At 29.6% G+C, this 115,343-nt stretch carries 97 protein-coding genes (2 of these 97 only partly in view); 71 read left to right on the top strand and 26 right to left on the bottom strand.

What is annotated here, in order from left to right:
• Window positions 1–894, top strand: partial view of a M1 family metallopeptidase gene (locus B5464_RS05510; protein ID WP_079737540.1) — the 3' portion only. Its footprint begins 948 nt before the window's first position; only the last 894 of its 1,842 coding nucleotides appear in the window; its start codon lies beyond the left edge, outside the window; the stop codon is at window positions 892–894.
• A gap of 61 nt (window positions 895–955) precedes the next feature.
• On the opposite strand, the gene B5464_RS05505 is transcribed toward B5464_RS05510, so the two are convergent.
• From B5464_RS05505 to B5464_RS05495, 3 genes are read right to left on the bottom strand one after another with little or no spacing between them, the layout of a single operon-like run.
• On the bottom strand, window positions 956–1,621 hold the full coding sequence (locus tag B5464_RS05505; protein WP_077810398.1) for a LysE family translocator: 666 nt from the start codon (window positions 1,619–1,621) through the stop codon (window positions 956–958).
• A 20-nt stretch (window positions 1,622–1,641) separates the two neighbouring features.
• On the bottom strand, window positions 1,642–2,688 hold the full coding sequence (locus tag B5464_RS05500) for a ferredoxin--NADP reductase (RefSeq protein ID WP_079737539.1): 1,047 nt from the start codon (window positions 2,686–2,688) through the stop codon (window positions 1,642–1,644).
• A gap of 11 nt (window positions 2,689–2,699) precedes the next feature.
• The gene (locus tag B5464_RS05495) at window positions 2,700–3,689 is read right to left on the bottom strand and encodes an aspartate-semialdehyde dehydrogenase (RefSeq protein WP_079737538.1); all 990 of its coding nucleotides are present in this window, start codon (window positions 3,687–3,689) and stop codon (window positions 2,700–2,702) included.
• Between the two features lie 337 nt (window positions 3,690–4,026).
• Between B5464_RS05495 and B5464_RS05490 the strand changes: the two genes are divergently transcribed.
• The 10 genes from B5464_RS05490 to B5464_RS05445 all read left to right on the top strand — a co-directional run bounded on the left by B5464_RS05490 (window position 4,027) and on the right by B5464_RS05445 (window position 14,644).
• Window positions 4,027–5,058 carry a rhodanese-related sulfurtransferase gene (locus tag B5464_RS05490; RefSeq protein ID WP_079737537.1) on the top strand — a complete coding sequence of 344 codons (1,032 nt, stop codon included), beginning with the start codon at window positions 4,027–4,029 and terminating at the stop codon, window positions 5,056–5,058.
• Between the two features lie 401 nt (window positions 5,059–5,459).
• On the top strand, window positions 5,460–6,953 hold the full coding sequence (locus B5464_RS05485) for a regulatory iron-sulfur-containing complex subunit RicT (protein ID WP_079737536.1): 1,494 nt from the start codon (window positions 5,460–5,462) through the stop codon (window positions 6,951–6,953).
• Window positions 6,931–7,431, top strand: a complete 501-nt coding sequence (locus tag B5464_RS05480) for a gliding motility lipoprotein GldH (protein WP_079737535.1) — start codon at window positions 6,931–6,933, stop codon at window positions 7,429–7,431. Before B5464_RS05485 ends, B5464_RS05480 begins: the two co-directional genes overlap by 23 nt.
• A complete protein-coding gene (locus B5464_RS05475; RefSeq protein WP_079737534.1) occupies window positions 7,431–9,722 on the top strand; it encodes a penicillin-binding protein 1A in 2,292 nt (763 codons plus the stop codon). Before B5464_RS05480 ends, B5464_RS05475 begins: the two co-directional genes overlap by 1 nt.
• A 49-nt stretch (window positions 9,723–9,771) precedes the next feature.
• The gene (locus B5464_RS05470; protein ID WP_077810391.1) at window positions 9,772–10,473 is read left to right on the top strand and encodes a CoA transferase subunit A; all 702 of its coding nucleotides are present in this window, start codon (window positions 9,772–9,774) and stop codon (window positions 10,471–10,473) included.
• 2 nt (window positions 10,474–10,475) lie between these two features.
• A complete protein-coding gene (locus B5464_RS05465) occupies window positions 10,476–11,129 on the top strand; it encodes a CoA transferase subunit B (protein WP_077810390.1) in 654 nt (217 codons plus the stop codon).
• 32 nt (window positions 11,130–11,161) lie between these two features.
• Window positions 11,162–11,392, top strand: coding sequence for a hypothetical protein (locus B5464_RS05460; RefSeq protein WP_079737533.1), 231 nt, complete (start codon window positions 11,162–11,164; stop codon window positions 11,390–11,392).
• A gap of 12 nt (window positions 11,393–11,404) precedes the next feature.
• A complete protein-coding gene (locus tag B5464_RS05455; protein ID WP_079737532.1) occupies window positions 11,405–12,166 on the top strand; it encodes an exodeoxyribonuclease III in 762 nt (253 codons plus the stop codon).
• 7 nt (window positions 12,167–12,173) lie between these two features.
• On the top strand, window positions 12,174–13,658 hold the full coding sequence (locus B5464_RS05450; RefSeq protein WP_079737531.1) for a lytic transglycosylase domain-containing protein: 1,485 nt from the start codon (window positions 12,174–12,176) through the stop codon (window positions 13,656–13,658).
• A gap of 2 nt (window positions 13,659–13,660) precedes the next feature.
• The gene (locus B5464_RS05445; RefSeq protein ID WP_079737530.1) at window positions 13,661–14,644 is read left to right on the top strand and encodes a DUF4837 family protein; all 984 of its coding nucleotides are present in this window, start codon (window positions 13,661–13,663) and stop codon (window positions 14,642–14,644) included.
• An 82-nt stretch (window positions 14,645–14,726) separates the two neighbouring features.
• Here B5464_RS05445 and trpS read toward each other — a convergent pair whose 3' ends face one another.
• On the bottom strand, window positions 14,727–15,695 hold the full coding sequence (gene trpS / locus B5464_RS05440) for a tryptophan--tRNA ligase (protein WP_079737529.1): 969 nt from the start codon (window positions 15,693–15,695) through the stop codon (window positions 14,727–14,729).
• Between the two features lie 103 nt (window positions 15,696–15,798).
• Here trpS and B5464_RS05435 point away from each other — a divergent pair, with 103 nt between their 5' ends.
• Together B5464_RS05435 and B5464_RS05430 are read left to right on the top strand one after the other, a co-directional pair.
• Entirely contained in the window at window positions 15,799–16,566 is a 768-nt protein-coding gene (locus tag B5464_RS05435) for a 1-acyl-sn-glycerol-3-phosphate acyltransferase (protein WP_079737528.1), read from the top strand.
• Window positions 16,563–17,204, top strand: coding sequence for a hemolysin III family protein (locus tag B5464_RS05430; RefSeq protein ID WP_079737527.1), 642 nt, complete (start codon window positions 16,563–16,565; stop codon window positions 17,202–17,204). The genes B5464_RS05435 and B5464_RS05430 overlap by 4 nt, the downstream gene beginning before the upstream one ends.
• A 243-nt stretch (window positions 17,205–17,447) precedes the next feature.
• Here B5464_RS05430 and B5464_RS05425 read toward each other — a convergent pair whose 3' ends face one another.
• Window positions 17,448–17,921: a CYTH domain-containing protein gene (locus B5464_RS05425; protein WP_079738977.1), complete on the bottom strand. Its 474-nt coding sequence runs from the start codon at window positions 17,919–17,921 to the stop codon at window positions 17,448–17,450.
• Window positions 17,922–18,008: 87 nt separating this feature from the next.
• Between B5464_RS05425 and B5464_RS05420 the strand changes: the two genes are divergently transcribed.
• The 3 genes from B5464_RS05420 to B5464_RS05410 are packed head-to-tail and all read left to right on the top strand — an operon-like array spanning window position 18,009 to window position 23,532.
• Window positions 18,009–20,333, top strand: coding sequence for a hypothetical protein (locus tag B5464_RS05420; protein WP_079737526.1), 2,325 nt, complete (start codon window positions 18,009–18,011; stop codon window positions 20,331–20,333).
• 2 nt (window positions 20,334–20,335) lie between these two features.
• Window positions 20,336–21,058: a DNA repair protein RecO gene (gene recO / locus B5464_RS05415; protein ID WP_079737525.1), complete on the top strand. Its 723-nt coding sequence runs from the start codon at window positions 20,336–20,338 to the stop codon at window positions 21,056–21,058.
• The gene (locus tag B5464_RS05410) at window positions 21,058–23,532 is read left to right on the top strand and encodes a TonB-dependent receptor (protein WP_079737524.1); all 2,475 of its coding nucleotides are present in this window, start codon (window positions 21,058–21,060) and stop codon (window positions 23,530–23,532) included. The genes recO and B5464_RS05410 overlap by 1 nt, the downstream gene beginning before the upstream one ends.
• On the opposite strand, the gene B5464_RS05405 is transcribed toward B5464_RS05410, so the two are convergent.
• Genes B5464_RS05405 through B5464_RS05390 form a run of 4 tightly spaced genes read right to left on the bottom strand, consistent with a single transcriptional unit; the run spans window position 23,522 to window position 26,818 of the window.
• A complete protein-coding gene (locus tag B5464_RS05405; protein ID WP_077810379.1) occupies window positions 23,522–23,881 on the bottom strand; it encodes an SdpI family protein in 360 nt (119 codons plus the stop codon). The two genes, B5464_RS05410 and B5464_RS05405, sit on opposite strands and share 11 nt — an antisense overlap.
• Before the next feature lie 2 nt (window positions 23,882–23,883).
• Window positions 23,884–24,750: an acyl-CoA thioesterase II gene (locus B5464_RS05400; RefSeq protein ID WP_079737523.1), complete on the bottom strand. Its 867-nt coding sequence runs from the start codon at window positions 24,748–24,750 to the stop codon at window positions 23,884–23,886.
• Window positions 24,751–25,923 carry a peptidogalycan biosysnthesis protein gene (locus B5464_RS05395; RefSeq protein WP_231963654.1) on the bottom strand — a complete coding sequence of 391 codons (1,173 nt, stop codon included), beginning with the start codon at window positions 25,921–25,923 and terminating at the stop codon, window positions 24,751–24,753.
• Between the two features lies 1 nt (window position 25,924).
• Complete coding sequence (locus B5464_RS05390) at window positions 25,925–26,818, bottom strand: metallophosphoesterase (protein WP_079737522.1); 894 nt, start codon at window positions 26,816–26,818, stop codon at window positions 25,925–25,927.
• A gap of 197 nt (window positions 26,819–27,015) precedes the next feature.
• Between B5464_RS05390 and B5464_RS05385 the strand changes: the two genes are divergently transcribed.
• The 13 genes from B5464_RS05385 to B5464_RS05330 all read left to right on the top strand — a co-directional run bounded on the left by B5464_RS05385 (window position 27,016) and on the right by B5464_RS05330 (window position 43,565).
• Window positions 27,016–28,131 carry an efflux RND transporter periplasmic adaptor subunit gene (locus tag B5464_RS05385; protein ID WP_079737521.1) on the top strand — a complete coding sequence of 372 codons (1,116 nt, stop codon included), beginning with the start codon at window positions 27,016–27,018 and terminating at the stop codon, window positions 28,129–28,131.
• Between the two features lie 3 nt (window positions 28,132–28,134).
• On the top strand, window positions 28,135–31,359 hold the full coding sequence (locus tag B5464_RS05380) for an efflux RND transporter permease subunit (RefSeq protein ID WP_079737520.1): 3,225 nt from the start codon (window positions 28,135–28,137) through the stop codon (window positions 31,357–31,359).
• Window positions 31,316–32,704, top strand: coding sequence for a TolC family protein (locus B5464_RS05375; protein ID WP_368350969.1), 1,389 nt, complete (start codon window positions 31,316–31,318; stop codon window positions 32,702–32,704). Before B5464_RS05380 ends, B5464_RS05375 begins: the two co-directional genes overlap by 44 nt.
• Before the next feature lie 63 nt (window positions 32,705–32,767).
• Entirely contained in the window at window positions 32,768–32,899 is a 132-nt protein-coding gene (locus B5464_RS14565; protein WP_302849547.1) for a hypothetical protein, read from the top strand.
• Window positions 32,900–32,978: 79 nt separating this feature from the next.
• On the top strand, window positions 32,979–33,611 hold the full coding sequence (locus B5464_RS05370; RefSeq protein ID WP_079737519.1) for a Crp/Fnr family transcriptional regulator: 633 nt from the start codon (window positions 32,979–32,981) through the stop codon (window positions 33,609–33,611).
• Window positions 33,612–33,663: 52 nt separating this feature from the next.
• Complete coding sequence (locus tag B5464_RS05365; protein WP_079737518.1) at window positions 33,664–34,662, top strand: DUF3365 domain-containing protein; 999 nt, start codon at window positions 33,664–33,666, stop codon at window positions 34,660–34,662.
• A gap of 8 nt (window positions 34,663–34,670) precedes the next feature.
• Window positions 34,671–34,967 (top strand): thioredoxin, encoded by a 297-nt coding sequence (trxA, locus tag B5464_RS05360; protein ID WP_079737517.1) that lies wholly within the window; start codon window positions 34,671–34,673, stop codon window positions 34,965–34,967.
• A gap of 155 nt (window positions 34,968–35,122) precedes the next feature.
• Entirely contained in the window at window positions 35,123–36,478 is a 1,356-nt protein-coding gene (locus B5464_RS05355; protein WP_079737516.1) for a cytochrome ubiquinol oxidase subunit I, read from the top strand.
• A 10-nt stretch (window positions 36,479–36,488) separates the two neighbouring features.
• Entirely contained in the window at window positions 36,489–37,526 is a 1,038-nt protein-coding gene (gene cydB / locus B5464_RS05350; protein WP_077810370.1) for a cytochrome d ubiquinol oxidase subunit II, read from the top strand.
• A gap of 138 nt (window positions 37,527–37,664) precedes the next feature.
• Window positions 37,665–38,975, top strand: coding sequence for a TolC family protein (locus B5464_RS05345; RefSeq protein WP_079737515.1), 1,311 nt, complete (start codon window positions 37,665–37,667; stop codon window positions 38,973–38,975).
• An 8-nt stretch (window positions 38,976–38,983) separates the two neighbouring features.
• Window positions 38,984–40,063, top strand: coding sequence for an efflux RND transporter periplasmic adaptor subunit (locus B5464_RS05340; RefSeq protein WP_079737514.1), 1,080 nt, complete (start codon window positions 38,984–38,986; stop codon window positions 40,061–40,063).
• A gap of 108 nt (window positions 40,064–40,171) precedes the next feature.
• On the top strand, window positions 40,172–43,366 hold the full coding sequence (locus B5464_RS05335; RefSeq protein WP_079737513.1) for an efflux RND transporter permease subunit: 3,195 nt from the start codon (window positions 40,172–40,174) through the stop codon (window positions 43,364–43,366).
• Between the two features lie 13 nt (window positions 43,367–43,379).
• A complete protein-coding gene (locus B5464_RS05330; protein WP_077810366.1) occupies window positions 43,380–43,565 on the top strand; it encodes a DUF2892 domain-containing protein in 186 nt (61 codons plus the stop codon).
• A 55-nt stretch (window positions 43,566–43,620) separates the two neighbouring features.
• Here the strand turns inward: B5464_RS05330 and B5464_RS05325 are convergent, their stop codons facing one another.
• Window positions 43,621–46,362: an outer membrane beta-barrel protein gene (locus tag B5464_RS05325; protein ID WP_079737512.1), complete on the bottom strand. Its 2,742-nt coding sequence runs from the start codon at window positions 46,360–46,362 to the stop codon at window positions 43,621–43,623.
• Window positions 46,363–46,547: 185 nt separating this feature from the next.
• Between B5464_RS05325 and B5464_RS05320 the strand changes: the two genes are divergently transcribed.
• Window positions 46,548–47,129, top strand: coding sequence for a methyltransferase domain-containing protein (locus B5464_RS05320; protein ID WP_079737511.1), 582 nt, complete (start codon window positions 46,548–46,550; stop codon window positions 47,127–47,129).
• A 233-nt stretch (window positions 47,130–47,362) separates the two neighbouring features.
• On the opposite strand, the gene B5464_RS05315 is transcribed toward B5464_RS05320, so the two are convergent.
• On the bottom strand, window positions 47,363–48,073 hold the full coding sequence (locus B5464_RS05315; protein WP_154066936.1) for an SGNH/GDSL hydrolase family protein: 711 nt from the start codon (window positions 48,071–48,073) through the stop codon (window positions 47,363–47,365).
• Between the two features lie 109 nt (window positions 48,074–48,182).
• Window positions 48,183–49,361, bottom strand: coding sequence for an acyl-CoA dehydrogenase family protein (locus tag B5464_RS05310; RefSeq protein ID WP_079737509.1), 1,179 nt, complete (start codon window positions 49,359–49,361; stop codon window positions 48,183–48,185).
• 162 nt (window positions 49,362–49,523) lie between these two features.
• Here B5464_RS05310 and rnpA point away from each other — a divergent pair, with 162 nt between their 5' ends.
• The 19 genes from rnpA (at window position 49,524) to B5464_RS05215 (ending at window position 69,234) form a co-directional block, all read left to right on the top strand.
• Entirely contained in the window at window positions 49,524–49,916 is a 393-nt protein-coding gene (rnpA, locus tag B5464_RS05305) for a ribonuclease P protein component (protein ID WP_079737508.1), read from the top strand.
• Window positions 49,903–51,537, top strand: coding sequence for a S41 family peptidase (locus tag B5464_RS05300; RefSeq protein ID WP_079737507.1), 1,635 nt, complete (start codon window positions 49,903–49,905; stop codon window positions 51,535–51,537). The genes rnpA and B5464_RS05300 overlap by 14 nt, the downstream gene beginning before the upstream one ends.
• A 27-nt stretch (window positions 51,538–51,564) precedes the next feature.
• Window positions 51,565–53,253 (top strand): hypothetical protein, encoded by a 1,689-nt coding sequence (locus tag B5464_RS05295; protein ID WP_079737506.1) that lies wholly within the window; start codon window positions 51,565–51,567, stop codon window positions 53,251–53,253.
• Window positions 53,254–53,274: 21 nt separating this feature from the next.
• Complete coding sequence (locus B5464_RS05290) at window positions 53,275–54,330, top strand: hypothetical protein (protein WP_079737505.1); 1,056 nt, start codon at window positions 53,275–53,277, stop codon at window positions 54,328–54,330.
• Between the two features lie 2 nt (window positions 54,331–54,332).
• Window positions 54,333–54,959 carry a sugar phosphate nucleotidyltransferase gene (locus B5464_RS05285; protein WP_079737504.1) on the top strand — a complete coding sequence of 209 codons (627 nt, stop codon included), beginning with the start codon at window positions 54,333–54,335 and terminating at the stop codon, window positions 54,957–54,959.
• A complete protein-coding gene (rfbC, locus tag B5464_RS05280) occupies window positions 54,959–55,498 on the top strand; it encodes a dTDP-4-dehydrorhamnose 3,5-epimerase (protein ID WP_079737503.1) in 540 nt (179 codons plus the stop codon). Before B5464_RS05285 ends, rfbC begins: the two co-directional genes overlap by 1 nt.
• A 35-nt stretch (window positions 55,499–55,533) precedes the next feature.
• Window positions 55,534–56,853 carry a flippase gene (locus B5464_RS05275; RefSeq protein WP_079737502.1) on the top strand — a complete coding sequence of 440 codons (1,320 nt, stop codon included), beginning with the start codon at window positions 55,534–55,536 and terminating at the stop codon, window positions 56,851–56,853.
• 56 nt (window positions 56,854–56,909) lie between these two features.
• Window positions 56,910–58,055: a glycosyltransferase gene (locus B5464_RS05270; RefSeq protein WP_079737501.1), complete on the top strand. Its 1,146-nt coding sequence runs from the start codon at window positions 56,910–56,912 to the stop codon at window positions 58,053–58,055.
• Between the two features lie 54 nt (window positions 58,056–58,109).
• Window positions 58,110–58,646: an acyltransferase gene (locus B5464_RS05265; RefSeq protein ID WP_172830860.1), complete on the top strand. Its 537-nt coding sequence runs from the start codon at window positions 58,110–58,112 to the stop codon at window positions 58,644–58,646.
• Window positions 58,647–58,651: 5 nt separating this feature from the next.
• The gene (locus tag B5464_RS05260) at window positions 58,652–59,404 is read left to right on the top strand and encodes a glycosyltransferase family 2 protein (protein WP_079737499.1); all 753 of its coding nucleotides are present in this window, start codon (window positions 58,652–58,654) and stop codon (window positions 59,402–59,404) included.
• A gap of 403 nt (window positions 59,405–59,807) precedes the next feature.
• Window positions 59,808–60,575 (top strand): O-antigen ligase family protein, encoded by a 768-nt coding sequence (locus B5464_RS14435; RefSeq protein WP_172830859.1) that lies wholly within the window; start codon window positions 59,808–59,810, stop codon window positions 60,573–60,575.
• Window positions 60,553–61,638, top strand: coding sequence for a glycosyltransferase (locus B5464_RS05250; RefSeq protein WP_079737497.1), 1,086 nt, complete (start codon window positions 60,553–60,555; stop codon window positions 61,636–61,638). Before B5464_RS14435 ends, B5464_RS05250 begins: the two co-directional genes overlap by 23 nt.
• 1 nt (window position 61,639) lies before the next feature.
• The gene (locus tag B5464_RS14580) at window positions 61,640–62,857 is read left to right on the top strand and encodes an O-antigen ligase (RefSeq protein ID WP_079737496.1); all 1,218 of its coding nucleotides are present in this window, start codon (window positions 61,640–61,642) and stop codon (window positions 62,855–62,857) included.
• Window positions 62,844–63,389 (top strand): putative colanic acid biosynthesis acetyltransferase, encoded by a 546-nt coding sequence (locus B5464_RS05240; protein ID WP_079737495.1) that lies wholly within the window; start codon window positions 62,844–62,846, stop codon window positions 63,387–63,389. Before B5464_RS14580 ends, B5464_RS05240 begins: the two co-directional genes overlap by 14 nt.
• The gene (locus tag B5464_RS05235; protein WP_079737494.1) at window positions 63,382–64,548 is read left to right on the top strand and encodes a glycosyltransferase; all 1,167 of its coding nucleotides are present in this window, start codon (window positions 63,382–63,384) and stop codon (window positions 64,546–64,548) included. The genes B5464_RS05240 and B5464_RS05235 overlap by 8 nt, the downstream gene beginning before the upstream one ends.
• A 29-nt stretch (window positions 64,549–64,577) precedes the next feature.
• On the top strand, window positions 64,578–65,933 hold the full coding sequence (locus tag B5464_RS05230) for an exopolysaccharide biosynthesis polyprenyl glycosylphosphotransferase (protein WP_079737493.1): 1,356 nt from the start codon (window positions 64,578–64,580) through the stop codon (window positions 65,931–65,933).
• Window positions 65,933–66,685, top strand: a complete 753-nt coding sequence (locus B5464_RS05225; RefSeq protein WP_079737492.1) for a glycosyltransferase family 2 protein — start codon at window positions 65,933–65,935, stop codon at window positions 66,683–66,685. The genes B5464_RS05230 and B5464_RS05225 overlap by 1 nt, the downstream gene beginning before the upstream one ends.
• Window positions 66,686–66,735: 50 nt before the next feature.
• Window positions 66,736–68,010 carry a phosphoribosylamine--glycine ligase gene (gene purD / locus B5464_RS05220; protein WP_079737491.1) on the top strand — a complete coding sequence of 425 codons (1,275 nt, stop codon included), beginning with the start codon at window positions 66,736–66,738 and terminating at the stop codon, window positions 68,008–68,010.
• A 165-nt stretch (window positions 68,011–68,175) separates the two neighbouring features.
• Window positions 68,176–69,234, top strand: coding sequence for a glycosyltransferase (locus tag B5464_RS05215; RefSeq protein WP_079737490.1), 1,059 nt, complete (start codon window positions 68,176–68,178; stop codon window positions 69,232–69,234).
• Here the strand turns inward: B5464_RS05215 and B5464_RS05210 are convergent.
• Both B5464_RS05210 and B5464_RS05205 read right to left on the bottom strand, forming a co-directional pair.
• Window positions 69,199–70,239: a cell wall metabolism sensor histidine kinase WalK gene (locus B5464_RS05210; RefSeq protein ID WP_079737489.1), complete on the bottom strand. Its 1,041-nt coding sequence runs from the start codon at window positions 70,237–70,239 to the stop codon at window positions 69,199–69,201. The genes B5464_RS05215 and B5464_RS05210 overlap by 36 nt on opposite strands.
• Window positions 70,240–70,249: 10 nt before the next feature.
• Complete coding sequence (locus B5464_RS05205) at window positions 70,250–70,948, bottom strand: response regulator transcription factor (RefSeq protein WP_079737488.1); 699 nt, start codon at window positions 70,946–70,948, stop codon at window positions 70,250–70,252.
• Between the two features lie 219 nt (window positions 70,949–71,167).
• Here B5464_RS05205 and B5464_RS05200 point away from each other — a divergent pair, with 219 nt between their 5' ends.
• Both B5464_RS05200 and B5464_RS05195 read left to right on the top strand, forming a co-directional pair.
• Complete coding sequence (locus B5464_RS05200) at window positions 71,168–73,129, top strand: T9SS type A sorting domain-containing protein (RefSeq protein WP_079737487.1); 1,962 nt, start codon at window positions 71,168–71,170, stop codon at window positions 73,127–73,129.
• An 88-nt stretch (window positions 73,130–73,217) separates the two neighbouring features.
• Window positions 73,218–73,934, top strand: a complete 717-nt coding sequence (locus B5464_RS05195; protein WP_079737486.1) for a 3'-5' exonuclease — start codon at window positions 73,218–73,220, stop codon at window positions 73,932–73,934.
• Here the strand turns inward: B5464_RS05195 and B5464_RS05190 are convergent.
• The 3 genes from B5464_RS05190 to B5464_RS05180 form a co-directional block, all read right to left on the bottom strand.
• Window positions 73,931–74,242, bottom strand: coding sequence for a hypothetical protein (locus tag B5464_RS05190; protein WP_079737485.1), 312 nt, complete (start codon window positions 74,240–74,242; stop codon window positions 73,931–73,933). The genes B5464_RS05195 and B5464_RS05190 overlap by 4 nt on opposite strands.
• Before the next feature lie 16 nt (window positions 74,243–74,258).
• On the bottom strand, window positions 74,259–76,127 hold the full coding sequence (locus B5464_RS05185; protein WP_079737484.1) for an ABC-F family ATP-binding cassette domain-containing protein: 1,869 nt from the start codon (window positions 76,125–76,127) through the stop codon (window positions 74,259–74,261).
• Between the two features lie 269 nt (window positions 76,128–76,396).
• Window positions 76,397–81,499, bottom strand: coding sequence for a GEVED domain-containing protein (locus B5464_RS05180; protein WP_079737483.1), 5,103 nt, complete (start codon window positions 81,497–81,499; stop codon window positions 76,397–76,399).
• Window positions 81,500–81,831: 332 nt separating this feature from the next.
• On the opposite strand from B5464_RS05180, the gene B5464_RS05175 reads away from it, so the two are divergent.
• The 5 genes from B5464_RS05175 to B5464_RS05155 all read left to right on the top strand — a co-directional run bounded on the left by B5464_RS05175 (window position 81,832) and on the right by B5464_RS05155 (window position 86,525).
• Entirely contained in the window at window positions 81,832–82,848 is a 1,017-nt protein-coding gene (locus B5464_RS05175; RefSeq protein WP_079737482.1) for a sugar phosphate nucleotidyltransferase, read from the top strand.
• Entirely contained in the window at window positions 82,848–83,822 is a 975-nt protein-coding gene (locus B5464_RS05170) for a lipopolysaccharide assembly protein LapB (protein WP_079737481.1), read from the top strand. Before B5464_RS05175 ends, B5464_RS05170 begins: the two co-directional genes overlap by 1 nt.
• Window position 83,823: 1 nt before the next feature.
• Window positions 83,824–84,594 carry a DUF4292 domain-containing protein gene (locus B5464_RS05165; protein ID WP_079737480.1) on the top strand — a complete coding sequence of 257 codons (771 nt, stop codon included), beginning with the start codon at window positions 83,824–83,826 and terminating at the stop codon, window positions 84,592–84,594.
• Window positions 84,594–85,829, top strand: a complete 1,236-nt coding sequence (locus tag B5464_RS05160; RefSeq protein WP_231963653.1) for a murein hydrolase activator EnvC — start codon at window positions 84,594–84,596, stop codon at window positions 85,827–85,829. The genes B5464_RS05165 and B5464_RS05160 overlap by 1 nt, the downstream gene beginning before the upstream one ends.
• A gap of 135 nt (window positions 85,830–85,964) precedes the next feature.
• Window positions 85,965–86,525: a type 1 glutamine amidotransferase domain-containing protein gene (locus tag B5464_RS05155; RefSeq protein ID WP_079737479.1), complete on the top strand. Its 561-nt coding sequence runs from the start codon at window positions 85,965–85,967 to the stop codon at window positions 86,523–86,525.
• Window positions 86,526–86,571: 46 nt separating this feature from the next.
• On the opposite strand, the gene B5464_RS05150 is transcribed toward B5464_RS05155, so the two are convergent.
• From B5464_RS05150 to B5464_RS05140, 3 genes are all read right to left on the bottom strand, one after another.
• Window positions 86,572–87,063 (bottom strand): mechanosensitive ion channel domain-containing protein, encoded by a 492-nt coding sequence (locus B5464_RS05150; RefSeq protein WP_079737478.1) that lies wholly within the window; start codon window positions 87,061–87,063, stop codon window positions 86,572–86,574.
• Between the two features lie 12 nt (window positions 87,064–87,075).
• Entirely contained in the window at window positions 87,076–87,585 is a 510-nt protein-coding gene (locus tag B5464_RS05145; protein WP_077810333.1) for an acyl-CoA thioesterase, read from the bottom strand.
• A 75-nt stretch (window positions 87,586–87,660) separates the two neighbouring features.
• Window positions 87,661–88,572 (bottom strand): SPOR domain-containing protein, encoded by a 912-nt coding sequence (locus B5464_RS05140; RefSeq protein WP_079737477.1) that lies wholly within the window; start codon window positions 88,570–88,572, stop codon window positions 87,661–87,663.
• Window positions 88,573–88,667: 95 nt separating this feature from the next.
• On the opposite strand from B5464_RS05140, the gene dprA reads away from it, so the two are divergent.
• The gene (gene dprA, locus B5464_RS05135) at window positions 88,668–89,768 is read left to right on the top strand and encodes a DNA-processing protein DprA (RefSeq protein WP_079737476.1); all 1,101 of its coding nucleotides are present in this window, start codon (window positions 88,668–88,670) and stop codon (window positions 89,766–89,768) included.
• A gap of 34 nt (window positions 89,769–89,802) precedes the next feature.
• The gene (locus B5464_RS05130; protein ID WP_079737475.1) at window positions 89,803–90,870 is read left to right on the top strand and encodes a hypothetical protein; all 1,068 of its coding nucleotides are present in this window, start codon (window positions 89,803–89,805) and stop codon (window positions 90,868–90,870) included.
• A 53-nt stretch (window positions 90,871–90,923) separates the two neighbouring features.
• Here the strand turns inward: B5464_RS05130 and B5464_RS05125 are convergent, their stop codons facing one another.
• The 4 genes from B5464_RS05125 to mfd form a co-directional block, all read right to left on the bottom strand.
• Window positions 90,924–92,288, bottom strand: coding sequence for a hypothetical protein (locus tag B5464_RS05125; protein WP_079737474.1), 1,365 nt, complete (start codon window positions 92,286–92,288; stop codon window positions 90,924–90,926).
• A gap of 20 nt (window positions 92,289–92,308) precedes the next feature.
• Window positions 92,309–94,720, bottom strand: a complete 2,412-nt coding sequence (locus tag B5464_RS05120) for a TonB-dependent receptor (RefSeq protein ID WP_079737473.1) — start codon at window positions 94,718–94,720, stop codon at window positions 92,309–92,311.
• Between the two features lie 265 nt (window positions 94,721–94,985).
• Window positions 94,986–95,843 (bottom strand): DMT family transporter, encoded by an 858-nt coding sequence (locus B5464_RS05115; RefSeq protein ID WP_079737472.1) that lies wholly within the window; start codon window positions 95,841–95,843, stop codon window positions 94,986–94,988.
• Window positions 95,843–99,172 carry a transcription-repair coupling factor gene (mfd, locus tag B5464_RS05110; protein ID WP_079737471.1) on the bottom strand — a complete coding sequence of 1,110 codons (3,330 nt, stop codon included), beginning with the start codon at window positions 99,170–99,172 and terminating at the stop codon, window positions 95,843–95,845. The genes B5464_RS05115 and mfd overlap by 1 nt, the downstream gene beginning before the upstream one ends.
• 122 nt (window positions 99,173–99,294) lie before the next feature.
• Between mfd and B5464_RS05105 the strand changes: the two genes are divergently transcribed.
• The gene (locus B5464_RS05105; protein ID WP_079737470.1) at window positions 99,295–99,834 is read left to right on the top strand and encodes a hypothetical protein; all 540 of its coding nucleotides are present in this window, start codon (window positions 99,295–99,297) and stop codon (window positions 99,832–99,834) included.
• On the opposite strand, the gene B5464_RS05100 is transcribed toward B5464_RS05105, so the two are convergent.
• Both B5464_RS05100 and B5464_RS05095 read right to left on the bottom strand, forming a co-directional pair.
• Window positions 99,831–100,304 (bottom strand): thioredoxin fold domain-containing protein, encoded by a 474-nt coding sequence (locus tag B5464_RS05100; protein WP_079737469.1) that lies wholly within the window; start codon window positions 100,302–100,304, stop codon window positions 99,831–99,833. The two genes, B5464_RS05105 and B5464_RS05100, sit on opposite strands and share 4 nt — an antisense overlap.
• A 4-nt stretch (window positions 100,305–100,308) precedes the next feature.
• The gene (locus B5464_RS05095; RefSeq protein WP_079737468.1) at window positions 100,309–102,552 is read right to left on the bottom strand and encodes a TonB-dependent receptor; all 2,244 of its coding nucleotides are present in this window, start codon (window positions 102,550–102,552) and stop codon (window positions 100,309–100,311) included.
• A gap of 106 nt (window positions 102,553–102,658) precedes the next feature.
• Between B5464_RS05095 and B5464_RS05090 the strand changes: the two genes are divergently transcribed.
• The 12 genes from B5464_RS05090 to rbfA all read left to right on the top strand — a co-directional run.
• A complete protein-coding gene (locus B5464_RS05090; protein WP_077810322.1) occupies window positions 102,659–103,315 on the top strand; it encodes a metal-dependent transcriptional regulator in 657 nt (218 codons plus the stop codon).
• Window positions 103,312–104,148 carry a ZIP family metal transporter gene (locus B5464_RS05085; RefSeq protein ID WP_079737467.1) on the top strand — a complete coding sequence of 279 codons (837 nt, stop codon included), beginning with the start codon at window positions 103,312–103,314 and terminating at the stop codon, window positions 104,146–104,148. The genes B5464_RS05090 and B5464_RS05085 overlap by 4 nt, the downstream gene beginning before the upstream one ends.
• A 78-nt stretch (window positions 104,149–104,226) precedes the next feature.
• Window positions 104,227–107,370 carry an exodeoxyribonuclease V subunit beta gene (locus tag B5464_RS05080; protein ID WP_079737466.1) on the top strand — a complete coding sequence of 1,048 codons (3,144 nt, stop codon included), beginning with the start codon at window positions 104,227–104,229 and terminating at the stop codon, window positions 107,368–107,370.
• A 47-nt stretch (window positions 107,371–107,417) separates the two neighbouring features.
• Window positions 107,418–108,611, top strand: coding sequence for a glycine C-acetyltransferase (gene kbl / locus B5464_RS05075; protein WP_079737465.1), 1,194 nt, complete (start codon window positions 107,418–107,420; stop codon window positions 108,609–108,611).
• 114 nt (window positions 108,612–108,725) lie between these two features.
• A complete protein-coding gene (locus B5464_RS05070) occupies window positions 108,726–110,087 on the top strand; it encodes an OmpA family protein (RefSeq protein WP_079737464.1) in 1,362 nt (453 codons plus the stop codon).
• A gap of 173 nt (window positions 110,088–110,260) precedes the next feature.
• Entirely contained in the window at window positions 110,261–111,772 is a 1,512-nt protein-coding gene (atpD, locus tag B5464_RS05065) for a F0F1 ATP synthase subunit beta (RefSeq protein WP_079737463.1), read from the top strand.
• A 41-nt stretch (window positions 111,773–111,813) separates the two neighbouring features.
• Window positions 111,814–112,107 (top strand): F0F1 ATP synthase subunit epsilon, encoded by a 294-nt coding sequence (locus B5464_RS05060; protein ID WP_079737462.1) that lies wholly within the window; start codon window positions 111,814–111,816, stop codon window positions 112,105–112,107.
• Between the two features lie 376 nt (window positions 112,108–112,483).
• Window positions 112,484–113,068: a hypothetical protein gene (locus B5464_RS05055; RefSeq protein ID WP_079737461.1), complete on the top strand. Its 585-nt coding sequence runs from the start codon at window positions 112,484–112,486 to the stop codon at window positions 113,066–113,068.
• A 5-nt stretch (window positions 113,069–113,073) separates the two neighbouring features.
• The gene (locus tag B5464_RS05050; protein ID WP_079737460.1) at window positions 113,074–113,697 is read left to right on the top strand and encodes a hypothetical protein; all 624 of its coding nucleotides are present in this window, start codon (window positions 113,074–113,076) and stop codon (window positions 113,695–113,697) included.
• On the top strand, window positions 113,673–114,422 hold the full coding sequence (locus tag B5464_RS05045) for a sensor histidine kinase (protein ID WP_079738973.1): 750 nt from the start codon (window positions 113,673–113,675) through the stop codon (window positions 114,420–114,422). The genes B5464_RS05050 and B5464_RS05045 overlap by 25 nt, the downstream gene beginning before the upstream one ends.
• The gene (locus B5464_RS05040) at window positions 114,419–115,063 is read left to right on the top strand and encodes a response regulator transcription factor (RefSeq protein ID WP_079737459.1); all 645 of its coding nucleotides are present in this window, start codon (window positions 114,419–114,421) and stop codon (window positions 115,061–115,063) included. Before B5464_RS05045 ends, B5464_RS05040 begins: the two co-directional genes overlap by 4 nt.
• 20 nt (window positions 115,064–115,083) lie before the next feature.
• On the top strand, window positions 115,084–115,343 hold the 5' portion of the coding sequence (rbfA, locus tag B5464_RS05035) for a 30S ribosome-binding factor RbfA (RefSeq protein ID WP_079737458.1). 136 nt of this gene lie beyond the right edge of the window; the window shows 260 of its 396 coding nt (coding positions 1–260); it begins with the start codon at window positions 115,084–115,086; its stop codon lies off the right edge, out of view.

The following is a 115,343-nucleotide window of genomic DNA, read 5'->3' as shown; positions in this document are numbered from 1 at the left end:
TTAATGTCTTATTTTAGTAAGCATGTTGGTCAATATCCATATAAACAATATTCTGTAATACAAGGTGGAGATGGTGGTATGGAATATGCAATGTCTACTTTAATTACAGGAAAAAGAAGTTTTGGTAGTCTTTTTGGTGTTACTTCTCATGAAATGGCACACACTTGGTTTCAGTTTTTATTAGCTACTAACGAAAGTAAACACCCGTGGATGGACGAAGGTTTTACATCTTATATTTCAAATAAAGCTTCTTATGAAATCTTAAAAAGAGGAAACAAAAATCCAAATGCAGGTCCATACAGAGGTTACAACTATTTAGTAAAAAATAATATAGAAGAACCTTTAACTACACATGCAGATAGATATAATACTAATGCAGCTTATAGTACAGGTAGTTATGGTAAAGGAAGTATGTTTTTATCGCAATTAGAATATGTAATAGGTGCAGATAATGTAGCAAAAGGATTAAAAAAATACTTTACAGATTTTAGTTTTAAACACCCAACGCCAAATGATGTAAAACGTTCTATGGAAAAAGTATCTGGTATTCATTTAGATTGGTATTTAAATGAGTGGACACAAACTATACATACAATAGATTATGGTGTAAAATCTGTAAACAATAAAACGATTACTTTAGAGAGAATTGGTAAAATGCCAATGCCTATCGATTTAGAAGTTACTTATGTTGATGGTTCTGTAGAAAACTTTAATATACCATTAAGAATAATGAGAGGTAATAAGCCAACAACAGCAACTGTTATTACAGATTGGGGTTGGGCAATGCCAACATATACTTTTAACGCATCGAAAGCAGTTAAATCTGTAGCAATAGATAAAAGTAAACTAATGGCAGATGTTAATGCTGATAATAACTTTTACGAAGTAAAATAATACTTCTACAAAAAAGAGAAAAGCCTCATCATAATTTATGATGAGGCTTTTTTATTGTTATCTAGTTAATAAAATCTTCAATTCTATCATTTGGTATAAAACCTTTCAACATTAAGAATACACCGCAAATTATCAATATAATTCCCATAATTTTTTTTACTCTAAAAATTACTTGTGGTGTCATTTTAGATTTTAATTGTTTTGCTAAAAAAATCTTACCTAAATCGGTTACAAAATAACCTATTAAAACAGTACCAAAATACCAAAATATAGCATTTTGATCCATTTTTAAGGTAGGTCCAATTACAAGAACAGTACCTAACCAAAAAGCTAAAACACCTACGTTTATAAAGTTTAAAAAGAATCCTTTAAAAAATAATTTTAAGTAGTTGTTTTTTATGGGTACATCTACAATTTTAGCAGATTCTAATGCTTCTTTTTTGTTCTCTTTTTCTAAATACGTAATTAAACCATAAATTATAAGTACCAAGCCGCCAAGAAAGAATAATCGCGGATCGTCTTTAATTTTTTCTAGCAGAGATCTACTTCCGTAGTAAGCAATTAGAATAAAGGATAAATCTCCTAAAATAACACCTAAATCAAAAACAATTGCTGCTCTAGCTCCTTTTAAAATACTAGTTTGTATTAACATAAAAAAAACAGGTCCTATCATGAAAGCCATGAAAAAACCTATTAAAAAAGCATTTTTAAAGTCGTAAATATCCATATTGGCAAAAATACGGAATTTTAAACATCATCAAAGTCAATTGTAATTTTTGGTGTTGTTGGATATGCTTGACACGCTAAAACCAAACCTTCTTCAATTTCACTATCTGTAAGTATAGAATTTTTTACCATTACAGCTTTTCCTTCGGTAACTTTACACATACAAGAACTACAAACACCACCTTGACAAGAGTAAGGTGCATCTAAGTTATTGCGTAAACTTGCCGCTAAAAGATCGTCTGTTTGTTGCATAGAAAAAGTAGTTTCTTCATCGTCTAAAAGAACTTTAACTTCTGTAACGCCTTCTTTAACTTCTGCAGCAGCTTCTTTATCAATAGAAGTTGTAAATAATTCGAAATGAATATTTTCTTTGCTAATTTTATTAGCAGCCAAAGTTTTAGAAACTTCTTCTATCATTTGTTCTGGCCCGCACAAAAAAGCAGCATCAAAACTAGTTTCTTTGTACATGTTTTTAACGAAATACTTTGTTACGTTTTCGTCTATTCTGCCACGCAAACCGTTTTTTACGTTTTCTCTACTGTAAATAAAATGCAAATTTAAACGTTCTGAATACGTTTCTTTTAAAGCGTTTAATTCATCAAAAAAGATAGTATCTGCAATAGATTTATTACCATAAACTAAAGTAAAGTTAGAAGTGTTTTCTTCTTCTAAAACCGATTTTACCATCGATAAAATTGGTGTAATACCAGAACCTGCAGCAAAACCGATATAGTTTTTATTAGCCTGCGGATTTAGTAAAAAGCGACCTTCTGGTTCAGAAACTTCTATTTCATCGCCAGCTTTTAATTTAGAAGTTGCGTAGGTAGAAAATACACCGTTTTCTACAGCTTTAATTGCAACTCTAATTTCTCCGCTTTTTGGTGCAGAGCAAATAGAATATGCTCTTCTTATTTCTTCACCATTAATTACTTTTTGTAAAGTAATATATTGTCCTGCAACAAAATTAAAACTGTTTTTTAAATGTTGAGGTATTTCTAATAAAACAGAAACCGCATTTGCGGTTTCATGTTTTACTTCTTGTATGTTTACTTTGTAAAATGTTGCCATTTAAATATGTATTATACCAAATTATTCGCAATTAAATATTCGGCAATTTGAACTGTGTTGGTAGCAGCACCTTTTCTAAGGTTGTCTGCAACAATCCACAAATTTAAGGTATTTTCTTGAGATTCGTCTCTTCTAATTCTACCAACAAAAACTTCGTCTTTATTATGCGCATTAATTGGCATCGGATACAGGTTGTTGGCCAAATCATCTTCTACAATCACACCAGGTGTTTCGCTTAAAATAGTTCTAACTTCTGCTAAATCGAAATCATTTTCAAACTGTACGTTAACAGCTTCAGAGTGCCCACCAGCAGTAGGGATACGAACCGCGGTTGCAGTTACAGAAAAAGAATCATCACGTAAAATTTTCTTTGGCTCTTTAACCAATTTCATTTCTTCTTTAGTGTATCCGTTTTCTAAGAAAATATCACAATGTGGCAAAGCATTTCTACCAATTTTATGCGGATACGCCATTTCTCCGTCTACACCAGCTTCTTCATTATCTAGTTGTTGTACTGCTTTTACACCAGTACCAGAAACAGATTGGTACGTAGAAATCACAACACGTTTCATAGTATATTTAGAGTGTAACGGCGCTAAAGCCATTACCAATTGTATTGTAGAACAGTTTGGATTAGCAATAATTTTATCATCCGCAGTTAAAACATTACCATTAATTTCTGGAACTACTAATTTCTTTGTCGGATCCATTCTCCAAGCAGAAGAATTATCTATAACCGTTGTACCAACTTCTGCAAATTTTGGTGCCCATTCTAAAGAAGTATCGCCACCGGCAGAAAATAAAGCCACATCTGGTTTTAAACTCACAGCATCTGCTAAGGTTACAATTGTATATTCTTTGCCTTTATAAGATAATTTTTTACCGGCAGATCTTTCAGATGCTACAGGTATTAACTCAGTTATAGGTAAATTACGTTCTTCTAAAACTTGTAACATTACAGTTCCAACCATTCCAGTTGCTCCAACTACAGCTATTTTCATCGGTATTTCTATTTAATAATTTTTATGATACTACAAAGATGCTAACAAATTAGTAACCAGCCATTCTTTTAATAAAAATTTACCAATATAATTCCTGTTGTTTAAAATTAAACAAATTGATATAAAATTACATCTGTAAGTTAATTTTGAAGCTATTTCCTGCTTTCGCTACTCGCTTTTTTTGCAGAAAAAGCAAAAAAGAGCTCAAACAGACCGCTCTATCAGGGCTAAACTATTTGCATACAATTGGTCTTTTCTATTACAGTCTTTGCTTTGAAATGATTGTTTAAAAAACTAACTTTGCAAAAAATATATAGTTTAACCTAAAAAGTATAGCATGCAACTGTACAATAAGTTAAGCGCAAAAGAACGCGCTGCATTAATAGATGAGGCTGGTAAAGACCGTCTTACAATATCATTCTATCAATACTTCAAGATAGAGAATCCACAATTATTTAGAGATAAATTATTTTTAGAATGGAACGCTTTAGATGTTCTTGGTAGAATTTATGTTTCTTACGAAGGTATCAATGCACAATTATCGGTACCATCAGAAAATTTTTATGCTTTAAAAGAACAATTAGATAGTATTTCATTTTTAAAAGACATACGGTTAAATGTTGCGGTAGAGCAAGACAACAAATCGTTTTTAAAGTTAAAAGTAAAAGTTAGAAACAAAATTGTTGCCGATGGATTGAATGATGAGACTTTTGATGTAACTAACAAAGGAGTGCACTTAAACGCAAAGGAGTTTAACCAAATGCTAGCAAACCCAAACACGGTTTGTGTAGATATGCGTAACCACTACGAAAGTGAAATTGGACATTTTGATGGTGCTGTAACACCAGATGTAGATACTTTTAGAGATTCTTTAGATATTATAGAAGAAGATTTAAAAGACAACAAAGAAGATAAGAATTTATTGATGTATTGTACCGGCGGAATTCGTTGCGAAAAAGCATCTGCGTATTACAAACACAAAGGTTTTAAAAACGTATTTCAACTAGAAGGCGGTATTATCGAATATACGCGTCAGGTAAAAGAAGAAGGAATCGAAAATAAATTTATTGGTAAAAACTTTGTATTCGATCATAGAAGAGCAGAACGTATTACAGATGATGTAATTTCTAATTGTCACCAGTGTGGTAAAGCGTGCGACGAGCATACAAATTGTGCTAATGAAGCATGTCATTTATTATTTATACAATGTGATGAATGTTCAGAAAAGATGGAAAACACCTGTTCTACAGATTGCCAAGAAATTATTCAGTTATCTTACGAAGAACAAAAAGAACTTCGAAAAGGGAAGGGAAATAGCAATAAAATCTTTAAAAAAGGACGTTCTGAGAAATTAAAGTTTAAGAAGTAAAGTTAAAAACGATATTTGAAAGCTCTCAATTTTTGAGAGCTTTTTTTATGGATTAAATTTTAAAATATATCTGAATTCAAAAAAGATTATCAGTGAAATTAAATTATACGCTTACTAATTATTTACCTACAAATTCTAATAACAGATAAATTAAAACTACTGTTTACAGTAATTTCGTTTTAAAATTAAATATCAGTTCTCTTAAACTTATAAAAAGCTATTTTTTCATTCTTTAAGAATGCGTATATTTACGAATTAGACAAAATTAAGTGGTGTTTTTATACTTGCTTGATAATCAAAATTATGAACTTAAAGATTCTTAATTTTTATGTAATTTAAAGAGGTTTTTTGATGTAAAACGTTTAATTACTAAGAGTTAAAAATTATAAAATATAAATCACATGGCATGTGGAAGTTGCGGTACAACAGAAAATGGTGTACCAAAAGGATGTAAGAGTAATGGTAATTGTGGTAGTGGAACCTGCGGAAGTGGTAGTAATAAATTAGCTGTTTTCGATTGGCTTTCTAACATGACGTTACCAACCGGACAAGAACGTTTTAATATTTTTGAAGTCCGTTTTAAAAACGGAAGAAAACATTTTTACAAAAATGTAGATAATTTACCCATAACAATGGGAGATATTGTTGCTGTAGAAGGAAATCCTGGGCACGATATTGGTACCGTTTCTTTAGCCGGAGAATTGGTAAAAGTGCAAATGAAAAAGCGCAAAATTACCGCAGATCACGAAGACGTTAAAAAAATCTACAGAAAAGCAAGTCAAAGAGATATCGATATTTGGCAACAAGCAAGAGGTAAAGAAGAAGAAACTCAAAGAAGAGGAAGAGAAATCTTAGGTCGCTTAGGTTTGCAAATGAAATTATCTGATGTAGAATATCAAGGAGATGGTAACAAAGCTACTTTTTATTACACAGCAGATGCAAGAGTAGATTTTAGACAATTAATTAGAGATTTGGCAAGTGCATTTTCTATTCGTGTAGAAATGAAACAAGTTGGTGCAAGACAAGAAGCAGCAAGACTTGGTGGTGTTGGTTCTTGTGGTAGAGAGTTGTGTTGTTCTACTTGGTTAACAGATTTTAGAAAAGTAACAACATCTGCAGCGCGTTATCAGCAATTATCTTTAAATCCGCTAAAGTTGGCAGGACAATGTGGAAAATTAAAATGCTGTTTAAATTTTGAATTAGACACGTATTTAGATGCCTTAAAAGCGTTTCCGAAACAAGATGTAGTTTTAAAGACAGAAAAAGGAGATGCCGTTTTTGTAAAGATGGATATTTTTAAAGGACATCTTTGGTATACTTATAAAGAAGAACGTTTTAAGTGGTTTCGTTTAACTTTAGATCAAGTCTTAGAAATTATAGATTTAAATAAAAATAACGAAAAATCTGCTACGTTAGAAGAATATGAATCTGATGTAGAAATTCCTGTAAAAGTAGATTTTGAAGATGCTGTTGGGCAAGATAGTTTAACAAGGTTTGATGCGCCAAAAACTAGCAAAAGAAGAAGAAATAATAGAAATAAGAAAAAGAAAAAACCTGTTGCAGATGCGGCAAGCACAACGCAACAAAAACCAAACGCTAGAAAGAAACCGCAAGCAAAACCCGCCGCAAAAAAAGGAAACAGGCAACCACAAAAAAATAAGCCACAACAACAAGGGCAAGCACAAGGACAGCAAAAACAAAATAAACCAAAGCAGAAACCTAAGCCAAGACAAAAACCTGTTGCTAAAAATACAGATGCTACAAAACCGATTGCAAAAGCGAATGCAAATACAAACAAACCAAAGGTAGAAGGTAAAAGGCCAAACAAACCAAGAAGAAATAATAGAAATCGTAAAAACAATACGCCTAAGAATGGAAACGATTCAGAAAAATAAAATATTACTTTTTGTAGGTTTTTTCTTTTTGATGATTTCTTGTCAAGACGTATCCGAGTTTAATCAATATAAAACATTAGAAGATGGTTCTTGGAAATCGAACCAAGATTTAACGTTTAATTTTGAAGTTAAAGATACGATTCGACCAAAAAATTTGTTTATCAATATTAGAAATAATAACGAATACGAATACAGTAATTTGTTTATAATAACAACTTTAAAGTTTCCAAATAACACAACAGTTATAGATACGTTGCAATATGAAATGGCAGATGAAAAAGGGGTGTTTTTAGGTAGTGGATTTTCGAGTATCAAAGAAAATAAATTATTTTATAAAGAAGAAAAAGTTTTTCCTACTTCTGGAAATTACGTTTTAAGTGTAAAACAAGCAATGCGAAAAAACGGAGAAATTAACGAGATTAAAAATTTAAAAGGAATTTTAGACGTTGGTTTAACTATTGAAAAAATTAATGAATAATGGTAAAAAAAGAAACTACAAGTTTTAAAAAATATTTAAAATGGTTCTGGGGAATTGTTTTAGGAGGTTTTACACTAATCTTATTGTTGTTTTTGTATACAGCCTGGGATCCTTTTGATGCTTTACCATCTTTTGAAGAATTAGAAAATCCGCAGACCAATTTAGCAACAGAAGTTATTTCTATTGATGGTAAAACAATAGGAAAATATGCAACAGAAAACAGAACGCCAATTACTTTTAAAGAGTTGCCAACAAATTTGGTAAATGCATTAGTTGCTACAGAAGACGAGCGTTTTTACGAACATTCTGGTATTGATTTTAGAGGAACAGCAAGAGCTGTAGTAAAGTTAGGCGCTGGCGGTGGTGCTAGTACAATTACACAACAACTGGCTAAAAATTTATTTACTAAAAGAGCTTCTGGTAACAAAATAAAAAGAGTTATACAGAAAGCAAAAGAATGGATTGTTGCCATCAAATTAGAAAGACAATATACAAAGCAAGAAATAATTGCAATGTATTTAAATACGCAAGATTTTATTTTTAGAGCAGTAGGTATTCGATCTGCTTCAAGAATTTATTTTGGTAAAGAAGCTAAAGATTTAGATTTACAAGAAGCAGCAATTATTGTTGCGATGTTAAAAAACCCGAGACAATACAATCCGCATAGAGAAATCTCAAAAAAGAAATCTTTAAATAGAAGAAATGTGGTTTTTGCTCAGATGTATAAAAATAGTTTTATCACAGAAGAAGAAAAAGATTCATTGCAAAAATTACCTTTAAAAATTAACTTTACTCCAGAAAGTCACAGTGATGGTTATGCTACCTATTTTAGAGGGCACTTACAAAAAGTGATGCGTAAATGGGTAAAAGAACACCCAAAACCTAACGGAGAAGAGTATAATATTTTTGAGGATGGATTAAAAATCTATGTAACTTTAGATTCTAGAATGCAACAGTATGCAGAAGAAGCCGTAAATGAGCATATGGCAAATTTGCAGAAATACTTTTTTAAAGAACAGAAAAATAATAAAACGGCTCCTTTTTTAGATATTGAAAAAAGCCAAGTTGCCGGAATTTTAAATAGAGCTAAGAAAAACTCTGAAAGATATAAGCGATTAAAAAAAGCAGGAAAATCTTCAAAATATATAGATGAAGTTTTTAAGAAAAAAACTGCAATGAAAGTGTTTTCTTATAAAGGAGATATTGACACAATTATGTCTCCAAACGATTCAATTAAATATTATAAATACTTTTTACGTTCTGGTTTATTATCAATAGAACCACAAACAGGGCACATTAAGGCTTGGGTTGGTGGCGTAAATTATAAACACTTTAAGTTTGATGCAGTAGAACAACAAAAAAGGCAAGTAGGTTCTACCTTTAAGCCATTTGTATATGCAACTGCAATTAATCAATTAAAATTGTCACCATGTACAGAGTTTCCTAATATTCCTTATACGATTCCGCAAGGAAAATACGGAATTCCAGAAGCTTATACACCAGAGAATTCTAACTCTAAGTATGGCGGAATGTTAACGCTTAAAGAAGGTTTAGCAGGTTCTGTAAATACAATGTCTGCAAGATTAGTAGATATGGTTTCTCCAGAAAATGTTGTTCGATTGGCAAAGTCTGCGGGTATCGAAACTGATATACCGGCAAATCCTTCTATCGCTTTAGGTGCTGTAGATTTATCATTATTAGAAATGGTTAGTGCTTATTCTACTTTTGCAAATAGAGGTTTGCGCGTTAGCCCTATGATTATTACAAGAATAGAAGATAAAAACGGAACAGTTTTAGAAGAATTTACACCAAAAACACAAGAAGTTTTAAGTGAAGAATCTTCTTATGTTGTTTTAAATCTTTTAGAAGGTGTAACTCAATCTGGTTCTGGTGCAAGATTACGTTCGGGCTATACAGCTTATCCAAAAATTGTAACGGGTTTTCCATATAAATTTACGAATGCAATTGCAGGAAAAACGGGTACAACTCAGAATCAATCAGATGGTTGGTTTATGGGTGTTGTGCCAAATTTGGCAACTGGAGTTTGGACTGGTGGAGAGGATAGATCTACGCATTTTCCGGGTATTGGTTACGGGCAAGGAGCAACTATGTCTTTACCTTCTTGGGCTTTATTTATGCAAAAATGTTATGCTGATAAAAGTTTAAAAATTAGTAAAGCAGAATTTGATAAGCCAGAAAACTTATCGATAAATATCAATTGCGAAGAAGATACAGATGATAAGGATGATAAAGAAGAAGAGGTTGTGCCAGAAGAAGATACAGACTTTTAATTTTTATTCTTATCAATACTAAAAATAATAACTTATAAAATTTAATTTTATGATTAATAAAAAAGTTAAAAATGTACAAGAAGCCTTACAAGGTGTGAAAGACAAAATGACCTTTATGTTAGGTGGTTTTGGTTTGTGTGGTATTCCGGAAAATGCAATTTCAGAATTGGTAAAATTAAATGTTAGAGATGTTACATGTATTTCTAACAATGCTGGTGTAGATGATTTTGGTTTGGGTTTATTACTTCAAAATAAACAAATAAAAAAGATGATTTCTTCTTATGTTGGCGAAAACGACGAGTTTGAAAGACAAATGTTGTCTGGTGAATTGGAAGTAGAATTAACGCCACAAGGAACTTTAGCAGAAAAATGTAGAGCTGCACAAGCAGGTTTCCCTGCATTTTATACGCCAGCAGGTTACGGTACAGAAGTAGCAGAAGGCAAAGAAACAAGAGAATTTGATGGTAAAATGTATGTTTTAGAACCCGCTTTTAAAGCAGATTTTGCTTTTGTAAAAGCTTGGAAAGGTGATGCAGCAGGTAATCTTGTGTTTAAAGGAACCTCTAGAAACTTTAATCCAAATATGTGTGGTGCAGCTACAATTACTGTTGCAGAAGTAGAAGAATTGGTAGAAGTTGGTGAGTTAGATCCAAACAATATTCATATTCCAGGAATTTTTGTACAAAGAATTTTTGAAGGAAAAGATTACGAGAAAAGAATTGAACAACGAACTGTAAGACAAAGAAGCTAATTATGTTAGATAAAAACGGAATTGCGAAAAGAATCGCACAAGAAGTTCAAGACGGATTTTACGTTAATTTAGGTATCGGTATTCCAACGTTAGTTGCCAATTATGTTAGAGAAGATATCGAAGTAGAATTTCAATCTGAAAATGGAGTTTTAGGTATGGGACCTTTTCCTTTTGAAGGCGAAGAAGATGCAGATATTATAAACGCAGGTAAACAAACAATAACCACATTGCCAGGAGCAAGTTTTTTTGATTCTGCAACTAGTTTCTCAATGATTAGAGGTAAACATGTAGATTTAACAATTCTTGGTGCTATGGAAGTTGCCGAAAACGGTGATATTGCCAACTGGAAAATTCCAGGAAAAATGGTAAAAGGAATGGGCGGCGCAATGGATTTAGTAGCATCTGCAGAAAACATTATTGTAGCCATGATGCATTCTAATAAACGTGGTGAATCTAAAATTTTAACAAAATGTTCTTTACCATTAACCGGCGTAGGTTGTGTTACTAAAGTGGTAACTAATTTGGCGGTTTTAGAGGTAAAAGATAACGCATTTCATCTTTTAGAAAGAGCACCAGGAGTTTCTGTAGAAGAAATACAAAATGCTACAGAAGGTACTTTGGTTGTAAACGGAGAAATTCCGGAAATGAATATTTAGAAAGAACAATAACCTTTTTACTTAAAAAGAACATGACTTTATTTAAAAAATTATATTGGTTGATAAATCCATTATTAATGGTTGTTTTTATGCTGATTTTAGAAAAGCTTTTTAAATTAGAGAACATCGTTTTAAGTACTTCAATTGCTGTTTTACTGGCGTTTTTATTATCTCCGAAAGTTGTAATTGTAGAAAAGCAACATGGGCCAGAAGAGCAAATTAAGTGGTTGTTTTTTAAAAAGATAGTGAATAAAAAACTATAGAAAGATATAAAAATGAAGATAATATCTTATAACGTAAACGGAATTAGAGCCGCTTTAAAAAAGGGTTTTATAGAATGGTTAGAAGCAGCACAACCAGATGTACTTTGCATTCAAGAAACAAAAGCACATAAAGAACAATTAGATTTGTCTGTTTTCGAAGACGCAGGTTACAAATACCATTATTGGTTTTCAGCTCAAAAAAAAGGATATTCTTCAGTAGCAATTCTTTGTAAAGAAAAACCGAATCATATAGAATATGGTACAGGTATAGAAACCATGGATTTTGAAGGAAGAAATCTTCGAGTAGATTTTGATGATGTTTCTGTAATGAGTATGTATTTGCCTTCTGGTACAAATTCTGATAGACTTAGTTATAAGTTTAATTACATGGATGAAATTCATGAGTATCTTAATAATTTAAAACAAGAAATACCAAATCTAGTTATTTGTGGTGATTATAATATTTGTCACGAGGCAATTGATATTCATAATCCTAAAATGAAAGGTGTTTCTGGGTTTTTACCAGAAGAAAGAACTTGGTTAGGTAATTTTATCGATAATGGTTTTATAGATAGCTTTCGTTATTTAAATCCAGAAAAACAACAATATTCTTGGTGGAGTTACAGAGCAAATTCAAGAGCAAACAATAAAGGTTGGCGTTTAGATTATGCAATGGTTACAGCACCTTTAAAAGACAAGATTTCTAGAGCTTATATTTTGTCAGAAGCCAAACATTCCGACCATTGCCCAATCGCAGTAGAATTAGATTTATAGAATTTTAATGAGAAATTTTTTAGTAGTATTTTTTATAGCAACCAGTGTTTTTGCACAATCACCTAAAGATTCAACTTACAAGAAAATAACAAAAGCAGATTTATTTTCTGATTATGATATTGTTTTGATAGATAGCTTGTTAATGGATTCTAAATACAAGTCTCCGTTATACGAAACATCAACATATATTATAAAAGATGTAGAAAATAAAGACGTTTCTAATGTTGCTTTAACTACAGAAGTTTTAAAGGAAAGATTGCAAAAAGTAAATGCCAAAACACCTTTTCATATTGCGTATAATCCTGCTTTAGAAAAGGTAATTAAGTCTTATTTAAAATATAGAAAAAGATATTATCCTGCTTTAATGGCGAAAGCAGAATATTATTTTCCGATGTTCGAGCGATATTTAGATCAATTCGATGTTCCTTTAGAAATGAAATATTTGGCAATTGTAGAATCTGCTTTAGATCCTACGGCTAAATCTAGAGTTGGTGCAACAGGTTTATGGCAATTTATGTACACAACAGGTGTGCAATATAATTTAAAAGTTAGTTCTTATGTAGATGAGCGCCAAGATCCGGTTAGAGCAACTATTGCGGCTTGCAAATATTTATCTAATTTGTATACAATTTTTGGTGATTGGGATTTGGCTTTGGCGGCATATAATTCTGGTCCTGGTAATGTAGCAAAAGCAATTAAGCGTTCTGGTGGTTATAGAAATTACTGGAATATTCGCCCGTTTTTACCACAAGAAACAGCAAGTTATGTGCCTGCTTTTTATGCTACAATGTATTTGTTTGAATATCAAAAAGAACATAATTTAATTGCGGCACCACCTCAAATTCGTCATTTCGAAACCGACACAATTCAAATAAAAAAGACAATTAGTTTCGATCATGTTTCAGAAACTACCGGTATAAGTTCAGAGTTAATTCAGTTTTTAAATCCGGCTTATAAGTTAGATATTATCCCTTTTGTAGAAGGAAAAAATTATGCAATTCGTTTACCAAGAAAGAATGCCTTTAATTTTATAGAAAATGAAAATGCAATTTACACTTTAGCAGCAGAAGATGCTTCTAAAAGAGAAAAGCCTTTACCTAAGTATTTTGAAATGGATAAACGTATTCGTTACAAAGTAAAAAGTGGAGATTTTTTAGGTAAAATAGCGAATAAATTTGGTGTTAGAATAAGTGAAATTAAAAGATGGAATAGATTAAAAAATAGTAGATTAAAAGTTGGGCAACGTTTAAGTATTTATCCAAAGAAATTGGCAATACCAAAATCTTCTGTAAAAGTTTCATCAACCAAAAAAAATACAAAAAGTAATAAAAAAGGTGCTTACGACTTGTATACAGTGCAAAAAGGCGATTCACTATGGACGATTTCTAGAAAGTTTAAAAATGTTTCTGTAGATGAAATTAAAAAATGGAATGATATTTGGAGTGCAAAAAGTATTAAACCCGGAACCAAACTTAAAATCTATAAAAGTTAATTATGAAAAAAGCATTAATACTATTTGTAACCGCATTAGTTTTAGTTTCTTGTAAAGGTACAGACAAATATGTACTTAGAGATTCTTTAGGAAAAGTAAACAAAGTTTTAGTTGTAACAAAAGCAAGTGATTGGAACGGAGATTTAGGCTCTGAAATAAGAAATTCTTTTGGTGAAATTTTAGTTGGTTTGCCACAAGCAGAACCTATTCTTTCTGTGTCTCAAATTGCGCCAAATGGTTTTGGTAGCATGATGAAAGTTTCTAGAAACATCATGATTATTGGAGAAGGTGAAAAAGAAGAGTTTTATATTAAAAGAAATGTGTACGCACAACCACAAATAATTGTGTATGTGTATGGTACAGATGATGCGAGTATAAGTAAAGTTTTTAATGAGCATAAGAAAGAAATTATGGCTGCTTATATAGATTCTGATATCAAAATGACTCAAAAGATTTTTGAAAAGAAAAAACTAGATGAATCTCAATTTGAAACTGTAAAAAACTTGGGTATTACTTTTACGGCACCAGATAATTATAATAAAGTTGATGATACAGGAGACTTTTTATGGCTTAGACAGCATTTATTAAGTGGTATTGCAAAAACAGGTAGTAATAATATTTTAGTGTACAGTGTGCCTCTAGAAGATGAAGATAAGGTAGCCGAAAATATTGTAAACGTTAGAAATCAAATAGGAGAGAAGTACATACCAGGTACAAATGAAGAAACTATGCACATGATTACAGAAGAAGCGTATACTCCTTTTACTTCTGAAATGGTTTTAGATGGTAAAAAAACTTTTGAAACGAGAGGTAAATGGGAAGTAAAAAACGATTTTATGGCTGGTCCTTTTTTAAATTATTCTGTAATTGATAAAAAGAATAATAGGATTGTAGTTTTCGAAGGATTTACATATGCGCCTTCTGTTAATAAAAGAGCTTTTATATTCGAGTTAGAGGCAATTGCAAAATCAATGAAAATAAAATAACGATACTTAGTTTATAGACTAAAAAATCCCTTAACAAATTCTGTTAAGGGATTTTTTTAATTATATATAAAAGTAAAGTAGCTTAGTACCCTATTTTTTGTCTTACTCTTTTAAGAACGTCATTTGCAGTTTTTGTTGCTTTTTCTGCTCCAATACGTAATGCATCATCAATTTCATTTTTGTTATTCATATAATGATGATAACGTTCTCTTACTGTCGCAAATTTTTCTAAAATAAGTTCGTACAAAGCTTGTTTTGCGTGCCCGTAACCATAATTTCCACCTTCATAATTAGCTCTCATTTCTGCAATTTGAACATCAGAAGCTAATAACTTGTACAAAGCAAAAACGTTATCTGTATCTGGGTTTTTAGGATCTTCTAAAGCTAAACTATCGGTTTTTATACCCATAATTTGCTTGCGTAATTTCTTATCAGTTAAAAAGATATTGATAGTATTATTTCGAGACTTACTCATTTTTTCACCATCAATTCCTGGTACTAATTTTGTATGCTCTTGTATTTCTGCTTTCGGTAAAACAAACGTTTCTCCAATAATATTGTTCATTCTACTAGCAACATCTCTTGTAATTTCTAAATGTTGTAATTGATCTTTACCAACAGGCACAACTTCTGCATCATATAATAAAATATCTGCAGCCATTAACATTGGGTATGTAAATAAACCTGCATTAACATCTTCTAACCTATCAGATTTATCTTTAAAACTATGTGCTAGAGTTAATCTCTGAAAAGGAAAATAACAACTTAAGTACCAAGTTAATTCTGTAGTTTGTGGTATGTCGCTTTGTCTATAAAAAACAGTTTTATTAATATCTAAACCACAAGCAAGCCAAGTAGCAGCAGTACTGTAAGTGTTTTCTCTTAATTCTTCTCCGTTTTTAATTTGCGTTAAAGAATGCATATCTGCAATAAATAAATAAGCTTCGTTTTCTGGGTTGTTAGCCATTTCTACTGCAGGTAAAATAGCTCCTAATAAATTACCTAAGTGCGGGGTACCTGTACTTTGTACACCTGTTAAAATTCTTGACATTAATTGTATGTTTTAATACTTATAATTCTTCTTTAAAAAACAAAAATAAGGTTTTGATAAGGATAATCAATAAACAAAAAGAATATTAGTATTTTTGATTGATATGAAATTATTTAAGATTCCGTTATTACTTATTTGGCGTTTGTGGTTCTACATTTTAATGTTTGTTTCACTTTTAATTTTCTTTCCTTTTTTATTGATTTTTACAATTAAAGAAGAACATTATCCTATATTCTGGAAGTTTGCTAGATTAATTTCTAAGATTTTAATTTACGGAATGGGTTTTCGTATAGATTTAACTGCGGATGAAAAAATAGACGTTGATAAAAGTTATATGTTTTGCCCTAACCATGCCTCTTTATTAGATCCTTTTGTATTGATTGTATTAAGTAAAAGGCCAATTGTTTTTGTAGGTAAAAAAGAGTTGGTTAAAATACCAGTATTTGGTTTTTTCTATAAAAGAACCGTTATAATGGTAGATAGATCTAGCGTAGAAAGTAGAAAAAGAGTTTTCGAAATGGCTAAAAAAAGACTGCAAAACGGTGTGAGTATGGCTATTTTTCCTGAAGGATTAGTCCCTGAAGAAGATGTTATTTTAGCGCCGTTTAAAAAAGGTGCATTTAGTTTGGCTATTGAGTTTGAAATACCGATTATACCGCAAGTATATTACGATTGTAAGCGTTTTTTTTCTTGGGATATTTTTAAAGGAAGGCCTGGTGTTTTAAGGGTTCATCAGTTTAAATTTATAGAAACAAAAGGTTTAAATGTGTTAGAAGATATGAAGGTTTTGAAAAATAAAACCTTTAATATTATTTTTGAAGCTTTGCAGGCTGATAAAAAATATATGAAAGATACAAATAGAAAAATATGAGCGAAAAATTAAATCCAATTTATACAAGTACCGAAGAAAAACTAAATATTTGGTCTCACGGATTCGGTTTGGTGTTAAGTATAATTGCTTTTCCTTTTTTGATTTTAAAAGCATTTGAATATGATGGTTTTTGGAAACCTACAAGTTTTATAGTTTATGGTGTAAGCATGATATTGTTGTATGCTGCATCTACTTTTTATCATGCAGCAAAAGATCCCAAAAAAAGAAGGCGTTTAAATATATTTGACCACGCTGCTATTTATGTATTAATTGCAGGAAGTTACACACCTTTTTGCTTGGTAGGTTTAGATTCTTCACTAGGTAATTACATGGCTATATTTGTTTGGATTTTTGCATTGATTGGCATCATATTGAAATTATTTTTTACAGGTAAATTTGATAAATTATCTACCGCAATGTATTTACTTATGGGATGGCAAGTAGTTTTTTTTATTTCGCCTTTAATAGATAGTCTGTCTTCGTTTAGTTTAAATTTTCTTTTTTATGGGGGTATTTCTTATAGCATTGGTGCAGTTTTATATTCCATTAGAAAGATGCCGTATAATCATGCAATTTTCCATTTATTTGTTTTAATAGGAAGTTTTTGTCATTTTTTATCAATATATAATCTATTATAAATATTAGGTTAATTTATTAATAACTTAATAAATGACTGCTTTACAGTTGTTTAGTTTTGTTTTTTTGATGATTTAATGACAAATTCTTAAAACAAGGTAATTATTTTGTTAAATGTTAAAAAAACTTTAATTTTGTGTCGCTCATAAAAAAGTTAACATTTGTTAATGGATTTTTGAGTATTTATAAATTTATTTAGGGGGTAGGTTTATTAAATTTCCTCGAACAGCAAGTTCGAGGTTTTTTTATATCCAATTTTTAAAAGGAAATTTGCTAATATTTGAGTTATAGTATTTTACGTCTCCTGTAACTTCTTTACCCAACCAATTTGGTTTTTCAATTTGTTGATTTTCAGAAGTTAGTTCTACTTCAGCAATTATCAAACCTTTATTGTCGCCATTAAATTCATCAACTTCAAAAGTTAAAGATTCGTAAGAAACCAAATATCTATGCTTTTCTATGATGCCTGGTTCGCATAATAGAAATAAATTTTCAGCTTCTTTTACATCAACTTCTTTTTCCCATTCAAATCTTGTGGTGCCTTCTAAATTAGATTTTCCTTTGATAGTTAAAAAAGCTTTGTCGTCTGCAATTCTAACTCTTACGGCTCGGTTTTTATCAGAATTTAGATACCCTTGTTTAATATATTTTTTTTCGAAACTTTCTGTTTTAAAGTTTAAGTTTTTTACCAAAAACTTTCTTTCTATTTCTATACTCATAAAACGTGCTGTATTTTGTACTAATGTAATGTGTTTTAGCGTTATTGTAACAATAAATAAATATCTTTGATTATTAATTTTATCTTCATGAAAAAAATAGTAACTCTTTATATATTCATTATCTCTTCGATAATATTTTCTCAAACAGATTACAGTGATTCTTGGGAAGATTTCTATTCGTACAATAATGTTAAAGATTTTACAAAGGTAGATAATGTAATTTATGCATTGGCAGATAATGCTGTTTTTACCTACAATGTTTTAACTGGCGATATTGATAAACTATCTTCTGTACAAGGTTTGTCTGGAGAGTCTACAACATCAATTTATTATAATAAAACGTATCAAAGATTAATTATTGGTTACGAAAATGGTTTGGTAGAAGTTGTAGATAATGATGGTTCTATTACAATTTCATCAGACATTGTTAATTTTAGTCAATCTGGAGAAAAAAGTATCAATCATATATCAGAACACGGTAATAAACTTTTTTTAGCAACACCTTTTGCCATTGTAGTTTATGATATAGAAAAGTTAGAATTTGGCGATACTTATTTTATAGGTAACAATTCTACATCAATAAAAATTAATGAAACATTAGTAAATAATGATGTTATTTACGCAGCTACAGATTCTGGTGTTTTTAAAGCTGATGTTAACAGTACTTTATTAATAGATTATAATAATTGGGAGCAGCAATTTGATGGCAGAAGTTTTAAATCGATCTCATTTTTAAATAACTTGTATGTATCAGAAAATAGAAATTTATATGCATACGATGGTAATGCTTTAAATCAAATACGAAGTTTTTCAGAAAATATTTTAGCAACAAAAGCATCAGAAACACATTTAAATATTGCTTTAAGTAAAAGTGTTGTCGTTTTAAATACAACTATGGGGATTCAGGCAACTTTTACTGCAAATTCTAGTTTAGATTATAGCGTAAACACTAGTTTTTTTGAAAATAACTTGGTTTATATCGCAACCAAAGAGTTTGGTGTTTTGGTATCAAATATTTCTAACCCTAATAATTATTTAGAAATTCATCCAGAAGGTCCGCTAGCAAATGATGCTTTTTCAATAGCTTCTGCAAATAATAATTTATGGATTGTTTACGGAGGTTATAACTCGGTGTATGGGCCAACTTTTAACAAAGCAGGATTTAGTCATTTTAACGGAGAAAATTGGTTAAATACCAACTACAATCCTAGTTTTCCGGTAACAGATTTAAGTTATGTTACAATAGATCCTAACCAAGAAAATAAAGTTTATATAAGTTCTTTAGGCGATACAAGTAACACAAATAGTGTTGCTACTGGTGGTTTAATGGTTGTAGAAAATGATGAAATTACTACGTTTTACAATCAATTAAATAGTCCGTTACAAGATATAGAAGCATTAGATCCTAACAGAGTAACTATTAGAGTTGTTGGTTCTGCAATAGATAGCCAAGGTAATTTATGGGTAACAAATATTGGTGTGCCAAACGAACTTAAAAAATTATCTACCAATGGGCAATGGTCTAGTTTTGATATGAGTTCTGTAAAAACCAATGCTGCATTTGGTTTAAGTGAAATGGCAATAGATAGAAACAACAGTATTTGGTATGGTTCTAGAAATAACGGAGTTTTTGTGTTTAATGAAAACGGAAACCGAAAAAAATCTTTAATAGCAACACCTAATTTGGGTAATTTACCAGACGCTTCTGTAGTTACTGTTGCTGTAGATAAAAGCAATAGAGTTTGGTTGGGTACAAAATCTGGTTTGGTAGTTTATTCTAATGCATCTGGAGTTTTCGAAGAGACAGTTACCAATGCAAATCCTGTAATTATTTTAGATGACGGAATTCCGAAAAAATTAGGAGGAGATCAAGCAATTAATAGTATTTCTGTTGATGGCGCAGATAATAAATGGATTGGAACTGATAACGGAGGCGTGATTTACACAAACCCAAGCGGGCAAACAACATTGGCTAATTTTAGTAAGCAAAATTCGCCTTTACCATCTAACCGAATATTAAAAATTAGCGTAGATACTTCTACAGGTAAAGTATATTTTGCAACAGATAAAGGTATTGTAGCTTACAATAGTAAAGTTGCGCCTTTTGGTGATGTTTTAGGTGAAGTTTATGCGTATCCAAATCCTGCCTTAAAAAATCATGAAACTGTAACAATAGATGGCAGAAATGGTACACATTTACCAAAGGGTACAAATGTTAAAATTGTAGATGTAGCAGGTAATCTAGTTTATGAAACGAATGTTGTAGAAGGGCAAGAGCTTCAAGGTGGTAAGGTAGTTTGGAACAAAGAAAATTTATCTGGTAGAAAAGTTGCTTCTGGTATTTACATTGTGCTGCTTTCTAATGATGATGCATCAGAAACATCAATAACCAAAATAGCAATTGTAAACTAATAATGGCTGCAATTAAAACAAAAGCTATTGTTTTAAGTAGTTTAAAATATAGCGATACTAGTTTAATAGTTAAATGTTTTACATATGAAGATGGTTTAAAATCTTACATTATTAAAGGGATTTTAAAAGCAAAAAAAGGCGGAATTAAAGTTGCTTATTTTCAACCTTTAACACAATTAACAATTGTAGCAAATCATAATAATAAAAGTACTTTAAATACACTTAAAGAAGTGCAGGTTTTAAATCCGTATACTTCTATTTACAGAGATATAGTTAAGCAATCTGTTGTATTGTTTATTTCTGAAGTGTTGTCTAACAGTATTCAAGAAGAAGAAAGTAATACATCTTTTTACAATTATTTAGAGGCAGGATTAAATTGGTTAGATTCTCATGATAAAATTGCCAATTTTCATTTACTTTTTCTTTTAAATGCATCTCGTTTTTTAGGCTTTTATCCTGATACTACAAATGATTCTTTATTTGGCTTCGATTTATTAAACGGAAGTTTCTCAGAATCAACGCTTGACGCTAATGTTATTTCTGGTAACGAATTTTATCAATTTAAAAAGCTGTTAGGCATAAATTTTGATAGTATAGAAAACGTATCTTTCAGTAAAAATGAAAGACAAATGGTGTTAAAAACCATAATAAGATATTTTGAATTACATTTGGATGGCTTTAGAAAACCTAAATCATTACAAATTTTAGAAGCAGTTTTTAATTAATGAAGAAATTTTTACTTACAATCGTTTTTTTTGTCACAGGCATAACTTATGCACAAGAAGTTAAAGTTTTAGACAAGCAAACAGGTAAAATTGTTAAAAATGTTAGTGTTTTTAATGATAACCAAACAATTAATCTAACTACCAATAAGTTTGGTTTGGTAGATGTTTCTGATTTTAAAGAGAATGAATATGTTGTTTTCTCTCACTTAGCATACGCTGTTTTCAGAGTCAAAAAATCTGTGCTAAAGAGCAAGAATTATGTTATTTCTTTGGCAAAAGAATCAGAGCAGTTAGATGAAGTTGTACTTTCATTATTTAAAAAAGAAGAAAAAGCATACAGGATAGCAGAACAGGTTGCGGTTTTAAATACTAAAGATATTCAAAATGTATCACCACAAACGTCTGCAGATTTATTGGCAACAATACCTGGCATAAAAGTTCAAAAATCTCAATTTGGTGGCGGAAGTCCGGTGATTAGAGGTATGGAATCTAATCGCGTTTTATTAGTTGTAGATGGTGTTAGAATGAATAATGCAATTTATAGAAAAGGACATTTACAAAGTTCTATTACGGTTACACCAAATATTTTAGATAAAACAGAAGTAGTATTCGGACCATCCTCTGTTCTTTACGGTTCAGATGCTTTAGGAGGTGTTATTCATTATTATACAAAAACACCAAAGTTATCAGAAGAAAAGGAAGTTAAAAGTCAGTTTTTTTCTAGGTTTTCTACTGTTAATCATGAAATCACTACAAATGTTACTGCGGAAATTAGAAACAAAAATTGGGCTTCTTTAACCAGTGTTTCTTACAGTGATTTTGGCGATTTAAAAGCTGGTGAAAATAGGAGGCATGGTTTTGATGATTGGGGAAAAGTATTCTTTTATTCTGAAAATATTAACGGAAATTATAAAGAGAATCCTACACCAAATTTAGATCCAAATTTGCAAAGAAATACAGGTTACAATCAAACAGATGTTTTGCAGAAGTTTTTTGTGCCTTTAAATAAAAACGCAGATTTAAAAATTAATTTACAATACTCTACTACATCAGATATACCAAGGTTTGACAGGTTAACAGAATTAAGTGGCGGAACGTTAAAATTTGCAGAATGGTATTATGGTCCGCAAGAACGATTGTTAATTTCGTCTCAATTATTATTTGATGCCAACAAAAATTGGTTAGAAAAAGGAGTTATTACTGCAGCGTATCAGAACCTGCAAGAAAGTAGAATCCAAAGAAAATTTGGTAGTTTAGAGCGTTCTTATAGAGAAGAATCTGTAGATGTTTTTAGTTTGAATGGAGATTTTTCTGTGTCTTTAACAGAAGATAAAAAAAGAACACTTTCTTATGGTTTTGAATTGGCTTATAACGACGTTGGTTCAAATTCTTACGGAAGAGAATTAAATATAGAAAACAATCAAATTAATGGTTTTTCTAACAATTTTAAAGTACAATCTCGTTATCCTGATGGTGGAAGCAGTTATTTGAGTTCTGCTGTTTATGTTGATTATAGACAAGATCTTAGTGCTAAATCTACTTTAAACTCTGGCTTAAGATTTACAAACACCCATTTAGAAGCAAAATGGATAGATCAAACATTTATTCAGCTACCAGAAACAGATATTGAAGCAAATCATTCTGCAGTTACGGCAACTTTAGGTTACGTTTTTAAACCTAATAAAAATTGGCAAATAAATAGCGTTTTATCATCTGGTTTTAGATCACCAAACATAGATGATGTTGGTAGAGTTAGAGAAAAATCTGGCAATGTTACAGTGCCAAATATCAATGTTACACCAGAATATGCGTATAGTGCAGAACTAGGTATTCAAAAATACTTTAATAACAAAAGATTTCGATTTGGTGCAAATGTCTATTACACATTATTAGATAATTATATTCAAAGAGATTTTGTTTACAACGCAGACGGTAGTGTACAACAAGTAGAGTTTGATGGCGAATTTGGAAACGCTGTTTCTAATCAAAATAAAGAAACTGCTTATATTACTGGATTTACAGCAAACTATTTAGGTAAAATTTCTGATGTTTGGAATACAACAGGATTTATTACGTACACAAAAGGACGTACCTACGACACAGAAGAACCAATGTCTTCTATTCCGCCATTATTTGGTCAATTTGGTGTAAACTATAAAGTAAATAAAATAGAATTAGGTGCAGCTGTTAGATTCAATGCCAAAAAAGAAATAGAAGATTTTAATATTACAGAAGGTATCGATAACCACGATTTAACGCCAATTGTTAACGAAAACGGTGCTACAGCAACAGATATTTACTTTGGTACACCAAGTTGGGCTACTTTAGGCTTAAATGGTAGATATGCAGTTAATAATAATGTATCTGTGCAAGCAAGATTAGATAATTTACTAGACGAACATTATATAGAATTTGCTTCTGGTGTTGCTTCTCCTGGTAGAAACTTATCAATTTCTTTAATGGCTACTTTTTAAGTTTTTTCTTTTTTCCTTCATCCGTAAAGTTTTCGTTTAAAGCTTTTTCTGTTTTTACGATACTTACAATTACAGATAAAAATACAAAAGCCATTGGTTGCCAAGTTAAATTAGCGTTTAATAAAGTGGTAAACGCTAAGCAAGCAATAAAAGACAACCCTGCGTAAATTAACAGACTTCTATTAAAAGTGCTGTTTGCAAAATCCCAAATTTGCTGATTTTGCATCGCTTTAGGTGTTTTATAGCCGTAAATGCTATTAATTTTTTTGGGTGGAAATTTCCAAAAAATTATACTTAATAAAAACAGTAAACCGTTGGTTGTTAATATGTATAATAAAGCATCGTTCATAATTATTTCTTTTTAGGTCTTAACAATCCTTCTTGTGCAAAAGATGCTATTAATTTACCGTCTCTTGTAAAAATATTTCCTCTAGATAAACCTCTAGCGCCAAAAGCATTTGGTGATTCTGCTGTAAAAAGCATCCAATCGTTAAAGTCAAAATCTCTAAAAAACCACATAGAATGATCTAAACTTGCAGTTTGCGTATTACCAAAATTATACTTGCTTGCATTTGGATTAAAAGCTGCATTAAGTATGTTATAATCAGAAATATATGTAAGAATTTCTAGTTTAGTTCTAAAATCTAGGTTTTCAGGTTTACCTTTTAAGCGAAACCAAACTTGCTCTGTAGGTGGCAAGTTTTTTGGGTCTAAAGGATTTGGAACTCTAACAGGTTTAAACTCTATTGGTCTTTTAACGTTTAAAAATTCTTTAGTAGATTTTGGTAAGAAATCTCCAAATTTAACCAACATATCATCCCAACTTAAAAGTTCTTCGGGTTGTTTTATGTCTTTATCAAAATTAGCTTGATGCTCAAAACCATCTTCTTGCTGATGAAAAGAAGCTGCAAGTATAAATATGGTTTTATCATGTTGTATTGCAGTTACTCTTCTTGTAGAAAAGCTTCCGCCATTTCTAACTTCTTCAACCTTATAATTAATAGGAACATTTAAATCTCCTGCTTCTAAAAAATAACCATGTAAAGAATGTAAAAATCTGTTTTCTGGAATTGTTCTATGAGCAGCATTAACGGCTTGTGCCAAAACTTGTCCGCCAAAAACTTGCGGGCTACCAATAGTATAACTATTACCGCTAAATATATTTTCGCCTACTTTTTCTAGATTTAAAAGTTTTATTAATTCTTGTATAGTTTGCATTTAACTTTGTTTTTTAAAAGGAAATTTTTGTTGAAACGGTGTTGGTTGAACTCTTTGCAAAAATAACTTTAAAATTTTGTTTTTTATAGTTTTCTTATGACGAAGATACATTGTTAAATTTTGTGGTGTTGCGCCTACAGAACTTTTAATCTCGCTTGCTGTTCGTCCGTAATTAATAGTGTTTAAATTGTGTTTTATGGCAATTTCTATATAATTATAAAGCATTCTTTGGTAAATAGCATACGCTCTATTTAATTGATAATCGATACCAACAAAATGTGCATCTAAAGCATTTTTATTAATAACACCAGATATAAAACCAACCACTTCACCATTTAAACAATAGGTTTTTAAAATATAATTTTCACCTAGTTTTTCTTTTAAACTTATGTAAGTTTCTAAATTGAAATCTACCAAATTAAAACTAGCATTGGTAGCTACTTTGGTATACAGAGATTTTATTTTAGGTAAAATATTTTCTATGGATGCAAGCGTAACATCTTCAATTACCAATTCTTTACTCTGTTTAAAAGCTTTTTTTGCTTTTACCCTAAACTTTGTTTTTAATGAAGCTAAATAATCATCAAAATTCAACCAATTTGTATCTAATTTTAAAACCATATTTGGTTCTACTGAAAAAGGATGATAATTGTATAATTTTAACTTGTTTGTTATGTTTATAGAAGCATCGACAAAGTCTTTTATTAAAAAAGCATCAATTTGTTTTTTTAATTTTTTATCAGAATTTACAAAGTGATAAATACTAGCAGCTAGTTCTTTAACTACAGCTTTTTTATCTTGATTATTTTTGATGAACACACCGTGTTCTCCGCTAACAAATGTATTACCACATATTAACAGTTTTAAAGGTTTTGTTTCTGGAAAAAGGTGCAGTTTTCTGCCAATATTCTTTAAAAAATCAAAATTATCTTTTATAGATTTTAAGTGAAAATCTACTATTTTTAAACTAGCAAAAGCAATAGGATTTTTTAAATTATCAACTAAAATAATATAAGAAAATGTAATTTTCGGATGATTTATCTCTAAAGATTTTAAAAACTTTGGATTAAAATATAAGTTGTCTAAACAACCTAACTCTTTTAAGGTTTCAGACGGAATTTCATCAATAGAAGAGAAATAAAGTGCCGTATTTGTATTCGTGCAACAAATCAAATTAATTTATATAATGTGTTAAGTTTTCTGGCCCTTCTAAAATGGTTCTTTTTATTTGCATTGTGCCATTATTGTTGGTTATTATGTGCCACTTTATAAGTGTAATTTCGTTGTTTTCTATTTCTATACCCGTTATAGATCTTGGATGTACGCAGCTACCATCATTAAAAAAAGGGATTTCACTTTTATCGGGAAAACGTGGCCTATGTGTGTGCCCGGTAATCATCATTTGATTATTATTTTCCATAATCCATTTTTCTAGTTTGTGCTCTACTTTTATACGTTCTTTAAAATTTTGAGCCGGACTTGTAGGATCTGAAAAACCTAGAATTTGTAATGGTTTCCATAGTGTTTTTACTAAAAAACTGCTCAATCTCCAAAAAACATAATTAAACCAATCTGCTTGATGTCCGTGTAATAAAAAAATCCCTTTTCCGCTATTTTCATCTTCTAAAATGATTGCTTCAGAAAAAGATGCACCAATTAGTAGCTCTTTTTGTGTATCTGTTACAGAGTCGTAATAATAATGTAAATTCTTACGAATTGTTGCCGGGTTTTTGTATTTCATGTCATGGTTTCCCCAAATAAAATGCAACCTATTATCATCATTAAACTTTTTAAGCAACATGTAAATGTGTTTGTTTGCTCTAAAAATTCTTTCAAAACGTCTGTTTTCCCATAACTCATCGCCATCACCTAATTCTATATAAGTAAAATTATTAGTGTAGTAATGTTCTAAAGCATGCTTAAACATGTTTCTATTTCTAGCAAAATCGTCTGCAAAGCCATTATTACCTCTATGAGAATCACTAAAGAACACAAATTTAGAATCTGTATTAAAACAAATTCTTTTAGCATTTTTAAAAGCACGAGAAATCCTTTTATTAGAAGACATTTATATATTTTTAGATGATATAAAGATGCTAAAAAAAAGTGAGTTTCTAGAAGAACTAATTTTATTAGTAAATTATAACGTTTCTTTAACATAGTTGGTTTTAAACTTTACCAAATAGCTAGAGTCATAAAAAGTATCTTTGTGCCAACCACAAGAAAACTTTTTACGAACTATTAAAAAGTGAAACGAAACCAATTATGAGAAAAGTTATTCTAGCCATTCTAGGAGTATTAAGTATTGCAGGAGCAATATTATTAGGAAATTACCTTATTGATAAGAATCAAAAACCAAAACCAAAGTTTAAAAAACAGATAAAAACTGTATTTGTAGAAAATGTAGAGAATAAAGAAATTCCTATCATTTTATCTGCTAGCGGTAACTTAACTGCAAAAAATAAAATAGAAATTTTCTCTGAAGTACAAGGTGTTTTAAAAACTTCAAATAAATTATTTAAACCAGGAACAAACTATTACAGAGGCGAAACACTTTTAAGTCTTAATAATGATGAGTTTTACGCTAGTTTACAATCTCAAAAAAGTAATTTATATAATTTAATCACTGCTATTTTACCAGATTTAAGATTAGATTATCCTAACGAGTTTAGCAAATGGGAATCTTATTTGAAGGGTTTTAATATGAACAATTCTACACCTAAAATTCCTGAGTTTTCTTCGGATAAAGAAAAGTATTTTATTTCTGGTAGAGGTATTATAACAGCTTATTACAATGTAAAAAATTTAGAAGTTCGTTTGTCTAAATATAAAATTAGAGCACCTTTTTCTGGTATTTTAACAGAAGCATTAGTTAGTCCGGGTTCTTTGGTAAGAGTTGGGCAAAAGTTGGGCGAATTTATTGACCCAAGTGTTTATGAAATGGAAGTTTCTATAAATTCGGAATTTGCAGATTTACTAAAAGTGGGCAATTCTGTATCACTAACAAATCTAGAGAAAACCAAAGAATATACAGGTAAAGTAGTTCGAGTAAACGGTAAAGTAGATCAGGTTTCGCAAACAATTAAAGCGTTTATAGATGTAAAACATAAAGACCTAAAAGAAGGGATGTTTTTAGAAGCAAACTTGGTTGCTAAATCAGAATCTGATGCAATTGAAATTCCTAGAAAATTATTAATAGATAATACCGCAGTTTACACAGTTAAAAACGATAGTATTTTAAGCTTAGTTTCTGTGCAACCTGTATATTTTGGAACAGATAAAGTTGTGATTAAAGGAATCGAAAATGACGCAAAAATTTTAACGCAAACTTTACCAGGAGCTTTCGACGGAATGGTTGTAAAAATTAATAAAAAGAAGTAAACTATGAAAAAAATCATTACTTATTTTATTAAATATCCGGTTGCTGTAAATGTAATGATTCTTGCATTTATTATTTTTGGAGCGGTTGGTGCAATTAGCATGAAATCTTCGTTTTTTCCGCTAGTAGATTCGCAACTTATTCAAATAAGTTTGGCGTATCCTGGTGCTTCACCAGCAGAAATGGAAGAAGGTGTAGTTTTAAAAATTGAAGATAATTTAAAAGGAATTGTTGGTGTAGAAAGAGTAACATCTGTTTCTAGAGAAAACTCTGCAAGTGTAAACATCGAAGTAGAAAAAGGTAAAGATATAGATGTTGTTTTATCTGATGTTAAAAATGCAGTAGATAGAGTTCCGTCTTTTCCTTCTGGTATGGAGCCGGCAGTAATTGCAAAGGTAGAAAGTATAAGACCAACAATAAGTTTTACGGTTAGTGGAGAAAATGTTCCTTTAAAATCGTTAAAACAATATGCTAGAAATGTAGAAAACGATATACGAGGTATCGAAGGAATCTCTCAAGTAGCAATTTCTGGTTTTCCAGACGAAGAAATAGAAATTTCTGTTAGAGAGAACGATTTGCGTTCTTACAATATGTCTTTTACAGAGGTTGCAAATGCCATAAGAAACTCAAATATTTTAATTACTGGTGGTAACATAAAAACATCCGAAGAAGATTATTTAATTAGAGCAAGTAACCGTTCTTATTATGGTGTAGAGCTTCAAAATTTAATAGTTAGAACTTCTACCGATGGTAATATTATTCGATTAAAAGATATTGCAAAAGTTAGCGATACTTGGTCTGAAACGCCAGATAGATTGTATTACAACGGTAATTTAGCAATTAATGTTACGGTAAGTAATACAAATAACGAAGACTTAATTAGTTCTGCAGATAAAATTAAAGAATACATTCATAAATTTAATCAGCAACAACAAAACGTACAATTAAATATTTCTAGTGATGCTTCTATTACACTAAATGGTAGAACTAAATTATTAATAGAAAACGGAGTTGTAGGTATTTTATTGGTGTTGTTTTTCTTAGCGTTATTTTTAAATTTAAGATTGGCAATTTGGGTAGCATTTGGTTTACCTGTAGCATTTTTCGGGATGTTTATTTTTGCTGCTCAGTTTGATGTAACAATCAATGTATTATCATTATTTGGTATGATAATCGTTATTGGTATTTTGGTTGATGATGGTATTGTGATTGGAGAGAATATTTATCATCATTATTACGACTTAGGAAAATCTAAAATAAATGCAGCAATTGATGGAACAATGGAAGTTATTCCGCCAATTGTATCTGCTATTTTAACTACAATTATTGCATTTTCTACATTCTTTTTTGTTGATGGTAGAATAGGAAGTTTTTTTGGTGAAGTTTCTACAATTGTATTATTAACATTAACGGTTTCTTTGGTAGAAGCATTGGTTATTTTACCCGCGCATATTGCACATTCTAAAGCTTTAGAAAGAAAAAGAGAAGAAAACGGAGAAGAGAAAAAAACCAATGTTATCGATGCTTTCTTTACAAAAGTAAACAAAGCAGCAGATAGGTTGTTAATGAAATTAAGAGATACTTTTTACATGCCTTTTTTAAAGTTCTGTTTGCAAAACAAAGTTTTTGCATTGTCTTTACCAATTGCGCTTGTAATATTTAGTATTATGGCAATGAATGCAGGTATTGTAAAACAAGCATTTTTTCCAAGAATAGCAAGTGATAGAGTTCAGATAGCTTTAACAATGCCGCAAGGTACTAACGAGCAAATTACAGATTCTATAATATCGTCTATAGAAGAAAAAGTTTGGTTAACAAACACAGAATACACAGAAAAACAAACAGGTAATATTTCTGTAGTAGAAAATGTTATTAAAAGAATTGGACCTGGTAGTGCAAACGCAACTTTAACGGTAAATCTTTTACCGGGTGAAGCTAGAGATTTCTCGTCACCAGAAATTACAAATTCTATTAGCGATAAAGTTGGTAAAGTTTATGGTGTAGAAAGTTTAACTTTTGGTTCTGGTGGTAATTTTGGTGGAAGTCCGGTTGCTGTTTCTTTATTAGGTAATAATATTAGCGAGTTAAAAGCTGCTAAACAAGAGCTTAAACAAGAGTTAGAAAACAATGCTCTTCTTAAAGATATTGCAGACAATGATCCTGCCGGAATTAAAGAAATTCAAATTACTTTAAAAGATAATGCGTATTTATTAGGCTTGAATTTGCAAGCAATAATGGCGCAAATTAGATATGGTTTCTTCGGATTTCAGGCACAAAGATTTCAAAGAGGTCAAGATGAAATTAAAGTTTGGGTTCGTTATGATAAAAAAGATAGATCTTCTATTAAGAATTTAGATGACATGCGAATTTCTACACCTTCTGGTACTCGAGTTGCATTTTCTGAAATTGCAAATTATACAATAGCTAGAGGAGATATTGCAATAAATCATTTAAAAGGTAAAAGAGAAATTCAAATTACAGCAGATTTAAAAGATCTAGAAACAAGTGCTACAGAAATTTTAGATGATATTAAAACAAGGGTAATGCCAGAAATAATATCTAAATATCCAACAGTTTCACCGTTATATGAAGGTCAAAATAGAGAGGCTAAAAAAACTACAGATTCTGTAAATGTTGTTGGGCCTATTATTTTATTACTAATTTATATTGTAATCGCATTTACGTTCCGTTCTTATAGCCAGCCAATTTTATTAATAATCATGATTCCTTTTAGTATGATTGGTGTTGTTTGGGGTCATTACTTTCATAATTTTCCAATTGGTATTTTATCCTTTTTAGGAATTATTGCCTTAATAGGAATTATGGTAAACGATGGTTTGGTATTAATTGGTAAGTTTAATAATTACCTTAAAGAAGGCATGAAATATGATGATGCTTTAATTGCTGCAGGTCAATCTCGTTTTAGAGCAATATTTTTAACATCTTTAACTACAGTTGCTGGTTTAGCACCTTTATTATTAGAAAAAAGTAGACAAGCACAATTTTTAATACCAATGGCAATTTCAATTTCTTATGGTATTGCAATTGCTACTGTTTTAACGTTGGTTATGTTGCCTATTTTACTTTCTGTATCTAACTCTATTAAAGTAAAGGCAAAGTGGTTAAAAACCGGAGAAGCTGTAACAAAAGAAGAGGTGGAAAGAGCAATTATAGAAGCTAAAGTAGATGAAGAAGAACAAACTCTTAAGATTAATTCAAAAGAAGAATAATATGAGATTGGTAAGAAAAACAATATTAGCAGTCGTTTTTTTATCGACTTTACAAATGGTTTCTCAAGAAATTTTAACCAAAGAAAAAGCGTTAGAAATAACATTAGAAAATAATTTCGGAATTAAAATTGCCAAGAATAACTTAGAAATTGCAGAGAACAATACAAGTATTTACAATACAGGTAAATTACCAACTGCAACTTTTAATTCTGGTGCAAATTATAGTAGAAACAATCAAAGTTTAATTTTTACGGATAGAGATACTGGTGATGATTCTGAAATATCTGGTAATGGTGTTGTAGCAAAAACATACAATGCATCACTTGCTGTAAACTATACAATTTTTGATGGTTTTGGTCGTAAATATAATGTAGAGCAATTAAAAGAAACCTATAATTTAACAGAGTTACAAGCCAGAGAAACGATAGAAAATACATATTTGCAATTGTTTACAACGTATTTTCAAATTGCTCGTTTATCAGAAAATACAGACAACTTAACAGAAGCACTTACCATTTCTAAACAGCGCTTACAACGTGCCCAATATCAATATGATTATGGTCAATCTACCAAATTAGAGTTTTTAAACGCGCAAGTAGATGTAAATAATGATAGTATTTCTTTAATCGCAGCAAAACAACAATTAAACAATGCAAAACGTGGTTTAAATGTTATTTTAGGTAAAAAAAACGATGCAAATTTTTCTGTTGAAACAGAAGTGACTTATAATAAAATGTTAAGCTTTAATGATTTAAAAAATAAAACATTAGAAAATAATTCGCTTTTAAAACAGAATGAAAAAAACATTGCTATAAGTGAGTTTAATATCAAAATTAACAAAGCAAGTTATTTACCGTCTTTAAATTTTAATGCTTCTTATGGTTATAATAGAACCAGAAACGAGAATTTAATCAATCCTTTTGGGGCAAAATTAATTACGTCTGATGGTTTAAATGCGGGTGTTAATTTATCATGGAATATTTTTGATGGAGGTTCAACAAAAACAAGAATTGCCAATTCTAAGATTGCTTTAGAAAATCAGCAAATACTTTTAGAACAACAAAAAATAACAATAGAAAATAATCTAAAGAATACTTGGGAAAATTATCAAAATCAGTTATTTATTTTAAAAGCTCAAGAAACAAATGTTTTAACTACAGAGAATAACTTTAAAAGAACACAAGAGCGCTACAAACTAGGGCAAGTAACCTCAATAGAGTTTAGACAAGCTCAAATAAATCTTATAAACTCTAAAACGGCATTAAATAATGCAAAATATGATGCGAAATTAATTGAACTTCAATTATTACAATTAAGCGGAGATATTTTAAACGTAGATTTTTAAAACCTGATTTATATCATAAATTTTAAAGTCTATAGTTTTTAGTTTTGTAGCAAACTTAAAATTATGGACTTTTTAAATTTTCCGCTAGTTTCTTGGGTAAACGGTACAGTTATGATTGGTGTATTTGCTGTTGTAGTAATCGGTTTAATAGCAGCAATTTTTTTATTGATAAATTCAGATAAGAAAGTAAAATAATCAAACTTAAATCTTTAATAGGTTTAAAATACTTTGCGTAAAATCATTTTATTATTTTTATACTTTTAAAATTTATAAAATGGCAGACGAATTAGCTACTAATTTTGGATATCTTTTTGAAGATAGTTTAATACAAGAAATCACAGAAATAGGTGTTTCTAAAGCTTATAAAGCAGAGTCTACAATTATAGACCGAGGAGATTACATAACTTCGATGCCATTATTACTTTCTGGAGCTATAAAAATACTTAGAGAAGATGAAAAAGGCGAGGAGCTAGTTTTGTATTATTTAGAAAAAGGAGATACTTGTGCCATGACACTTTCGTGCTGTATGGGACAAACAAAAAGTAAAATTAGAGCCGTTGCAGAAACAGATGTAGAGTTAATAATGTTGCCAAAAGAAAAGATGACCGCATGGTTAAGCTCTTATAAATCTTGGCAATCTTTTATTTTACAAAGTTACCACAACCGTGTAGAAGAACTTCTTGTGGCAGTAGATACTATTGCTTTTTTAAAAATGGACGAGCGTCTTTTTAAGTATTTAAAAGACAAAGCGATGGTTACACACAATGATGTTTTACAAGTAACTCACAAACAAATTTCAGACGATTTACACACTTCTAGAGTTGTGATTTCTAGATTATTAAAAAAGCTAGAGAATGAAAGCAAAATTCAACTTTTTAGAAACAATATAAAGGTTCTAGAACTGTAACATTGGTTACTGTACAAAAGAAAATTAGAGCCTATTTTTGTAAAAAAAAAAGATGAGATTACTTACATTATTACTAGTTTTCATACTATTTTTCAGTTGTAAAGATAATAACAGGCCTTCATACTCTAAAAAAGAAGTAATAACTTCTAAAAACATTCAAGAACTAGAAGGTGAAAAACTTATGGAAAACAAGTGCTATGTTTGTCATAGTCCTTCTGCTTCGCATGATGATAGAATTGCACCTCCTATGATTGCTATCAAAAAACATTATATTTCTTCAGAAACCACTAAAGAGAAGTTTATAGAATCTTTACAAAGTTTTGTGAAAAATCCTACTAAAGAAGCTTCAAAAATGAGAGGTGCTGTAAGAAGATTTGGGCTAATGCCTAAACAGGTTTTTGCAGCAAACGATATTAAAAAAATTGCTGAATATATTTATGATAATAATATTGAACAACCAAAATGGTTTGAGTCTCATTTTAAGGAAGAAAGAGGTAAAGGAAAGGGAAAAGTAAAAACGAAAGGGAAGCAAGGTCATAAAATGGGTGAAAATTTTAAAGATTTACCAAATTCTGAGAGAGGTTTGCAATATGCTCTTTCTACAAAAGCAGTTTTAGGTAAAAATTTAATGAGTAAAATTCAAAAAGAAGGAACACTAGAAGCGTTAAAATTTTGCAACGTAAAAGCATATCCTTTAACAGATAGTATGTCTGTTTTTCACAAAGCAACTATTAAAAGAGTTTCAGATAAACCTAGAAACCCTAAAAATGCCGCTAATTTAGAGGAGTTGAAAATAATTAATTTGTTTAAAAAAGATGTTGTAATAAATAAAGAATCAGAGCCAATAGTAGTAGAAACAGAAAACAATATAAATGTTTATTACCCTATTAAAACAAATAGTATGTGTTTGCAATGCCATGGATCTCCTAAAAAACAAGTTACAGAAAACACGCTTTCTAAATTAAAAGAATTATATCCCAAAGATCAGGCTTTGGGTTACGATATAAATCAAGTTCGTGGAATTTGGAATGTTTCATTTAATAAAAAATAGTTTTAAACATGAGTAAATTTTCAGAAATAATAGATCAAGAAAAACCAGTTTTAGTCGATTTTTTTGCAGAATGGTGTGGCCCTTGTAAAATGATGAGTCCAATTTTAAAACAAGTTAAAGACGTTTTAGGCGACAAGGTTTCAATTATTAAAATAAATGTTGATAAAAATCAATCATTAGCTTCAAGATATCAAGTTAGAGGAGTGCCAACTTTTATGGTTTTTAAAGAAGGGAAACAGCTTTGGCGACAATCTGGAGTTTTACAAACAAAAGAATTGGTTGAAATTATAAAAAGATTTAGTTAACTCTAAAGCACTTGTGTAGGCAAGTGCTTTTTTTATGAGTTTATATTTTAATAATTGAAGTATTGTAAACTTTATTAAACACGATAAAATGTAATATTTGTTACATTAAAAATCATAGAAAGATTTTACATTTACTGTATATTTAATTCATTATCATGGATACAGAAATTTTAGCACGAATTCAGTTTGCATTCACAATTGCCTTTCACTATATATATCCGCCTTTAAGTATAGGAATAGGATTTATTATGGTAATAATGGAAGGTTTATATTTAAAAACGGGTAATAAACATTATGAAATTTTAACTCGTTTTTGGTTAAAAATATTCGCTATAACTTTTGGTATAGGTGTTGCTACCGGAATTATTATGGAGTTTGAATTTGGTACCAATTGGTCTGTTTATTCAAAATATGTTGGTGATATTTTTGGTAGTGCATTAGCAGCAGAAGGCTTGTTTGCATTTGGTTTAGAAAGTACGTTTTTGGGTATTTTAATTTTTGGATGGAACAGAGTATCACCGAAAGTACATTTTATTTCTACAATTGGTGTTTTTTTAGGTTCTATGTTTTCTGCAGTTTGGATTGTTGTAGCCAATAGTTGGCAACAAACTCCTGCAGGTTATCATATTGTAGGTGAAGGTTTAAATGCTAGGGCAGAAGTTACCGATTTTTGGGAAATGGTTTTTAACCCATCTAGTGTAGATAGAATTATTCATGTATGGCAAGGAGCTTTTTTAGCAGGTGCTTTTTTGGTTTTAAGTGTTCATGCCTATTATCTTTTAAAAGGACGATATATTACAATTTCTAAAAAAGCATTTAAAATTGCTTTAGCTGTGGCAACTATTATCTCTTTAACACAATTAGTTTCTGGGCATAGTTCTGCGGATGGTGTTGCAAAAAATCAGCCAGCTAAATTAGCAGCAATGGAAGGGCATTATGAAAAATCGGCGCCGGCAGATTTGTATCTTTTTGGTTGGGTAGATAACGAGAGTCAAGAAGTTACAGGTTTAGCTTTACCTGGTGGATTATCCTTTTTAGTACATCAAGATTTTGAAGCACCAGTTACTGGCTTAAATGCTTTTCCAGAAGAAGACAGACCAGGGCAAGTAAATGCAGTTTTTCAGTTTTATCATATCATGATTGCTATCGGAATGTTTTTAATCGCATTAACATTATATGCAAGTTTTTTATGGTGGAGAGGAAAATTATTCGACAAAAGATGGCTTTTACATATTTTTGCATTCTCGGTAATTTTACCGCAAATAGCCAATCAAGTAGGTTGGTTTGCTGCAGAAATGGGTAGACAACCTTGGATTGTTTATGGGCATTTAAGAACCAACGAAGGCTTTTCTCAAGAAGTGTCATCAAATCAAATTCTCTTTTCGTTAATCCTATTTTTAGTAGTTTATACGTTATTATTTCTTTTGTTTATTTATTCTCTGCATAAAAAAATAAAGCATGGTCCTTATGATGAAGCTAAAAATCCTAATGAATTTTTAAAACATGTTTAACGCTATACATATGGAAACTTTTTTAGGGGTAGATTACCCAACATTATGGTATTTAGTGGTTGGATTATTATTTTCTGGATATGCTATTTTAGAAGGTTTTGATTACGGTGCAGGAGCATGGCATTTATTTTTAAGAAAAGATTTAAGTAGGCGTGTTGCTATAAATGCAATTGGGCCTCTTTGGGATGCAAACCAAGTTTGGTTAATTATTGGTGGTGGTGCTTTGTTTGCTGGTTTTCCAGTAATGTATGCAACTATGTTATCTGCAATGTATATTCCGTTTATGCTATTTTTAGTTTTATTGGTATTACGTTCTTCGGCTATTAAGTTTAGAAGTTCAGAAAAAATGATTTGGTGGCGAAAAACATGGGATATTATTTATTTTGTTTCCAATACTTTAATAGCTTTTCTATTGGGTGTTGTTTTAGGAAACATACTGCAAGGGTTTGAAATAGGAGAAAATTATAGCTACAAAGGCGGGATATTTTTTGCTTTTTTAAGTCCGTATGCAATTATGGTTGGTTTCACAACCTTGTCTATTTTTATGACTCAAGGTGCCATTTTTTTATTGTTAAAAACAGAAGGACGTTTGTATGCAAGATTAACATTTTTACTTAAAAAAGGAATGGTGTTTTTTATTCTTTCATTTACAGTAACGTCTTTTTATACTTTGGTTTTTTTACCAGGAGTTACCGATAAATTTAAAGAATACCCTGTATTTTTTATTTTACCAATTCTTGCTTTTTTAGCAGTAGCGAATGTGCCAAGGTTGGTTTCAAAGAAAAAATATGGCAATGCTCTGGTTTTTTCATCGTTAACAATGGCGTTTTTATTAATGCTAGTTGCTTTTCAATTGTACCCTGTTTTATTGCCTTCTACCATAGACCCTAAATTTAGTGTTACCATTTATAATGCTGCATCATCTCAAAAATCTTTAGGCATTATGTTAACAATTGTTTTAATTGGAGCACCGCTTTTAGCAGGATACTTTTTGTTTTTATATAAAACTTTTCACGGTAAGGTAAAGTTAGATGATACAAGTTATTAGAAACTAACTTAGTTTTTAATTTAAAAGTTAATTAAAAAGCACTTAAATCTCTATGGTTTAAGTGCTTTTTCTTTAGTAACTAATGTTACTAAAAAAAGATTTTATTCGATTTAGCTTTGTACTGTTAAAATAGAATAGATGAATAAAATAATAAAAAGTGTGCTTGTAATTGTGTTATTGTTTTCTAAACAATTACCTGCACAAGAAATAATTTCGATTGGTAAGTCTGATGTTTTGTCTAAAATATTTGAAAACAATTTATCCTTAAAAATTTCTAAAGAAGATTTTAATGCAGCAAAAGCAGATTACAATCAAACCAATGCAGTCTTTTTACCAAACATTACAGCAAGTCATACTGGTATTTCTACAACGAATCCTTTAATGGCTTTTGGTTCTAAATTAAATCAAGAAATATTAACGCAAAATGATTTTAATCCAGCGTTATTAAATGACCCTGCTACCACTAGAAATTTTGCTACAAAGATCGAAATTCAGCAACCATTAATAAATCTTGACGGTTTTTATCAAAGAAAAGCAGCCAAATCTAAAATGGAAGCAATGTCTTTAAAAACAGAAAGAACGCAAGATTACTTGGTGTTTGAAGTAGATAAAGCATACATGCAATTGCAATTAGCTTATAAAGCAGTAGATGTTTTAGAAAAAGCGTTAAAAGCTGCCAATGCAAACAAACAAATGGCAGATAATAGTTTTAAACAAGGATTTTTACAGCGAGCAGATGTTTTAAATGTTGAGGTAAGAGTAACAGAAGTTAAAAACCAATTACAAACTGCAAAAAGTAATGTGCAAAATGCCTCTAATTATTTGTCTTTTTTAATGAATGATAAAAACTATGTCGTTTATAAACCAACAGAAACCTTATCAGTGGTTAGTTTTAATGTTGATGATAAAAAAATATCAGAAAACAGATCTGATATCAAAGCAATGGAACTTGCTTTAAAAGGATTTGAAGCAATGAATAAAGCAGCTAAAATGGCTTTTTTACCTCGTTTAAATGCTTTTGGTAGTTATGAAATGTATGATAATGAAGTGTTTCAAGGAAATGCAAACGGATATTTAATTGGTGCACAATTAAGTTGGGATTTGTTTCAAGGATCTAAACGTTTTGGAAAAGCTAAAAAAAGTAAAGCTGAATTTGAAAAATCGAAATTAGAATACAATCAATATGTATCTAAAAGCAATTTAGAATTAAACAAAGTAAAACGCCAATTAGTAGATGCTAAAAATAGATTAGAATTAACAAGTTTAGCAATACAACAATCTGAAGAATCTTTAAGAATTAGAAAAAATAGATTTAAAGAAGGATTAGAAAAAACATCTGATTTGTTAATGGCAGAAACTCAATTTGCTAAAAAGCAATTAGAATATTACCAAACAATTTTCGAATACAATTTTACACAAACTTATTTAGAATTTTTAACTAAAGAATAATCATTAAAATGAAAAAATATATCTACATAATCGCGTTTTTATCTGCATCAATATTTATTACAAGTTGTGGTAGCGAAGAAAAAAAAGCAGCAATAGATAATACTCCTGCCATTAAAATTTCGGTAAATAAAGTTGCTGTAAATAGTAATAGCCAATTTTTGTCTGTTAGTGGTAAAATACAAGCAGCAAATAGTACAGACTTAAGTACTAGAATGATGGGTTACGTAAAAAAGGTACACGTAAATGTTGGCGATAAAGTAAGAAAAGGTCAGTTGTTAGTTTCTATTAATAATACAGATTTAGAAGCTAAAAAAGGACAAGTAAATGCAGGAATAATTCAAGCAAAAGCTGCTTTTAAAAATGCTGAAAAAAATTACAACCGTTTTAAAAATTTATTTGCAAGCAACAGTGTTACTCAAAAAGAAATGGATGATATGACTGCAAATTACGAAATGGCAAAAGCCGGATTAGAATCTGCAAATCAAATGAAAAATGAAATTAATGCACAGTTTACGTATTCTAATATTACAGCTCCTTTTAGTGGTGTAATTACAAGTAAAAATATTGATAATGGAGATATGGCAAACCCAGGAATGCCTTTAATTAGTTTAGAAACTCCTAAAGTTTTTGAAGTGATTGCAATGGTGCCAGAAACAGAAATATCAGAAATTGACAAAGGAACAGACTTAAATGTATTAGTAAAATCGATTGATACAACGGTAAAAGGAAAAGTTACAGAAGTAAGTTCTTCTGCAAAAAACACTGGAGGACAATATTTAGTAAAAGTAGCTTTAGAAAAAACAGATGCAAATATTTTATCTGGTATGTTTTCTACGGTTCAGTTTCCTGTAGAAAGAAAAGTAAAATCTGAGTTGGTTTTAATTCCTTTAAAAGCAGTAGTTAAAAACGGACAATTATCTGGAGTTTATACAGTAAGTGAAAGTAACACAGCAATTTTACGTTGGTTACGCTTAGGTAGAACTTACGGAAATGAAGTTGAAGTTTTATCTGGTTTAAATGCAGATGAATCTTATATAGTTTCTGCTGAAGGAAAATTATTTAACGGAGCAAAAATTACAATTCAATAACTAACATTCCGCGTTAAGGATAGCAATGGAAATCCTTTTTTTGCTGCCATTTATGGCAAAAAAAGATTGAAATGGATAGCCTGTTAAAACGCCAAAAAAATAAATAATATGAAAGAAGGTTTAGCTGGTAAAATTGCAAAAGTCTTTATAGGATCTAAACTTACAGTGCTTCTAATGATCGTTTTTATGTTTGTTGGCGTATATGCTTCGTTTTTAATTCCTAGAGAAGAAGAGCCGCAAATTGATGTGCCAATGGCAGATATTTTTGTGGGTTACCCAGGCGCAAGTCCTACAGAAGTAGAAAATAGAGTTGTAAAACCTTTAGAGAAATTAATTTCTAATATTAAGGGTGTAGAGTATGTGTATGCGACTGCAATGAACGAAAAAGCAATGGTAATTGTTCAGTTTTATGTGGGCGAAGATATTGAGCGTTCGTTTGTGAAATTGTATAATGAAATTAACAAACATATGGATCAAATGCCACAAGGTGTTACGTTTCCGTTAGTTAAAACACGTGCTATTGATGATGTGCCAATGTTAGGTTTAACGTTGTGGAGTGAAAACTACAGTGATTATCAAATTAGCCAAATGGCGCAAGAGTTAGAAACAGAAATTAAGAAAGTAAATGATGTTTCTATTACACATAAAATTGGAGGAAGAAATCGTCAGTTACGAGTTGTTTTAGATAAAGATAAATTGGCTGCTAGCGGATTAGATTTCTTATCTGTTTCTGAAATGATAAAAGCAAATAATACACAATTAAGTTCTGGTAGTTTTGATAAAAACGATACTGAGTTTTTAGTAAATACAGGTGAATTTTTAGCTTCTGTTACAGATGTAGAAAACTTAGTTGTTGGTGTGCAGCAGAATTTGCCAATTTATTTAAAACAGATTGCAACAATTGTTGACGGACCAGAAATTCCACAAAACTATGTGTCTTTAGGTTTTGGACAAGCAAGTGATAAAGCTCAAACTTATAAATCTGAATATCCTGCAGTAACGATTTCTGTTGCTAAAAGAAAAGGAGCAGATGCAATGAAAATTGCTGAGGTAGTTTTAGATAAAGTAGCTCATTTAAGAACTACTTTAATACCAGATGACGTTCATGTAGAAGTAACAAGAAATTATGGAGAAACAGCTTCTCATAAAGTATCAGAATTATTATTACACCTTATTGGTTCTATCATTGCAGTAACACTTGTAGTGATGTTAGCTATGGGTTGGCGTGGTGGATTGGTCGTGTTTTTATCTGTGCCAATTACATTTGCTTTAACATTGTTGAGTTACTACATGTTAGATTATACTTTAAACAGAATTACGCTTTTTGCATTGGTTTTTGTTACAGGTATTGTAGTTGATGATTCTATTATTATTGCAGAAAACATGCACAGGCATTTTAAAATGAAACGCTTGCCTTTTAAACAAGCAGCTTTATATGCAATTAATGAAGTTGGTAATCCAACAATTTTAGCAACATTTACTGTAATTGCTTCTGTTTTACCAATGGCTTTTGTGTCTGGTTTGATGGGGCCTTATATGGCGCCAATGCCAATAGGAGCATCAATTGCAATGATTTTATCTTTATTTGTAGCGTTAACAATTACACCTTATTTAGGATATGTTTTCTTAAGAGAAAAAGATAAAAAAGGAGGAGAAGAAAAAGTTGAAAAACCGTTAGAAGAAACGTTTATTTATAGAGTATACAACAAGTTTGAAAGACCTTTATTAGAAAATGCAACCAAAAGATGGTTGTTTTTAGGAGGAACATTCTTTGTTTTAATTGCAACTATGGGATTATTTGTAACCAATTCTGTTGCAGTAAAAATGTTGCCTTTTGATAATAAAAACGAGTTTCAGGTGGTAATAGATATGCCAGAGGGAACAACTTTAGAAAGAACAGGTGTTGTTACACAAGAAATTGCTCAGTATTTATCTACTAGACCAGAAGTGGTGAATTATCAAAATTACATTGGTACTTCTGCACCAATAACTTTTAATGGATTAGTGCGTCATTATGATTTACGTGGTGGATCTAATATGGCAGATATTCAGGTGAATTTGGTTGATAAAGGAGACAGAACAATTCAAAGTCATGAAATTGCTAAATTACTAAGACCAGAAATTCAGAAAATTGCAAAAAAATACAATGCAAATGTAAAATTGGTAGAGGTACCACCAGGACCTCCTGTTTTATCGACAATTGTTGCTGAGGTATACGGACCAGATTATAAAGAGCAAATTAGAATAGCAAACGATGTTCAGAATATCTTAAAAAATACCGATGATGTTGTAGATATTGATTGGATGGTAGAAGCAGATCAAAAAGAATATCAATTTGAAATAAATAAAGAAAAAGCAATGTTGTATGGTGTTGCGCCACAGCAAATTGCATATACCATGAACATGGCTTTATCTAACAGATCAATAACAATTTTATATGATGAAAATGCAGTAAATCAGGTTGGTTTGGTGTTGAGTTTAGATGAAAAAGAAAAATCTACTATTTCTGATATTTCTCAATTAAAAGTAAAATCTAAAATGGGAAATATGGTTCCTATTTCAGATTTGGTTGAAATTAAAGAAACAATTGCTGAAAAAAGTATTTATAGAAAAAACCAAAAACGTGTTGTTTATGTAATGGCAGATATGGCTGGGGAATTAGAAAGTCCTGCATACGCAATTTTAGGAATGGAAAAAGAATTGAATAAAATTGAGCTTCCAGAAGGTTATAAACTAAACGAAATGTATTTAGGACAGCCAGATTACGAAGATGATTATACTGTAAAATGGGATGGAGAATGGCAAATTACCTTAGAGGTTTTTAGAGATTTAGGAATTGCTTTTTTAGGCGCAATTATTTTGATTTATATTTTGATTGTAGGTTGGTTTCAAAACTTTAAAGCACCAGTTGTAATGATGGTTGCCATACCATTATCATTAATAGGTATTGTTTTAGGACACTGGATTATGGGCGCATTTTTTACAGCAACATCGTTTATTGGAATGATTGCTTTAGCTGGAATTATGGTAAGAAACTCGGTTTTATTGATCGATTTTATCAACTTAAGGCTAGAAGAAGGTGTCCCGTTAAAACAAGCAGCAATAGAAGCTGGAGCTGTAAGAACAACACCAATTTTATTAACTGCGGGTACAGTGGTAATTGGAGCCTTTGTTATTTTATTTGATCCAATTTTTCAAGGATTGGCAATTTCGTTAATGGGAGGTACAATTGTTTCTACTGTTTTAACATTATTGGTTGTGCCATTGGTGTATTATATGATAGAAAAAAAGAATTATAAATAAAAACAAGTAAATTATGTTGAATAAATATTTTAGAGTTATAGTTGGTTGTATGGTGCTTTTAATGGTTTTATTAACTTATTATGTAAGTATTAAATGGTTGTGGTTTGGTGTGTTTATTGGGGTAAATATGATACAATCAGCATTTACAAAATGGTGTTTGTTAGAAACTATTTTGATGAAACTTGGAATTAAAAAATAATAAAAAAGCCCGATAAATTAATTTATCGGGCTTTTTTTTAAGTATTATATTGATTTTATCCTCTATACCTTCTTCTATCTCCTCCTTCAAATTTCTTACCAGCGCTGCCTAAACTATTAAATTTCCAGGTAAAAGATAACATTGCGTATTGATTTAAAACCGTACTCGAAGAATCTTGAATGTAATCTTCTGTTGCAACTCTTCTTGCATTGGTGTTTTGATCTAAAATATCATAAACTTTTAAACTAATAGCACCTTGGTCTTTTAAGATAGAATAACGTAAAGTTGTGTTCCAGAACCAAGCACTTTTTTGAAAACCATCTGCAATATTAGGATTGTAATTATAGTTGATGTCATTTCTCCATTCTAATTTTTTTGGTAAAAATGTTGCAGTTTGTATGGTAACATCATGACTTACAAAATTTCTATCCTCAAAACTTTCGATATCATATTTGTTGTTATTGAATGAAATTGAATATTCTGGCCTAATTTGAAGTACCTTATCCCAATTAAAATCAAAACCAATTCTAGGTGAAATAGTTGCTGTTTTACTTGAGTATTGAATTCCGTTATTAAAGTTGATGTTTTTATTATAGTTACCAAAAACTCTAAATTCTGTTCTTAAACTTCCAAAATCTTCCCACTTCTTTGTAGTGCTATAACTTCCTCCTGCTCTAAAACTATAAAAGCCATCTACATTTGCATAAGTTGTTTCTCTAATTAAAGAGTTAGGATCTATGATTGTTTTTGCAACAACTCTATCATTTGTAAAAGTTAAGTTTGCAAAAGACCAAAAACCAGTTCTTTTTTGCCAATTAAAATTAGAAGCACCAAAGTTTAAAGAATGTGTTTTAGAAGGCGTTAAAGATGGATTACCAGTTACAATATTTAAAGGATTAGATTCATCTCTAAAAGGTTGTAATTGCGATAAACTAGGTGTATTATTTCTAAAACGATATCTTAAACGATACCTGCTACTTCTACTTTCTCTAAAACGCACACCAAAACCATATTCTAAATTATTAAAATCTCTAACTAAATTTGTTTCAGGTCTTAAAAAATCTACGTTTTCTAAAGTTCTATTTACTTGAGCTATTTCTGCCGATGCAGACCATTTATCATTTCTAAATTCTAATTCTAAACTTGGTCTTTTCGTTTTATCTAAATACTCGAAATCTGTACTTAATAAAGTACTAAAACTTGTAAAATCGTTAGTAGCTTGATCAAAATCGAAAGTACTACGTTTTGTTTTCGTTTTTGTGTTGCCATATGCATAAGCAACATCTAAAAATAATTTATTGGCCATAATTGGTAAACGGTATGTAAATTCACTACCAATTTCTTTAACCTCTGTTTTTCCGTCAGAATATTGATTTCTGATAATTTGATCAGGATTAGAGCCATAAATATTTGTTTCAGATTTTACAAAATCGTCTGTTTTATTATCACTAAAATTTGCTGTTACTTCTGCTCTTATAAAGGCACCTTTACTTCCAAACCTTTTAGAAAAGTTAATTTCATTGTCAAATTGATTTCTATCAGAATCTGCAACAGAATTTGTTTCAGAATCGTTGGTAAGTGTTCTATCATTATTTAAACTTTCTGAAATACTGTTAAAAGTGTTTGTATTTAAGTTCTTGTTAAAATCAGATTCAATATCTATTCTAAAAGTACTATCAATTTCAATTTCGAAATCGATACTTGCATCGTGGCTATCGCTTTCGTTTACAGAATTGCTATTAGAGTTTCTAAAAAAACTTTCACCGTTAGATAAAAACGTTTCTCTATTGTTAGAAGAAGTGTTTTTAGATTCACTGTTTTTGTAAAAATAATCTCCAGAAAATTCAAAAATTTTCTTGAACACGTTAATGTAATTTACACCATAATTATTTGATGTAATAATACCTTGTCCGCCACCAAAACTTCTATTATTACCGCCAAAACGAAGCCTTTGATTACCAAAACTAAAACCTGGCGAGTTTATATTGTTTCCACCGGCTAAAAGTCCTATTCGTTCACTTTGTTCAAAACGAGTTCCTAAACCAGCATACTCATAACGATCATCTGTACCTATACCCGCAGCTACTTTACCAAAATAACCTTTATTGTTTTCTTTCTTTATGGTTAAGTTTATTGTTTTATTTTCTCCATCAGAATCTTCGCCTGCAAACGCTTGAGCATTTGTTTTTGTATCAGAAATCTGAATTTTCTCTATAATTTCTTTTGTTAAGTTTCTAGTTGTAATTGTAGGGTCGTTACCAAAAAAAGGTTTACCATTTACAAGAATTTTATTTACCTCTTTACCGTTTACAGTAATTGTACCTTCTGCATCTACCTCTACACCTGGTAATTTTTTAAGTAAATCTTCTACATTAGCATCTGCTTTTGTTTTAAATGATTTTACATTAAATTCTACCGTATCTTTTTTTATAGTAATTGGCGCAGAAGATCTAATAACAATAGCATCTAAAGTATTGGCAGATTTTAGATATAATGTACCAACGTTTTGATTTTTTACATCTATAATTTTAGAATATGACTCGAAACCAATAAAAGAAACTACTAACTTTAATTTAGAATCGCCTGTATTAGAAACAATTTTAAAATCTCCTTTGGCATCTGTAATTGTATAAGAAACAATGCTACTATCTTTTAACCTTTCTACATGTACGGTTGCAGATTCTAACATTTCTTTATCTTCAGCAGATTTTATGATTCCGCTAATTGTAAAGTCTTTTTTTTGCGAATAGGTTAAAGATGTCGCTAAAAAAGCAATTAAAAGTAATATTTTTTTCATTTGAGTTTGTTAGTATTATTTTGCAAATATTTAACTAATAAGTAGAAGTTTATGCCATTTAACAGAACTTTATGAATACTTTAAGGAACTTTAACGGCTTTAATTTCTGATGAGTTACTAATAGAAATTTTAAATGATCTTATTTAAAATGTACTTTTGTTAAACTAATAAAAAGAAGATTTTAAATGGATTTATCTGCAAGTGCTTGGGACAATAGATATATTAATAATGATATTGGTTGGGATTTAGGTATTGTTTCTCCTCCTTTAAAAGCATATTTTGATCAATTAGAGAATAAAGAACTTAAAATTTTAATACCGGGTGGAGGGAATTCTTACGAAGCAGAATATCTTTTTAAACAAGGTTTTAAAAATGTCTTTGTTGTTGATCTTTCCAAGACTGCTTTAAATAACTTACATAATAGAATACCAGAATTGCCGAATAATCAATTGATAAATTCAGATTTTTTTGATGTAAATGATACTTTTGATTTAATTATAGAACAAACTTTCTTTTGTGCTATTGCACCAGATTTAAGAGAAAAATACGCGGTTAAAATGAAGGAATTATTAAAACCAAATGGTAAATTAGTTGGTGTTTTGTTCAATGTTCCGTTAAATATAAATAGACCTCCTTTTGGTGGAAACTTAGAAGAGTATTTAAAACTTTTTTCTTCTCATTTCAAAATAGACATTTTAGAAAAGTGTTATAATTCATATAAAAATAGGCAAGGTAGAGAGTTATTTGTAAAATTGTTGAAGGATTAACTTTGTTATTTTTATTTATTCTAAATAAATACTTATATTTGCAGTATAATTATTTAGATTATGATTGTTTTTTACACAAATACTGCACCAACAATTCAGTTAAAGCAAGAAGTTGCTTGTAATTCTGTTTGTTCTTCAAGTTGTATTAAGCCAAAAAATAAATGCTGTAATAAATATAAAAAGAAGGGAATTAATTGTAAAAGATGCCCTCATGTTTTATTATCGAAAGCCTCTTAATTATTTAATTTCTTTAAAGCTAAAGGTAAAATTCTTTGTATAAATTTTGTGTACGCCAATTCCGAAAGATGTAAATTATCTGATGCTACCAAATTAGGATTTGTTAAACCTTCACGAGAAATATCAGTTATATTTACATAAGTAATATCATTTTTAGTACAATATTCTTCTATAAACTTGTTGTAATTGTCTATTTGCTTTGAAATATCAGTATTATCTTTAAATAATGGTGTAAAAGAATAATCGGGTATAGAAATAACAATTAACTTATTTTTCTCATCACCAATAGCTTTTATAGCAGTATCAACTAGTAAAGGAAATTCTTCTTCGAAGACAGCCATATTACTAAATCTATATTGATTATTTACGCCTATTAATAAAGTCGCTAAATTATAATCCTCAGAAATGTTTTGAGAATTGATAGCATTAATTAAGTCAGTAGTTGTCCAACCAGTTCTAGCAATAATTTTAAGATCAATTGTAGATCCTTCGGGATATTTTTTTAGCAAACTATCTTTTAATTGCACCGGATATCTACAAGTTTCGCAAACGCTTTGGCCAATTGTATAACTGTCACCTAAAGATAATATTTTGAAGTTTTTTGTATTTGAATTGTTTACTGAAGTCGAATCTACTTCTACATCAATAACAACTACTTCGTCTTTAATTTCATCAATTTCTTCAATTGTTTCTATTTGATCATTCATACTTCCGCATGAAACAAGAAACAGACAAAAACAAATAAAAATACTTAGAATAGGCTTTTTCATCTTGTTTTTGTCTGAATATCAATGTAAACCTTACAATTTGAGTGTTTTATTTAAATGCATTAAAGCCAGTAATATCTAAACCTGTTATAAGTAAATGAATGTCGTGTGTACCTTCATAAGTAACAACACTTTCTAAATTCATCATATGACGCATGATAGAATATTCTCCAGAAATTCCCATTCCACCTAACATTTGTCTTGCTTCTCTGGCTACTTTTAATGCCATATCTACATTATTACGTTTTGCCATCGATATTTGAGCAGAAGTAGCTTTATCTTGATTTTTTAAAGTTCCTAATCTCCAAGCCAGCAATTGTGCTTTTGTAATTTCGGTAATCATTTCTGCTAACTTTTTTTGTTGCAATTGAAACTGACCAATTGGTTTGCCAAACTGAATTCTTTCTTTACAATAACGAAGCGCGGTATCATAACAATCCATCGCTGCACCAATTGCGCCCCAAGCAATACCATATCTTGCAGAATCTAAACAACCTAATGGTGCGCCCAAGCCAGATTTATTTGGTAATAAATTTTCTTTTGGCACTTTTACATTGTCAAAAATTAATTCTCCTGTAGATGATGCGCGTAAAGACCATTTGTTGTGTGTTTCTGGTGTAGAAAAACCTTCCATACCCCTTTCTACAATCAAACCATGTATTCTACCTTCTTCATTTTTTGCCCAAACAACTGCAACTTGTGCAAACGGAGCATTCGAAATCCACATTTTAGCACCATTTAATAAATAATGATCGCCTTTATCTTTAAAATTGGTTTCCATTCCTGCCGGATTAGAACCGTGATTTGGCTCTGTTAAACCAAAACATCCCATCCATTCGCCAGAAGCTAATTTTGGTAAATATTTTTTTCTTTGCGTTTCATTTCCGTATTTAAAAATAGGATACATTACCAAAGAAGATTGCACAGAAGCTGTAGATCTTACTCCAGAATCACCGCGTTCTATTTCTTGCATAATCAACCCATAAGAAATTTGATCTAAACCTGCGCCACCATATTCTTCTGGAATATAAGGACCAAAAGCACCAATTTCGGCCAAACCATTGATAATTTGTCTTGGGAACGCTGCTTTTTGAGCATAATCTTCTATGATAGGAGAAACATCTCTTTTAACCCATTCTCTTGCTGCATCTCTAACAAGTTTGTGTTCTTCGGTTAATAAATCGTCTAGATTATAATAATCTGGTGCTTGAAATAAGTCGGGTTTCATATATTTATATGTTTTATTTTAAACAAATTTATAAATTATTGTTTAATTTTTAACAATAGTAATTAAAAAGAATTGCTAATTTAAGCTAAAAATACACAACTTTTTTTAAAGTTAGCCGTTATAAATTGTAAAAACTAGTTGTTTTCTATTAAGTTTGTATAGATGAAAAATACGTTAGGAAAGCAAGAGCGTTTAAAGAGTAAGAAGTTAATAGAAAAACTGTATTCAGAAGGGAATTCTGTTAAAACTTTTCCTCTAAGGTTAATTTATGTGCAAACAGAACATACGTCAGATTTTCCTTGTCAAGTAGGTGTTTCTGTAGCAAAAAGGAACTTTAAATTAGCTGTGCATAGAAATCGATTAAAAAGATTGTTAAGAGAAACGTATCGATTGCAAAAAGAGATTGTGTATAACAATTTAGATAAACCGTATGTTTTTATGATTTCGTATATTGGTAGAGAGGAAATTAAATATGAAGAATTGTATTTAAAAATGGAAAAACTACTAACGTTATTTGTAAATAAAGTAAAAGAAAAGGAAGATGAAAAACTTTAAAATAAAAAAGAAAACTATAATTATTGCTCTAGTAGCTACTGTTTTTTTAACGTATTCGTTTAAATCGAAGTTTTTTGAAGTTGCAAAACAAATAGAAATCTACAATACTTTGTTTAAGGAATTAAACCTGTACTATGTAGATGAGATTAATCCTGCAGAACTTACCAATAGAGCAATTAAAAATACACTAAAAGACTTAGATCCATACACAAATTTTTATAACGAACAAGATGTAGAAACAGCAAGAATTAGAAGAGCTGGTGAATATGGCGGTATCGGAGTTTCTGTATTTTACACAAAACAAGGTATAGAAATTAGCGAAGTTTATAAAGGATATTCTGCGGATAAAGCAGGTTTAAAAGCAGGTGATGTAATTGTAGCTGTAGACAATCAATCTATTAAAAACATGAATAGAGAACAATTGTCTATGTTTTTAAAAGGAACACCAAATAGTAAGTTTTCTGTTGAGGTTGTTAGACAAAGTAAATCTTTTACTAAAGAAATTATTAGAGAAAAAGTAGTTGTTAATCCGGTTCCGTTTGCAGAAATGATTGATGCAGAAACCGGTTACATTACCTTAACTCGTTTTAATGACAAAGCTTCATCCGAAGTAAAAAAAGCATATAGAAAATTAAAAAAACAAGGAATGAAAAAACTTGTTTTCGATTTAAGGTATAATCCTGGTGGATCGTTATTAGAGTCTATTAGAATTTCTAATTTCTTTTTACCTAAAGGAAAAAAAATAGTGAGTACAAAAGCAAAAATTAAAAAATGGAGCAACACATATACTTCTAAAAATGATCCTTTAGATTTAGAAATTCCTATTGTAGTTTTAATTAACGAACGTTCTGCATCGGCATCAGAAATTGTTAGCGGTTCTTTACAAGATTATGATAGAGCTGTAATTATGGGTAAAAGATCTTTTGGTAAAGGTTTGGTACAACGCTATAGAGAGTTAACTTACGGCACGCAATTAAAGCTTACTATTTCTAAGTATTATACACCAAGTGGGCGATGTATACAAGAGTTAGATTATGAAAACAGAGATCTTGAAACGGGTAAAATACCTAAGTTTTCTGATAAAGGAATTAATGCTTTTAAAACTGCAAACGGAAGAACTGTTTATGATGGTGGTGGTGTAATGCCAGATGTAGAAATTAAAACTTCTAAAAAGAATGAAACAACAGATGCATTAATTAAATCTAGAGCTATTTTTAACTTTGCTACAGATTATTATTACAATAATTTAACATCTAAAAGTTTAGAAGATTTTAAATTTAGCAATAAAGAATTTAGTCGTTTTGCAGAGTTTTTAAAGGTAGATACAACATTTACAACAGTGCAAGAATCGTTGTTTAAAAAAGCATTTTTAGCTTCAAAAGAAAATAATGTTTCTTCGGAATATAGCAAGATAAAAGAAAAATTAGCAGACGATAAAATTAAAGAAATCTCTAAAAATAAAGATATTATTACAGCACTTTTAGAGGCAGAAATTCTAGAAAGATACTTTTATAAAGAAGGCGTTTATAAGTATAATTTAAAAAATGATGAAGCTATTTCGCAAGCAGTAGCTTTGTTAAACAACCCAACCCAATACACACAAATACTATCAGGTAAATAGTTTTATATTTGTGAAGTAAATTAAGATATGTCAGAAATTAAAAAAATAACAAGAACAAGAGCGCAAGAGTCTACAAATGCAATTGAGAAATTATATATTTCTATGCGCCATTTATTTAGTAGAGGTTTTTATAAACCGATGGGTGTTTCAGGTGAAACATTACGTAAATCTTTATTGCTTTTAAGACCAGAAATTTATGGTTCTATAGCAGAAGAAAGAATAGAATTGAGTGGTTTAACTTATGTAATAGAAAGACTTCCTGAAGGAATTGAGGAATGTCAGTTTATAAATTTAACTGCAGACGAAGGATATAAGAATTCTCATTTTGAAGCAATAATTCCGCCAAAAAGAAGAAGAAATTGTTACAGAATTGATAAAGATCAAATGAATATTGAGATTACCAGAGGAAGATCTGAAATCTACGATATTTTAACGCATTTAACTTTTCTTTTTATTGAATCTCATAAAATTCAAGAAAGAGTTACTTTAAATGATGGTGAAGATTTTACCAGAGAATGGAAAAACTTAGAAGATATTGTTCTTCATCATAAAGAAATTACAGAGAAAGAAAGAGAAGTTACCATTGTACATTTAGGTAATATTTTAGGTAGAACTTTTGATGAGGTTTCTAATATTTATAATACTTTTTCAACAGCAGAAAATCCAGATAGATTTTTTCAATTAATATATTGGTTAGGTAAGCTGGCAATAAACGAAGTTGTAGAAAATAATAAGAGAACAGTAACTTTTAGTTCTGTTTTAGTCGAAGAAATAGGACATCATATTTATGGTGAAATTTGGGCGAATGATATTAAGAAGGTTTTAAATGATAATAAACTTTTAGCAAGACCAATTCATATCATTAGTGCAAACATGCATAGTGTTTTAAACTCGGTGTATGCTAAAAATGCATTGCCAAAAGAAGCAGAAAAATTACAAGGTTTTGAGTTGTATCAACTACTAAGTAATACAGATAGTAAGCCGCTTCAGAAAAAAGTAAAAGATTTTGCAACGGCAAATGGTCTTATTTATTTAAAAGATACATCTGGTACAAATATTAATGTACAAATAATAGATACAGCAAAAATAGATTTTGATATTTTATCGTTTTCTAAATTAGAAAATGTAGAAGACAATGCAGTTATTGTGGTAATGGATTATGCTTTTGGTGAGCAAGCATTCGAAACTATGGATGAATTGTTGAAACCTTATACGTGTACTAAAGGTGTTAAAACACATTTAGATGTAAAGTCTGTTTCTATTATGGGTAAAGCCGGAATTTTGGAAGGTGGAAAAGGAGATATAATGATACCTTCTGCACATATTTTTGAGGGTACAGCAGATAATTATCCATTTAAAAACGAGTTAGCAAAAGAAGATTTAGAAGGCTTTGGTATCGAGGTTTTTGATGGTTCTATGATTTCTGTTTTAGGAACTTCATTACAAAATAAAGATTTACTAAAATTCTTTCATGATTCTACATGGAATGTGATCGGTTTAGAAATGGAAGGAGCGCATTACCAAAAAGCAATACAGTCTGCATCTAAAATTAGAGGAAATATTTCTGAAGATGTACAAGTAAGATACGCATATTATGCATCAGATAATCCTTTAGAAACAGGTGCAACTTTAGCCTCTGGAGGTTTAGGAATGACAGGTGTAACACCAACCTATGCAATTACTCAGAAGATTTTAGAACAAATTTTTAACAGTTAAACTGTTTTTTAATAAGTAAAAATGGCAACAAATCAACAACCAAACAACCAAGCCAATAATAACGAAGAAGAGGTAGATTTAGGATCTTTATTTGTTATAATTGGTAAAGGTTTTTCTAAGTTTTTCAATTTTATTGGAAATATTTTTAAAGGGATTTTTCATTTCTTTATTTCAATCTTAATTTTCTTAAGAAGTAATTTTTTAAAAATAGCAATAGCCGCAGTTATTGGTTTTACCGTAGGTTTATTTTTAGAAGTCAAAAAAGAAAATACATTTGGATCTACTTTACTTGTAGAACCAAATTTTGAAAGTGCTAGACAACTTTATAATAATGTAAATTTTTATAATGATTTAGTGAAGCAAAAAGATACTTCTAGAATTCAAAGTATATTTCAAATTGATAAAAAATCTGCAGGATCTTTAAAGAAATTTGAAATTGAACCAATTAAAAATAAAAGCGATATAATTAATTCTTATGATGATTTTATAAAATCTGTAGATACTACAACGGTAAAAAGCTACAAGTTTGAAGATTATAAAAATTCATTTGAAGAATTAGATTATAAACTTCATGAAATTACTGTTATAGCCACTAAAAATGATGTTTTTGATAAGTTAAGTAATGTTATCTTAGAATCTGTTACAGAAAATAAATACTTTAATAGAATTAAAGAGTTAACTAACGAGAATTTGAATAGAACAGATTCTTTACTTAGACAAAATCTAGGTCAAGTAGATTCTTTAAGAAGGGTTTATATGCAGGTTATGGTAGAAGAAGCTAAAAAGCAATCTAACGGAACAAGCATAGATTTAGGGGGAGAGAAAAGAACTACCAAAGAGTTAGAGCTTTTTGAAACAAACAGAAAGTTAAATTCTGAATTAAGAAGCATTGTTGAAAATAAATCTAAAAAATATGAGGTTATAAATGTGATTTCAGATTTTCAACCGATTGGTTATGAAATTAAAGGTGTAACTAAAAATTTAGGTTTTCAGTTAGCAATTGCTTTATCAGTATTGGTAATTTTAATTTTATTAGTTCTCAAGCTAAATACTTATTTAAATACTTATAAAAAGTAACTATGAAATCTATTTTAGTTACTGGTGGTGCAGGGTTTATTGGTTCTAATTTTATTCCTTATTATTTAGAAAAGAATAGTGATTGTAAAATTATTAATCTAGATGTACTTTCATATGCCGGAGATTTAGAAAATTTAAAGGAAGTAGAAAATCATAAAAATTATACTTTTATTAAAGGTGATATTTGCGATAGAGATTTACTAAACAAGTTGTTTGATAAAAACTTAAAAGCAATCTCTATAGAAGAAAAACTAGAAGTGCTTAAATCTAGTTACGCCGTACCTGGAATATATTTTTATGATAATGAAGTCGTAGAAATTGCCAAAAACATTAAACCTAGTAAAAGAGGTGAATTAGAAATAACTGAAGTAAATAACATGTATCTTCAAAAAGGAAAACTTTCTGTAGAAATTCTAGATAGAGGAACGGCTTGGTTAGACACCGGTACATTTAATTCTTTAATGCAAGCAGGTCAATTTGTACAAGTAATTGAGGAAAGGCAAGGTTTAAAAATAGGTTCTATAGAAGAAGCTGCTTTTAGAGCCGGTTTTATAAATAAAGAACAACTCTTAACTATAACAAAACCACTATTAAAAAGTGGTTATTCTAACAATTTATTAAAAGTATAATGAAAGTAACTGAAACTTATTTAAAGGGTTGTTTCGTTTTAGAAACACAAGTTTTTGGAGACGAAAGAGGAAGTTTTTTATTAGAATTTAATAAAAAAGAGTTTGCAGAAAAAACTGGTTTTAAAGGTGATTTTGTTTTAGGAAATCAATCTACTTCTCAATACGGTGTTATTAGAGGTTTGCATCTACAAAAAGGAGAATTTGCACAGACTAAGTTAGTAAGGGTTGTTAAAGGTAGAATTTTGGATGTAGCTGTAGATGTCAGAAAAAATTCAGAAACCTATGGTAAAGTATTTTCAGTAGAACTGTCAGGAGAAAATAATAAACAATTATTAGTTCCTAGAGGGTTTTTACATGGTTTTTCGGTATTAGAAGACGATACTATTGTGTCTTATAAATGCGATAACTATTACGAACCTGATGCAGAAGATGGAGTACTTTATAATGATAAAGATTTGAATATAGATTGGAAAATTCCGTCAAATAAAATTATTCTTTCTGAAAAAGATAAATTACTTAAAGATTTTATGATGTTTTAAATGAAGATAATTTCACTAAGTATAGAAACTAAAAAATGTTATTTAAATCACTAGTAAATAGATTTATTAAAATAAGAGAAAATGAAAATTTTATAAAGTATTTTAGTAACACTTTATGGCTTTTTATTAGTAAATTTTTAGGTTTTTTTTCTGCCATATTTATTACAGCATGGGTAGCTAGATATTTAGGACCAGAAACCTATGGTCTTTTGGCATATAGTAATAGTTTAGTAGCTTTGTTTTTACCGATTGCAATGATAGGCTTAAATGATATTATTGTTAAAGAACTTGTAAAAGCAAAAGATAAAATAGAAATAAGTAAAATTTTAGGAACAGCTTTTTTAACAAAACTTTTTTTTGGTTTAGTTTCTTTAATTTTTTTAGTTTCTTTTGTATTCTTAAATAAAGAGTTTTTAGAGGTTAGGCTTCTAATTTTAATTTTTTCTTCCTTTTTAATTTTCCAGAGTTTAGAAGTTTTCGATTTTTATTTTCAAAGTCAAGTAAAATCTAAGTTTGTTGTTTATTCCAGAATTATCGCAGTAGTCATATCTAGTATAATAAAGGTTGTTTTAATAAATGTAAATGCCCCAGTTCAATATTTTGCTATTGTTATTGTTTTAGAGTTCTTAATAACTCATTTATGTACTTTTATTTATTTTAATGAAAATAAAATTAAAATTTCTATTTTAAATTTTGACAAAAATTATGCATTAAGCCTACTTAAAAGAAGCTGGCCTCTTTTTTTAAGTGGTATGATGTATATAGTTTATGTTAAAATAGATCAGATAATGGTAAAGGAAATTTTAGGTGCAAATGCAGCAGGTTTATATGCAGTTTCTATTAGTTTAAGTGAAGTTTGGTATTTTATACCTAATATAATTGCGGCTTCTTTTTTTCCAGCAATTCTATTTTATAAATCTAAAGATCAAAAGATTTATCATAAAAGAATTACAAATCTTTATAGTTTGCTTTTCTGGTTAGCTGTTTTTATATCATTATTTATTACTTTTTTTGGAGAATGGATTATTGAGGTTTTATATGGAAGTAGTTTTTATAATTCTTATAAGATTTTAAGTATTTATATATGGTCTAATATATTTTTCTTTTTTACAACCATTAGTTCAAAATGGTTGGTAGCAGAAGGTTTTTATTTACATTCTTTCTATAGAAATATTATTGGTGCTTTTTTAAACGTAATATTAAACATTGTTTTAATAAATGAATTTGGATTAGTAGGTGCGGCAGTATCAACTCTTATTTCTTACGCTTTTGTTGGGGTGTTTTATGATTTGTTTTTTAAAGAATTAAGAGTAAATTTTAAATTAAAATTAAAGTCTATTCTCTTTATAAATTAATAACTTGCTTGCAAGTTGTTAATTTATTGTGAACTTCATAGATAATAAGTATTGTAATGGCAGATAAAATTTTATATATTCATCATGCGGGTGAGTTAGGTGGAGCTCCTAAGAGTCTATCTATTTTAATTAGTGGTTTAGATAAAAAAAAATATAAACCTTATGTTTATATGTTAATTAATGGTCCTGCAAAAGATTTATTTATAAAAGAAAAAGCACAAGTTATTATTAGTAAAAGTAGGTTATTCGCTTTTCATGGAACTACAGTTTCTGGAATGAGTTTTAGGTTGTTGGTTAAAAATATTTTATACATAATGCCAAATATTTTTGCTGCCTATAAAGTAATAAAAAAAGTAAAACCAAGTATTATTCATTTAAACACAAGTTGTTTATTTGTTTACGGTTTTGTTGCCAAAATATTCTTTAAAAATATTAAAGTAATCTCTCATATAAGAGAGCCTTTATTAGATAATTTTTTTGGTGGAATTTTAAGTTTTTTTAATAATAAATTTGTAGATTTTTTCATTCCAATTAATAATTATGAATCAGAGCCTTTTAAAAAAAATAGATTTGAAATCATAAAAAATTCTATTGATACAAGTCTTTATACTTTTAATGAATTAGTAAGAAATGAGGAAAGAGAAAAAATAGGATTACAAAAGTCAGATTTTATCGTTGGTTTTTTTGCAAGGTTTAATATAGAAAACGGAATTGAAGATTTATTGTTGATTGCAACAAAACTAAAAGAAATAGAAAATAATATTAAAATATTAATTTATGGTTTTGAGTCAGAAATTGTAAATGCAGAAATAAAAAAGATAGCAAAACAAATGCCAGATAATGTAATTATAAAAGGTATGGTTAAAGATGTGCAAAATAAAATGCAAATGATAGATTTATTAATAAGCCCTTTTAAAACACCACATTTTTCTAGATCTGTTATAGAAGCTCAATCAATGTCTATTCCTGTTTTAGTTTCAAATGTAAAATCTCAAAATACACTTTTAGATAAAAATAATACGGGTTTTGTTTATAGTTTTGGTGATTATAATGAAGCTGTAAGTAAAATAATAACTCTTAAGGATAATAAAGAGTTATTATTTGCTATGAAAACAAATGCTAGAAAATTTGCTGAAAATAATTTTTGTCATAAAACTAATAATAAAAAGGTTTATGCAATTTATAATAATTTAATAAACTAAAAGTGCATGACATATAGGGTCTTCTTATTTTTTTATTTTTTAAAATCCAAATTATTGAATTATATAAAGTTCAAAATTTTCGATATAAAATTTGGAGATAATTTTAAAGTAAATGGTTCTTTATTTTTAAAAGGAAAAGGGAGTTTTACTTTAGGGAATAACGTTTTAATTAACTCTAGTTATATTACAAACCCAATAGGAGGACAGACTTTTACAAGCATTGTTGTAGCAGACAAAGCAAAACTTACAATAGGAGATAATGTAGGTTTATCAAATTGCGCAATTTTTTGCAGTCACAAAATAGATATTGATAGTTTTGTTTTTATAGGTGGAGATTGTAAGATTTACGACACAGATTTTCATTCTATTTATATAAAAGATAGAATTAAAGACACAGAAACAGGTATAAAATCTGCTCCAGTTTTAATTAAACAAGGAGCTTTTATAGGAGCTGGTTCTATAGTTTTAAAAGGGGTTGTAATTGGAGAAAATGCTGTAGTTGCTGCAGGAAGTGTTGTTGCTAAAAGTATTCCAAACAATGAAGTTTGGGGTGGTAATCCTGCTAAGTTTATAAAGAAAATAGAAAATTAAAAAATATGTTTTTTAGTATTATAACTGTAACCTACAATAGCGAAAAAACTTTAAAAAGAACTATTGACTCTTTACTTACTCAAACAATTTCTGATTTTGAGTACATTATAATAGATGGAAAATCTTTGGATGGTACAGTAGATATTATTAAATCTTATGAATTAGAATTTAAAAAAAGAAATATTTTATTTACTTGGATTTCAGAAAAGGATTCTGGAATTTATGACGCTTTTAACAAAGGTATAAATAAAGCAACAGGAGATTGGATATCTTTCCTAGGGTCAGATGATTATTATTTAAAAGATGCTCTAGAAAACTATAAACTAGAAATTGAAAAACAAACCAAAGACATAGATTTTATACATTCTAAAGTAAAAGTAGAAGGAGGTAAGATTATTAAAGATAAGTGGATTTGGAAACAATATAAAAAAGCAATGAATATTGCTCACGTAGGTGCATTTCACAATAAAAACTATTTTAAAAAGTATGGTTTTTATAATACAGATTATAAAATAGCTGGAGACTATGAGTTGTTGTTAAGAGCAAAAGAAAACTTAAAAACTCATTGGTTTAATGATCTTACAGCAATTATGGCAGATGGAGGTATTAGTAATAGCCAAGTAAAAAATGTATATTTAGAAACTACAAAAGCTAAAATAGAAACAGGAGAAACCCATTATATTATCGCTAAAATATATTATTTTAAATGGATGTTTAAATACAAAGTAAAAACTATATTAAATGCGATTATTAGATAAATATATAATTTGTAGTAGTGTTTTTGCACTTTTTACAGAAGCATTTTTTTTTCATTTTGTAATAGACATAAAGCTCTATTATGTGATTTTACTATCTAACTTTTTCATTTTAGCGTCTAGTAAAAAAATCACAATACATAAAAATTTAATTTATATACTTGGTTTTTTTGCTGTTCATGGTGTTATTAGTTATTTATTATTACTCAGTCCTATAAAGTTATTGATAGCTCAACTTTTAGGTATTTCTATCAGTAGTATCTATTATCATAATCTTATAAAACTATTTAGTGTAAAGAAACTTTTTACTGTGTATTTAGATTTTGCTTTTTATATCGCAATCCTATCTATATTTATGTTTTATTTAAATATAAATTCTTTTTCTATTTATAGGCTAAATGGCCTTATGTCTGAGCCAGCACACTATGCTGCAATTATGCTTCCAGCAACGTATTTTTTTCTAAGAGATAAAAAATACTTAAGATTATCTATGTTAGTAATAACTATATTTTTATCAAAATCATCAATTGGTTTTATTGGATTAGCTTTAATAATTATTTTACCATTAATAAAAGTAAAGTTTTTTTTAAAGTATTCTTGGTTAGTAATTGTTTTGTTAGGTGTTAGTGTTTTTTACTTGAGCTCAATTTGGAATAAACCTGTAGATGAAAATAAAAGTAATCCTCTAGTAAGAAAAATAAAAGAAACTAATAAATCTTTAAGTGCTATTTATACAGGGAAATTTCAAAAAAACACAAACTTAAGTTCCTATGCTTTTTTAAGTAATGCTTTTATAACAAAAGAAGTTTTTTTAGATAAACCTTTAGGAGCTGGTTTGGGTAGTTATAGACACGAATATGAAAAGTATTATTCTTTAATTAAACCACCTCCATATTTAATAACTTTAAAGCATTCTAAAATAAATAAAACAGATGCAAACTCACTTTTCTTAAGAATGATAGCAGATTTAGGAATATTCGCTTTTCTTTTCTTTCTGTATTTTGTTTTCAGAAGTTATATTTTGTTTAAAAACGATAAGAAAATAGAGCAGCAAAGCGTATTTTTTTATTTGATGTTAAAATTAATTAGAGAAGGTCATTATTTTCCACCAGAATTTTACTTTTTTTTATTAATTTTCCTAAAAAATAATAATGAAGATATTACATGTTGTTGAAGATTATTCGATTGAAAGTGGAGGATTAAGAACAGTGATAAAAAATCTAAATTATTATTTAAATAAAGCAGGATTTGTATCGCATATCTTATCATCGAAACAAGAAAGTTTAGATAATATTTTTATAGTAGAAACCAATAAACCTTGGTTATATTCATCAGAATGGTTAGATAAGTTAACAGCCATTCATAAAGAATTTAACTTTGATGTAATTCATATTCATGGTGTATGGACATACCCACAATATAAAGCTGCAAAATTTTCAATAAAAAATAAGATTCCATTTATTTTAAGTTGTCACGGTATGTATGAACCTTGGTTATGGAAAAAAGGAACATTAAAAAAGAAACTATATTTTAATAATGTAGTAAAAAATGTTTTTAAAAAAGCAAGTTTTATACATGCGATTACTCCTGGCGAAAGAAGTAATTTGATAGATTTATTTAATAATAATAAAATTGTAGAAATACCAAATTTAATATCAAACGTTAAGAATGTAAAAACTACTAATCAAAATAAAGAAAAGTATATTTTTTATTTAGGTAGATTAGATTCTAAGAAAGGAATTGATATTTTGATTAATGCATTTGCAGAGATAAAACATGATGATGTAAAATTAATTATTGCAGGAAAAATAAATAATTATAAAGAATCATTAGATATCTTAATATCAAGTTTAGGAATTAGTAGTAAAGTAAAATTTTTAGGTTTAATTACTGGAGATAAAAAACAAAATCTAATTAAGAATGCGCATGTTTTAGTAGCTCCATCACACTCAGAGGTCATTGGTATGGTAAATTTAGAGGCAGGTATACTAAAAACACCTGTAATAACCACTTATCAAACAGGTTTAAATTTAGATTGGAATAATAATGGGGGAAAATTAATTAATCCTAATACGAAAGAGTTAATAAAAGCTTTAGATGAAGTTCTAAATTGGAATTCTGAGGAAAGAAAATTAAACGGAGAAAAATTATACAATTTTGTAGTAAATAATTATTCTTGGTCAACAAAATTAGAAGATTGGATAACATTATATAAATCTTGTAAATTTGAAAAGTAAAATGAATAAAGCGTTAGAGTATTTTACAAAAGGTGCATTTATTAGTTTAGCAACTTTACCACTTTTAAAAGCTAACCATAATTCTATGGTTATAATTTTATGTGCTTTATTAACTATTTATTATCTTATCCGGAATAAAAGGAAACAAACCTTTAAGATTAAAAACTTAATTTATTTGACACCTTTTTTTTTGTTTCTGTTGTATGAATTTTTTTCTACAAATTATAGTACTAAAACTATTCTACTGAATTTACCTTTTTTGATTTTCCCCCTTCTCTTCTTATACAAACCAGTATTTATTAATGAGAGTGTTAGAGATAAATCGCTTATTTTTTTTCAGGTATCTGTAGTAATTCAAACACTATTATTTCTAGGTACATTTTTGTTAACGCATCCAGTTTCTAAAATTTTTTTTATCAGCAAAGAGAATATTCCTCTTTTTAGAGAATATGTTACTAAAAATTACTTTTTTGAGATTCATCCAACATACTTTAGCTCTTTTCTTTTAATAAGTATTACAATTTCTTTGTTTAAATTTAAAAAGGCAGAGATATTTAACGCTTTAAATATTCTATTTTCAATTTTTTTTTTAATTCTATTTAGTTCTAGAATAGTAATTTTGTTGTTGTTTTTAACTGTTTTATCTTTTGTGATTTATAAGTTATTATTTCAAAGAGATAAAAGTAAAATTTTTTTAGTAGCAGGCTCTTTGGGTGTTATTTTAGTTTTAGGATTTTTTAATAATAATTTTATTTTAAATAGATTTCAAGAAATAAAAAATGAAATAAATAAGCCAATAGTTGGTAATCGTTATAACTCAACAAATACAAGGTTAGCAATTTATAAATGTGATTATTTATTAATAAAAAGGGTTCCTTTTTGGGGCTACGGATCTAAATTACAAGAACAATTAAATAATTGCTTTGCAGAAAATAATGAAAGTGAGTTTTATAAAATTGGTGTTTTTAATACTCATAATTATTATTTTAATTTGATTTTATACGGAGGTTATCTTTTTCTATTGCTCTTTTTATTGTATTTAATATTCTTGATTAAAAATTTAAAACATAATTATTTAGCTATTTTCATTTTTTTTCAGTTTTTAATTATTAATCTGACAGAGAATTACCTCTCTAGACATTACGGATTAGTATTATTTTGTTATTTTACCTCATTATTTATTTTTTTTAAAAAAGAGAAAATTAATGCAAGAACTTAATAAATTTAAACTTCCAGAAAATTTTAGAGGAAGAAATGCATTTATTGTGCAATTATGGTGGTTGGTACAATCATTATTGTTTAAGAACTCACCACAATTTTTGTATGGATTTAGAAATTTTTTATTGAGACTCTTTGGTGCTAAAATTGGCAAAAACGTAATTATTAGACAAACAGTTAGAATAACTTATCCATGGAAAGTTACAATTGGAGATTATTCTTGGATTGGAGATGATGTCGTTTTATATTCATTAGGAGAAATAGAGATCGGTAAAAATGTTGTTATTTCTCAAAAATCATATATCTGTACAGCTTCTCATGATTATTTACAGTCAGATTTTCCTATTTTTGCTAAAAAGAATATCATAGAAGATGAATGTTGGTTGGCAACAGATGTTTATGTTGCTCCAGGAATTACTATAGGAAAAGGAAGTGTTGTAGGTGCTAGAAGCAGTGTTTATAAAGATATTTCTTCAAATAAAGTGTGTATTGGTAGTCCAGCAAAAATAATTAGAGAAAGAAAAATTGACTAACAAAAAAAGTATATTATTAATCTCCCCATTTTTTTTCCCTGAACCAATATCTACTGGGAAATTTAACACAAATTTTGTTTTAGAACTTGTTAGAAAAGGTCATGAAGTAACTGTTTTGTGTTTTCATCCATTTTATCCAGATTGGAAAACAAAAAAAAGCAACGAACAACTTAAAGGGGTAAAAATTATTAGAGGAGGAAGTAATTTGTTTTACACTAATAAAACCATTTTAAAAAGACTCATTCTAGAATTTAGTTTTGCTTTTTTTGTATTAAGAAAATTAAATCTTCATCAAAAAGGGAAAGATATTGTCATGCCAGTTTTTCCTCCTAGTTTTGCTTTTTATTTTATCATTCCTTTTATTAAAAAAAATATTAGAAAAGTTGGTATGGTACATGATTTACAAGAAGTGTATTCAGAAGGTAAATCAGGGTTTTTTAATAAGATTATAAAATTCTTTATTCATAAAATAGAAAAAAAATGTTATCAATCTTGCGATAAAATTTTATTTCTCTCTAATGAAATGAAGAAGGAGGCAAAAAAAATATACAATTTAGTAGAAAATAAATTAGAGGTTCAATATCCTTTTATTACTCTAAAGGATAATGATACTAATGATTTGGATACGATTTTTGATAGTAGAAAGATTAATATTGTGTATTCTGGGGCACTAGGAGAAAAACAAAATCCAATGAAACTTCTAAATTTTTTCTCGGAAGCATCGAAAAAAATACACAATACTGCATTTCATTTTTTTTCTGAAGGAGAAACCATAAAAAAGTTGAAAAATTTAAATAATAATCAGAACATACACTTTCATAATTTAGTAAAAAAAGAAAATTTAGAAGAATTATACGCTAAAAGTTCTATTCAGATTATTCCACAGAAAGAAAATACATCAAAAGGCTCTTTACCATCTAAGTTGCCAAATTTATTAGCTTCTGGATGTAAAGTTTTGGTTATTACAGATCCTGATAGTGAAATTGAAAACCTATTTGCAGAACACAATTTAAGCTTAGCTGTAAATAATTGGGATAACAATTTTCTTATTGAAAAATTGAACTTTCTAATATATGAAGATATAAATATAGGGCATCAAAAAACAATTGCAGAGTCATTATTTACAATTGATAAAATGATTCTTAAAGTTTTTCGTTAAATCAATATATTTGTTTTAAAAAAACTAGCTTGAAGAAAAGATATTCCTACTTAATAAGACCTTTGCAAGTTTTAATAGATGTTATAATTATTAATTTAATTGTATATCTAATTTATGATAAAGAGTTTCTAAATTTTTCTTTCTTATCGTATATAACTTTGTTTTGGTTAGCATCTAGTTATTCTTTTGGTTTTTATAAGGTATACAGGTATACAAGTTACTTGCGTGTAATTACACTTTTGGGGAAACAAATTTTATTTTTTGCATTAGGTTATTTTGCTTATTTCGGTATATTTAGAGAAGGAGACGTTGTTAATAATCAGTTTGTAATTTTAACGTCAATAACTATTGCTATATCAGTCATAAAAATTTTATGGTCGTTTGCACTTAAAAAATACAGATCTTTAGGTAATAATTTTAGAACGACAGTTGTATTAGGCTTTGATGAATCTTCTAAAAATGTTATTAAGCTATTTAAAAGTAAATCTAATTTAGGTTACAAATTTTTAGGTTTCTTTTCCGATAAAAATTATAAGAATAGTGAATACTTGGGTAAATTAGAATCTGTTTATGACTTTACTAAAAAAAATATGGTAGATGAAATCTACTGTTCACTTTCTTCATTAACCGATAGTCAAATAAAAGAAGTAAATAAGTTTGCCTTAGAGAAAGAAATAGACTTAAAATTAATTCCTAATGCTACAGAATTGTATAGTAAAAATCAAACGATACATTACTATGACGATGATTTGATGGTTTTAAATGTTAATAAATTACCATTTGAGTTTACGGGTAACTTCTATATTAAAAGGGTGTTTGATATTGTGTTCTCTTTATTTGTTTGTGTAACTGTTTTATCTTGGTTAATACCTATTTTATGGATTTTAGTAAAGTTAGAATCTAAAGGTCCTTTAATTTTTAAACAAGGTAGAGAAGGTATAAATGGAGAAGAATTTATTTGTTATAAATTTAGATCTATGAAACTTAATAAGATTGCAGATAAAGTACACGCTACAAAAGGAGATGCAAGAGTTACAAAAATTGGTGCTTTTTTAAGAAAAACTAGTTTAGATGAATTGCCTCAATTTATCAATGTTCTTTTTGGTGATATGAGCGTTGTTGGTCCAAGACCGCACTTAGAAAGTTTGTCATTAGAATATCAAAAAGAGGTAGACGATTACTTAAAAAGACATATTGTAAAACCTGGTATTACAGGTTTGGCACAAATAAGTGGTTATAGAGGTGAAATTAAGAAAAAGTCTGATATTAAAAATAGAGTGCGTTTAGATATTTTTTATATTGAAAATTGGTCTTTCTTTTTAGATATAAAGATTATAATACAAACTGTTTTAAATGTATTTAAAGGAGAAGAGAAAGCATATTAATGAAGCCAAGATTTAAAATAACCGCTACTATTGTACTCTATAAAGACAATTTGAATATTTTAGAGCAAACAATTAAAAGTTTTTTAGAGACTAATGTATCTAAAAAACTTTTTTTAGTAGATAACAATTCTACAGATACTTTAAAATCAGAATTTAACCATGCAGATATAGAATACATTTTTGTAGGTAAAAATATTGGTTTTGGTAAGGCTCATAATTTGGTTTTAGATAAAGTTACCTCAGATTTTCATTTAATTTTAAATCCAGATATTCAGTTTTCTAGATTGGTTTTACCAAATTTAATTAATGTATTAAATCATCAAAAAGATGTTTCCTTTATAAGTCCTAGAGTGGTGTACCCAAATAAAGAAAATCAATTTATTTGCAGAAAAAACCCAACGCCTTTCGATTTAATTAATAGAAGATTAAATATCTCTAAACAAAAGATTTTCGAAAACGAATATAGAAGTAAAAGTTTATTAGAACCCTTTTCTCCTGAATTTATTCACGGTTGTTTCATGCTTTTTAAAACAAAGGAATTTGTAAATTTAAATGGTTTTGATGAGCGTTATTTCTTGTATATGGAAGATGCAGATATTTGCAGAAAAGTATATCAATCTGGTAAGAAAATATATTATTATCCAAAAGAAATTATAACGCACACGCACCAAAAAGGTTCTTCAAAAAAGGCGAAACTATTTTTTTATCATCTTTCTTCTGCAATAAAGTATTTTTTAAAGTGGGGAATTTAGTTTCGTCAAGAAATTAAAATATATTTGCAATAACAACAACACAACAAACAATGAATATTCTTATTTTAGGTTCTGGAGGAAGAGAACACGCTTTTGCATTAAAATTATCTGAAAGCAAAAAAATTAATCAACTTTTTGTAGCACCAGGTAATGCTGGTACAGATAAAATTGCGACCAATTTAAATATTGGAGTTTCAGATTTTGAAGCAATTAAAACTGCGGTTTTAGAAAACAATGTAGAAATGGTAGTTGTTGGTCCAGAAGTTCCTTTGGTAGAAGGAGTTCATGATTTCTTTTTAGCAGATACAGATCTAAAAAATATACCTGTAATTGGTCCTAAAAAAGACGGAGCATTATTAGAGGGTAGTAAAGATTTCTCAAAGCAATTCATGCAAAAGCATGGTGTGCCAACTGCAAAATATCAATCGTTTACAAAAAGTAATTTAGAAGAAGGTTTTGCATTTTTAGAGACATTACAACCGCCATTTGTTTTAAAAGCAGACGGTTTAGCTGCAGGTAAAGGAGTTTTAATTTTAAATTCTTTAGAAGAAGCGAAAACAGAATTAGAAAATATGGTTTCTAATCAAAAATTTGGCGAAGCTTCTACAACAGTGGTAATCGAAGAATTTTTAAAAGGAATAGAATTGTCCGTTTTTGTTTTAACAGACGGCAAAAGCTATAAAATCTTGCCTTCAGCAAAAGATTACAAGCGTATTGGCGAAGGCGACGCTGGTTTAAATACTGGCGGAATGGGAGCAATCTCTCCAGTATCTTTTGCAGACGAAGCTTTTTTAAATAAAGTAGAAGAATTGGTGGTAAAGCCAACAATTAATGGTTTACAAAAAGACGGCATCGATTATAGAGGTTTTATCTTTATTGGTTTAATGAATGATAACGGAAACCCTTTTGTAGTAGAATATAACGTAAGAATGGGAGATCCAGAAACAGAAGTTGTTTTACCAAGAATAGAATCAGATTTGTTAGAATTATTCGAAGGTGTTGCACATCAAAATTTAAACGAAAAATCTTTTTCTGTAACTTCTAAAACTGCAACAACAGTAATGTTGGTTTCTGGCGGATACCCAGAAGCATATGAAAAAAATAAAGAAATTACAGGTTTCGAAAATGTAAAAGATTCTATAATATTTCATGCCGGTACAACAATTAAAAACGGTAAAGTTGTAACTAGCGGAGGTAGAGTTATGGCAGTAACTTCTTTTGGTGATACGATAGAGCAAGCGTTAGAAAAAAGTTACCAAAGTATCGATAGAATTAATTTTGATAAAATGAACTACAGAAAAGATATTGGTTTCGATTTAGTCTAATTTTATTTTTATTTGGGCGTTTTAACAGGCTTTCCATTATATCTTTTTTCAGAAAAAGAAAAAAGGATGCCATTACAATCCTTAACGCAACCTTTTTGCTGTAAATACTATTTTCTTAAACTTAGTTATTATTTAAAAATTTGGTAGCTTTAAACTTTAAATAAAATGTCTACTACCAAAAATAAAATAATAATAGCGCCATTAAATTGGGGTTTAGGTCATGCAACTCGTTGTGTGCCCATTATAAACGCTTTGTTAGAAAATAATTATCAACCAATAATTGCGTCAGACGGAAGTTCTTTAGAGTTTTTAAAAAAAGAATTTTCTAATTTAGAATTTTTAGAACTTCCGTCTTACAATATTTCTTACCACAAAAATTTAAAGCTTACATTACTTTTACAAATCCCTAGAATTTTAGCAACAGTTAAAAAAGAACAAGAAATAATTAATAAATTTATTAACGCTAATAAGGATGTTATTGGTGTAATTTCCGACAATAGATTTGGTGTGAGAAGTAAGGTTGTTCCTTCTATCTATATAACACATCAAGTAAATGTTTTATCTGGTTTTACAACTTTTCTAACTAGTAAAGTTCATCAGAAAATAATAAATAAGTTTGATCAATGTTGGATTCCTGATCATAAAAATGCAGAACTTTCTGGGCGTTTATCAAAAATAGAAAACTCTAAATATAAATTTATTGGTGCTTTAAGTAGGTTTTCTAAAACTACAATTAAAGATAGTAAAATTGACGTTTTAGTTGTGCTCTCTGGTGTAGAACCTAATAGAACATTATTAGAACATAAATTGATATCAGAATTTAAAAATGATGCTAGAAATATTGTTTTTGTTTTAGGAAAAGTAGAAAATAATCAAAAAAAGTGGACAAGCAATAATTGTGTTTTCTATAATTTTTTATTGTCTAAAGAGTTAGAGCAAAAAATTAATGAAGCAGAAATAGTTATTTGTAGATCAGGATATTCATCAGTATTAGATTTGTATACCTTAGAAAAAAAAGTGTTTTTTATACCTACTAAAAATCAACCAGAGCAAGAATATCTTGCTAAATATTTAGAACAAAAAGGTATTGCTCCGTTTGCTGATTTAGAAGATTTTAATAAAAAAATGCTGAATAATTTGAGTAATTACACAGGTTTTAAATCTAAAAAATTAACTTTAAGTAGTAGTTTATTTAGCCTTTTCCATGGTAAAAGAAAACTCTGATCCTTCACCATAAGTACTTTTTAATAAAACTGTTTGGTTGTGAGCCTCTACAATATGCTTTACAATAGACAAGCCTAAACCAGAGCCACCTTGATCTCTAGATCTACTTTGATCGACTCTATAAAAACGTTCGAATAATCGAGATAAGTATTTCTGTTCGATACCTTCACCGTTATCAACTACACGAATAACATACTTGTTGTCGTTATAATTATCTGCAGCAACAACGGTTGTTCCGTTAGGTTTACCGTATTTAATTGAGTTTACAATTAAATTGATTAAAACTTGTTCTGTTTTTTCTACATCACCAACAACAAAAACCGGAAAATCATAAATTCTATCGAATTTTAAAGTGATATTTCTTTTTTTAGCTTTCATTTCAAACAAATCAAACACATTTTGAATAACTTCTAAAATGTTGAAAACAACCATGTTTAATTTCAAGCCGTCTGTTTCTAATTTAGCAATCATATCTAAATCTTTGGTAACAGCTACCAGTCTTTCTACACCTTTGTTGGCTCTTTCTAAATATTTTTCGCGAATATTTTTATCATCCATAGCACCTTCTAAAAGTGTAAGAATGTAACCTTGTACGGTAAATAAAGGTGTTTTAAGTTCGTGAGCAACGTTTCCTAAAAAATCTCTTCTAAAAGAATCTCTTTCTGTTAAACTTTTAATTTCTAATCGTTTACCTTCTACATATTTTTGCATTCTGTTAGAAAGTTTTTCGATATCTGTGGTTACAGATTGTTTTCTTAGATCGTTAACATCTAATATAGAAACGTTTTCGTATATTTTTTTTAATCTTCTATAAATAAAATGTTCTGTTCTATATTGAATTATAAAAAATGAGATGATAAACAAAATAAGTACAGCAATTATTGCTGTACTTAAATTAAGTTTATCTGTACTAAAAAAATATGTTATTATAGCAATACTAGAAGATAGTATTGTTAAGTAAGTTGCAGACCAAAGTGCGTATGAATAGGTTTTTTTAAACTTCATAAAAGCAAATTTATTTATCTGCTTCTAGTAATACAAATTTATAACCAACTCCTTTTACAGTTTTAAAATGGTCGTCTCCTATTTTTTCTCTTAATTTTCTAATATGTACGTCTATTGTTCTACCACCAACTACAACTTCATTACCCCAAACGGTATCTAAAATTACTTCTCTTTTAAAAACTTTACCTGGTTTAGAAGTTAGTAAAGAGAATAGCTCAAACTCTTTTCTAGGTAATAAAATCTTTTTACCAGCTTTGTAAACTACATATTCTTCTCTATCAATAACTATATCGCCAATTTTAAAAGTCTCTTCGCTTTCTTTTTCAGATTTTAATCTTCTTAAAAGAGATTTTACCTTACTAACCAATACTTTGGGTTTAATAGGTTTTGTAATATAATCATCTGCGCCAGCTTCAAAACCTGCTACTTGAGAATAATCTTCTCCTCTTGCAGTTAAAAATGAGATGATAACATTTTCTAGCGAATTAATTTTTCTGATTTTTTCACAAGCCTCGATACCATCCATTTCTGGCATCATTATATCTAATAAAATTAAATGCGGTGTGTTTTTTTTAGCAGATTTTATTGCCTCTTGGCCATTATTTGCAGTAAAAACTTGATAGCCTTCATTTCTTAAATTATAACCAACTATTTCGATAATATCTGGTTCATCATCTACTAATAGTATTTTAATATCGCTTTTATTCATGATTTTAAATAAATATAAGTATCAAAAATAGTAATTATTATTATAGCAAAAGTATCCTTAACAAACATTTAATTTTAAAAAGATTATAGATAACGTTTACTTAACGATAAAATAAAATGTCTTTTTTTACTTATTGATATTGAGTTTGTTAATGATTAGATAACAAATAAGAAATCTAAAAAGTTATATTTGTTTTTTGAAATCATAAATCCTATTCACATGAAAAAAAATTACATTATTACATTATTTTTAATGCTTTGTTTTGGGGCTTTGTCATACGGCCAAGGTTCTGAATCTTTTGCAAACTCAAACGCTACAGGTTCTTATGCAGATAATAGTTTTGTTGGTGATGGAGGAATAACCTGGACTTATGTTGCTTCTAGAAATGCAAATAATACTGCAGGTGTAACTTTACCAGCAGTTATGTTAAGAAGATCTAGTAGTGATAGTAAAATAACATCAAGTACTATATCTGGCGGTATTGGAAATTTTTCTGTGAAACTTTACAAAGGGTTTACGGGTGCTGGAAATAGACAAGTAGAATTATTTATAAATGGTGAATCTAAAGGAACATCAGTAGCTTTTGATGATTTTGATGAACACGTATTTTCTGTTTCTGGTATAAATGTTTCTGGAGATATAGTGATAGAAATTAAAAATATAACAGAAAAACAAGTTATTGTAGATGATATTTCTTGGACAGCTCCAAGTTCAGACCCAGCAATAAATACAATTGGTACAATATCTTTATTAGAATATTTTGAAGGAAATGGGCCGTCACCAGAAAAAGGAATTAATGTAGAAGGTACAAACCTAACATCAGACATTACCGTTACTGCTCCAACAAACTTTGAGGTTTCGGTTGATGCTACTGGTACATATTCGCAATCTATTGCTTTAGTACAAACTTCTGGTGAAGTTGCTTCTACACCAATTTATGTTCGTTTAAAAGAAGGTTTGGGTGTAGGTACATTTGCAGATAATATCACATTAAGTTCTGCGGGTGCAGAATCTGTTACAATTGCAGTTACTGGTGAGGTAAAAAATGCAGATCCTCAATTTACATATGCAGAATCTTTAAGTAAATTTAGTTATACACTAGAAGAAGGACCTTCTGATGTTCAAAATTTTTCTGTAGAAGGTCTGTTTTTAACAGACAATTTTATTGTTGGTGCACCAGAAAATTTTGAAGTTTCTTTTTCTCAAGATGCAGATTTTGCTAGTTCTTTATCAATTACACCTGCTGACGGTAAAATTGAAGATATCATTTACATTCGTTTAAAAGCGGGTATTACAGTTCCTGGTAATTATCAAGGAGATGTAACTCTTTCTTCTGCAGGAGTAACAGCTGTTACTTTTAATGCTGAAGGAGTTGTATACGGAGAATTAACAAATAATATTATTATTTCAGGTGTTTTTGATGGTAGCTTAACTGGTGGAATTCCAAAAGGAGTTGAATTATACGTTTTAGAAGATGTTGCAGATTTAAGTTTATTCGGATTAAGTTCTGTTTCTAACGGAGGTGGTTCTACGGATGGAGAAATAGAATTTAATTTTCCTTCTATAGCTGTTACTGCCGGAACTTTTATATACGTTTCTTCAAGCGAAGCTGGATTTACAGATTTTTTTGGCAAGAATGCAGATTATATAACAGGTGTTGTAAATATTAATGGAGACGATTCGATTGAATTATATGAGAACGGAAAAATTATAGATGTTTTTGGTAACGTAAATAAAGATGGTTCTGGTGAAACTTGGGAGTATCTTGATGGTTGGGCTTATAGAAATTCTACTTCTAGCCCACAGGGAACTACTTTTACCGATACTAATTGGTCATATAGTGGTGTAGATGGATTAGAAGGTGGTACAAATAATGCTACTGCAACAACTCCTTTTCCTATTGGTACTTTTCAACCTGCAACCGCTGCTGTTTCTAGAAACAGTATCGAAGGTTTTAAAACATTTCCAAACCCTGTTACAAATAAAGAATTTACTGTATCAACAAATAATACAAGTGTAAAGCAAATTGTAATTTTTAATGTTTTAGGTAAAAAAGTTTATGCTGCTAGTTTTTCTGGAGTGAAATCTACAATAAATGTTTCTGATATGAATGCAGGAGTTTATATTGTAAAGGTTACTGAAGATGGTAAAACAGCTACAAAAAAGTTGGTAATAAGATAATTACGAGTATACTTTTCAATATTAAGAAAGCTTCGATTTATTTCGGAGCTTTTTTTTTTGACTATATTTAGAGAAGAAAAAGAAAAAGATGAATTTAAAATTGAAACTAATTAATATCTTATTTTTAGATATAGAAACTGTGCCAGCAGAAAGTGATTGGCAAAATTTAGAAACAACAACACAAGAGTTATTTAAGAAAAAAACAAGCTACCAACGTAAAGAAGAAACTACAGCAGCAGAATTTTATGAACGTGCAGGAATTTGGGCAGAATTTGGCAAAATTATATGTATTTCGGTAGGTTATTTTGTTTTGAATGATGAAAAAAATCAATTTAGAGTGACTTCTTTTTTTGGTGATGATGAATTTAAATTATTATCAGAATTTAAAAACTTATTAGAAACACATTTTTCTAAACCTGCAAACGTATTATGTGCGCATAATGGTAAAGAGTTCGATTTTCCTTTTATCGCTAGAAGAATGATTGTACATCAAATACCATTACCTAAAAAACTAAATTTATTTGGTAAAAAACCATGGGAAATTCCGCATTTAGATACTCTAGAATTATGGAAATTTGGTGATTACAAGCATTATACTTCCCTAAACTTATTAACATCAATCTTAGGAATACCTTCGCCAAAAGATGATATTGATGGTAGCGAAGTTGCAAAAGTTTATTACAAAGAAAAAAACATTAAAAGAATAGTTAATTACTGCGAAAAAGATACAATTACAATAGCGCAGGTATTATTAAGATTTAATAATCAACCTTTGTTAGAAGAAAAGGATATTGTAAATGTTTAATTAAATTTAGAAAGTATAAATAACAATACATGATAAAAAGCTGGTAAAAAAGCAATTGCTAATATTACTTTAAACTTTTTAAAATTATTTTTTGTTTGTAGCCAAATTATCAAAGGTGATGCTAGTGAAAGTAGTAAGCCAATATAAACGCAAACTTTAGAAATATAAGTACCGTATTTATAGATATACTCGTATTCAGAAAAACGATATACTTCAAAGCTTCCTTTAAGTATTAAATTTTGAATTAACAACAAGTAGATAACTACGGTAAGTATTAATGGTGATGTAAAAAACTTTACTGTTCTCATCTTACAAAACCATTAATTAATCTTCTAATTTCATAGAAAGTTCTAACCAACGCTCTTCTTTTGCTTCTAAATTGTCTATAATTTCTTGTAATTCTTCAGATTTTTTTGGAATATCTTCCGTAGGAATTTCTACGTTTAAAAATTGTTTTTCGATTGTTTCTTTTCTTTTCTGAAGTCTTTCTATTTCACTTTCTAAAGCACCAAATTCTCTTTTTTCATCAAAGCTTAAAGCAGATTTCGTATTTTTTTTAGTTGCTTTTTTTTCTTCTTTTTTAATTGTCGTTTTTTCTGAATTGTCTTTAGAAAGAGAACTATCGTAAGCTCTAAAATCTGAGTAGTTACCTGGAAAATTTTCTACAACACCTTCACCTCTAAAAACAAATAATGAATCTACTATTTTATCCATGAAATATCTGTCGTGAGAAACCACTAAAAGGTTTCCGGGGTAATCTAAAAGAAAGTTTTCTAAAACATTTAAAGTAACAACATCCAAATCGTTAGTAGGCTCATCTAAGATTAAAAAGTTAGGGTTCTGAATTAAAACTGCACATAAATACAAACGTTTTTGTTCTCCACCAGATAGTTTTTCTACAAAATCATATTGTTTCTTCTTGTCAAACAAAAATCTTTCTAATAATTGCGATGCAGAAATTCTTCTTCCTTTAGCTAACGGAATTTCTTCACCAAATTCTTTTACAACTTCTATTACTTTTTGCCCTTCTTTAATTTGAATACCAGCTTGTGTGTAGTAGCCAAATTTTACAGTTTCACCTAAAACTACCTTACCACCATCTAAAGGTGCTTTTTCGGTGATAATATTTAAAAATGATGATTTTCCTGTTCCGTTTTTACCAATAATCCCTACTCTTTCGCCTCTTTTAAAAACATAATCAAAACCATCTAAAATCTTTTTTTCTCCCCAAGATTTATGCACTTTATGTAGTTCTAGAATTTTACTTCCCAAACGTTCCATATTAATTTCTAATTGTACTTGGTGGTCTTTTCTACGTTGATGTGCTTTTTCTTTAATTGCGTAAAAATCATCTGTTCTAGATTTCGATTTTGTAGTTCTAGCCTTGGGTTGCTTTCGCATCCAATCTAATTCTTTTTTAAATAAACTTTTAGCTTTGCTTAAGTTTGTCGCTTCTAAAGCTAATCGTTCTTCTTTATTTTGAAGGTAATAAGAGTAGTTACCTTTGTATTTGTAAATTTTACCTTCGTCTAACTCTAAAATTTCGTTACAAACGCGTTCTAAAAAGTAACGGTCATGCGTAACCATGAAAAGTGTTATTTTCTCTTTAGCAAAAAAAGCTTCTAACCATTCTATCATTTCTAGATCTAAATGGTTTGTTGGTTCGTCTAAAATTAGTAGATCTGGTTTATTAATTAAAACGATAGCAAGAGATAAACGTTTTCTTTGTCCACCAGACAAAGCACCAACTTTTAAAGATAAATCGTCTAATTTTAATTTAGATAAAATTTGCTTGTATTGCGTTTCAAAATCCCAAGCATTAAACTGTTCCATTTGCTCAAAAGCAGCTTGGTAAGTGTCTGTGTCGTCTAAGTTTTTTAACGCTTTTTCATATTGATTTACAATAGATAGAATTTTATTATCAGTTGCAAAGATTGTTTCTTCGATTGTTAAATCAGGATTGATATCATCTTTTTGCGCTAAATAAGCAATAGAAATTCCTTTTCTGCTAACTACTTGCCCAGAGTCGGGTACATCTAAACCTGCAATAATATTTAATATTGATGTTTTACCGCTTCCGTTTTTTGCAACAAAAGCTACTTTTTGATCTTTATTAATACCAAAAGAGATGTCGTCGAATAAAATGCGTTCTCCGTAAGATTTAGAAATGTTTTCTACTGATAAATAATTCACTACTTGTATTTTTTTACAAAGAAACAAAAAACCCAAGCAAAGGCTTGGGTTTTTGAGTCATTTAATTTTAGGGGTCGCATTAGGGGTGCTAATTAAATGACTTTTATACTTGTAAAAATAGTAGTTAAGTACATACTTGTCAATCCCTGAATTCAGTATATTTTCACTATCCCTGAATTCAGGGATATAAAACCCTGAATTCAGTATGTCAATAAATTTAAATTATTGTCTAATAGTGTTTTAATTTTTATTGGTTATGCTGGTTTAAATTATATTTTAATAAACTTTTTAATTAACTTCTCTTCACCGTCGCTTATTTCTAGTAAATACATACCAATTTTTAAATTAGAAACTTCAATTGAGTTGTTTTGTAATTTACCTGATTTTATTGTTTGCCCGATAGAATTGATAATTTTATACGAATTAACAGTGTTAGTAGATAATTGCACATTTAATAATGTCTTTACTGGACTTGGATAAATCTTAAACGATCCGTCTGTATTGTTAAAGAAATTATCATTATTTACTATGCTAATGTTGTTAGAGGCTGCAACATTGTTTAAACTCACATTGTCTATGGCAACATCTGCTTGCCATGTATTACCGGTAACTCTATTAAATCTTAATTGAATATTATTACCTAAGTATGCCGATAAATCTACACTAGCGCTTAACCATTGGTTTCCTTTATTGCCAGATTCTGTCCAAATACTCGACCAAGAAGCTCCGTTGTCATTACTAATTTCTACATCTAAAGTTCCTATGTTTGTTGCGCCATACATGTGATAGTTAAAATTAAACGAAGCTGCAGATAAACTAGATAAATCAAAACAAGGTGAAGTTAATATAGCTTGTTTTGTTGGGTAACCGGTGTTGTTACCAGAAGCTTCAACAAATAAATACGAATTACCTTCTGTTGCAGAAGAAGGACCTGTATTGTTAGACGGTGTTCCGTTCGCATCAACTATCCAATTTAAATCATCATTTGAATTTTGAGACCAACTACCAATGTTTCCTTCAAAACCTTCGTTGTAAGGAAAAGAAGTTACTTCTGCAGTACAACCATTATTGTTGCTGCTGCCGCTAGATAATTCGATGTTGTCTAATGCGATGTCTGCTTGCCAAGTACTGCCTGTAATTCTGTTAAACCTTAATTGAATACTAAAGCCTATAAAAGCATTTAAATTAATATTAGCAGACAACCATTGGTTTCCCTTATTTCCAGATTCACTCCAAATGTTCGTCCAATTTGTTCCATTATCTGTACTAATTTCTAAGGCTATTGTACCCATATCTGCAGCACCATACATATGGTAATTAAAACTGAAGTTTGCAGATGTTTCATTAGTTAAATCAAAACAAGGTGAGTTTAAAATAGCTTGTTTGTTTGGGTAACCTGTTCCGTCTCCAGACGCTTCTACAAATATATATGAGTTTCCGTTTGTAGCAGAAGAAGGTCCTGTGTTGCCAGAAGGCGTTCCGTTAGAATTAATAGACCAATCAATATCATCCGAAGAAGATTGTGACCATGCGCCTAAATTTCCTTCAAAACTTTCTGTATAAGGAAAAGTTGATACTCCGTTTACACAATCACTAGTACTTATTGCATTTACATTTATTGTTCTCGAAACTTGTGCTGCTGCATTTCCTGCATTGTCACTTACATTATAATTTTTAATATATGTTCCTGCTGTATTTGTGTCTACATTACCAGTAATAATTATGTTAGATGTTAAATTACCGTCTACATTATCTGTTGCTGTTGCACCTTGTTCAGAATAGGTGTCGCCAACGTTTAGGTCTAAAGTTGATGCGCCGTTTAATGTTATTATTGGTGCTATTGTATCTGCGGATGCTGCTTGAATATTTACAGTATAATCTTCTACTTCTCCGTAAGAAAAACTTTGACAAGATGTAGGAATAGCATTGTAACTCATAGAAACTCTCATTCTTGTTGAAGTTTCTAGTGCTGATGACGGAACAGTAAATGAAGCTGAAACTGTTGCGTTTTGATTTGGTGCAACTGATAAAACTTGTTCATTAGCATCTGTAAAATCTCCATCTTTGTTAAAATCAATCCAAACTGCGTAACCTTCGTTGTATTTGGTTCCTGTCCATGTTGGTGTAACAGTTACAGTATAATTATCACCTTTTACTAAGTTCGTTGATGTACTAGTAAAATCTGAATAAAACTGAGCGCCTGAATTATTATTGATGGAACCAAGTTGTACGTTACTTATAAATTCATCATTAACATTAGAACTTTGAGATGCACAATAGTTAATAGGAGTAACATCTGTTGTAACAGTTAAAGTATTACTTGCGGTAGAAATATTACCCGCATCATCTTTTGCTATTACAGAAAACGAATATGATGTGTTCGAGGTTAATCCGTTTACGGTAAAATTAGTATTTGCGGTGTTACCAATAACTGTACTTCCGTTTAAAACATCGTAAGAAGTTACTGCAACATTATCTGTAGAAGCTGTCCAATTTAAATTTACAGATGTATCAGTTTTGTTGTTTGAAACTAACGCTGTCGGAGCAGTAGGGGCAGTTGTGTCTGGCGCTAATGTTGTTGCGTTTACGGTGGTGCTTTTAATAGAACTATTGCCTGCACTATCTTTTGCAATAACGTAAAAGTTATAGCTGGTATTGGCGCTTAGGCTTGTTGCTGTAAAATTTGTGTTTGTAACAGTTGTTAGTAAGTTGCCGTTTCTATAGATATCATAATTAGTAACGCCAACATTGTCTGTAGATGCGTTCCAAGAAAGTTGAATAGAGTTTTCTGTAATATTGTTAGTAATTAAGTTGGTTGGAGTGGTAGGGGCTTCTGTATCAGGTGCTGATGATGAGGTGAATGTACCTGTAAATACACCTCTACCGTATGTAGAAGCTATAATTTTATTATTTGTATTATCGCCAGAAACATTCCAATAATCTAAAGAAGTTACACTAACATCACTCATGCCGTTATATGATTGAGACCAATTAGGATTTGTGTCATTAAAGTTTTCTGTAGACCAAACACCTAATTGAGTTGCAATAATTGCTTCGTTTGGTGCTAAAGGATTCAATAAAAAGTCTCTTACAGGGATATTTGGAAGATTTCCTTCTTTGCTTGACCAAGTGCTACCTGCATTAGAAGAATACCAAATGCTAGTAACGCCGTAATTATGTATCGTTACAATTAAATCGTTAGCAGTTTCTCCAAATCTAATAGAAGAGATTGCGCCAATAAAAGGATTATTAACTGTTGTAAATGTTGCAGAATTATTGGTAACATTTGTTAATTTAACCAATCCGCCGTTAGACAAACCAACATACCAAGCATTGTTTTCGAAAGGAGAAGCTCTAAATGCTGTTGGACTAGAAGTTAACGCAGCATTTGTTAATGATCCTTTACTGTTAGAAGCAACGTTTATACTTAATATAGAGTTGCTGCTAGCTGTAGATTGATTTGATAATAATCTATTTGCATTACTATCATAATCCATCGGGTTTACGAAATCACCAGTACTTTGATCACTCGACAAAGTTGTTGATCCTCCATCAATTCTTCCTTGGCCATTCCATGGTAAATTAAATCTATAAATTACATTAAAAACATACGTTGCAATCATGTATTGCCCATCTTTATCTACAAAAGTGTAAAAACCATCTCCGTCGCTTAAATCTTCAGAAGAATTTATTCCGTTTGCTGTGTTTGCGTCTCTAAAAGCTTGTGTACCGTTGTCTTGCGCACCAGCCGAAAAAATTCCATTTAAATCTCCTACACCATCTGGTCCAATACTTGCTTTTACAAATTGTGTAACATTGTAGTTGTTGTTTCTTGAGTTAATTGAATTACCCGAGTTGCCAGAATAATAAATACCACCATCATTACCAAATAAAACTTTAGAAGCATCATTATTACCAAAAGCAATTGAGTGTTGATCTGCATGTACATTATTTGGTTGTCCAAAGCCACCGTACCAATGTGATAATTGAGACCAAGAGCTACCTCCGTTTGTAGATTTAAATAAATCGATTCCACCAACGTATAAAATATTATCATTTGTAGGGTCAGCTTCGATTACTAAATCGTAAAATGCTTGACCTCTTGTAAAATCATTTGCAGAAATGCCTGTATCTGCATCATTTGGCAGAGCTTTAGAAGTAATTGTGCTAAAACTATTTGTTGTTTCGTAAATATGAACAGGAGAGCTAACACCTTGAGTTAAAGCATAAATTTTATTTCCATTTGTTGCTGATGGTTCTAGTTCAACTCTGTTAGAATCTGTTAAAGGAGAAGCATTTGCCTCTGTCCAAGTAGATCCGTTTGTAGAGCTGTAAACTCGACCGCCACCTTCGCCAAGAGCAGAACCAATGGTTCCCATCCAAAGTTTATTGTCTGCACCAACTTCTAAATCATTAGGAATGTAATAATAAGTAGATCCACCAAAAGAGTAAGATAGGTTTGACGATTCTATTCTACTCCAAGAACTACCGTTATTTGTAGATCTATAAATACCAGCAGACTGTAAACCCAACCAATTTTTCGGACTTGAAGAATCTCCGTAAACATGAGCTCCGACAGCAACAAAAAGTTCTGTAGAGTTTCCGTTATCCCAGGCTAAAACATCGTTTACGTAATAAATACCTTTTAAAAATAAATTAGAAGCGTTGTAATCAAAAGAATCTGGTCCGGCAGCAGGAACTGTGACTGCAGACCAATTATTACCACCATCAGTAGTAACATAAACACCGTTACCAACAACATCTCCTGCGGTATATTGTTCTCCTGTACCTACATACCATCTATTAGAATTTCTAGGATCTACAGTAATTGAGGTTACAGAAAGGTTTCCTGGTACATTTTGCACTCTGGTCCATTGAGAATTTGCATTTGAAATGTTTGTGTTTTTCCATAATCCACCAGAAACACCACCTGCATAAACGGTGTTGTTAGAAGTGTCATTTGGGTCGAACATAATAACTCTTGTTCTACCACCAACGTTATTTGGGCCTCTTTCTTCCCAAGCATTAGAAGTGTTTCCTGGGGTTTTTCTAGAAACTCTTTTTTGCATTACCTTTTTTCTAAGCTCATTTAACTCACCATCATCTAATTTTCCTGTTTCAGGGTTTATGGTAAGTTCCCACATCTGCTCGAAATACCTGTTAGGAGGCAATCCGTTTTGTTTCCTTTTCTTTTTATCCCAAGTTAATGTTTCTTTATATGGGCTGTTTTTAATAAAGTTTTCTAATTTTTTTCTTTTAGATAATAGTTCTTCTTTCTCTTTCTTTTTGATAATTGTTTTTGATAAAAAAAAGGAGAACATTAAAATAGCTATTGAGCTAAATAATAACTTAAGGTAAGTGTTTTTTTTCATGTGAATAAAATTTTTAAAAATTTGGGGATTGAATTAATTGGACAACATTATTATTTTTTGCATTAATAATTTATTAAAAAATCTTAATTTATTATTAATTACGTATCAAAAGTATTAATTTATTGAATATTGCGCAATCCCTGAATTCAGGGTTTTTTACTATCCCTGAATTCAGGGATAGGACCTAGAAGGTTTTAATAAATTTTGATAGCTTAAGTAAAATCTGTGAATAGATTTTTCTTGTGAAAATCATTCTGCTTTAATAGATTCAATTTTTTTTAAAATCTTTTTAATAATGGTATATTGCAACGATAATTTTTGATATAAAGAACATGAAGATAATAGTACCAATGGCCGGAATAGGTTCTCGTTTAAGACCACATACATTAACAGTTCCTAAACCTTTAACCGTAATCGCAGGAAAGCCAATTGTGCAAAGACTTGTAGAAGATATTGCATCTGTGGTTGATGAAGAAATAGAAGAAATTGCGTTTATTATTGGTCCTGCAAAAAAAGGATTTCCAGCAAATACAAAAGATAATTTATTAGAAATAGCCAAAGAATTAGGTGCTAAAGGTTCTGTTTACGTTCAAGAAGAAGCATTAGGAACTGCGCATGCATTATTTTGTGCTAAAGATTCATTAAGCGGTCCTTGTGTTGTTGCTTACGCAGATACATTATTTAAAGCAGATTTTAAATTAGATTCTAACGCAGATGGTGCAATTTGGGTAAAGCAAGTAGAAGACCCGAGTGCTTTTGGTGTGGTAAAATTAGAAGATGGTTTTATTACCGATTTTGTAGAAAAGCCAAAAGAGTTTGTTTCTGATTTAGCAATAATTGGTATATACTATTTTAAAGACGGTGATAGAGTTAGAGATGAAATTCAGTATTTAATTGACAACGATTTAAAAGAGAATAACGAGTTTCAGCTTACAAATGTTTTAGAAACATTAAAAAAAGACGGCGCTAAATTTATTCCAGGAACTGTAAATACTTGGATGGATTGTGGTAAAAAAGATCCAACAGTAGATACCAACAAACAAGTTTTAGATTTTGAGCATAAAGCTGGTAATAATTTGGTATCTAAAGACGTTGTATTAGAGAATTCTGAAATTATAGAACCTTGTTTTATTGGTAAAAATGTTGTGCTTAAAAACACAAAAATTGGTCCTTACGTTTCTATTGGAGAAAATAGTGTTGTAGAAAACGCAACCATAACAAACTCTTTAATACAAACAAATGTTCTAATTTCGAATGCAAAATTAGACAATGCAATGATTGGTAATCATGCAAAATATAACGGTGAATATACTTCAGTAAGTATTGGTGATTATACAGAGTTAATCTAATGGGTTTTATAAAAAAAGAAATAAATAAATTAAAAGAGGGGCAATTTCATAATTTTAAGTTGTCTCTTTTTTCTTTGTTCCTTTTTTTAATATCAATTAATGGTTTTGCACAAGATAGCATACCTGCGGCTGTAGATCTATCAGAAGAAAAAGAACTAAAGTTTCAACAGTTTTTCTTTAAAGCATTATCGCAAAAATCTATCGGTAATTATCAAAAATCGATAGAGAATTTAGAAAACTGTAATCAAATATTACCTAACAATAGTGTTGTTTTTTTTGAGTTTTCTAAGAACTATTTAGAATTGAATAAAAAGCTTTTAGCTAAAGAATATATTAAAAGAGCCATTGACCAAGAACCTAAAAATATTTGGTTACAAAAGCATTTAGTTAAAATTAATGTTGCTGATAGAGATTTTTCTGAAGCAATTAGAGTTCAGAAAAGTATTGCTACTATCAATAAAAAAGAACGCGAATATTTAGTGAGGCTTTATTTGAAAAATAGAGATTTTAAAAACGCTATACAACTAATGGAGGTTTTAGAAGATGAAAATTCTTTGTCTTCTAGTTTAAAAAATATAAAAGATAATTTACAACAAACCAGAAAAGCCAGACCTGTAAAGAGCTCTGCAGTAAGTAATATTTTTAAACAGTTTGAAACCGATAAATCATATGTACTTTTAAAACAGATTTTAGAAAGTGTAAAACAAGATTCTGATTTATTATTAGATTATAGTAAAAAAGGAATTGCTTTGTTTCCTGCACAACCATTTGTGTATTTAATGAACGGTAAGGCTTTAAATGCAAAACAGAAGTTTAACGAAGCTATTACTTCTTTAAAAAATGGTATCGATTTTGTAATTGAAGATGATATGGAAGCCGAATTTTATAATGAAATGGCTGTTTCTTACAAAGGTTTAGGTAATACTATCGAAGAAAAAAAGTACAAACAGAAGTCAAAAAAGTTAAAAAAATAATATGCGATATCTAAAATATGTATTGATACTAACTTTAGTTTTTACAGCTTGTAAATCGAAAAAGTTAGTTTTAGATGCTAACGTAAAAGCAAAAGAAATTTCTGCAAATAAGGTCGTTAGAAAACATGTTGCAGCAAATTTTAAAAAGGAAACTATAGACGCTAAGTTTAAAGCAAATTTTAATGATGGTAAAACAAAACAAAGTATTACCGTTTATTTAAAAATTACGAAAGACAAAGAAATTTTTTTAAAAGGAACTAAATTTATAACTGTTTTTAAAGCAAAAATTACACCAACATCTATAGCGTATTATTCGCCATATGCTAAGAATTACTTTGAAGGTGATTTTAAAATGCTAAAGAAAATTTTAGGTACAGAAATTAATTTCGAGCAATTACAAAGCTTGTTTTTAGGACAGGCTATGTTAAATTTAAAGAAGAATAAGCAAAGTGTAGAAATTGTTAATAATTCTTACGTTCTTTCTCCTGTTGTAAAAGACGTTGTTGTTAATGTTTTTACAGCAGTAAATCCTAATCACTTTAAGTTAGATTTTCAAGCAATAACATCACCATTAAAAAATGAGAATTTAAAAATTAAGTACCCTTCTTATAAATTAATAGATAATACAGTTTTTCCATCAGAAATTAATATCACAGCAAAGCAAATTAACAAAACAACTAAGATTGATTTTACTTTAAAATCTGTTGAATTTAATACAGCATTAAACACATCTTTTTCTTTACCTAAAGGATATAAACGCATTAATTTATAGTGATAAAATTCCGTTTACACATATCAATTTTTATTTTACTTTTTAGTTGTTTAACCGTATTTGGTCAAACAAAGAAAGAGTTAGAAGAACAGCGTAAAAGATTAAAAAAAGAAATTGTTCAGGTTAATAATTTGTTATTTAAAGAGCAAAAAAGAGAAAAAAATGTTCTTGAAGATTTAAAAGATTTAAATCAAAAAATTGATGTTAGGCAAAAATTAATAAGAACTATTAATTCTGAGGCTAAATTATTATCATCAGAAATAAATAAAAATAAGTCAGAAATTTCTAAGTTAGAAAAAGAACTTGCAGCGCTTAAAAAAGATTATGCAAGTATGATTTATAAATCTTACAAGAGTAAATCTCAGCAAAGTAGAATGATGTTTATTCTGTCTTCTCAGAACTTTTACCAAGCATACAAACGTTTAGAGTATATGAAACAATATACTTCGTTTAGAAAAAGACAAGGAGATCAAATAGGAGCGCAAACTCTGGTCATCAAAAAGAAAAACGACTCTTTATTGTATCAGAAACAGGTTAAAAACACTTTACTATCTATAGAAAAAGATCAGAAACAACAAATTGAACTCGACAAGAAAAATAAAGAACAATTAATCTCTACAATTAAAAAGAAAGAGCGTAAGTATAAAAGAGAGATTCAGAATAAAATTAATGCTGAAAAAAGAATTGCAGAAAAAATAGATAAAATAATTAAAGATGAAATTGCCAAAGCAAATAGATTGGCAAATGCAAAACTTAAAAACAAACCAAAAACCACCAAAAATAACGAGTTTGTTTTATCGCCAGAAGCTAAGGCTTTAGCGGCAAGATTTGAGCTTAATAAAGGTAAATTACCTTGGCCAATAGAAGAAGGTTTAATTACGAGAAGGTTTGGTAAACAATCGCATCCTATTTATCCTGGTATTACAATTAATAGTACAGGTTTACATATGATAACTAAAAAAGGTAAAAGTGCTCAAGCTATTTTTAATGGTAAAATTTTGAATGTTTTAGTAACATCAGGCGGTAAAAGAAACGTTTTAATACAGCACGGTAATTATATTACATCGTATAATAATTTAGAAAAATTGTATGTTAAAAAAGGTGATAATGTAAAAACGGGTCAAAAAATAGGGCAAATTTTTACAGACAAAGTTTCTGGTAAAACTACTTTAATATTTGTGTTGTATAAAAACACAACAAAGCTTAATCCTGCATCTTGGATTCTTAAAAGATAAATTTTTAGAATTTTTTATTTGTGTCAATTATTAAATTGATTGCAATAATGTTTGCTTTTTATAGTCTCTATTTTTGTGTAAGAATTTAGAAAACATCTAGGTTCTGTATTTTATTAATTAAAAAATTACATTAAAATGGAAAACTTAAATAGAAAGACTGTTGCGATTTTAGCAACTAATGGATTTGAAGAAAGTGAATTAAGCGAACCAAAAAAAGCTTTAGAAAAAGCAGGAGCAACAGTAGAAATTGTTTCTTTAGAATTTGGAGAGATTAAATCTTGGAACGATGGTAATTGGGGTAAAAATTACAAAGTAGATAAAACTTTAGATGAGGTTTCTCAATCTGATTATAATGCATTAATGTTACCTGGCGGAGTTATAAATCCTGATGTTTTACGTAGAGATAAAAATGCAGTGGAATTTGTAAAATCATTTTTCGAAAACCATAAACCAGTTGCAGCAATTTGTCATGCGCCTTGGTTGTTGGCAGAAGCGGGTGTTTTAGAAGGGAGAAAAATTACATCTTTTAACTCTATCAAAACAGATATGATTAATGCTGGTGCAAATTGGGTAGACGAAGAGGTTGTTGTTGATGAAGGTTTGGTAACAAGTAGAAATCCTAAAGATTTGCCTGCTTTTAATGATAAATTAGTAGAAGAGGTTTACGAGGGGAAGCATGAGGCTCAAATGGCATAATTAGAATGTTAGAATAAAAAAAAGCGCAATTTAATTGCGCTTTTTTTTATTTGTATTTTATATTTTTTTGAAGAATTATAGAGTTTGGTACTGTTAAAAATTCATCATCTTTAGTTTTTAGAGTGATAAAAAAGGCACCAATATCTCTTATTTCTCCGGTGATGTTATTATCTTTTTCTAAAATGGTTATTGTGTCTCCTATTTTAACTGGGTAATTAATATATAAAATTATACCAGCAGTTATGTTAGATAAAATAGACCATTGAGCAAAAAACGCAATACCTAAAATAGTTAAAAACGAAGAAATATAAATTAACAATTGCTTTTCATCTACACCCCAAATAAATGCAATTACTACAATTGTAGTTATGTATATAAGAATTGTTATAATCTTATTTGTAACAAGAATTCTTGCATTTTGAAAGCCGAATTTTGTTTGAATTTTTTTTAGAGAATTTGTTATAAACAGTCGTAAAAAAAAGGCAATTACTACAATAATTACAGATTCTAAAATCTTAAAATGATTTAAAAACTCCATTGATATTAATTTCTATTGAAATAATGCTTTAAGTTCTGTAGCTTCGTTTGGTGTTAATCTACCCGCTAATACTAAACTTAATTGTTTACGTCTTAGAGCGCCTTCAAAACGTTCTTTTTCTAAGTCTGTTTCTGGTTCTATTTGTGCTATTTGTACTGGTTTACCCGTTTCATCAACAGCCACAAAAGTGTAAATACCTTCGTTTACTTTAGTTCTATGTCTAGATTGTCTGTCTTCTATCCAAACATCAACATAAACTTCCATAGAAGATTTAAAGGCTCTAGATACTTTAGCTTCAACTGTAACAACGCTACCAACAGGTACAGATTTGTTAAATGCAACATGGTTTACAGATGCTGTAACTACAATTCTTCTAGAATGTCTTCTTGCTGCAATACTGCAGGCTCTATCCATTCTTGCTAGTAATTCTCCTCCAAAAAGATTGTCTAAATAGTTAGTTTCTCCTGGTAAAACTAAATCTGTTAATATGGTTAAAGATTCTTTAGGTGATTTTGCTTCCATCAAAAAATAAATTTTTTGCAAAGATACGCAATCACACTTTTAAAAGTGATGTAAAATAGCTAAAGAAAACTGAAATTATTTAACGGCTTTAACTAGTAGCCAAGCGTCTTTAGAAACTGTTCTTTTGATCTTGTTAAGGTTATTAATGGCGTCATTTTTATCAGCATAACTATTAAATGTGACTTGCGTTAATCCCCATTTGTTTACACCAATAATTTTAGCGTCAAAACCCTTTGCAATTAGTTCTTTTACTTTGGTTTCTGCATTTTCTGGTATTTGAAAAGCGCCAGCTACCACATGGTAAGGTTTGGCAATTTCTTTAACCACATTTAATTCTAAAGTTGGTAACGGGTTAGAAATTACAAAAGTTGCAGATTGTATCTTTTTTTCTAATTCTTTTTGCTGATTTGCTAAAACCTCGTTTTGTTTATTTTGTTGATAACCATTAAAACCAGCAAAACCTAATGTTAATAAAATAGCAGCAGAAGCAGCGTACTTTATAAATGTTGGTATGCCTTTTTTCTCTGTTGAACGAGTAACAGGTATTAAAGGCTTAACTTGTTGTTTGTATCTTTCTACTGCAGAAGTTTCTACGGTAGCTAAACCAAATGAAGACGTTAAAAAGTTAACATTTGTTGTTGGTTCAAAAATAACTTGCTTATTCTCATTAAGAGAAATAACACCTAAATTATTTAACGAGATTTCGTTTTTTTGAAGTTCTGTTTGCCATTTAATTACAGACAAAGAAATGGCTGTAGAAGCTTTCTCAAAAGAGATTTGCTCGCTAGAAGCTATGTAATTTGCTAATAAACCATCATTATGTTTTAAAAGACTATTAAACGTAATTTGCTTAGAAGGCGGGTAGAAAGTGTTTGTGCTTTCATCTAATTTTGCATCAATTTTATTTGTTACAAAACCTCCAAAATCTGGTACAATTACGCAATCGTATCTGTATAATAAATCGTTTATGTAGTTGGCTAAATTCATATAAACAAATATATAATTTTAGACCTTTCGTAGAAAAAAGTTCTGTAAAAATTATCAACAATTTTTTTATATATTGGTTGTCAAATTGTTAACTATTGAAAGAAGAAAAATTGCTTGCAATCTTAAGATTGCAAAAAAGTAAAGCTGTGGGCGATATTTTAGCTAAGAAACTAATTGTAAATGTGGGAGATGTCTCTCAAATTTTTAAGGAGAAACCACAAAATTTAGCTAAAATAAACGGAATTGGTAAAAATGTACTAAACCATCTTTTTGATAAAGAAAACTTAGAAAAAGCATTAGAAGAACTACAATACATCAAAAAAAATAACATAAAATATTCTTATTTTTTGGATGAAGATTATCCAGAGAACCTTCAACATTGTATCGATTCACCAATTCTACTTTTCAAAGACGGTGCCATCGATTTTTCTAATAAAAAAATGATTTCTATTGTTGGTACAAGAAATATGAGTTCTTATGGTAGAGACTTTTGTAATACCTTGATAAAAGATTTGGCGACTTACAATCCTGTAATAGTTAGTGGTTTTGCTTATGGTGTAGATATTTGTGCGCACAAAGCAGCAATAGAAAATAACCTGCAAACCATTGCGGTTTTAGCGCATGGGTTTGATCAAATTTATCCGAAAGTACATAAAAAGTATATAAATGATGTAAATAAAAAAGGTGGTTTTTTAACTGAGTTTTGGCATGACGAAGCACCGTTAAGAGAAAATTTTTTAAAAAGAAATAGAATTGTTGCGGGTATTTCTAAAGCAACTATAATTATAGAATCTGCAGCAAAAGGAGGTTCTTTAGTAACTGCAGATATTGCTAATTCTTATAATAAAGATGTTTTTGCTGTACCTGGTAGAACCACAGATTTGTATAGTAAAGGATGTAACCATTTAATTAAAAGTAACAATGCTTTTTTGTTAAACTCTGCAGAAGATATTGTAAAAATATTAAATTGGGATATTCAAGAAAAACCTAAAACAATACAGAAACAATTATTTGTAGAATTAGATGAAAATGAACAAAAAATATATGATTTATTGCATGCCAAAGGACAACAACTATTAGATGTAATTGCATTAGAATGCAATATACCAACATATCAATTGTCGTCTATATTATTGCAGTTAGAATTAAAAGGTGTTACAAAACCTTTACCCGGAAAGATGTTCGAATTGAGTTAAATATTCTTATTTTTGAGGAAAATCAATAGTAAAGATGGCGGTAGAGAAAAAATTGATGTCCAAAAAGAAACCCACATTTCCAGTAAATGAAATGTTTAACGCGTATCTTAAAAATTACAATAGAAACATTAAAATTTCTATTTTTTACGATGATTTATTACGTTTTCAAGGTTCTGTAACGGTTTATGATAAAAATGACGAAGATACACTTTGGGTAAGAACTTACTATTCTCAATTTGATAGAGAAGAAATAGATAGAAGTTTAAAAAAGGTGTATACAATGTTACATTCTGATGGGAATGATGACACAATTCCTTTTTTAAATGTAGATGCTATCGATTATTGTACGTTTGGGAATTCGAAACCTTTTAGAATTAAAATTCGTAATATTTTAAATGACAACTTTTCTTATTTCTATGTAAAAAAAGCAGATGCATCTCGTATCTATGGTTTAGAGTTAGAGCATATTTTATCTCCACACAATATGAATTTTCTAGTTTTTGGAGACACTTTAATTGAAGAACATATTGCCGGAATTCCGGGAGATGATTTTATTAGAGATTTTTTACCAAAATGTACAGAATCTCAAAAAGCACAAATTGCAAAGGAGTTTGTAAAATTTAAAGAAAGATGTTTGGTGCGTCTTTTAGGTGATATGCGTTCGTATAATTACGTGATTACACCAACTCATGATTTTGACCATATTATATATAAGTTTAGAGCTATAGATTTTGATCAGCAGTCTTTTGAAGGAAACTTAAAAGTATACAACTTACAATTCATGAAAGAGAATTTTAAGATGGTAGAAATGGTTAGTAAAAAATTACAAAACGATTCTATTAGGCAATATAAATTAGAAGAACGTTCTTTTATGGCAAAGAGAATGATTACTGCGCCAAGAAGAACTGCAAGATTAATTAAATGTATGAAAGCAGATTCTATTTCGTATCCAGAAAATGTAGAGCTTTTAAAAGAGCATTTAATTAAATATGTTGGTGATGTAAAGTTTAAAGATTGCGAAAATATGGGAGAAATTTTAGAAACTATTTTAGCTTTCGTTAAGCGTAATTATTTAGATATTAGTAATAAAGAATTGTTTTAATAAAAAAGGCGTAAACCAAAGTTTACGCCTTTTTTATTATTTTTATTTGCAGTTTACCAAGCACCAATAAAGTGACTTCCTTCTGCGTTTACTAATTCAGCACCTTTTGTTACTGCTCCAGTTTCTGTATCTACAACATAAATATTTCCATTTTGCCCAACAGGAGCTTGCGTTAAGTAAATTTCATTACCATCTACAGCATAACCTTGGTATTGGAATAAGTAAAAATCTGGATCATACGGAATTGCATCAATTTTAACTGCAGTTTTAGCATTTAAATCAATTAAAGCAAAAAATCCTTGAGCACCTGCAACACCATCAGCAGAACCTTCATGACGATAAGCTAATACAGCTTTACCATTTACAGCAGGTCTCCAAGCAAGTATATAAGCACCTTGTACACCTAATGCTTCATCTAAATTAAAATCATAAGAATTGTCATATTCATTATTTGCATCAATTTTTAAAATATGAGAACCTTCTGGATCACTTTGGTTTGCTTGATAAACACTTCCATTATATTCAAAAGCATTAATACTTCTGTATCCGTTTGTGTTTCCATGACCAACACTAGACGTAATAACGGTTGGGTTTAATAAAGAAGGATAATCTAATACAATTGTTTTAGAACCTAAAATTTCGTAACCGCTATCGCTTTCTACAGTTGTTGGGTTTACTTTGCTTAAACGCGCGCCAATGTATAATTTGTTTCCTGCAGTATTTAAAGTAGGCATATCTATTCTAGAAATATAATAACCTGCAGCTTCTTCTTCTGCGCTTAAAGCAACAACATGTTCTTGAAAGTTGTTAATTGCAGAGTTTACTAAATCTAAAGTAACTACACCAATTGTTGCTTCTGTGCGTGTGTAAACATCGTCAGAAACATCATCTGGAGTACCATTATCATTTACTTGGTGTTCTGTAGATACGTAAACTGCAGCACCTGTTTGATCTCCGTCAAATAATTTTATCCATCTTGGAGCAGTACCCACATAAGGAGCAATACTAATCTCTGTACCAGTTTGTGCAAAGTTTTGGCCGCCTTCTACGGTATATTTCGTGTAATTTCCACCAGTATCACCAGCATAAGAAATATTAAAAATTGTGTTACCATCTTCAGAGGCTTGTAATCTAGCGGTTCTGTTAGAAGGGGCAATAAATCCGTTTTCGAAAGGATTAATAGATACAGTTGGGTCTTTTGCATCTTCACTACTTACAGAATATATTAAAGTACCTCCGTTACCATCACCAGGATTATCTCCCATTTTAGCTCCGGCAATTGTAATCCATCTAGATTCAGAAATAGGATCTACAGGTTCTATTGGGTCAGTAATATCCTCATCGCTACAAGCAGTCATTAAACCAATACCAAGAGTAAGTATTGCTAAAGATTTTAGATTTAAAGAATTAAGTTTCATTTTATTTGTGTTTTGAATGGTTAAAAATTATTAATTGTGTAATTTAATTTCAGGTAAAAAGCTCTACCTGGTTTTTGTACGGATAAATTATCGTATACGGGTTTGTCAAAAATGTTTTTTACATCAAAACTAGCTACCAACTTTTTGTTTGGAAATGCATAACTAAGTCCTAAATCTTGCGATAATTGCGTAGGAACTTCGAAAAAATCATTACCAACAGTGTTTGAACCTAGTGGGGCTAGGTAAGAAAATTCATCAGTAAAATAGATTGAATAAAAAAGGTTTAATTGAGATTTTTGTTGAAATAAGTCTTTAAAAGAATAACGTAAACCACCATTCATGGTAAAGAAAGGAGTGTTTGGTACGTCTATTTCTACGCCGTTATTTTTAATTTTTAAATCGAAACGAGATATATTAAAGTTTAATCCTAAATTGTTGTTGTAGTTATAATTTAATTGTGCATCAAATCCTTTAGATGTTCCGCTACCTTGGTTTACATAGACTATTAATTCATCATCTACATTAAAAGAAGTTTCTATAGGTAAGCCAATTCTGTCTTTAATATTTCTTGTAAATAAGTTTGTAGAAATAGTAAAATTATGATTGTTGATATTAAAAGTACCAAATCTAAAACCTAGATTATAGTTGTTACTTTGCTCTGGATTAATAGTTGGATTTGCAACAACATTGTCTCCATCATTACCAAAAACTTCTGTTTCATCAGGTAAACGAACTGCCTTTTCTGCAGATGTTAATAATGTGGTTTTAGGAGAAAGTTCATAAGAAAGCGCAAATCCATATCCGTTATTTTTTTTATTGCTGTTAATAACTTCATCTACTATTTCATTAATTCCGTCAGAATTTGTTACTATTTCTGGATCTATACTAACGGTTTCTTGTTGATAATTTTTACCGAAAATATTTGCTTTTAATTTATCATCTAAAGCAGTTAACTCATACGTTAAAGAATAAATGTTTTTATAAAGGTTTCTGGTTCCTGTAAATGTGTTTTCTAATAAAGAAAGTAAAACATCACTATCTTTTCTATCTGTTCCACTATACACGTGATTTGCTAAAACCTTATGATTATCGTTAATAGCATAAGACAATCCTGTTCTAATAGATGCTACTTTTCTTTTAATGATAGCTAAGGTTGGCCCACCTTCTTGCTGAGAACCCCAAGTATACTCATACTCATCACCTCTAAAATCGATAGCTCTTTCTCCATTCCAACTATAAGCAGCTGCAACAGTATCATTAACAACACGATTTCTGTTTCCATATAATCCGTTAATGTTTAAATCTAAACCTTTGGTTATAAAGTTTTTCTTTTGATAAATTAAGTTGGTAACTAAAGCATCAGATTCTAAAAATCGATTCTTATAAGGAGTAATAGTCATAAAAGCACCATGTTGTACTTCTTTATAATCATCAGAACCAGTAACACCAATAAAAAATTGATCTGCCCATTTAACATTGGTAAAACCAATTTGTGCCATACCACCTTTAGATCGATAAGCATCGTTAAACCTTCTGGCAGTAATTGGCGTTTGTACACCTCCTAAGCCTGTGGTAACAATACTTCTTCCAGAAACCTTATAATCATTGTCAGAATAATTATGAAAAAGTGATGCTTTTACAGTAAAACCAGATTCTTTAAAACGATACAAACCGTTAACGTTTGTTTGTATTGTATTGAAAGATCCGTAAGAAACAGAAGCGTTTAAATTGGTTTTTGCATCATCATTAAGGATAATATTAATTGCTCCTCCTAAAGCATCATCTGCTAAATGCCCTGGAACTACGCCCTTATAGACTTCAATATTTTTAATCATTGAAGCAGGAATACTGTTTAAATTAAAAGAAGAACCATACATAGAACTTGGTATTCCGTCTATAAAAATTCTTACAGCATTACCAGATAAACCATTTAAACTGTAATTAACATCAGAACCTAAACCACCATTTTGTCTTATTTTAACACCAACTGTTGTGTTTAGTAATTCGTTTGTTTGAATATTTCTTAAACTTGCTTCTTTGGTTTTTATCACATTTACAGCAAAACCTTGCGTTTCTTTTTTAGTTTCTTCTGTTTTTGCGGTGATTTTTACTTCATCTAATGCATTGTCTATAAAGTTTAAAGTAAAATTAAGTGCTTTCTTTTTCGAATTTAAAGTAGCATTAATGGTTTTTGGTAAAGAATTTAAAGAGTGCACCTTAAAAGAATATGTGCCATATGGAACACTTTTTAAATAGAAGTCTCCATTAATATCTGTACTTAACTCTTTATAGAAACCTGTTCCTTTAACAACCACATAAGCACCAATTGCTGGCTCGTTATTATTAAATTTAATTTTTCCATAAAAGTCTCCATTCTGACTAAATGTTACAGAAGTTAAAAAGAAAAAAAGTAGCGTTCTAAAGAAAAGCATTGTCGATTATTTTTGACAAATATACTTTTATTTATAATTAGTCTAAATAAATTTAGTTGATTTACGGAAAAAATAAATTTTAACTGCATACTCAAAAAGTATCACAATTTTAACCTATTTATTTTTAATGATTCTAAATAAATTGATGTTATTTTTAATGATTCTATATAGTAGAGTTTTAAGAAAGCTGAATTTGAAGACACAATTTTTCATGATTTATTAGATTTTATTCTAAAATCAATCAGAAAGTAAAAATTTAAAAGAATTATTTTTTACTTCTTATGCTTTCTATAATTACTGTCAATAAAATTAAGCTTCCGCCAATAAAAGTATTAAAATCTGGAACTTCATTAACAAAGAGATAAGCAATTATAATTCCGAAAATTGGCTGAACACTGCTTATTATACTTGCGGTAGATATAGAGAAGTGTTTAAAAGAATTTACCATCATTGTATGTCCGATTGCCGTAGTTAAAATAGCTACTAACATTAATAAAGGTAACTCACTTTTTAGGTTAGAAAAATCCCCAAAAAATAGCACAGGTGTTAATAGAATAGTAACAATTATCATTTGATGAAACATTAACATGCTGCTATTATATGTTTTTACATGCTTTTTTAACATTAAATTTCTCAAAGAATAGCAAAAAGCCGAAACAACCCCAAATAAAATACCTTGTAAGTAGGTATTTTCTAAAGAGAATTCTGGTACTAAAACAAACATACCTATTAATACTAAAGTTGCTAAAACAACATGAATTAAATTAAGTTTGCTTTTTGTAAAAAGAGGTTCTAGAAATGCTGTAATTACTGGAAAAGTATACATAGATAGCATACCTATGGCTACATTAGAAAGTTTTAAAGCATAAAAATAGGTTACCCAATGTGCACCCATAAAAAAACCGACTAAAACTAAAGACAATCTATCTTTTTTAGATTTTAATTTTAGATCTATTTTTTTAAACTTACAAAAGCCATAGATAAAAACTGCAGCTAAAAAAGCTCTAAATAAAATAATTGTTTCTGCAGAAAGGTTTATATATTTTCCTAAAACACCAGAGGTACTTACAAATAGTGTTGCTAGTAATAAAAACGATAAGTTTTTTATGTAAGAATTCTCCATTAAATTTTTTGTAAAATATTTAATGCCGTTTTCACTGTATCTATTCTTATAAATGTTATTAGTAAACGCAAGCCGTTTTTAGTTTCTTTCTCTTTCATTACACAACTTTTACTATTTTGTTGTACGTATTTGAGCATTCTAGAAAATGCATCTGTTTGATAAAAATCACTTTGCTGATTAGAAACAAAGTAACCAATCATTCGTTTTTGTTTTAAAATGATTTTTTCTAAACCAAGTTCTTTGGCTAACCATTTAATTCTTACGGAATCTAATAAGTCTTCTACTTGCGTTGGTATTTCTCCGAATCTATCAATAATTTCAGATTCAAAAACTTGTAACTCTTCTTCTGTTTCTAAATTACCTAATTTGTTATAAAGGGCTAACCTTTCTGTAATAGAATTGATGTAATCATCTGGAAATAAAATTTCGAAATCTGTATCAATAGCAACTTCTTTTACATATTCTTTAGGTTTCGAATTGTCTGTAGGGTACAATTCTTTAAATTCATTTTCTTTTAATTCTTCAATGGCTTCTTGTAGTATTTTCTGATAGGTGTCAAATCCAATATCATTAATAAATCCACTTTGTTCACCGCCTAATAAATCACCTGCGCCACGAATTTCTAAATCTTTCATAGCAATGTTAATTCCGCTTCCTAAATCAGAAAATAAAACCAAGGCTTCTATACGTTTTCTGGCGTCATCTGTCATCATGTGATAAGGTGGCGTAATAAAGTAACAAAATGCTTTTTTGTTAGAGCGCCCAACTCTACCACGCATTTGGTGCAAGTCAGATAATCCGAAGTTATTTGCGTTATTTATAAAAATTGTATTTGCATTTGGTACATCTAAACCACTTTCTATAATGGTTGTAGAAACTAAAACATCAAAATCACCAGCCATAAAACCAAGCATTAATTGTTCTAGTTTTTTACCTTCCATTTGGCCATGACCAACAGCTATTTTAGCAGAAGGAACCAATCTTTGTAACAATCCTGCAACTTCTTTTATATTTTCGATTCTATTATGGATAAAGAAAACTTGTCCGCCTCGAGAAACTTCATAAGAAATTGCATCACGAATAGTTTCTTCACCAAAACGAATAACATTACTTTCTATTGGATGTCTGTTTGGCGGTGGCGTTTTTATTACTGATAAATCTCTTGCAGCCATTAAACTAAATTGTAAAGTTCTAGGAATTGGAGTAGCGGTAAGAGTTAAAGTGTCTACATTTTCTTTTAAAGTTTTTAATTTGTCTTTTACAGCAACTCCAAACTTTTGTTCTTCATCAATAATTAAAAGACCTAAATTTTTAAATTTAATTCTTTGGTTTGTTAATTGATGCGTACCAATAATTATGTCTACAGAACCATCGTTTACGCCATTAATTGCTTCTGTTTTTTGCTTTGCGGTTCTAAATCTATTTAAATAATCGATTCTTACAGGAAAATCTTTTAACCTTTCTGAAAACGTTTTGTAATGTTGAAAAGCTAAAATAGTTGTAGGAACTAAAATTGCAACTTGTTTGCCATTATCTACAGCTTTAAAAGCTGCTCTTACTGCAACTTCTGTTTTACCAAAACCAACATCACCACAAACCAATCTATCCATTGGTTGTTCCTTTTCCATATCATTTTTTACATCTTGTGTAGCTGTAAATTGATCTGGTGTATCTTCGTACATAAAACTACCTTCTAGTTCATGTTGAATGTGCGTATCTGGACCAAAAGCAAAGCCTTTCTGTAGTTTTCTTTTTGCGTAAAGTTGTATTAAATTAAAAGCAACGTGTTTAACTCTTGCTTTGGTTTTCTGTTTAATTTTTTTCCAAGCTCCAGAACCTAATTTGTATATTTTTGGCGCTTTACCATCTTTACCATTAAACTTAGAAATTTTGTGTAACGAGTGAATACTAACATATAATATGTCTCTTTCACCATAAATTAGTTTAATAGCTTCTTGTTTTTTTCCTTGAACATCAATTTTTTGTAAACCACCAAATTTTCCAATTCCGTGATCCATGTGTGTTACATAGTCACCAATTTCTAATTTATTTAATTCTTGAAGTGTAATTGCTTGTTTTTTAGCATAACCGTTCTTTAGTCTAAACTTATGGTAACGCTCAAAAATTTGATGATCTGTATAGCAGACTAACTTATTATCAACATCAACAAAACCTTGGTATAAAGGAAAAACTATAGTCTCATAATGAACGTCTTTGTCAGAATCTGCAAAAATATCATGAAAACGTTTTGCTTGCTGTTCGTTGGCGCAAAAAATATAATTGGTAAAATCTGCTTTATGATATTCTTCTAAATTATCAATTAATAAATTAAACTGTTTGTTAAATGATGGCTGCGGAATCGTGTTAAACTCAATCGCAACCTCTTCTTTATTTTGATTGCCAAAATCTACCAAAGTAAAATCTTGTAACTGATTTTTTATAAAGTTACCATCACAAAATAATTCTGATGGTTTTGCATGTTTGATTTCCTTGGATAAATCATTAAAAGCATCTTCTGCTTTAGAGAAAAACTTGTCTAAATTGCCTGAAAGTAAATTTATATTTTTTGTAAATATTGCTGTTTTTGAAGGGATGTATTTTAAAAAACTTTCTCTGTTTTCTTGCAGAGTTTTATTTTCTACATTTGGCATTATAGAAACCTTTTTAAGCTTTTCTTTTGAAAGTTGAGTTTCTACGTCAAAAGATCTAATACTATCTATTTCATCACCAAAAAATTCTATTCGATAAGGTTCATCATTAGAAAAAGAGAAAACATCTATTATACCACCTCTTACAGAGAAATCACCAGGTTCTGTAACAAAATCTACGCGTTTAAACTTATATTCAAATAAAACTTCATTTACAAAATCTAAAGATAAGTTTTCGCCTACAGTTACTTTTAATGTGTTTTTGTCTAATTCTTTTTTTGTAACAACTTTTTCGAAAAGAGCTGTAGGATATGTAACAATTACTGCAGGTTTTTTTCTAGAGTTAATTCTATTTAAAACCTCAGAACGCAGTAAAACATTAGCATTATCTGTTTCTTCTATTTGATAAGGTCTTCTGTAAGAACCAGGATAAAAAAGCACGTTTTTGTCTCCTAAAAGTTGCTCTAAATCATTTAAATAATAGGCAGCTTCTTCTTTATCGTTAAAAATTAGAAGATAAGGTTTGTCTGCTTTTTTAAAAGTTTCTGATATCACAAAAGACAACGAAGAACCCACCAAATTCGATATTTGAAAATGGTTTTTTTCTTGTTTTAATTGTGCTACAATCTGCGATACACTCGCAGATGTTTGAAATTGATTTACAATATTCTGCTTGCTCAAAGTAAAAGTTTTTGCAAATGTAGTGCGTATATTAATAAAAACCCATTATCTATTTTGTTTTCTTAAACTTTGCGATATATTTGTTAATAATGATGTGTAAATTATACTAACTACCTCAAATCATGAAAAATATAACAGCAATTATAGTTTTATTGTTTGTACACACAATTAGCATAAATGCTCAGACAGAAAAACAACCTTGGACCGCAGGAATAAGTTTTGCAGGTGCAAAATATTCTTTTGAAGCAGCTAAGATAGTTGGTGGGCAATTGGCGCATCAAACGCCAAGGTTTAACGTTTCTAAATATCTTTATAAAGGTTTAATTGCAGATGCAGCAGTTGCAACTACTGTTGGAGATAGCCAAAGTTATACAACTTTTGACGCTTCTTTAAGATACGATTTTGGTACTTCTCACGATAAAGTTGTACCCTATATTTTAGTAGGAGGAAGTTTTATAAGTGCAATAAGAACGACACCAACAGCAAATTTTGGTGCGGGTTCTACATTTTGGTTTAATCAGAAATATGGTTTAAACTTTCAATTAATGTATAAATTTTCTGAATCTAAATTCGAAAGTCAAAAATCTCATTTATATCCATCGGTTGGTTTGGTGTATAGTTTTGGATACAGATCTTTAAATCCAAGAATTTGGAACGATTAAAGCCGTTTTTCTAAAACTTTTCTGAATTTTTTAGAGTTATAAAAGCCAACTAATTGCGCATCAATTTCTAAATTTGAGTTTAAAATAGTGGTTGTTGGATATGCAATTTTTTTATGATTCGTTGCAAGTGCTTTTGTAAGCTCATGAACGCCGGTATTGGATCCAGAAGGTAAATATTTAAAAATGTTACCTAAAAAACGGATATCTTTTTTCTCTTCTCCATTTAGTTTAATAAAATAGAAATGTTTGTTTAGTAGCGCAATAATATTGCTATTATTAAAAGTAGTTTGTTTCATTCCGAAGCAAATTTTGCACCAATCTGTATAATTAAATACGATAATTGGCTTTGGTGTTAGCTTCATTTTTTTTTCAACTTCTTTAAAAGTATAAGTTTTTAATAATAGTTCTTTCTTTTGAGCAAAGCTAGAAATACATCCGAAGAAAACTAAAAGAATAAAATATTTTTTCATTGTTTTAAAAGAGTGTATATCGAACGCCTAAAAATAATCTTATGCCTTGATTTGAAGCATAAACATAACTTGGGTCGAATGCTAATTCTGGATTTTGTTCTGTGTCTATTCCTTTATCAAAAGGATTGCTAGCATTGTTAATACTGTTTGCTGCTGGTGTAAAATTTAATAGATTTTTAATGCCTCCGTAAGTTTCCCAATTAGACGAAAACTTTTTTGTTAGCTGAATATTTTGAATACTAAACCAAGGTGAATTGGCATCTCTTGTATCATTTTCTCCTAACAGAGGTAATCGCATTGGCCCGTAAACATTGCCTGTATAATCTAATGTGTAGTTGTTGTTAAATCGATAAGAAATAGACCAAACACCACTAAAAGATTCTGTTAATAATTGTCTTTTTTTAATGTTGTTTTCGGTAATAGAGACATCCATAAGTGTTGCACCGGCATTAATTGTTAAACCGTTTGTAAACGTAAAATCTGTATTTAGAGAAATTCCTTTAGAAACCGAATGACCTTCTAGATTTGCATAGATAATTTTATTAGGATCAGTTTCGTAATCAGGTAAAATTCTATTTTTAAAATAAGTGTAAAAAGCACTTGCGTCTAACGTTATAAAGGCATTTTCTGTATTTATTTTTTTTACAAAATTTACGTTTGCGTTCCAAGAAGTCTCAGGATTTAATTCTCCGTCGAATTCTACTTCTCTCGCGCCAGTTAAAGCCGCATGATCTTCTGTAAAAACATTGGCAACTCTAAATCCGTTACCAACACTTGCTCTAAAAATGTTAGAATTATCTTTAGAATTCCATTTGTAATTTACTCTTGGCGATACAATGTTTCCGTGTAAACTATTATAATCCCATCTTGCACCCAATAATAATTTATTTTGAGAATTTAAAGCAATTTCATCTTGAACAAAGGCACCAGGTAAATGAGTAACAGACGGTTTGTTGGTAATACCATCTGTTTCTAAAGTTGCAAAAGTATTGTCTTCGTAATACGTGTATCTGTAAGCTAAACCAAATAAGAAATCGTGTTTTTTTGCAATTTTTTTATTGTAGATAAATTGTCCGAAACCTATTAGTTGTTCTGCATTGTAACTGTCTGTGCCGTAAAAAGAATTCTGATAATGCCCATTTGCACTAAATTGAAAACTGATATCTTCGGATGTTGGTAATTGATAAGTACCAAAAGTTTCCCATCTATTCGTGTAAATACTCTCGCCGTATTTAACATCTGTTCCTCTAAATTCTTTTTCCCAATCTAATTCACCTCCCCAACGATCTTCGTATACAAATCGACCAGCTATTGTAAAGAGTTTTTTGCTTTCTCTTTCGATATTAATTTTGTTGAAAACAGAAATTCTATTTTGAAGTGTTAAATCTGTAAAACCATCGTTGTTATTATCAATTCTATTTTGGTAGTTAAAGTAGTTTACGCCTAAAAGACCGGTTGTTTTCTCAGAAATATTATATTTTACACAAATATCTGTATTAATTTCTCCCCAAGAACTTCCTAATACATCAGTAGAAATAACAGGTGCATTAGATGTTTTTTTTGTGATTATATTTATGATTCCTCCAACGGCTTCAGAACCATATAATGTAGATGCAGGACCTTTAACAACTTCTACTCGTTCTATTAAAGCTTGTGGAATTCCGGTTAAACCATAAACAGTCGAAAGTCCACTTACAATTGGCATTCCATCAATTAAAACAAATGTATAAGGTCCCTCTAAACCATTTATGTGAATATCACCAGTATTGCAAACATTACAATTTAATTGTGGTCTTACACCGTTAACATTTTGAAGTGATTCGAAAATAGAAGGCGTAGGGTTTTTTTTAAAAAAAGTTTTGCTGTAGACTTCTACAGGAACAGGACTGTTAGATTTTGTTACAGGTCTTAAAGTTCCAGAGACTACAATTTCATCTAAATCATTGTTCTCGTTTAGGTCGAAATTTTTAGTAATTGTAGATGCGTTTTTTACATTTATTTTTGCAGATTTTGATTTAAAACCAATACTACTTGCTACAATTGTATAGACTCCATTTTCGATGTTTTGTAATTCGAAAAAGCCGTTTTCATTAGAAGACGTTCCGATTTTTGTGTTTTTTAAATATACATTTACATAAGGTAATGGCTTTCCGTTAGACGTAATTTTACCTTTAATAGAATTTAATTGTGCATTGGTAGTAAAAACACCTAAAATAAATAACAAGTAAAAATTTGCAAATATTTTCATTATTGTAAATATATTTTTTTACAAATATAACTTAATTTTTAGACTTGTCTAAAAATATTTTTTGATAAAAATAAAAAGTATATATTTGTTGTCTAAATAAAAATGAATGTTTACCCTTTCTGAAGAAAATTATTTAAAAGCAATATATCATTTAGAGTTAGATGCTAATAAAGGTATTAGTACAAATGCTATTGCAGAAAAATTAGCTACAAAAGCTTCTTCTGTTACAGATATGGTTAAAAAACTATCTGAAAAAGAAGTTGTTATTTATAAGAAGTACAAAGGGGTTACATTAACCGAGCTAGGAAAAACAATTGCAGCAAATGTTGTTAGAAAGCATAGGTTGTGGGAGGTTTTTTTAGTAGAAAAATTAAACTTTTCTTGGGATGAGGTGCATGATGTTGCAGAACAATTAGAGCATATAAAATCGGCTAAGTTAATAGATCAATTAGATAGTTTTTTAGGTTTTCCTACACACGATCCTCACGGAGATCCAATACCAGATAAAGATGGTAATTTAAAAACGATAGAGAAAAGTTTATTAGCTACGTTATCTAAAAATGAAAGTGGTATTTGTGTTGGGGTTGATGATTCTTCATCAGAGTTTTTACAGTTTTTAGATAAAAAAGGAATAACATTGGGTAAGAAAATTACCATTATAGATAAAGAAGATTTCGATAATTCATTATCAATATTAATAGAAGATAAAAAACTAAATATTTCTAATAAAATAGCAAACAATTTATACATTAAAAAAGCATGAGTACATTTGATCAATTAGTTGATTTTGGAAAAGAACATCCAATTTTAGCAGCGCTTTACGCATCATTATTTACTTGGGGTTTAACTGCTGCAGGCGCCGCGTTAGTTTTCTTTTTTAAGAAAGCAAATAGGGCGGTTTTAGATGGTATGTTAGGTTTTACTGGTGGTGTTATGGTTGCGGCAAGTTTTTGGAGTTTGTTAGCGCCGGCTATAGAAAACAGTCCTGGAGAAGGTTTTGTAAAAGTTTTACCTGCGGCAGTTGGTTTTGGTTTAGGTGCTTTGTCTTTATTTGGTATGGATAAAATTTTACCACATTTACACATAAATTTTAAAGAAAGTGAAGCAGAAGGTGTAAAAACAGAATGGCATAAAACTACTTTATTGGTCTTGGCAATTACACTACATAATATTCCAGAAGGTTTGGCAGTTGGTGTACTTTTTGGTGCAGCATCTACGTTAGTTGGTGTAGAGCAAACCGAAATGATTATAGCGGCAATTTCGTTAGCAATTGGTATCGGTATACAGAATTTTCCAGAAGGTTTTGCTGTTGCAATGCCTTTAAGAAGGCAAGGTGTAAGTAGGTTAAAAAGTTTTTGGTACGGACAAATGTCTGCAATTGTAGAACCCATTGCAGCGGTTTTAGGAGCCTTAGCTGTATCGTTTTTTACACCGATTTTACCTTATGCGTTGGCATTTGCTGCAGGAGCAATGATTTTTGTTGTAGTAGAAGAAGTGATTCCAGAAACTCAAAGAGATAAATATACAGATATTGCTACACTTGGTTTTATAGGTGGTTTTATAGTAATGATGTCTTTAGATGTTGGTTTAGGTTAAAATCTTTATCAAAAAATTTAATATTAAAAGCCAAACAATTTCTGTTTGGCTTTTTGTATTTTGCAATAAAATTTCGCAGTGCAACAACCTTCAACTTTTAATGTTTATAACGCTTCTGCCGGAAGCGGTAAAACTTTTACATTGGTAAAACAGTATTTAAAAGTACTGTTAACATCAGATAATATTTTTACGTTTCAAAATGTACTGGCAATTACATTTACAAATAAAGCTGCTGGTGAAATGAAAGAACGAGTTCTTTTTAATTTAGAAGAATTTGCAGCTGGTAAACAAAATGATGTACTAAAGATTATTATTGATGAAACTTCTTTAGACAAAACATTAATTGTAGAGAGAAGTAAAAGAATTTTAGATGCAATTTTGCAAAATTACTCTGCATTTTCAATTACAACAATAGATAGCTTTACGCATAAAATTATTAAAAGTTTTGCATACGATTTAGGATTGTCTTTAAATTTTGAAGTAGAAATGGATGCAGTTTCTTTATTGAATGAGGCTGTAGATGTATTGATTTCTAAAATAGGAACGGATAAAAAATTAACCAAACTTTTAATTGATTATTCTCTTGATAAAACAGATGATGATAAATCTTGGGATATTTCAAATGATCTTAACGAGTTTTCTAGGGTTTTGTTAAACGAAGATGATGTAAAACATTTTAGAAAATTACAAGATAAGAGTTTAGATGATTTTTTTGAACTGAAAGAAAAACTTCAGCAAAAAAATAAAAAAATAGAAGCTTCTTTTGAGGAACTAGGTAATAAGGTTTTAAGTTTTATCAATCAAAATGGTTTAAATATTTCTGATTTTGCATACACAGGTGAGTATTTTAAACATTTCAAAAAATTTACAAAGTTAAGATTTCTTAAAAGTGACGAGCTAAAATTTGATGGTAGATTAAATACTACAATAGAGAATGAAAAAAACTTATTTGCAGGCAAGACTTCTGCAGACGTTAAAGAAACAATTAAAGACATTTCTCCTGAATTAAGGGCTTTTTATTACGAATCTAAAGTATTGTATGAAAATAATTTTTCTGGGTATTTGTTAAACAAAATTGCTTTAAAAAGTATTATTCCTTTAGCGGTTTTAAATAATATTAATTCAGAATTAAACACCATAAAAGAAGATAATAATATTCGTTTAAATGCAGAGTTTAATCAATTAATTTCAGATAATATTAAAGACCAGCCTGCGCCATATATTTATGAAAGAATTGGGCAAAGGTTTCAGAATTATTTTATTGACGAAATGCAAGATACATCTGAGTTGCAATGGCAAAATTTAATTCCGTTAATAGATAATGCATTGGCGCAAGAAAATAGTAATTTGTTATTGGTTGGCGATGGTAAACAGGCAATTTATAGGTGGCGAGGTGGAAAGGCAGAACAGTTTATCGATTTAGGGTCTGAAAATGGTAACCATTTTCATATTCAAAAAAATGTACAAAATTTAGAAACGAATTATCGAAGCTATTCTGAAGTAATTAATTTTAATAATTCATTTTTTCAACATACTGCTAAATTCATTCAAAATGAATCGTACAAAAAATTATTTGTAGAAGGTAATACGCAGTTAGAAAACTCTAAAAAAGGCGGGTATGTTTCTTTAAGTTTTTTAGATAAGTTAGAAAAAGATGAAGAGAAATTAAAGTATCCGAAAAAAGTTTTAGAGAAAATAAATCTCTTGAAAGAAGATTTTTATTTAAATGAAATTTGTGTTTTAACTCGTACTAAAAAAGACGGAATTGCAGTTGCCGATTATTTATCAGAAAACGGAATTTCTATAATTTCTTCTGAAACTTTACTATTAAAAAACAATGCTAAAATCAACTTTATAATAGATGTTTTAAAAATTATTCAAAATCCTAAAGATGAAGAAAGGAGATTCGAGTTTTTATATTTTTTACATGAACATCTGCAAATTGAAATTCCAAAACATCAATTTTTTCAAAAACACATAAAATCCGATAATGCTACTATTTTTGCAGAACTGCAACAGCATAATATTGTATTTGATTACAATGTTTTTCAGCAAGCGCCTTTTTATGAGAAAATAGAAGAGATTGTTAGAGGGTTTTATTTGGTGAATTCTTCGGATGCTTATATTCAGTTTTTCTTAGATGTAGTATTAGAGCAACAAAGAAAAGGTACAGAAATTGGCGACTTTTTAGAGTTTTGGGAATTAAAGAAAGACAAGTTGAGTATTGTGGCGTCAGAAAACTCAGATGCTGTTCAAGTAATGACGATCCATAAATCTAAAGGATTAGAATTTCCTGTAGTAATTTTTCCTTGTGATGTAGAACTTTACAGGCAAATTAAGCCGAAAGTTTGGTTTAACGATTTGCCAGAAGATTACAATTTTAAAGAGCTTTTAATAGATTACAAGAAAGATTTAAGTTTAATAAATCAAAGAGGTTTAGATATTTTTAATCAACAAAGAGAAGAGTTAGAACTCGATAATTTTAATCTTTTATATGTAGCGTTAACAAGAGCTGTAGAGCAATTACATGTTATTACCGAGAAGAAAATATCTGCAAAAGGTGTAGAAAGTGTCAATTATTATTCAGGTATTTTTATCAATTATTTAAAAGAACAAAATCTTTGGCAAGATGATCTTTTAGAGTATGAGTTTGGTGATGTTTCTCGTAAGATAGAGAAAGTAAAACAAGAATCTTTATCAGAAGTGCATCAAAAATTTATTTCCAACCCGTGGCAAGAACACAACATTGTTTTGTTGGCAAGTGCTTCAAAATTATGGAATACAGAGCAAGGAAAAGCAATTGATTTTGGTAATTTGTTTCATGAGATTTTATCAAAAATAAAAACTAAAAACGATGTCGATTTTATTGTAAATCAATATCATCAGCAAGGTTTTATAAATACAGAGCAGCTAGAATATATATTAAAAAGTGTAAATACTATTGTAAACCACAAAGATTTAAAGAGTTATTTTTCTGATGAAGTAACCGTTTTTAATGAGCGCGAAATTGTAGATTTTGATAACCAAATTATTATTCCGGACAGATTGGTGGTTAATTCAAAAAATGAAGCGATAATTATAGATTATAAAACCGGTGCGCCTTCAAATGAACATCATCAGCAATTATTAAAATATGGAATTGTTTTAGAATCAATGCATTTTAATGTATCTAGAAAATTACTTGTTTACATAAATGATAAAATTGATGTTGTTGAAGTATAAACAAAAAAAATAAACTTTGTAACTTTGTTTTTTCAAATTGATAAAAAATGTACGGTAAAATTAAAGATACTTTAAAAAAAGAAATTCAAGATATTAAAGAAGCAGGTTTGTATAAATCTGAAAGAATTATTACTTCTTCGCAAGATGCAGTTATTAAAATTTCTACAGGAGAAGAAGTGATTAATTTTTGTGCCAATAATTATTTAGGTTTGTCTAATAATACAGAGGTAATTCAGGCAGCAAAAGATGTTATGGATACGCATGGTTTCGGTATGTCATCTGTAAGATTTATTTGTGGTACACAAGATATTCATAAGAAATTAGAACAAAAAATAGCAGATTTTTATACCACGGAAGATACTATTTTATATGCCGCAGCCTTTGATGCAAACGGGGGTGTTTTTGAACCACTTTTAACAAAAGAAGATGCCATTATTTCTGATAGTTTAAATCACGCTTCTATTATCGACGGAGTTCGTTTGTGTAAAGCAGCTCGTTATAGGTATAATAATAATGATATGGCTTCTTTAGAAGAGCAATTAATTGCAGCTAATAAAGAAAATCATAGATTTAAAATAATTGTTACAGATGGTGTTTTCTCTATGGATGGTATTGTAGCAAAACTAGATGAAATTTGCGATTTAGCAGATAAATATGATGCTATGGTAATGGTAGATGAGTGTCATGCAACTGGTTTTATCGGTAAAACAGGTAGAGGAACTGTAGAGTTAAAAAATGTTATGGATAGAGTAGATATCGTAACAGGAACTTTGGGTAAAGCCTTAGGTGGTGCAATGGGAGGTTATACTACAGGTAAAAAAGAAATTATAGAAATTTTACGCCAACGCTCTAGACCTTATTTATTTTCAAACTCTTTGGCTCCGGCTATTGTTGGTGCTTCATTAAAAGTTTTTGATTTAATAGCTACAGACACAACTTTAAGAGATCAGCTAGAATGGAATACTAACTATTTTAGAACAGAGATGGAAAAAGCAGGTTTTGATCTAGTTGGTGCAGATGCAGCAATTGTGCCTGTAATGTTGTATGACGCAAAATTGTCTCAAATAATGGCTAACAAATTATTAGAAAAAGGAATTTATGTGATTGGATTTTTCTTTCCGGTTGTGCCAAAAGAAAAAGCAAGAATCAGAGTACAGTTATCTGCAGCTCATACTAAAGAACATTTAGATAAAGCAATTTCTGCATTTACCGAAGTGGGTAAAGAGTTAAAGGTAATTTAGTTTTATAAAAACTTGATGTTTTACGAATATTTTGTAGATTTGTCTTTGTAGATACGTTTTAAGAGTTTACTTTTGCGTATTATAATAACGAACTTTTAATTTAAAAATTTGATAATGAAACGATTAAAATTAGCTGTGATAGCTTTATTTGCGTTAGTAGCTGTAAGCAACGTAAATGCACAAGATGAAAACAACCCGTGGGCTGTTGGTTTTGGTTTAAACAATGTAGATTTTTACAATGGTGACGATTTTAGTAACCAAGTAAATGATTTATTAGGAAACAATGACTGGAATGTATTACCGTCAATTTCTAGAATTTCTGCAGATAAATACCTTAATAAAGGTTTTTCTCTACAATTAGCAGGGTCTTTAAACAAAATTGAAACAGTTACAAGAAAAGATGATTCAGACTTTTTATACTGGGCTGTAGATGCAATTGTAAAGTATGATTTAAATAACTTAGTAGGTGAAACTGCTTGGTTCGATCCTTATGTATATTTAGGTGGTGGTTATACTTCAGTTGATTCTAACGGTGAAGGTATGTTAAATGCTGGTGTTGGTTTCAATACTTGGTTTAATGATAATTTAGGTTTAAACTTCCAAACTGGTACTAAAAAAGGTTTTGCTGATGAAGTAAGAGCTCACTACCAAACTACTTTAGGTTTAGTAATTAAATTTGGAGGAAAAGATACTGACGGAGACGGAGTATATGATAAAGATGATGCTTGTCCAGAGGTTGCAGGTTTAAAAGAATTTAACGGATGTCCTGATGCTGATGGTGACGGAATCAAAGATTCTGATGATGCTTGTCCTAATGTTGCAGGTTTAGCTTCTATGAACGGTTGTCCTGATGCTGATGGTGACGGTGTTGCTGATAAAGATGATATGTGTCCTAATGCAAAAGGAACTAAAGCTAACAAAGGTTGTCCTGATGCTGATGGTGACGGTGTTGTTGATAAAAACGATAAATGTCCTTCTCAAGCAGGACCAATGGCAAACGGTGGATGTCCTTGGCCAGATACTGACGGTGACGGTGTATTAGATAAAGATGACAAGTGTGTTAATGTTGCTGGACCAGCTTCTAACAACGGTTGTCCTAAGCCAGTTATCAATGTAGAAGATGAAAACATGTTATCTGAATATGCTAAAGCAATTTTATTTAACGTAGGTAAATCTTCTTTCAAGCCAGGTGTTACTGCTAAGTTAAACGAAATGGTTAAAGTAATGAACAACAATCCAAGTGCTACTTTCGTAATCGAAGGTCATACAGATAGTTCAGGTTCTGCACCATTAAACTTAAGAATTTCAGAAAAGAGAGCAATCGCTGTAAGAGACTACTTAGTAAAGCAAGGAGTTAGTACTACAAGATTAGAAGCTATCGGATTTGGAGAAGGAGAGCCAGTTGCAACTAACAAAACAAGAGCAGGAAGAGCTCAAAATAGAAGAGTTGTTGTTAAAGTAACTAACAAGAAATAATTCTATTTCAATTCTATAATAAAAACCTCACCAATTGGTGAGGTTTTTTGTTTTAAGAGAGTTTATTTTTTAAATAAAAAAACTTTTTTAATTACAACCAAAACAATTACCTTTGCATCCTGAAAATGAGATGCTAAATCTCAAAATTTAATAATAATTATAATTAGATATAGATGTCTACAACTACAGGAAAAGTCTCTCAAATTATTGGGCCAGTAATTGATGTTGAATTCAATACAGAAAATACTGAACTTCCTAAAATTTATGATTCATTAGAAATTAAAAAAGCTGATGGTTCTATTTTAGTGTTAGAAGTACAACAACATATTGGTGAAGATACAGTAAGAACCATTTCTATGGATGCTACTGATGGATTAAGTAGAGGAACAGAAGTTTTAGCTACAGGGAATCCAATACAAATGCCAATAGGAAATGACATATACGGTCGTTTATTTAATGTTACTGGTGATGCAATTGATGGTTTAGGTGATTTGAAAAAAGACGGTGAAGACGGTTTGTCAATTCACAGGTCTGCACCTAAGTTTGAAGAATTATCTGTTTCAACTGAAGTTTTATTTACTGGTATTAAAGTAATCGATTTAATTGAGCCTTATGCTAAAGGTGGTAAGATTGGTTTATTTGGAGGTGCAGGTGTAGGTAAAACTGTATTAATTCAAGAATTAATTAACAACATTGCAAAAGGTCACGGAGGATTATCTGTATTTGCAGGTGTAGGAGAAAGAACTCGTGAAGGAAATGATTTACTTCGTGAAATGTTAGAGTCTGGTATTATCAAGTATGGTGACGACTTTATGCATTCTATGGAAGAAGGAGGATGGGATTTGTCTAAAGTAGATAAACCTGGTATGAGAGATTCTAAAGCTACTTTCGTTTTTGGTCAAATGAATGAACCACCTGGAGCACGTGCAAGAGTTGCATTATCTGGTTTAACGATTGCAGAATACTTTAGAGACGGAGCAGGTGAAGCAGAAGGTAAAGATGTTCTTTTCTTCGTAGATAATATTTTCCGTTTTACACAAGCAGGATCTGAGGTGTCAGCATTATTAGGTCGTATGCCTTCAGCAGTAGGGTATCAACCAACGTTAGCTACTGAAATGGGAGCTATGCAAGAGCGTATTACTTCTACTAAAAAAGGTTCTATTACATCGGTACAAGCAGTATATGTACCTGCAGATGATTTAACAGATCCAGCACCAGCAACAACATTTGCTCACTTAGATGCAACTACAGTATTATCTCGTAAAATTGCAGAATTAGGTATTTATCCTGCGGTAGATCCATTAGATTCTACTTCTAGAATTTTATCTGCTGATATTTTAGGTGAAGAACACTATAATTGTGCACAAAATGTAAAAGAAATTTTACAGCGTTATAAAGAATTACAAGATATTATCGCAATTTTAGGTATGGAAGAATTATCTGAAGAAGATAAATTAGTTGTACATAGAGCAAGACGTGTTCAGCGTTTCTTATCTCAACCTTTCCACGTTGCAGAACAATTTACTGGTATACCAGGAGTTTTAGTTGATATTAAAGACACTATTAAAGGTTTTAATATGATTATGAATGGTGAGTTAGATAAATATCCAGAAGCAGCATTTAACTTAAGAGGATCAATTCAAGATGCAATTGATGCTGGAGAGAAAATGTTAGCAGAAGCTTAAAAACTAACTATAGCGAAAGCTAAAACCTAAAGAATAGAAATATGTATTTAGAAATAGTAACACCAGAAGCAATCTTATTTTCATCTGAAGTTGATTTATTTTCGGCACCAGGTATTGATGGAGAGTTTCAAATATTAAATAATCATGCTCCTATAGTTTCTAATTTAGTTGATGGAGAGATTAAAATACATGTACACAATCAAGATCATTTGGTTTTAGATGATTTACATGGTAAGTTAGAGTCTCATATAGATGATGATAAAGTTTTAACTTTAAAAATCAACTCTGGTACTTTAGAATTAAATGATAACAAAGCTATTATTTTAGCAGATTAATCATATATAATACATTAAATTAAAAACCTCAAAACATTTGTTTTGAGGTTTTTTTTGGGGGGAAATTTAAATTCAAATAATGCAATAACAATTTTCCCACTTAGCGGTTAAAATTTTTTCTTTCTTTTTGTAAATGTCTAACTATTTTTAAAATACTATTAGAGGTTAATTATCCTTTTAAATAAGGAAAAACACCTTTTTAATTTTTTTGTTTTTAATCTTACTTCCTTTGTTTATAAGGTATTATTTTTTTATGTATGTTATATTTTTTTTCAATTTTATAAAAATTGTATTTTGTGTACAATTAACTTAACTATTTTACATTATGAAAAAAACTAATAAATTATTATTTTGTTTGTCATTGACAATTGTTTTAATGAGTTGCAATAACGAAAAGAAACAAAAAAAAGAGATAATGCAGCATGCAGAGAAAATCGTTAATAGTAAAAGACCTTCTAACGCTATAACTTATAAAGAAATGGCAAGTATGTTTCATGAATACGATACCGGGCAGAAGGTTGTTTTAGATAAATACAGAGAAAATTATACTGGTGATTCAAATGATGCTGTAGAAACGGTTTCTCATTTTTATGAAATTAATCAACTGAAACAATATATTAGTTATTTAGAAAGAATTTCTAAAGAAAAAGAGATTCCATTAACTGGTTTAAGGATTTTTTCTGCTGCATATCCTAAAAATTATGCTGATAAAAGTTTAAGAGGCAGACATACATTGGTTTTTATGCCAACAGCTAAAATAGGAAATAAAAATAATGTAGCTTTCGAACCATTATATTCAGAATATAAGAATCCTATTAAATTTACAGAGTTTTTACACAAATATAGTACTAAGGAAACTCAGCGTGTAAGTAGAGCTTCAATGATTTCATTATTTCAAGATGATTTAGAAGATATGGATAGTTCTGGTACGAATAGATTAGAAACAAACCCACCTAATTAATAAGAATGTTTAATAGTTATTTTTACTTCTTAGAGGTGTTAACTTTATTGGTAGCTATTTTTTATATCAAAAAATATAAAGAAAGTTATTACTCATATTTTGTAGCCTATCTTTCTGCTTTAGTCTTTATAGAAACACTTGGCGTCGTTTTAAGACAGTATGGAGTTTTATCTGCACCATATTACAATATTTATACATTTTTCGAATACAATTTTATAGCTATTATCTATTACAAACTTACTAAAGAGGAGAAATCACACAAACTGATATTCTATCTGATAGGAATTTTTAATGTCTTTTATTTTACAGGATTTTATTATCAAGATCTACAAGACTACTCTTATTTATTAGGTGCAATAACAGTTTGTGTTTTTATGATATTTTATTTGAAAGAATTATTAAAATCAGATTCAATTTTAATTTTTCAAAAACATTTACCATTTTGGATTACTGTAGCTTTTTTAATATATTACTTATCTACAGTGCCTTTTTATTTGGTTTTGTACGTTCTAAAAATTGATACAAGAGAAGGAAGTCAAAGTTTATTTTTAGTTCAGAAAATTTTGGTAGTAGTTACTAACTTATGTTATATATATGGTTTAATATGCAGTTCGAAAAAGAAGAATTAGTAGTACTTATTTCTACTTTTATTATTGTATTAATTACTATTGCTTTGTTGGTACTATTTTCTGTGTTTAAAAAAAATAAAGATTTTCTTTTAAAGCAAAGAGAAGAAGAAAAAAAACGTTTTGAAAGAGAAATAGCAGAAACTCAAATAGAAATTAGAGAAGAAACTTTAAGAAATATAAGCTGGGAGTTGCATGATAATATTGGTCAATTATTAACTTTAGCAAAAATACAATTACAAAATCCAAGCCCAGAATCTATTAAAGATGTTTCTAACACAATAACTAAAGGATTAATAGAAGTTAGGGCATTATCAAAATTAATAAATCCAGAAGCTATTAAAAATATTAACTTAAGAGAAGCAATTCAATTAGAAATAGATAGGTTTAATAGATTACAATTTATAGATTCTAAATTAGAAATTAAAGGGTTAGAATTTGATATAGAAAAAAAATCAAGTATTATAATCTTTAGAATCTTACAAGAATTCTTTTCTAATACAATTAAACACTCTAAGGCATCTAAACTATCTGTATCTTTAAATTTTAAACTTGATAGTTTACATATTTTGGCTAAAGACAACGGTGTTGGTTTTTCTAAAGAAATTGTATCTAAAGGAATAGGTTTAGGGAATATTAAAAATAGAGCAAAATTAATAGGTGCAGAAGCTGTTTTCGAATCCGAAATAGATAAAGGAACTTCTTTATCAATAATATATAAATTATGATTAAATATTCTGTAGTTATTGTAGATGATCATACATTGCTTTCTCAAGCAATTGCTACAATGGTAAATACATTTAGTAAGTTTAAAGTGTTGTATACTTGTAAAAACGGACAAGAATTGGTAGAGAAGTTTTCAGCTTCAGCTAAATATATTCCAGATATTGTTTTAATGGATATTAACATGCCAATAATGAATGGTATAGAAACTACAGATTGGATTACTAAAAACCATGAATCTGTAAATGTAATGGCGCTTTCTGTAGAAGATGAAGATAACACCATTTTAAAAATGCTTAAAGTTGGTGCAATTGGCTATTTACTAAAAGATACCGAAAAAAGTGTGTTAGAAAATGCGCTCTTAGAAATTGCACAAAACGGATTTTATCATACAAAAACAGTAACCAATTTACTAATGAAATCTCTTTCGGGCAATTCATCAGAAGAAATTACGCTAAAAGAAAGAGAAATTACTTTTATGAAACACGCTTGTTCTGAAATGACGTATAAAGAAATAGCAGATGTAATGTGTTTAAGTCCTAAAACTATAGACGGTTATAGAGATGTTCTTTTTACAAAATTAAACGTTAAGAATAGGGTAGGTTTGGTAATGTATGCAATAAAAAATAAGATTTATACTCCATAAAAATATCGTAAATTTGCAGCATGGAAGAAACAAACAGACAACGTAAAATAGCAGGTGTTTTACAAAAAGATTTGGTAGATGTGTTGCAAAAAGCAGCGCAAGATGGAATGAAAGGAGTTATAATCTCTGTTTCTAAAGTGCATGTTACTTCAGATTTAGGAGTTGCAAAAGTTTATTTAAGCATATTTCCTTCAGAAAAAAGAGAAGAAATGGTTAAAGGAATTCAATCTAACACACCTTTAATTCGCCATGAAATGGCAAAAAGAACAAGAAATCAATT

Source organism: Polaribacter sp. KT 15 (assembly GCF_900143115.1).
In the GTDB taxonomy this organism is placed as follows: Bacteria; Bacteroidota; Bacteroidia; order Flavobacteriales; family Flavobacteriaceae; genus Polaribacter; species Polaribacter marinaquae.
The sequence above is the reverse complement of the archived record's forward strand: the minus strand, read 5'-3'. Positions and strand labels throughout refer to the sequence as shown.

What these genes read in the sequence shown, in the direction of transcription:
- B5464_RS05190 (WP_079737485.1), bottom strand. Translation starts at nt 74,242, where the DNA reads ATGAGAACAGTAAAGTTTTTTACATCACCATTAATACTTACCGTAGTT.
- B5464_RS05195 (WP_079737486.1), top strand. Translation starts at nt 73,218, where the DNA reads ATGAATTTAAAATTGAAACTAATTAATATCTTATTTTTAGATATAGAA.
- B5464_RS14565 (WP_302849547.1), top strand. Translation starts at nt 32,768, where the DNA reads ATGGACTTTTTAAATTTTCCGCTAGTTTCTTGGGTAAACGGTACAGTT.
- B5464_RS05310 (WP_079737509.1), bottom strand. Translation starts at nt 49,361, where the DNA reads ATGAAACCCGACTTATTTCAAGCACCAGATTATTATAATCTAGACGAT.
- B5464_RS05060 (WP_079737462.1), top strand. Translation starts at nt 111,814, where the DNA reads ATGTATTTAGAAATAGTAACACCAGAAGCAATCTTATTTTCATCTGAA.
- B5464_RS05455 (WP_079737532.1), top strand. Translation starts at nt 11,405, where the DNA reads ATGAAGATAATATCTTATAACGTAAACGGAATTAGAGCCGCTTTAAAA.
- B5464_RS05445 (WP_079737530.1), top strand. Translation starts at nt 13,661, where the DNA reads ATGAAAAAAGCATTAATACTATTTGTAACCGCATTAGTTTTAGTTTCT.
- B5464_RS05120 (WP_079737473.1), bottom strand. Translation starts at nt 94,720, where the DNA reads ATGCTTTTCTTTAGAACGCTACTTTTTTTCTTTTTAACTTCTGTAACA.
- B5464_RS14435 (WP_172830859.1), top strand. Translation starts at nt 59,808, where the DNA reads ATGTCTGAGCCAGCACACTATGCTGCAATTATGCTTCCAGCAACGTAT.
- B5464_RS05250 (WP_079737497.1), top strand. Translation starts at nt 60,553, where the DNA reads ATGAAGATATTACATGTTGTTGAAGATTATTCGATTGAAAGTGGAGGA.
- B5464_RS05295 (WP_079737506.1), top strand. Translation starts at nt 51,565, where the DNA reads ATGTCAGAAATTAAAAAAATAACAAGAACAAGAGCGCAAGAGTCTACA.
- B5464_RS05165 (WP_079737480.1), top strand. Translation starts at nt 83,824, where the DNA reads ATGCGATATCTAAAATATGTATTGATACTAACTTTAGTTTTTACAGCT.
- B5464_RS05460 (WP_079737533.1), top strand. Translation starts at nt 11,162, where the DNA reads ATGACTTTATTTAAAAAATTATATTGGTTGATAAATCCATTATTAATG.
- B5464_RS05490 (WP_079737537.1), top strand. Translation starts at nt 4,027, where the DNA reads ATGCAACTGTACAATAAGTTAAGCGCAAAAGAACGCGCTGCATTAATA.
- B5464_RS05465 (WP_077810390.1), top strand. Translation starts at nt 10,476, where the DNA reads ATGTTAGATAAAAACGGAATTGCGAAAAGAATCGCACAAGAAGTTCAA.
- B5464_RS05105 (WP_079737470.1), top strand. Translation starts at nt 99,295, where the DNA reads ATGAAAAATATAACAGCAATTATAGTTTTATTGTTTGTACACACAATT.
- B5464_RS05315 (WP_154066936.1), bottom strand. Translation starts at nt 48,073, where the DNA reads ATGAATGATCAAATAGAAACAATTGAAGAAATTGATGAAATTAAAGAC.
- B5464_RS05270 (WP_079737501.1), top strand. Translation starts at nt 56,910, where the DNA reads ATGGCAGATAAAATTTTATATATTCATCATGCGGGTGAGTTAGGTGGA.
- B5464_RS05045 (WP_079738973.1), top strand. Translation starts at nt 113,673, where the DNA reads ATGCAGTTCGAAAAAGAAGAATTAGTAGTACTTATTTCTACTTTTATT.
- B5464_RS05450 (WP_079737531.1), top strand. Translation starts at nt 12,174, where the DNA reads ATGAGAAATTTTTTAGTAGTATTTTTTATAGCAACCAGTGTTTTTGCA.
- B5464_RS05095 (WP_079737468.1), bottom strand. Translation starts at nt 102,552, where the DNA reads ATGAAAATATTTGCAAATTTTTACTTGTTATTTATTTTAGGTGTTTTT.
- B5464_RS14580 (WP_079737496.1), top strand. Translation starts at nt 61,640, where the DNA reads ATGAATAAAGCGTTAGAGTATTTTACAAAAGGTGCATTTATTAGTTTA.
- B5464_RS05205 (WP_079737488.1), bottom strand. Translation starts at nt 70,948, where the DNA reads ATGAATAAAAGCGATATTAAAATACTATTAGTAGATGATGAACCAGAT.
- B5464_RS05355 (WP_079737516.1), top strand. Translation starts at nt 35,123, where the DNA reads ATGGATACAGAAATTTTAGCACGAATTCAGTTTGCATTCACAATTGCC.
- B5464_RS05300 (WP_079737507.1), top strand. Translation starts at nt 49,903, where the DNA reads ATGAAAAACTTTAAAATAAAAAAGAAAACTATAATTATTGCTCTAGTA.
- B5464_RS05210 (WP_079737489.1), bottom strand. Translation starts at nt 70,239, where the DNA reads ATGAAGTTTAAAAAAACCTATTCATACGCACTTTGGTCTGCAACTTAC.
- trpS (WP_079737529.1), bottom strand. Translation starts at nt 15,695, where the DNA reads ATGTCAAGAATTTTAACAGGTGTACAAAGTACAGGTACCCCGCACTTA.
- recO (WP_079737525.1), top strand. Translation starts at nt 20,336, where the DNA reads ATGGCTGCAATTAAAACAAAAGCTATTGTTTTAAGTAGTTTAAAATAT.
- B5464_RS05365 (WP_079737518.1), top strand. Translation starts at nt 33,664, where the DNA reads ATGAGATTACTTACATTATTACTAGTTTTCATACTATTTTTCAGTTGT.
- B5464_RS05290 (WP_079737505.1), top strand. Translation starts at nt 53,275, where the DNA reads ATGGCAACAAATCAACAACCAAACAACCAAGCCAATAATAACGAAGAA.
- B5464_RS05425 (WP_079738977.1), bottom strand. Translation starts at nt 17,921, where the DNA reads ATGAGTATAGAAATAGAAAGAAAGTTTTTGGTAAAAAACTTAAACTTT.
- B5464_RS05090 (WP_077810322.1), top strand. Translation starts at nt 102,659, where the DNA reads ATGTTTACCCTTTCTGAAGAAAATTATTTAAAAGCAATATATCATTTA.
- B5464_RS05470 (WP_077810391.1), top strand. Translation starts at nt 9,772, where the DNA reads ATGATTAATAAAAAAGTTAAAAATGTACAAGAAGCCTTACAAGGTGTG.
- B5464_RS05115 (WP_079737472.1), bottom strand. Translation starts at nt 95,843, where the DNA reads ATGGAGAATTCTTACATAAAAAACTTATCGTTTTTATTACTAGCAACA.
- B5464_RS05285 (WP_079737504.1), top strand. Translation starts at nt 54,333, where the DNA reads ATGAAATCTATTTTAGTTACTGGTGGTGCAGGGTTTATTGGTTCTAAT.
- B5464_RS05495 (WP_079737538.1), bottom strand. Translation starts at nt 3,689, where the DNA reads ATGAAAATAGCTGTAGTTGGAGCAACTGGAATGGTTGGAACTGTAATG.
- B5464_RS05125 (WP_079737474.1), bottom strand. Translation starts at nt 92,288, where the DNA reads ATGAAACTTAATTCTTTAAATCTAAAATCTTTAGCAATACTTACTCTT.
- B5464_RS05055 (WP_079737461.1), top strand. Translation starts at nt 112,484, where the DNA reads ATGAGTTGCAATAACGAAAAGAAACAAAAAAAAGAGATAATGCAGCAT.
- cydB (WP_077810370.1), top strand. Translation starts at nt 36,489, where the DNA reads ATGGAAACTTTTTTAGGGGTAGATTACCCAACATTATGGTATTTAGTG.
- B5464_RS05480 (WP_079737535.1), top strand. Translation starts at nt 6,931, where the DNA reads ATGGAAACGATTCAGAAAAATAAAATATTACTTTTTGTAGGTTTTTTC.
- B5464_RS05435 (WP_079737528.1), top strand. Translation starts at nt 15,799, where the DNA reads ATGAAATTATTTAAGATTCCGTTATTACTTATTTGGCGTTTGTGGTTC.
- B5464_RS05150 (WP_079737478.1), bottom strand. Translation starts at nt 87,063, where the DNA reads ATGGAGTTTTTAAATCATTTTAAGATTTTAGAATCTGTAATTATTGTA.
- B5464_RS05100 (WP_079737469.1), bottom strand. Translation starts at nt 100,304, where the DNA reads ATGAAAAAATATTTTATTCTTTTAGTTTTCTTCGGATGTATTTCTAGC.
- B5464_RS05380 (WP_079737520.1), top strand. Translation starts at nt 28,135, where the DNA reads ATGAAAAAAATCATTACTTATTTTATTAAATATCCGGTTGCTGTAAAT.
- B5464_RS05375 (WP_368350969.1), top strand. Translation starts at nt 31,316, where the DNA reads ATGAAGAAGAACAAACTCTTAAGATTAATTCAAAAGAAGAATAATATG.
- B5464_RS05155 (WP_079737479.1), top strand. Translation starts at nt 85,965, where the DNA reads ATGGAAAACTTAAATAGAAAGACTGTTGCGATTTTAGCAACTAATGGA.
- B5464_RS05385 (WP_079737521.1), top strand. Translation starts at nt 27,016, where the DNA reads ATGAGAAAAGTTATTCTAGCCATTCTAGGAGTATTAAGTATTGCAGGA.
- rnpA (WP_079737508.1), top strand. Translation starts at nt 49,524, where the DNA reads ATGAAAAATACGTTAGGAAAGCAAGAGCGTTTAAAGAGTAAGAAGTTA.
- B5464_RS05180 (WP_079737483.1), bottom strand. Translation starts at nt 81,499, where the DNA reads ATGAAAAAAAACACTTACCTTAAGTTATTATTTAGCTCAATAGCTATT.
- B5464_RS05225 (WP_079737492.1), top strand. Translation starts at nt 65,933, where the DNA reads ATGAAGCCAAGATTTAAAATAACCGCTACTATTGTACTCTATAAAGAC.
- B5464_RS05130 (WP_079737475.1), top strand. Translation starts at nt 89,803, where the DNA reads ATGGCGGTAGAGAAAAAATTGATGTCCAAAAAGAAACCCACATTTCCA.
- B5464_RS05370 (WP_079737519.1), top strand. Translation starts at nt 32,979, where the DNA reads ATGGCAGACGAATTAGCTACTAATTTTGGATATCTTTTTGAAGATAGT.
- B5464_RS05175 (WP_079737482.1), top strand. Translation starts at nt 81,832, where the DNA reads ATGAAGATAATAGTACCAATGGCCGGAATAGGTTCTCGTTTAAGACCA.
- B5464_RS05085 (WP_079737467.1), top strand. Translation starts at nt 103,312, where the DNA reads ATGAGTACATTTGATCAATTAGTTGATTTTGGAAAAGAACATCCAATT.
- purD (WP_079737491.1), top strand. Translation starts at nt 66,736, where the DNA reads ATGAATATTCTTATTTTAGGTTCTGGAGGAAGAGAACACGCTTTTGCA.
- B5464_RS05145 (WP_077810333.1), bottom strand. Translation starts at nt 87,585, where the DNA reads ATGGAAGCAAAATCACCTAAAGAATCTTTAACCATATTAACAGATTTA.
- B5464_RS05345 (WP_079737515.1), top strand. Translation starts at nt 37,665, where the DNA reads ATGAATAAAATAATAAAAAGTGTGCTTGTAATTGTGTTATTGTTTTCT.
- rfbC (WP_079737503.1), top strand. Translation starts at nt 54,959, where the DNA reads ATGAAAGTAACTGAAACTTATTTAAAGGGTTGTTTCGTTTTAGAAACA.
- B5464_RS05275 (WP_079737502.1), top strand. Translation starts at nt 55,534, where the DNA reads ATGTTATTTAAATCACTAGTAAATAGATTTATTAAAATAAGAGAAAAT.
- B5464_RS05420 (WP_079737526.1), top strand. Translation starts at nt 18,009, where the DNA reads ATGAAAAAAATAGTAACTCTTTATATATTCATTATCTCTTCGATAATA.
- B5464_RS05405 (WP_077810379.1), bottom strand. Translation starts at nt 23,881, where the DNA reads ATGAACGATGCTTTATTATACATATTAACAACCAACGGTTTACTGTTT.
- trxA (WP_079737517.1), top strand. Translation starts at nt 34,671, where the DNA reads ATGAGTAAATTTTCAGAAATAATAGATCAAGAAAAACCAGTTTTAGTC.
- B5464_RS05330 (WP_077810366.1), top strand. Translation starts at nt 43,380, where the DNA reads ATGTTGAATAAATATTTTAGAGTTATAGTTGGTTGTATGGTGCTTTTA.
- B5464_RS05070 (WP_079737464.1), top strand. Translation starts at nt 108,726, where the DNA reads ATGAAACGATTAAAATTAGCTGTGATAGCTTTATTTGCGTTAGTAGCT.
- B5464_RS05500 (WP_079737539.1), bottom strand. Translation starts at nt 2,688, where the DNA reads ATGGCAACATTTTACAAAGTAAACATACAAGAAGTAAAACATGAAACC.
- B5464_RS05335 (WP_079737513.1), top strand. Translation starts at nt 40,172, where the DNA reads ATGAAAGAAGGTTTAGCTGGTAAAATTGCAAAAGTCTTTATAGGATCT.
- B5464_RS05260 (WP_079737499.1), top strand. Translation starts at nt 58,652, where the DNA reads ATGTTTTTTAGTATTATAACTGTAACCTACAATAGCGAAAAAACTTTA.
- B5464_RS05390 (WP_079737522.1), bottom strand. Translation starts at nt 26,818, where the DNA reads ATGTCTTCTAATAAAAGGATTTCTCGTGCTTTTAAAAATGCTAAAAGA.
- B5464_RS05240 (WP_079737495.1), top strand. Translation starts at nt 62,844, where the DNA reads ATGCAAGAACTTAATAAATTTAAACTTCCAGAAAATTTTAGAGGAAGA.
- B5464_RS05325 (WP_079737512.1), bottom strand. Translation starts at nt 46,362, where the DNA reads ATGAAAAAAATATTACTTTTAATTGCTTTTTTAGCGACATCTTTAACC.
- B5464_RS05340 (WP_079737514.1), top strand. Translation starts at nt 38,984, where the DNA reads ATGAAAAAATATATCTACATAATCGCGTTTTTATCTGCATCAATATTT.
- B5464_RS05505 (WP_077810398.1), bottom strand. Translation starts at nt 1,621, where the DNA reads ATGGATATTTACGACTTTAAAAATGCTTTTTTAATAGGTTTTTTCATG.
- kbl (WP_079737465.1), top strand. Translation starts at nt 107,418, where the DNA reads ATGTACGGTAAAATTAAAGATACTTTAAAAAAAGAAATTCAAGATATT.
- B5464_RS05170 (WP_079737481.1), top strand. Translation starts at nt 82,848, where the DNA reads ATGGGTTTTATAAAAAAAGAAATAAATAAATTAAAAGAGGGGCAATTT.
- B5464_RS05400 (WP_079737523.1), bottom strand. Translation starts at nt 24,750, where the DNA reads ATGCAAACTATACAAGAATTAATAAAACTTTTAAATCTAGAAAAAGTA.
- B5464_RS05040 (WP_079737459.1), top strand. Translation starts at nt 114,419, where the DNA reads ATGATTAAATATTCTGTAGTTATTGTAGATGATCATACATTGCTTTCT.
- B5464_RS05430 (WP_079737527.1), top strand. Translation starts at nt 16,563, where the DNA reads ATGAGCGAAAAATTAAATCCAATTTATACAAGTACCGAAGAAAAACTA.
- B5464_RS05050 (WP_079737460.1), top strand. Translation starts at nt 113,074, where the DNA reads ATGTTTAATAGTTATTTTTACTTCTTAGAGGTGTTAACTTTATTGGTA.
- B5464_RS05200 (WP_079737487.1), top strand. Translation starts at nt 71,168, where the DNA reads ATGAAAAAAAATTACATTATTACATTATTTTTAATGCTTTGTTTTGGG.
- B5464_RS05320 (WP_079737511.1), top strand. Translation starts at nt 46,548, where the DNA reads ATGGATTTATCTGCAAGTGCTTGGGACAATAGATATATTAATAATGAT.
- B5464_RS05475 (WP_079737534.1), top strand. Translation starts at nt 7,431, where the DNA reads ATGGTAAAAAAAGAAACTACAAGTTTTAAAAAATATTTAAAATGGTTC.
- B5464_RS05215 (WP_079737490.1), top strand. Translation starts at nt 68,176, where the DNA reads ATGTCTACTACCAAAAATAAAATAATAATAGCGCCATTAAATTGGGGT.
- B5464_RS05140 (WP_079737477.1), bottom strand. Translation starts at nt 88,572, where the DNA reads ATGAATTTAGCCAACTACATAAACGATTTATTATACAGATACGATTGC.
- atpD (WP_079737463.1), top strand. Translation starts at nt 110,261, where the DNA reads ATGTCTACAACTACAGGAAAAGTCTCTCAAATTATTGGGCCAGTAATT.
- B5464_RS05485 (WP_079737536.1), top strand. Translation starts at nt 5,460, where the DNA reads ATGGCATGTGGAAGTTGCGGTACAACAGAAAATGGTGTACCAAAAGGA.
- B5464_RS05410 (WP_079737524.1), top strand. Translation starts at nt 21,058, where the DNA reads ATGAAGAAATTTTTACTTACAATCGTTTTTTTTGTCACAGGCATAACT.